The 107,752-nt window shown below is 36.6% G+C and carries 93 protein-coding genes; 32 read left to right on the top strand and 61 right to left on the bottom strand.

Annotated elements, in window-relative coordinates; translation table 11 throughout:
* Window positions 1-83: 83 nt before the first annotated feature.
* Entirely contained in the window at window positions 84-881 is a 798-nt protein-coding gene (locus ABN763_RS17975; RefSeq protein WP_410486888.1) for an SDR family oxidoreductase, read from the bottom strand.
* 46 nt (window positions 882-927) lie between these two features.
* Entirely contained in the window at window positions 928-1,461 is a 534-nt protein-coding gene (locus ABN763_RS17980; RefSeq protein ID WP_410486889.1) for an RDD family protein, read from the bottom strand.
* A 78-nt stretch (window positions 1,462-1,539) separates the two neighbouring features.
* Between ABN763_RS17980 and ABN763_RS17985 the strand changes: the two genes are divergently transcribed.
* The 3 genes from ABN763_RS17985 to ABN763_RS17995 all read left to right on the top strand — a co-directional run bounded on the left by ABN763_RS17985 (window position 1,540) and on the right by ABN763_RS17995 (window position 4,796).
* Window positions 1,540-2,268, top strand: a complete 729-nt coding sequence (locus ABN763_RS17985; RefSeq protein ID WP_410486890.1) for a DUF6503 family protein — start codon at window positions 1,540-1,542, stop codon at window positions 2,266-2,268.
* A gap of 87 nt (window positions 2,269-2,355) precedes the next feature.
* Complete coding sequence (gene hemH, locus ABN763_RS17990) at window positions 2,356-3,390, top strand: ferrochelatase (protein WP_410486891.1); 1,035 nt, start codon at window positions 2,356-2,358, stop codon at window positions 3,388-3,390.
* Window positions 3,390-4,796, top strand: a complete 1,407-nt coding sequence (locus tag ABN763_RS17995) for an MATE family efflux transporter (RefSeq protein WP_410486892.1) — start codon at window positions 3,390-3,392, stop codon at window positions 4,794-4,796. The genes hemH and ABN763_RS17995 overlap by 1 nt, the downstream gene beginning before the upstream one ends.
* A 239-nt stretch (window positions 4,797-5,035) precedes the next feature.
* Here the strand turns inward: ABN763_RS17995 and ABN763_RS18000 are convergent, their stop codons facing one another.
* The 6 genes from ABN763_RS18000 to ABN763_RS18025 form a co-directional block, all read right to left on the bottom strand.
* Window positions 5,036-5,674: a GTP cyclohydrolase gene (locus tag ABN763_RS18000; RefSeq protein ID WP_410486893.1), complete on the bottom strand. Its 639-nt coding sequence runs from the start codon at window positions 5,672-5,674 to the stop codon at window positions 5,036-5,038.
* 114 nt (window positions 5,675-5,788) lie between these two features.
* Complete coding sequence (locus ABN763_RS18005) at window positions 5,789-8,188, bottom strand: TonB-dependent receptor (RefSeq protein WP_410486894.1); 2,400 nt, start codon at window positions 8,186-8,188, stop codon at window positions 5,789-5,791.
* A gap of 120 nt (window positions 8,189-8,308) precedes the next feature.
* Window positions 8,309-8,608, bottom strand: coding sequence for a hypothetical protein (locus tag ABN763_RS18010; RefSeq protein ID WP_410486895.1), 300 nt, complete (start codon window positions 8,606-8,608; stop codon window positions 8,309-8,311).
* A gap of 180 nt (window positions 8,609-8,788) precedes the next feature.
* Window positions 8,789-9,217 (bottom strand): nuclear transport factor 2 family protein, encoded by a 429-nt coding sequence (locus tag ABN763_RS18015; protein ID WP_410486896.1) that lies wholly within the window; start codon window positions 9,215-9,217, stop codon window positions 8,789-8,791.
* Window positions 9,210-10,367 carry a PQQ-dependent sugar dehydrogenase gene (locus ABN763_RS18020; RefSeq protein ID WP_410486897.1) on the bottom strand — a complete coding sequence of 386 codons (1,158 nt, stop codon included), beginning with the start codon at window positions 10,365-10,367 and terminating at the stop codon, window positions 9,210-9,212. Before ABN763_RS18020 ends, ABN763_RS18015 begins: the two co-directional genes overlap by 8 nt.
* A 101-nt stretch (window positions 10,368-10,468) precedes the next feature.
* Window positions 10,469-11,476: a helix-turn-helix domain-containing protein gene (locus ABN763_RS18025; RefSeq protein ID WP_410486898.1), complete on the bottom strand. Its 1,008-nt coding sequence runs from the start codon at window positions 11,474-11,476 to the stop codon at window positions 10,469-10,471.
* A gap of 110 nt (window positions 11,477-11,586) precedes the next feature.
* On the opposite strand from ABN763_RS18025, the gene ABN763_RS18030 reads away from it, so the two are divergent.
* From ABN763_RS18030 to arsM, 8 genes are all read left to right on the top strand, one after another.
* Complete coding sequence (locus ABN763_RS18030; RefSeq protein WP_410486899.1) at window positions 11,587-14,718, top strand: WD40/YVTN/BNR-like repeat-containing protein; 3,132 nt, start codon at window positions 11,587-11,589, stop codon at window positions 14,716-14,718.
* Between the two features lie 48 nt (window positions 14,719-14,766).
* Window positions 14,767-15,318: a CopD family protein gene (locus ABN763_RS18035; RefSeq protein ID WP_410486900.1), complete on the top strand. Its 552-nt coding sequence runs from the start codon at window positions 14,767-14,769 to the stop codon at window positions 15,316-15,318.
* A gap of 144 nt (window positions 15,319-15,462) precedes the next feature.
* Window positions 15,463-16,494, top strand: a complete 1,032-nt coding sequence (locus tag ABN763_RS18040) for a rhodanese-related sulfurtransferase (protein WP_410486901.1) — start codon at window positions 15,463-15,465, stop codon at window positions 16,492-16,494.
* A gap of 301 nt (window positions 16,495-16,795) precedes the next feature.
* Window positions 16,796-17,962: a serine hydrolase domain-containing protein gene (locus ABN763_RS18045; protein WP_410486902.1), complete on the top strand. Its 1,167-nt coding sequence runs from the start codon at window positions 16,796-16,798 to the stop codon at window positions 17,960-17,962.
* Window positions 17,959-18,672, top strand: a complete 714-nt coding sequence (locus ABN763_RS18050; RefSeq protein ID WP_410486903.1) for a 3'-5' exonuclease — start codon at window positions 17,959-17,961, stop codon at window positions 18,670-18,672. Before ABN763_RS18045 ends, ABN763_RS18050 begins: the two co-directional genes overlap by 4 nt.
* Window positions 18,653-20,089: a TPM domain-containing protein gene (locus tag ABN763_RS18055; RefSeq protein ID WP_410486904.1), complete on the top strand. Its 1,437-nt coding sequence runs from the start codon at window positions 18,653-18,655 to the stop codon at window positions 20,087-20,089. Before ABN763_RS18050 ends, ABN763_RS18055 begins: the two co-directional genes overlap by 20 nt.
* Window positions 20,090-20,167: 78 nt before the next feature.
* On the top strand, window positions 20,168-20,740 hold the full coding sequence (locus ABN763_RS18060; RefSeq protein WP_410486905.1) for a Crp/Fnr family transcriptional regulator: 573 nt from the start codon (window positions 20,168-20,170) through the stop codon (window positions 20,738-20,740).
* Window positions 20,741-20,809: 69 nt separating this feature from the next.
* Window positions 20,810-21,655, top strand: coding sequence for an arsenite methyltransferase (gene arsM / locus ABN763_RS18065; protein ID WP_410486906.1), 846 nt, complete (start codon window positions 20,810-20,812; stop codon window positions 21,653-21,655).
* Between the two features lie 59 nt (window positions 21,656-21,714).
* Here the strand turns inward: arsM and ABN763_RS18070 are convergent, their stop codons facing one another.
* Entirely contained in the window at window positions 21,715-25,698 is a 3,984-nt protein-coding gene (locus tag ABN763_RS18070; protein ID WP_410486907.1) for a fibronectin type III domain-containing protein, read from the bottom strand.
* A 164-nt stretch (window positions 25,699-25,862) separates the two neighbouring features.
* Between ABN763_RS18070 and ABN763_RS18075 the strand changes: the two genes are divergently transcribed.
* Window positions 25,863-27,554 (top strand): ABC transporter ATP-binding protein, encoded by a 1,692-nt coding sequence (locus ABN763_RS18075; RefSeq protein ID WP_410486908.1) that lies wholly within the window; start codon window positions 25,863-25,865, stop codon window positions 27,552-27,554.
* Between the two features lie 908 nt (window positions 27,555-28,462).
* Here ABN763_RS18075 and ABN763_RS18080 read toward each other — a convergent pair.
* On the bottom strand, window positions 28,463-32,707 hold the full coding sequence (locus ABN763_RS18080; protein WP_410486909.1) for a fibronectin type III domain-containing protein: 4,245 nt from the start codon (window positions 32,705-32,707) through the stop codon (window positions 28,463-28,465).
* A 296-nt stretch (window positions 32,708-33,003) separates the two neighbouring features.
* On the opposite strand from ABN763_RS18080, the gene ABN763_RS18085 reads away from it, so the two are divergent.
* Window positions 33,004-33,750, top strand: a complete 747-nt coding sequence (locus ABN763_RS18085; protein WP_410486910.1) for a ThuA domain-containing protein — start codon at window positions 33,004-33,006, stop codon at window positions 33,748-33,750.
* Between the two features lies 1 nt (window position 33,751).
* Here ABN763_RS18085 and ABN763_RS18090 read toward each other — a convergent pair whose 3' ends face one another.
* The 13 genes from ABN763_RS18090 to ABN763_RS18150 all read right to left on the bottom strand — a co-directional run bounded on the left by ABN763_RS18090 (window position 33,752) and on the right by ABN763_RS18150 (window position 49,553).
* On the bottom strand, window positions 33,752-36,028 hold the full coding sequence (locus ABN763_RS18090) for a hypothetical protein (RefSeq protein ID WP_410486911.1): 2,277 nt from the start codon (window positions 36,026-36,028) through the stop codon (window positions 33,752-33,754).
* A 74-nt stretch (window positions 36,029-36,102) separates the two neighbouring features.
* A complete protein-coding gene (locus tag ABN763_RS18095) occupies window positions 36,103-36,873 on the bottom strand; it encodes a transporter (RefSeq protein ID WP_410486912.1) in 771 nt (256 codons plus the stop codon).
* 103 nt (window positions 36,874-36,976) lie between these two features.
* Window positions 36,977-39,172 carry a M12 family metallopeptidase gene (locus ABN763_RS18100; RefSeq protein WP_410486913.1) on the bottom strand — a complete coding sequence of 732 codons (2,196 nt, stop codon included), beginning with the start codon at window positions 39,170-39,172 and terminating at the stop codon, window positions 36,977-36,979.
* Window positions 39,173-39,354: 182 nt separating this feature from the next.
* On the bottom strand, window positions 39,355-41,835 hold the full coding sequence (locus tag ABN763_RS18105; protein WP_410486914.1) for a ribonucleoside-diphosphate reductase subunit alpha: 2,481 nt from the start codon (window positions 41,833-41,835) through the stop codon (window positions 39,355-39,357).
* Window positions 41,836-41,983: 148 nt separating this feature from the next.
* Complete coding sequence (locus ABN763_RS18110) at window positions 41,984-42,964, bottom strand: ribonucleotide-diphosphate reductase subunit beta (protein ID WP_410486915.1); 981 nt, start codon at window positions 42,962-42,964, stop codon at window positions 41,984-41,986.
* Between the two features lie 347 nt (window positions 42,965-43,311).
* On the bottom strand, window positions 43,312-44,055 hold the full coding sequence (locus ABN763_RS18115) for a hypothetical protein (RefSeq protein WP_410486916.1): 744 nt from the start codon (window positions 44,053-44,055) through the stop codon (window positions 43,312-43,314).
* Between the two features lie 12 nt (window positions 44,056-44,067).
* On the bottom strand, window positions 44,068-44,586 hold the full coding sequence (locus ABN763_RS18120) for a hypothetical protein (protein WP_410486917.1): 519 nt from the start codon (window positions 44,584-44,586) through the stop codon (window positions 44,068-44,070).
* 28 nt (window positions 44,587-44,614) lie between these two features.
* Window positions 44,615-45,667, bottom strand: a complete 1,053-nt coding sequence (locus ABN763_RS18125) for a hypothetical protein (protein WP_410486918.1) — start codon at window positions 45,665-45,667, stop codon at window positions 44,615-44,617.
* A gap of 152 nt (window positions 45,668-45,819) precedes the next feature.
* On the bottom strand, window positions 45,820-46,185 hold the full coding sequence (locus ABN763_RS18130) for a DUF4870 domain-containing protein (RefSeq protein ID WP_410486919.1): 366 nt from the start codon (window positions 46,183-46,185) through the stop codon (window positions 45,820-45,822).
* 1 nt (window position 46,186) lies between these two features.
* Complete coding sequence (locus ABN763_RS18135) at window positions 46,187-46,732, bottom strand: hypothetical protein (protein ID WP_410486920.1); 546 nt, start codon at window positions 46,730-46,732, stop codon at window positions 46,187-46,189.
* Window positions 46,733-46,742: 10 nt separating this feature from the next.
* Window positions 46,743-47,366, bottom strand: coding sequence for a hypothetical protein (locus ABN763_RS18140; RefSeq protein ID WP_410486921.1), 624 nt, complete (start codon window positions 47,364-47,366; stop codon window positions 46,743-46,745).
* Window positions 47,367-47,385: 19 nt separating this feature from the next.
* The gene (locus tag ABN763_RS18145; protein WP_410486922.1) at window positions 47,386-48,663 is read right to left on the bottom strand and encodes a hemopexin repeat-containing protein; all 1,278 of its coding nucleotides are present in this window, start codon (window positions 48,661-48,663) and stop codon (window positions 47,386-47,388) included.
* A gap of 29 nt (window positions 48,664-48,692) precedes the next feature.
* Window positions 48,693-49,553 carry a DUF4412 domain-containing protein gene (locus tag ABN763_RS18150; RefSeq protein ID WP_410486923.1) on the bottom strand — a complete coding sequence of 287 codons (861 nt, stop codon included), beginning with the start codon at window positions 49,551-49,553 and terminating at the stop codon, window positions 48,693-48,695.
* A gap of 78 nt (window positions 49,554-49,631) precedes the next feature.
* On the opposite strand from ABN763_RS18150, the gene ABN763_RS18155 reads away from it, so the two are divergent.
* The 3 genes from ABN763_RS18155 (at window position 49,632) to ABN763_RS18165 (ending at window position 51,246) form a co-directional block, all read left to right on the top strand.
* A complete protein-coding gene (locus ABN763_RS18155) occupies window positions 49,632-50,174 on the top strand; it encodes an RNA polymerase sigma factor (RefSeq protein WP_410486924.1) in 543 nt (180 codons plus the stop codon).
* 8 nt (window positions 50,175-50,182) lie between these two features.
* Complete coding sequence (locus ABN763_RS18160) at window positions 50,183-50,905, top strand: hypothetical protein (protein WP_410486925.1); 723 nt, start codon at window positions 50,183-50,185, stop codon at window positions 50,903-50,905.
* 149 nt (window positions 50,906-51,054) lie between these two features.
* Window positions 51,055-51,246 (top strand): hypothetical protein, encoded by a 192-nt coding sequence (locus ABN763_RS18165; RefSeq protein WP_410486926.1) that lies wholly within the window; start codon window positions 51,055-51,057, stop codon window positions 51,244-51,246.
* Between the two features lie 8 nt (window positions 51,247-51,254).
* On the opposite strand, the gene ABN763_RS18170 is transcribed toward ABN763_RS18165, so the two are convergent.
* The 4 genes from ABN763_RS18170 to ABN763_RS18185 form a co-directional block, all read right to left on the bottom strand.
* Window positions 51,255-54,389, bottom strand: coding sequence for a CHAT domain-containing protein (locus ABN763_RS18170; RefSeq protein WP_410486927.1), 3,135 nt, complete (start codon window positions 54,387-54,389; stop codon window positions 51,255-51,257).
* A gap of 12 nt (window positions 54,390-54,401) precedes the next feature.
* Complete coding sequence (locus tag ABN763_RS18175) at window positions 54,402-57,224, bottom strand: CHAT domain-containing protein (RefSeq protein ID WP_410486928.1); 2,823 nt, start codon at window positions 57,222-57,224, stop codon at window positions 54,402-54,404.
* A 62-nt stretch (window positions 57,225-57,286) separates the two neighbouring features.
* The gene (locus tag ABN763_RS18180; RefSeq protein WP_410486929.1) at window positions 57,287-57,922 is read right to left on the bottom strand and encodes a hypothetical protein; all 636 of its coding nucleotides are present in this window, start codon (window positions 57,920-57,922) and stop codon (window positions 57,287-57,289) included.
* Window positions 57,923-58,261: 339 nt separating this feature from the next.
* The gene (locus ABN763_RS18185) at window positions 58,262-58,828 is read right to left on the bottom strand and encodes a DUF3109 family protein (protein WP_410486930.1); all 567 of its coding nucleotides are present in this window, start codon (window positions 58,826-58,828) and stop codon (window positions 58,262-58,264) included.
* A 125-nt stretch (window positions 58,829-58,953) separates the two neighbouring features.
* On the opposite strand from ABN763_RS18185, the gene ABN763_RS18190 reads away from it, so the two are divergent.
* From ABN763_RS18190 to ABN763_RS18200, 3 genes are read left to right on the top strand one after another with little or no spacing between them, the layout of a single operon-like run.
* Window positions 58,954-59,553, top strand: coding sequence for a MarC family protein (locus ABN763_RS18190; RefSeq protein WP_410486931.1), 600 nt, complete (start codon window positions 58,954-58,956; stop codon window positions 59,551-59,553).
* 10 nt (window positions 59,554-59,563) lie between these two features.
* Window positions 59,564-59,767, top strand: a complete 204-nt coding sequence (locus ABN763_RS18195) for a hypothetical protein (RefSeq protein WP_410486932.1) — start codon at window positions 59,564-59,566, stop codon at window positions 59,765-59,767.
* Window positions 59,768-60,376, top strand: coding sequence for an FAD-dependent oxidoreductase (locus ABN763_RS18200; protein ID WP_410486933.1), 609 nt, complete (start codon window positions 59,768-59,770; stop codon window positions 60,374-60,376). It begins immediately after the preceding gene.
* 128 nt (window positions 60,377-60,504) lie between these two features.
* On the opposite strand, the gene ABN763_RS18205 is transcribed toward ABN763_RS18200, so the two are convergent.
* The 13 genes from ABN763_RS18205 to hemA form a co-directional block, all read right to left on the bottom strand.
* Window positions 60,505-60,978, bottom strand: a complete 474-nt coding sequence (locus ABN763_RS18205; protein ID WP_410486934.1) for a methylated-DNA--[protein]-cysteine S-methyltransferase — start codon at window positions 60,976-60,978, stop codon at window positions 60,505-60,507.
* A 2-nt stretch (window positions 60,979-60,980) separates the two neighbouring features.
* A complete protein-coding gene (locus ABN763_RS18210; protein ID WP_410486935.1) occupies window positions 60,981-62,099 on the bottom strand; it encodes a CNNM domain-containing protein in 1,119 nt (372 codons plus the stop codon).
* Between the two features lie 125 nt (window positions 62,100-62,224).
* Window positions 62,225-63,214 (bottom strand): porphobilinogen synthase, encoded by a 990-nt coding sequence (hemB, locus tag ABN763_RS18215; RefSeq protein WP_410486936.1) that lies wholly within the window; start codon window positions 63,212-63,214, stop codon window positions 62,225-62,227.
* A 67-nt stretch (window positions 63,215-63,281) separates the two neighbouring features.
* Window positions 63,282-64,055 (bottom strand): DNA alkylation repair protein, encoded by a 774-nt coding sequence (locus ABN763_RS18220; protein ID WP_410486937.1) that lies wholly within the window; start codon window positions 64,053-64,055, stop codon window positions 63,282-63,284.
* Between the two features lie 38 nt (window positions 64,056-64,093).
* On the bottom strand, window positions 64,094-64,453 hold the full coding sequence (locus ABN763_RS18225) for a four helix bundle protein (RefSeq protein ID WP_410486938.1): 360 nt from the start codon (window positions 64,451-64,453) through the stop codon (window positions 64,094-64,096).
* 29 nt (window positions 64,454-64,482) lie between these two features.
* Window positions 64,483-65,388 (bottom strand): oxygen-dependent coproporphyrinogen oxidase, encoded by a 906-nt coding sequence (gene hemF / locus ABN763_RS18230; RefSeq protein WP_410486939.1) that lies wholly within the window; start codon window positions 65,386-65,388, stop codon window positions 64,483-64,485.
* Window positions 65,389-65,391: 3 nt separating this feature from the next.
* Window positions 65,392-66,162, bottom strand: a complete 771-nt coding sequence (locus ABN763_RS18235; RefSeq protein WP_410486940.1) for an EI24 domain-containing protein — start codon at window positions 66,160-66,162, stop codon at window positions 65,392-65,394.
* Between the two features lie 5 nt (window positions 66,163-66,167).
* Window positions 66,168-66,713 carry a GNAT family N-acetyltransferase gene (locus ABN763_RS18240; protein ID WP_410486941.1) on the bottom strand — a complete coding sequence of 182 codons (546 nt, stop codon included), beginning with the start codon at window positions 66,711-66,713 and terminating at the stop codon, window positions 66,168-66,170.
* Complete coding sequence (locus tag ABN763_RS18245) at window positions 66,706-67,209, bottom strand: DUF6973 domain-containing protein (RefSeq protein ID WP_410486942.1); 504 nt, start codon at window positions 67,207-67,209, stop codon at window positions 66,706-66,708. Before ABN763_RS18245 ends, ABN763_RS18240 begins: the two co-directional genes overlap by 8 nt.
* Before the next feature lie 3 nt (window positions 67,210-67,212).
* On the bottom strand, window positions 67,213-68,244 hold the full coding sequence (hemE, locus tag ABN763_RS18250; RefSeq protein WP_410486943.1) for a uroporphyrinogen decarboxylase: 1,032 nt from the start codon (window positions 68,242-68,244) through the stop codon (window positions 67,213-67,215).
* A 45-nt stretch (window positions 68,245-68,289) separates the two neighbouring features.
* Window positions 68,290-68,952 (bottom strand): uroporphyrinogen-III synthase, encoded by a 663-nt coding sequence (locus tag ABN763_RS18255; protein ID WP_410486944.1) that lies wholly within the window; start codon window positions 68,950-68,952, stop codon window positions 68,290-68,292.
* Window positions 68,953-68,973: 21 nt separating this feature from the next.
* Window positions 68,974-69,888, bottom strand: coding sequence for a hydroxymethylbilane synthase (gene hemC, locus ABN763_RS18260; RefSeq protein ID WP_410486945.1), 915 nt, complete (start codon window positions 69,886-69,888; stop codon window positions 68,974-68,976).
* 2 nt (window positions 69,889-69,890) lie between these two features.
* Entirely contained in the window at window positions 69,891-71,141 is a 1,251-nt protein-coding gene (hemA, locus tag ABN763_RS18265) for a glutamyl-tRNA reductase (protein WP_410486946.1), read from the bottom strand.
* 200 nt (window positions 71,142-71,341) lie between these two features.
* Between hemA and ABN763_RS18270 the strand changes: the two genes are divergently transcribed.
* Window positions 71,342-72,229, top strand: a complete 888-nt coding sequence (locus ABN763_RS18270; protein ID WP_410486947.1) for a helix-turn-helix transcriptional regulator — start codon at window positions 71,342-71,344, stop codon at window positions 72,227-72,229.
* A gap of 70 nt (window positions 72,230-72,299) precedes the next feature.
* Here the strand turns inward: ABN763_RS18270 and ABN763_RS18275 are convergent, their stop codons facing one another.
* Both ABN763_RS18275 and ABN763_RS18280 read right to left on the bottom strand, forming a co-directional pair.
* Complete coding sequence (locus ABN763_RS18275) at window positions 72,300-72,953, bottom strand: CoA transferase subunit B (RefSeq protein WP_410486948.1); 654 nt, start codon at window positions 72,951-72,953, stop codon at window positions 72,300-72,302.
* 47 nt (window positions 72,954-73,000) lie between these two features.
* Window positions 73,001-73,345: a four helix bundle protein gene (locus ABN763_RS18280; protein ID WP_410486949.1), complete on the bottom strand. Its 345-nt coding sequence runs from the start codon at window positions 73,343-73,345 to the stop codon at window positions 73,001-73,003.
* A gap of 172 nt (window positions 73,346-73,517) precedes the next feature.
* On the opposite strand from ABN763_RS18280, the gene ABN763_RS18285 reads away from it, so the two are divergent.
* Window positions 73,518-75,350 (top strand): hypothetical protein, encoded by a 1,833-nt coding sequence (locus ABN763_RS18285; protein WP_410486950.1) that lies wholly within the window; start codon window positions 73,518-73,520, stop codon window positions 75,348-75,350.
* A gap of 10 nt (window positions 75,351-75,360) precedes the next feature.
* Window positions 75,361-76,605, top strand: coding sequence for a serine hydrolase domain-containing protein (locus ABN763_RS18290; protein ID WP_410486951.1), 1,245 nt, complete (start codon window positions 75,361-75,363; stop codon window positions 76,603-76,605).
* On the opposite strand, the gene ABN763_RS18295 is transcribed toward ABN763_RS18290, so the two are convergent.
* The 7 genes from ABN763_RS18295 to ABN763_RS18325 form a co-directional block, all read right to left on the bottom strand.
* Window positions 76,602-77,420, bottom strand: coding sequence for a response regulator transcription factor (locus tag ABN763_RS18295; RefSeq protein WP_410486952.1), 819 nt, complete (start codon window positions 77,418-77,420; stop codon window positions 76,602-76,604). The genes ABN763_RS18290 and ABN763_RS18295 overlap by 4 nt on opposite strands.
* 165 nt (window positions 77,421-77,585) lie before the next feature.
* Window positions 77,586-78,377 (bottom strand): helix-turn-helix transcriptional regulator, encoded by a 792-nt coding sequence (locus ABN763_RS18300; protein WP_410486953.1) that lies wholly within the window; start codon window positions 78,375-78,377, stop codon window positions 77,586-77,588.
* A 9-nt stretch (window positions 78,378-78,386) separates the two neighbouring features.
* Entirely contained in the window at window positions 78,387-79,085 is a 699-nt protein-coding gene (locus tag ABN763_RS18305) for a CoA transferase subunit A (protein WP_410486954.1), read from the bottom strand.
* A gap of 99 nt (window positions 79,086-79,184) precedes the next feature.
* Entirely contained in the window at window positions 79,185-81,530 is a 2,346-nt protein-coding gene (locus tag ABN763_RS18310; RefSeq protein WP_410486955.1) for a transglycosylase domain-containing protein, read from the bottom strand.
* Between the two features lie 7 nt (window positions 81,531-81,537).
* Window positions 81,538-82,113 carry a gliding motility lipoprotein GldH gene (locus ABN763_RS18315; protein WP_410486956.1) on the bottom strand — a complete coding sequence of 192 codons (576 nt, stop codon included), beginning with the start codon at window positions 82,111-82,113 and terminating at the stop codon, window positions 81,538-81,540.
* Window positions 82,110-83,276, bottom strand: coding sequence for a stage 0 sporulation family protein (locus ABN763_RS18320; RefSeq protein WP_410486957.1), 1,167 nt, complete (start codon window positions 83,274-83,276; stop codon window positions 82,110-82,112). The genes ABN763_RS18315 and ABN763_RS18320 overlap by 4 nt, the downstream gene beginning before the upstream one ends.
* Window positions 83,277-83,384: 108 nt before the next feature.
* Window positions 83,385-84,146, bottom strand: coding sequence for a lysophospholipid acyltransferase family protein (locus ABN763_RS18325; protein ID WP_410486958.1), 762 nt, complete (start codon window positions 84,144-84,146; stop codon window positions 83,385-83,387).
* Between the two features lie 112 nt (window positions 84,147-84,258).
* Between ABN763_RS18325 and trpS the strand changes: the two genes are divergently transcribed.
* Window positions 84,259-85,230, top strand: a complete 972-nt coding sequence (trpS, locus tag ABN763_RS18330; protein WP_410486959.1) for a tryptophan--tRNA ligase — start codon at window positions 84,259-84,261, stop codon at window positions 85,228-85,230.
* A gap of 63 nt (window positions 85,231-85,293) precedes the next feature.
* Here the strand turns inward: trpS and dprA are convergent, their stop codons facing one another.
* Window positions 85,294-86,400, bottom strand: coding sequence for a DNA-processing protein DprA (gene dprA / locus ABN763_RS18335; RefSeq protein ID WP_410486980.1), 1,107 nt, complete (start codon window positions 86,398-86,400; stop codon window positions 85,294-85,296).
* A 106-nt stretch (window positions 86,401-86,506) separates the two neighbouring features.
* Between dprA and ABN763_RS18340 the strand changes: the two genes are divergently transcribed.
* The 5 genes from ABN763_RS18340 (at window position 86,507) to ABN763_RS18360 (ending at window position 91,513) form a co-directional block, all read left to right on the top strand.
* A complete protein-coding gene (locus ABN763_RS18340; protein WP_410486960.1) occupies window positions 86,507-87,439 on the top strand; it encodes an SPOR domain-containing protein in 933 nt (310 codons plus the stop codon).
* Between the two features lie 320 nt (window positions 87,440-87,759).
* Window positions 87,760-88,767: a recombinase RecA gene (gene recA, locus ABN763_RS18345; RefSeq protein ID WP_410486961.1), complete on the top strand. Its 1,008-nt coding sequence runs from the start codon at window positions 87,760-87,762 to the stop codon at window positions 88,765-88,767.
* A gap of 84 nt (window positions 88,768-88,851) precedes the next feature.
* The gene (locus ABN763_RS18350; protein ID WP_410486962.1) at window positions 88,852-89,310 is read left to right on the top strand and encodes a hypothetical protein; all 459 of its coding nucleotides are present in this window, start codon (window positions 88,852-88,854) and stop codon (window positions 89,308-89,310) included.
* Between the two features lie 40 nt (window positions 89,311-89,350).
* Complete coding sequence (locus tag ABN763_RS18355; protein WP_410486963.1) at window positions 89,351-89,896, top strand: RNA polymerase sigma factor; 546 nt, start codon at window positions 89,351-89,353, stop codon at window positions 89,894-89,896.
* Complete coding sequence (locus ABN763_RS18360) at window positions 89,897-91,513, top strand: outer membrane beta-barrel protein (protein ID WP_410486964.1); 1,617 nt, start codon at window positions 89,897-89,899, stop codon at window positions 91,511-91,513.
* 88 nt (window positions 91,514-91,601) lie between these two features.
* Here ABN763_RS18360 and ABN763_RS18365 read toward each other — a convergent pair whose 3' ends face one another.
* The 5 genes from ABN763_RS18365 to ABN763_RS18385 form a co-directional block, all read right to left on the bottom strand.
* A complete protein-coding gene (locus ABN763_RS18365) occupies window positions 91,602-93,392 on the bottom strand; it encodes a tetratricopeptide repeat protein (RefSeq protein ID WP_410486965.1) in 1,791 nt (596 codons plus the stop codon).
* A 100-nt stretch (window positions 93,393-93,492) separates the two neighbouring features.
* The gene (locus ABN763_RS18370) at window positions 93,493-95,103 is read right to left on the bottom strand and encodes a S41 family peptidase (protein WP_410486966.1); all 1,611 of its coding nucleotides are present in this window, start codon (window positions 95,101-95,103) and stop codon (window positions 93,493-93,495) included.
* A 24-nt stretch (window positions 95,104-95,127) separates the two neighbouring features.
* Complete coding sequence (locus tag ABN763_RS18375; RefSeq protein WP_410486967.1) at window positions 95,128-95,553, bottom strand: deoxycytidylate deaminase; 426 nt, start codon at window positions 95,551-95,553, stop codon at window positions 95,128-95,130.
* Window positions 95,554-95,634: 81 nt separating this feature from the next.
* Window positions 95,635-96,207 carry a HupE/UreJ family protein gene (locus ABN763_RS18380; RefSeq protein ID WP_410486968.1) on the bottom strand — a complete coding sequence of 191 codons (573 nt, stop codon included), beginning with the start codon at window positions 96,205-96,207 and terminating at the stop codon, window positions 95,635-95,637.
* An 83-nt stretch (window positions 96,208-96,290) separates the two neighbouring features.
* On the bottom strand, window positions 96,291-97,088 hold the full coding sequence (locus ABN763_RS18385) for a TerB family tellurite resistance protein (protein ID WP_410486969.1): 798 nt from the start codon (window positions 97,086-97,088) through the stop codon (window positions 96,291-96,293).
* A gap of 165 nt (window positions 97,089-97,253) precedes the next feature.
* Between ABN763_RS18385 and ABN763_RS18390 the strand changes: the two genes are divergently transcribed.
* The gene (locus ABN763_RS18390; RefSeq protein WP_410486970.1) at window positions 97,254-97,664 is read left to right on the top strand and encodes a BrxA/BrxB family bacilliredoxin; all 411 of its coding nucleotides are present in this window, start codon (window positions 97,254-97,256) and stop codon (window positions 97,662-97,664) included.
* A gap of 138 nt (window positions 97,665-97,802) precedes the next feature.
* Here ABN763_RS18390 and ABN763_RS18395 read toward each other — a convergent pair whose 3' ends face one another.
* Window positions 97,803-99,239, bottom strand: a complete 1,437-nt coding sequence (locus tag ABN763_RS18395; RefSeq protein ID WP_410486971.1) for a S41 family peptidase — start codon at window positions 99,237-99,239, stop codon at window positions 97,803-97,805.
* A gap of 58 nt (window positions 99,240-99,297) precedes the next feature.
* On the opposite strand from ABN763_RS18395, the gene ABN763_RS18400 reads away from it, so the two are divergent.
* Together ABN763_RS18400 and ABN763_RS18405 are read left to right on the top strand one after the other, a co-directional pair.
* Window positions 99,298-100,032 (top strand): lysophospholipid acyltransferase family protein, encoded by a 735-nt coding sequence (locus ABN763_RS18400; protein ID WP_410486972.1) that lies wholly within the window; start codon window positions 99,298-99,300, stop codon window positions 100,030-100,032.
* Window positions 100,029-100,682, top strand: coding sequence for an HD domain-containing protein (locus ABN763_RS18405; protein WP_410486973.1), 654 nt, complete (start codon window positions 100,029-100,031; stop codon window positions 100,680-100,682). Before ABN763_RS18400 ends, ABN763_RS18405 begins: the two co-directional genes overlap by 4 nt.
* Here ABN763_RS18405 and ABN763_RS18410 read toward each other — a convergent pair.
* The 3 genes from ABN763_RS18410 to ABN763_RS18420 all read right to left on the bottom strand — a co-directional run bounded on the left by ABN763_RS18410 (window position 100,679) and on the right by ABN763_RS18420 (window position 103,476).
* The gene (locus ABN763_RS18410; protein ID WP_410486974.1) at window positions 100,679-101,932 is read right to left on the bottom strand and encodes an RNA polymerase sigma factor; all 1,254 of its coding nucleotides are present in this window, start codon (window positions 101,930-101,932) and stop codon (window positions 100,679-100,681) included. The genes ABN763_RS18405 and ABN763_RS18410 overlap by 4 nt on opposite strands.
* Before the next feature lie 47 nt (window positions 101,933-101,979).
* Window positions 101,980-102,327: a YciI family protein gene (locus ABN763_RS18415; protein WP_410486975.1), complete on the bottom strand. Its 348-nt coding sequence runs from the start codon at window positions 102,325-102,327 to the stop codon at window positions 101,980-101,982.
* A 75-nt stretch (window positions 102,328-102,402) separates the two neighbouring features.
* On the bottom strand, window positions 102,403-103,476 hold the full coding sequence (locus tag ABN763_RS18420) for a PA0069 family radical SAM protein (RefSeq protein WP_410486976.1): 1,074 nt from the start codon (window positions 103,474-103,476) through the stop codon (window positions 102,403-102,405).
* A 173-nt stretch (window positions 103,477-103,649) separates the two neighbouring features.
* Here ABN763_RS18420 and ABN763_RS18425 point away from each other — a divergent pair, with 173 nt between their 5' ends.
* On the top strand, window positions 103,650-105,074 hold the full coding sequence (locus ABN763_RS18425) for a Gfo/Idh/MocA family protein (protein WP_410486977.1): 1,425 nt from the start codon (window positions 103,650-103,652) through the stop codon (window positions 105,072-105,074).
* A gap of 115 nt (window positions 105,075-105,189) precedes the next feature.
* On the opposite strand, the gene ABN763_RS18430 is transcribed toward ABN763_RS18425, so the two are convergent.
* On the bottom strand, window positions 105,190-105,972 hold the full coding sequence (locus tag ABN763_RS18430) for an enoyl-CoA hydratase/isomerase family protein (protein WP_410486978.1): 783 nt from the start codon (window positions 105,970-105,972) through the stop codon (window positions 105,190-105,192).
* Window positions 105,973-106,020: 48 nt separating this feature from the next.
* The gene (locus tag ABN763_RS18435) at window positions 106,021-107,427 is read right to left on the bottom strand and encodes a sensor histidine kinase (protein WP_410486979.1); all 1,407 of its coding nucleotides are present in this window, start codon (window positions 107,425-107,427) and stop codon (window positions 106,021-106,023) included.
* Window positions 107,428-107,752 lie beyond the last annotated feature (325 nt).

Below are 107,752 nucleotides of genomic sequence, written 5' to 3' on the forward strand. Positions count from 1 at the left end.
AGTTGGCGGTAACCGCTATTAGTAGTTCAATGTTTAAACTTCAAAAATTTGAAGTCTTTTTTCTTTGTTTTCAACAAACACTCTCAACGCACCTGGCTTCTCAATACCAGTTTATGTAACTGCTTAGGAAAAAAGCGTTTCATATAAATCCCCTTTACTTCCCCTCGACCTATGTAAGTTTCAAACTTTTTTCTTTGAATAGCTTTTAAAGCTTTTTGTACACATTTTTTTGGAGTTAAGCCTTTAGCAGTAGCTTCGTCCATCGTTTGCTGTGCGCTTCCATCCCCAGTGAGTGCATTTTTCGACACGTTTGTTTGAATAAATCCGGGACAAATCATCGTAACTGCAACCCCATCTTTTTCATGCTCCATTCGCATGACATCAAAAAAACCATGAAGCGCATGTTTGGCGCCACAATAACCCGATCGATAAGGACTTCCAAACTTTCCCATTAAACTAGTAACAACAGCAAAATGCCCAGCCTTATTTTCAATAAAATGAGGTAGTATTGCCTTTGATAGTGCCACAGTTCCCAGGTAATTTACTTGCATTAGTTTTTCATCAACTGATATGTCAGTTTCTGCAATGAGTGAACGTTGACTTAAACCGGCATTATTAATCAAGAGGTCGACTTTTCCGAAATGAGACACAGCCTTTTCAACAACAGGTTTCATATTATAATAATCAGCCAAATCAAGTGGAAGAATGAAGCAATCATCATCCGTTAATCCTGCTTCCTTTTTTCCACGTTCAAGCTCATCGACCTTTCTTGACGATATAATGAGTTTGCAATCATATTGAGAAAGTTCTTTTACAAACGCTTCGCCTATACCAGAGGAAGCTCCTGTTATCCAAATAGTTTTGTTATTAAAGTACGTCATGATCTGTTATAAAAAGAACATGAACAATATCGAAAGAAATTTTTAGCTATCTAAATTTAACTCCTGTTATCTCGTCACGCTCTCCTGTTCCTAATTCATCTAAACCCGATTGAATCATCTTTTTCTCTTCGAACTTTTTGACATCTACTACATATAAATTTGGAATGGTATCGTGCCAACCCCTTCCTTCAGAGCCTAAAAATGATAGCGCATCAAAAGGGATTATACGTGAAAAAGACCTTTTCAAAATGTTAATAGTCGATGGGACTTCTCCATCAATAGTAACCAACCTGGTATTACTTGCAAATTTCCCTATTGTTTTACCTTTAAAAACAGTTTCTATCAAGAAATAATATAAAGCTAGCAGCACCGAAGTTATGATGCGATCAAGAATGGGGTTAATACTTTCTAATTGGTAGTAAAACAACTCAGGATCAACCCCTACAATCATAAGGATGATTCCAAATATAAATGACAGCATGAAAAAGAAAATATAAAACACTACTACATCTATTAAAAGATTGACAAAACGTTGTCCCTTGCTCGCATAGATATCTGGGGTAACAATAAATTCTTTCATGTACTTTTATGGTTTGTTGTAGATATAAAACAACCTAGAGAATAAAAACCCTACATTGTATTTCAATACAGAGCCAATATGTTAAAAAAGTCAATTTATTATCTGCTTCTAGTATTTACTTGTCAAAATCTATTTGCGCAAGAATTAACTGCTGATGAGTTACTTGATAAAGCCATTTTTTATCACGACCCAAATGGGAATTGGAAAAACTTTCAATCAATTTTGCATATCAATCTTGAAATGCCCGACAGCCCTAATCGCAAAAGTGAAGTTTATATCAACTTACCCAAAAATGTCTTCGGATTGAAAACGGTACAAGACACGATAACTACTTACAGAAAGTTTGAAAAAGGAAAATGCTCCTTCTCCTTAAATGGAAAAACGGCACTTGATTCCACCGAAATAAAAAAGCATCGAGGGGATTGTGAACGTACTAAGATGTACCGTAATTATTATACCTACTTATATGGGCTTCCTATGAAACTGAAGGACGCAGGAACCATAATTCACAAAAAAGTGCAAAAAAGAACTTTTAAGGGTAAGGATTATCTTGTTATAAAAGTGACCTATGACGAATATGTCGGTACTGATACATGGTATTTTTATTTTGATCCGACCACCTATGCAATGAAAGTATATCAGTTCTACAAAAACGAAGCAAAAAATGACGGTGAGTATATTTTGCTTACTGATGAGCTTATTACAAATGGAATTAAACTTCCCAAAACAAGAGCATGGTACTACAATAAAAATGATGGCTACCTTGGGACAGATCAACTAGAAAAAACTGTTGAAATTGATAAATAGACTTTATAGTTAAATAATTAATAACAAGTGCTGCCTATAGTATTCACTAGCAGCATGTTTATTATTTTTGTAAAAAAGTAAAACAGAATGGCAAAAGGTGTACTTTTAGTAAACCTAGGATCACCAGACAGTACTGATCCTAAAGATGTTAAACGATATTTAGGTGAGTTTTTAATGGATGAACGCGTAATCGATCTTCCTAAATTGGCTCGCACCTTGTTGGTAAAGGGAATAATCTTAAATACCCGACCTAAAAAATCAGCTGCAGCTTATAAAAAAATTTGGTGGGATGAAGGTTCTCCTTTAATTGTATTAACAGAGCGCTTACGTGATAGTGTTGATGCGTTAACATCAATACCAACTGTTATGGCTATGCGTTATGGTAAGCCCTCAATTTTGCATGGTTTAAAAAAACTACATGACAAGGGCGTAGACGAAGTATTGATTATACCATTGTATCCTCAATTTGCGATGGCAACCACCGAAACCATTTTAGTATTGGCAGAAGAGTTAAGAAAAGAACATTTTCCACAAATGAGCTTTACTAACGTGCCAGCATTTTATAATCACCCTGATTATGTTCGTGTACTTTCTCAATCTATAAAAGAAAGTCTTGAAGGAGTAGATTATGAGCATTTGTTGTTTTCATATCATGGAGTTCCGGAAAGACACATACGAAAATCAGATATCACAAAGTCGCATTGCAAATTAGATGGCCAATGTTGCAAAACGAATTCGAAAGCCCATGAATATTGCTATCGACATCAATGCTATGAGACTACAAGATTGGTAGCTGAGTATCTAGATCTTGACGAAGGGACATATTCTACTTCATTTCAATCTCGATTAGGGGTTGATCCTTGGTTACAACCATATACCGATCGTACCATTGATAAAATGGGAAAACAAGGCATTAAAAAAATGGCTATTGTTACACCAGCTTTTGTAAGCGATTGTCTAGAAACACTCGAAGAAATCGCTATGGAAGGTGAAGAGATTTTCCATGATGCTGGAGGTGAAGACTTTCATGTAATACCTTGTATTAATGATCGGGATGATTGGGTAAAAACCCTAGCGCGTTGGGTAGACCAATGGGCAACTGTTGAAACGCAATTGGCGTAATGGCAACAGCTTCTTCAACCGAGTTAGGTACAGCTAGCATAAGCAAACTTCTTATTAAACAGGCAGTACCCGCTTCTATTGGCATTTTGGTAATGTCATTAAATATTATTGTCGACACTATTTTTATGGGACGATGGATAGGTCCCCTAGCAATATCGGCGATAGCAGTAGTACTTCCATTCACTTTTTTTATTGGCGCCATTGGCTTGTCAATTGGTATTGGCGGTAGCTCGGTATTGTCACGTGCATTAGGCGCAGGTGATACCAATAAAGCACTTCGGGTTTTTGGTAATATGACCACCTTAACCTTTCTTATTTCGGGAACCTTGGCTATTGGCGGACTTATTTTTCAATACCAACTAATTGGTTTTTTTGGTGCTGATGATTCTTTTCGTGATATGGCATTAGTGTACTACCGTATTCTATTATATGGTATCGTTATGCTAGCGCTAATGATGATGGGAAACAACATTATTAGAGCCGAGGGTAAACCAAAATTTGCGATGATCGCCATGATTATTCCTTCTGTCGGGAATATTTTAATGGACTATATCTTGATCAATGTTCTTGATCTGGGAATGCAAGGTGCTGCCTGGGCGACATTCATATCGTACGCATCTTCTTTCTCATTTATGGTATGGTTTTTTATGTTTAAAAGTGAGTTAAAACTCAATTTTGAGTGGTTAAAGCTTAAAACTAAAATCGTAAGAGAAATCAGCGGTTTAAGCGCCGTTACCTTAGCAAGACAAGCCACCATAAGTGTTTTGACAATTTTGTTGAATAATGTATTGATTTCGGTAGGAGATGCGCTGGATATAGCAGCTTATGGCATTGTAAGTCGTATGCTTATGTTCGCGCTGTTTCCCGTTATTGGTGTTACACAAGGTTTTATGCCAATAACCGGATATAACTATGGAGCTGAAAAATACGATCGCGTTCGAGAGACTATTAACACCTCGATAAAATATGGTGGTGCCTTGGCATTGATCATTTTTGCATCAATTATGTTGTTTCCTGAACAAATAATTTCAATATTCATTAGCAATAACGAAGGATTAGACGCAGAAACAGTTGCCAATAATGCTGAATTATTAAAACGAACTCCCGCAGCGTTGAGATGGGTGTTTTTAGCCACCCCTATTATTGTTGTGCAGCTCATTGGTGGGGCTTATTTTCAAGCAATAGGTAAAGCCATTCCAGCTTTACTACTTAGTTTAACTAAGCAAGGCTTCTTTTTAATTCCGTTAATATTGATTTTACCCCAGTTTATGGGTGTACTTGGTGTTTGGGTTTCGTTCCCCATTGCCGATGTACTTTCTACCCTAGTAACAGGCTACTTTTTAAATCGGGAAGTAAGACGTAAGCTTATCCCTTCTACAGAGCAAAAAACAGAAGCAATAGTATAATACTACCAAATACTAAAATGTCCTTTCTGATTGTTTTAGAGCGCTTTTTGATGAAAAATAACTCTTTTTTATGTTTTTTTGAAGAAAACGTCACATTACATCATACTGTATACCTAAAAATAATTCTATAAAAAAACCGGCTACTTAACCTCTCAAGTAGCCGGCAAAAAGGTCAATTAACTTAGCGATGAATTAATTGACTATACTATTAAATGTTACTGAAATATTACTTAATTGACTTATTGAATATTTAAAACAAAAGTCAAATCAAAATCAGAATCGCCATCATTAGCTCCAGTCGTTGCTGACTTTATATCTGGTTGATGCTGTAGTCTAACAGTAAAACTTCCATCTGAAACGGCAGTATCACCAGCTGTCCAAGTTGTAGACAAGCCAACTGGGTTTCCTGATCCGTCTTGAGCATCAGAATCCTCATCATTATAATTTATAGGATCTGAAGCCGTATCTATATTCCCGTTTCCAGTTGGGTTTGAGAATGCGTCATTCGTAAAACTAAAGAAAATTTGATGCTCATCGTCCTCTTCGGCGATTTCGTCTCCTATATCTTCTACATCATTAGGATCTACCGCATTCAAAATTTCAAAAGTTAAAGTGTAAGTAGCTCCTGCAGTTAAGTCAATTTCATCATTACCTACCTCTAATTCTCCAATTCCTGGGCCGTCGTCATCGACAGCTGTCACTCTTACTACATCATTGGCATCTGCTGTATTAGTGAAAATAAGCTCAACGCTTGTTATTACCTCCTCTTCATTTTCTTCTCCAGGAGCATCATCGTCATTGTTACAACCTACTATAGCTATAGCCATAAATAAAAAGGCTATCAAACGGAAATTTCTAATTTGTTCAATCGTTTTCATGTTTACTTTATTTAAAATTATTTAATTTATTAATGTACTTGTTGAATTTGTTAAACTCACGGGGCTCTGGCTATCATTATACTATTCTTTCAGGCTTTTTTCTCTATGAACATTTCAAGATTTAAATCTATAATTAAGTGTAAAAAGAATATTTCTGCCAGACTCATCCGCGAAATATCGCATCTCGTTTAAGTAATTACGGTAGCTATTATTTAGTAGATTTTGAACCGAGATACTTCCGTTTAGGCTTTTCCATTGAAAATCCCATGATAAGTCAAGCAAAAAGTAGCCTTCGGGAGCATCTAAGAAATCAAAAATTTCAGAGTCAGTCGTGAGCTGAACAGATCCATCTACTAAACTTTCTGGTGTAATTGTACGTGGTGCTTGAAACTGTTTGAAAGTATAGCTGGGGCGAATGGTCCATCTTGATAAATCAAACGGGCCGAGTTTACCTTGATCCCATTGCAGTTCAAAATTTGTCGATATGGGTGGTTGATTAATCAAAGGGGCATCATCACCAATATTACCTGACCATAAAAAACTCAACCCATAAACCCCTGAAATTTTATCCGTGAATTCTTTTTTCCAACTGTAATCTGCCCCAAAAAATAAGGCATCTACTTGGTCGAAAATAAATGCTGGCATTGGGCCTCTTATTGTACCGAAAACTCCAATGGGTCTATCAAAAACATAATTTTCTATATAATGGGAATAGACTGTAACATTATGGGTGTTTCCATTTTTAGTTGACTGAAATTCATTTATAAATTTATACCCTCGCTCTGGATCTACATCACTTTGATCTAGAGGGGTTACTTCATCTGTACTCAATTGGCCATTGGTATCAGTGAAACGAAGTAATCCAAAGGTTGTTTTAAAACCATGTTGGCCAAAACTGAATAATTCTTCCATATTAGGGGTACGCCATGCAGTACCTAAATTGGTTCTAAAGGTGCTATTTTCAGATAGTTGCCGAACATATCCCAATGATCCGGTAAAGTTGGCAAAGTTGTAGTTATCCCTGAAAATATCTTGATTGATTTCCCTACCTCGTACATCATTAGATTCAAAATCAAATCGTAATCCCGCTTCAAATGTATTTTTACCAAACGCAATGCTCTCTACTGCAAATGCGCTATATCTTTTGGTGTTATAATTGGGAATAAACGGAGTGGTAAGTGTACCTGGATTATTGTCGTTATTTTGACTAAAATATTGGAGCCCCACCAACCCATCCAATCCATGCCATTCTGGATGTTTCCACTCTAATTGATAATCGTAGGTGGTCAAATCAAGATCAATAATAGGTCGATCGGCATTTCTTCTTACATCAAATTCATCTCTGCTATTAAATTGTACACCCCCCACTAAGGTCAGTCTAGCATGTTCGTCGTACCACCAATTAACCTCTGCTTTTGCTAAATGATGTTGGGTTGTTTGGTTAGGTTGGTTAATGTCATACGAAAATGGGCGAATAAAAATTGGCTCATCAGAATTAATAGCCCTAATGAATGAATCCGGGCTATCGGCGATAGAAGTTCTTAAAAGCGCTAAATTTTGGTCAACAAAACTATAGTTTACTTTAACATCCCATTTGTCAAGGTGATAAAGAACACCCAAACTGAGTGCTTTTTCCTCTTTCCCAGAATTGGTCAGGCTATAGTCAGGTGTATTACGGTCTCCTATTCGGGTATAATTTCCGTTTACAAAATAGCTCCAGTTTTCAGTACCATTCCCAAATTCAACATTGGCATTGTAGCCACGACCATTAGTTTGGTAACCTGTACCGAGCTCAGCATAAAAAGGATTGTTAAGCAGTAAGGGATTAGGTTCAATAATAATAGCACCCCCCAAAGCTTCCGGCCCATATCGAACTCCTGCAGCACCTTTGATGACCGTTATACTACTTGCAGAAGCAATATCTATTTCTGGAGCATGGTCAGTACCCCAATTTTGAAACCCATGCTTTAAACCATTATTTAAAAGTAATATTCTATTACCAAATAAGCCGTGAATAACAGGTAGTTGTACATTCGTACCATTAGCTGAAAATGTTAACCCCTCTAGTCCGGACAAAGCTGCCGCCAAGGTTTGTGTTGGGTTGCTCGCTATTTCCGCTTTTCCTAAAGTTACTTGTGCAATCGTTTCAGTACCCTTTTCTTTATTTCGTTGTGCTTGAATGGTCACTTCATCTAACCCTCTAACCTCTTGAGTTAAGTAAAAGTGTATAGCTGAATCGTGTTCATGATTTTTAGTTGACTCTGCATATCCCAAACATGAAATAATGAGGGTATTTTTTTCTGAACATAACCCTTCAATTTTAAAACTACCTTGATCGTTGGTAATCGCGTATTTTTCCGTTCCCTTTACTTTAACTACGGCGTCGGGGATGGGTTCTTTAGTATCAACATCCAGAACCTTTCCGCTAACGGTATAGGAACACGCTTTCTTTTGGGCCATTGTAAATGGGGAAATCAGCAAAAAAATAAAAAGTATGAGAAGCTTTAGCTTCATTAAAATATAGAATTGATATTGTTAATCAATAGAAAAACACTTTACAAAAGAATGAACTAATGCTGTTTTTCGATCCTGAGAGTGACACCAAGGTGTCAGCACGAAATAGGTGGTATGAAATTAGCGCACAGGAGGTGGCCTATTTTGATGATAATATGAAGGATTATTTTCAATAATTAAAACAAGCGGAACTAAATGGTCTTCCTCTGATGGGAAGTTAAATTTAGGAACAACATCATCATTAATTACATCAATGTCTATAAATTGTGCTTGTTGACTTTCGATCGCTAGATCACAAGCAATGCAGTTTTCAATGGAATCATCACAATTGTCTGCATGAAAATATGCGTGTAATGCTGATACCTTAACGAGCATTAAGGCGCAAAGTAATGCTGTGAATAGTATTTTCTTCTTTTCCATTTTCATCAACTGCAAACCTAATCAATTAATAATACTTGAATTGTTAAAATAATATTAAAGGATATAGCTTGAAGTAAGGCTTTTCGAAGGTAGTACTATATGTTTGGTTTATTAAGTATTGTAGTCAAAATGGTTGAAAAGGACTTTTATTTCGATTTTTTAATCAAAAACCGATTGATTTCATTCTTTTTTGTGCCAAGTTGATGTTTTTGCCACGATTAACCATTTGCCATCAATTTTTTTGAGTAGTGTAAGATCAACATAGCGATTAGGCCATTTTTCTGAGTCAATTTCAATTTTCGCGAACGCGATATCCCGTTCAATATCTATCGATAGTATTTTACCCGTACGTCCATTAAATTTTCCTTTTTCCCGCTTAGCAAAAAGATTGGCATAGGCCTCCACTGATGAAACCCATAAGCTGTCTTTACTATTGCTTAAAAATAGATCCGCTTCCTTATAAAATGCCTTTTTTATTAACGGGATGTTATTATAAGATGTACCATCAAAGTAGTATTGAAGCGTTTCCCTAATCTGCTCATCATCACTCTGTGCATAGATCAGGTTTGAAATGAAAACTAACGCAATTGTTACCAGTATTTTATTCATGATTTTGATTTTTAATTCTTAGTATTTTCCCATCAGGCTCGTCAGTAAGTATATATAATTTACCTTCCGGACTTTGTGCTACTTTTCGGCTTCGTATTCTGCTGTCTAGAAACAGCTCCTCAGCACTTTTTACAATTTCTCCGTCTACCGTAAATCTCCAAAGACTACCTCTACTTAATCCTGATACAAAAAGACTGTTTTTCCATGCAGGAAATTCATCTCCTGTATAAAAAGTCAATCCCGTTGGAGCAACTGTATGCGGCCACCACCATACTGGATTTGTAAACGCAACACCTTCCAGCTTTGGAGGTTTGTATGAATCGCTTCTATAACCACCTGTTGTAATGATAGGCCAACCGTAATTTCCACCTGATTTTAAAATGTTTATCTCATCACCTTGCTTCGTGCCATGTTCGCTAAACCAAATCTGACCCGTTTTTGGATGCATGGTAATTCCTTGTGCCGCCCTAATTCCTATTCCATAAAGACCTGGAACTCCATTTTTCCCAAAGTCAGGATTATCTTTTGGGATACTTCCATCTTTATGTATCCGATATATTTTGCCTCTTCTATCTGTAATATCTTGGGCAATAGGAAGTGCAGGCTCATCAATTTCTCTAAATAAACGTTCGCCAATAGTGGCGTATAACATACCATCTTTTCCAAAACACAATCCGCCACCATAATGAAAATACTCCCGGGTATAAGGCTTTGCCTCTATCAGTACTTTTATATTGGTTAAAGAATCATTTTCAAGTCTAGCGCTGACAACTTTTGTAGTGGTAGCCGTGTCTCTTTTTGCTGCATATGAAAAATAGATGTTTCTGTTGCTTGTAAAATCTGGATCAAGAACTACGTCAAATATCCCGGAATTATCACCACGCATTTGAACTCGAATACTATCGGTTAAATCTTTAGGAAAGCCTTTGATGACTTGTTTGGTTTTAGACTGAAGATCTATTCTTAACAAATCACCATCTTTTTCAGCAACTAGCACATCATTTTCATTAATAAAAGCAATACTCCACGGGTGTTTTAATCCGCTACAAACAACCTCTTTGATTGGATTAGGAACAAAATTTATTTCTTTTTTTGGTGTCTTATTACATCCAACAAAGGCAATTAGCAATACCAATAGAATTCGACTCACAGTAATAATTTTAGAAACCGCAAATTCAGTATGTAAAAGAAATTATTCTTTAATAATCATGATTTTAAAGACGATTTTGAAATAAAACAGCGGTCACAGAATTAACTCATTTTCTTTCTATAAGCACTGGGAGTAAGCCCCGTTTCTGCCTTAAAGGCCAGGTTAAAAGAAGTGACATTTCCAAAACCACAATCATACGCTATCGTTGCAATCTTTTCAGTTATATACTCTTGAGAGGAAAGTAAGGCTTTCGCTTTTTTAATTCGATAATGGTTTATGAACTCTGAAAAGTTTTTCTGTTCATTTTGGTTAATAGCTTGGGATAATTCTCTGTTGGAGACTTTTAGCTTAAGTGCGATTTGATCCAACGAAATTTCTTCCTTACTTAATGAATCACTACTTTCTAAAAGTAATTTTAATCGCGTTATGATGTTTTTTGACTGATCTACATTTAGGGTAGAACCTTTATACTTTTCTAGAACAAACACGTGTTTTTTCAGTAATAAAAAAGAAAAAACATACATTAAAAAAGAGAAAGAAATTGCCCCTAAAATATAAAATGGGATAAGCCTGGCAAAAATACTTACATATAAAAACCACATAATTGTAATACCCAAAACAATCTGAAAATACCATCTAAATAATGCCTTATTATGCTCGCTTTTTTGGTGGTACAGTCTGTACCAACAAAAGGCGAGATAAGTGGCTAAATGAACAAAAACAGACGCATATGCAATTGACGATGCGAAATCGCCGCGGTTCGGAATTATTGGGCTGCATACTGCATATAAAATAAAAGGAACTAGATGATAATAATCTGTTTTAGAAAACCCATTCTTCTTTTCAAATAACGCTTTACCATAAAACCATAAAAATGGTCCAACCAATAAAATGGTTGAAATGGCAAGATTTCGAATTCTTGGGTCCACCGCTGTATAGTTATGAAAAATAGATTTCCCAATTCGAATGGTAAGAGCGAGTATTATAATTCCTAAAAATACGTTAGCCGCTCTATTCCCTTTTCTTAAGGTAAAAAGATAACCACATAAAAAAATTGCCTGGGCAATACCCAAACTGCTTAAAACCAATATAATACTATCACTGTTCATCTGTATAGCGAAATATACTATCTAAAATCAAATTTATTTAATAAATAAGATGAGTAATTAATTCCCTAAATTTATATGTTCTTATACTAATTCAACCAAATTCACAAACAATGCGCACCATCATTATCGCAGCACTCTCGCTGCTTATGTTTGCAATCCCTTCTGACAGCAACGCACAACGAAGAAAAAAATCAAAAAAACAAACTACAACACAATTTCCGCAAGAACTATATAGTTCGATGGAGTATCGGCTAGTTGGCCCATTTCGAGGAGGTCGATCAGCAGCAGTTACCGGGGTGCCTGGTAAACCAAACTTGTTTTATTTCGGAGCCACAGGAGGTGGTGTTTGGAAAACAGAAGATGGAGGCCGACAATGGGAAAATATTTCTGATGGCTATTTTGGAGGTAGTATTGGTGCAGTAGAAGTTGCACCAAGTGATCATAATGTTATCTATGTAGGCGGTGGTGAAAAAACACTCCGCGGGAATGTCTCTTCAGGTTATGGTATATGGAAAACCGAAGATGCAGGAAAAACATGGAAGTCAGTCGGACTTAAAAATAGCCGACATGTACCTCGTATTGCCGTGCATCCAACAAATTCTGATATTGTATATGCCGCCGTACTAGGAAACATATACAAGCCAACACAGGACCGTGGTATTTACAAAAGTACCGATGGTGGAAAAAGCTGGAGAAAAACACTTTTTGCAAATGATCTTGCCGGCGCAGTTGACCTTACACTGGATCCTAATAACCCAAGAATTATGTATGCATCCACATGGCGGGCGCAACGCACCCCTTATAGTTTGAGTAGTGGAGGTGAAGGCTCAGCACTTTGGAAAAGTACTGATAGTGGGGAAACCTGGAAAGAGATTTCAAACAACGAAGGATTCGCTGAAGGTATTAATGGGATTATTGGTGTAACGGTATCTCCTGTAAATTCTGAGCGCGTTTGGGCCATTGTTGAAAATGAGAAAAAAGGTGGTGTATATCGATCTGATGATGGCGGAAAAACCTGGAGTAATATTAATAGTAGTAGAGCCCTACGTCAACGCGCGTGGTACTATACACGAATTTATGCAGACACCAAAGATGAGGGTGTAGTATACGTAGTAAATGTAAGCTATCACAAATCGACCGATGGTGGTAAAACGTTTACCGGGGCAAGAGCCCCTCACGGTGATCATCATGACCTATGGATTGCTCCTGAAAACCCAAAACGGATGATTATTGGCGACGACGGGGGCGCTCAGATCACCTATGATGGCGGTGAAACTTGGAGCACTTATCACAACCAACCAACGGCACAATTTTATCGTGTAACAACAGACAATTCATTTCCATATCGTATTTATGTAGCACAGCAGGATAATTCAACCATAAGAATAAACCACCGTAGTGACGGTTTTAGTATTGATGAAGATGATTGGGAGTCAACAGCGGGAGGTGAGTCAGCTCATATTGCTGTAGATCCCGAAGATAACGACATTGTATATGGTGGTAGTTATGGCGGATTCTTGACAAGAAAAAATCATAAAACAGGTACGACTAGAGCAATTAATGTTTGGCCTGATAACCCTATGGGGTATGGTGCCGAAGGAATGAAATACCGTTTTCAATGGAATTTTCCGATTATCTTTTCAAAACACAATCCAAACAAACTATACACCTTTTCACAACACGTTCACGTAACAGAAAACGAAGGGCAAAGTTGGGAAATAATAAGTCCTGATCTTACACGTAATGATCCAGAAAAATTGAAATCTTCAGGTGGCCCCATTACTCAAGATAATACCGGAGTCGAATATTATTGTACCATTTTTGCTGCTAATGAAAGTCCGTTACAAGAAGGGCTTTTATGGGTTGGTAGTGATGATGGCTTGATTCATGTTACTAAAGATGGTGGTAAAAATTGGGAAAATGTAACTCCTAAAGGCGCACCTAAATGGTTAATGATTAATAGCATTGAACCATCGCCATATGATGCTGGTACTTGTTATGTTGCGGGGACCTTGTACAAAACAGGAGATTTTAAACCATACCTGTATAAGACCACTGATTATGGTAAAACCTGGACCAAAATCACCAATGGAATTAACTCAGAGCATTTTACACGAGTTTTAAGAGCCGACCCTACCCGCAAGGGATTATTATACGCAGGTACTGAAACCGGGATGTACATTTCATTTAATGATGGAGCAAGTTGGGGGCCATTCCAATTGAATTTACCAATTGTACCTATTACCGATTTAATTGTAAAAGACAATAATCTGGTAGTTGCTACCCAAGGGCGAAGTGTTTGGATTCTTGATGATCTGACAGTTCTATATCAATTAAATAGTAGTGATGAATCAAAGTCCGCGATTTTATTTAAACCAAAAGACAGCTATCGTACTAAAGGCGGTGGCGGTCGCGAATCGAAAACCGCAGGCACCAATCACCCAGGAGGTGTTATCACTCATTTCTATTTAAAAAATTACGATAAGAAAAAGGACACTATAAAACTTACCTATTTTGATAGCAAAGGCGATACTATAAAGACCTTTAGTAATAAGGACAAAAAGAATATGATTCGTAATCTTGAAAAAGGTGGCAATACTCATGTTTGGAATATGAGATATGAAGGTGCCGAGCGTTTAAAGGGCATGATTTTGTGGGGAGCTAATTTAAATGGTCCTAGAGCGGTTCCCGGAAACTACAAGGTAAGACTTTCTGTTAATGGAGCTGAGCAATCGCAAGACATTCGCATTTTAGCTGATCCCAGAGCTGAAACTGATATTGCAGGAATGCAAAAACAGTTCGATTTTGTGACCAATGTAAACGAAACAGTTGATAAAGCGCATAAATCGATTAAAAAAATGCGAAATGTAAAGAAACAACTAGAGGCCTTTACAAAACAATATGCGAAGAATGATAAGGTGAAAGATCTGGTTAAAAAAGCGAAAGAAATGACTAAAGAGCTTGATGAGGTTGAAAAAGCGCTATACCAAACTAAAAATCGTAGTGGTCAAGACCCTCTTAATTTTCCAATACGGTTAACCAATAAACTTGGGGCAGTTGCTAGTTTAGCAAATTTTGATGACTTTCCTCCTACCGATCAAGCAATAGCAGTTAGTAAAGAGCTTACTCAAAAAATAAATTTAGAATTATCTAAATTTGACAAATTAATGGGTGAAGGAATTTCAGCATTTAATAACGAATTTAATAAGCTGAAATTAAATTATTTATTTGTAGAAGAATAAGACCAAATTAGGCTGGTTTGATAACCAGCCTAATTTATATTTGCACTTATGGCAGAAGCATACCCATACCTAAAGGCATTACATATTATTTTCATGGTCACCTGGTTTGCCGGATTGTTTTACATTCCAAGGTTGTTTATGTACCATATTGAAGCTTTAGAAAAACCATCACCTGAAAAAGAAATTCTATCTAAACAATTGGCTTTAATGACCAAGCGTCTTTGGTACATTATTACGTGGCCTTCGTTAGTCCTATGCAGTATTTTTGCTTTTGCCCTTCTTTATATTAAATATACCTTGGTCCATATGCCATGGATGCAGGTAAAACTGGGGTTTGTTATCTTGCTTTACCTATATCACATTAGATGTCATTTTATTTTTAAGAAGTTACAGCGAAACGAATCTAAATATTCCACTAATTTCATGCGAATATGGAATGAAGGTTCGACCATTATTCTTTTTGCAGTGGTGTTTTTAGTCATTCTTCAAAATGCGTTTAATTGGATTTATGGTGTAGGCGGAATCTTAGGCTTGGGGGTTTTGCTTATGCTTGGAATTAAATTTTACAAGAAAGTACGAGAAAAAAATCCGGAAGCTTAAATAGCTATAAGCTTAAAGTTCTATGTATTAAGCCTTTTGCCTTTTACATAAATCTACTACATTTGCGCACATTTTAGTTATACCTACTTCACTTATTAGGTTGTTTAGGTATTTATTCTTTAACTCTTAAAACATTGGTATAGCATGCAACTGTACAATAAATTAAGCGCTAAAGAAAGAGCAGCTCTTATTGAAGAAGCCGGTAAACAACGGCTCACGCTCTCTTTCTATCAGTATGCCAACATTGGCAATCCGCAAATTTTACGTAATCATTTATTCCTAGCATGGGATGCGTTAGAAGTACTAGGGCGAATTTATATCGCTAATGAAGGTATCAACGCCCAGTTATCGGTCCCCGCAGAAAATTTTGAAGCCTTTAAAAAACACCTTGATAGCATTACATTTCTTGAAAATGTTCGATTGAATGTTGCGGTCGAACAAGATGATATGTCGTTTTTAAAGTTAAAAGTGAAGGTAAGACACAAGATCGTTGCCGACGGATTAAACGATGATACTTTTGATGTTACTAATAAGGGTATTCATGTGGATGCTGAGACCTTTAATGCATTAATAGAAGATGAAAATGCTGTTTTAGTCGATATGCGTAATCATTATGAAAGCGAAATAGGTCATTTTAAAAATGCCGTCACTCCAGATGTTGACACCTTTCGCGACTCACTGGATATAATAGAAGAGCAGTTAGCCGAGCATAAAGAAGATAAAAAACTAGTGATGTATTGCACGGGAGGTATCCGATGTGAAAAAGCCAGTGCATATTACAAACATAAGGGCTTCAAAAATGTATATCAATTAGAAGGTGGTATTATTGAATACACACGTCAAGTGAATGAAAAGGAGTTGGAAAACAAGTTTTTAGGAAAAAACTTTGTTTTTGATCACCGTCGTGCTGAAAAAATATCGGATGATATTATAGCCAACTGCCATCAATGTGGTGAGCCTTGCGACACCCATGTAAATTGTGAAAATGAAGCCTGTCATTTGCTGTTTATCCAATGTAAAAACTGTGCAGCAGAAATGAACGGCTGTTGTTCTGATGAGTGTAAAGAAATTAATGCCTTACCATATGAAGAGCAAAAGGCACTACGTCGGGGTAAGCACAATAGCAACAAGATTTTTAAGAAAGGTCGTTCTGAGGTCTTAAAATTTAAAAAATAGCTTCTCGAAATCTTAAGTGTTTAGTAAAACAACCACATTAAGATGTATTCACGTTAGTTTCAAGCGCTGAATTGCAATATAAAAAGGGTTTTCGTCAATAATTTTTGAAACCTCGGAGAAAATTCAGGAAACTCTTTTGGTTTCCGTTTAGGAAAATACATTGATTCAGCTTGATTTTTTGATTCATTTTGTATCAAGACAAAATGAACAGTAATTTACCTTAGATTTTTATTTAGGCTAATGATATTGATCGATGAGTAGCGAATTATGGCTATATTTATTTCCATAATTCGCTATTTCAATGAAACGATTTCTTAAGATCCTAAAACGGATTTTTCAGTTCCTTCTAATCTTAATTATTCTTTTTGTTATTGGGTTGTATCTATTCGATTACGACTACGTAATTCGTGGTGCTCGTATTGTATATGCTACAGGACATAATTCTGCCTTTATTGATGATTATACCTATTTTGAGAATGATACTATTCAAATGGGTAACAATCCTCAACCTTGGCCCATGCATAAAAACTATAATACGATTGAGGCGACAGATAGGCTAAAAGGCACCAATAAAGCATTAGGTACAGTTGCTTTTGTAATTATTAAAAACGACAGTATTTGGTTTGAAGATTACAACGACGATTTCGGCATTAGTAGTATTAGTAACTCGTTCTCCATGGCAAAAAGCGTGACCTCCGCCATGATGGGAAAAGCCATTTTGGATGGTTATATTAAAAGCTTAGATCAACCTGTTGGGGATTTTTTTCCACAATATGCGGAAGGATTAGCTGCTAAAATGACCGTTGGCGATCTATCATCAATGGCATCTGGCTTAGATTGGGTTGAACATTATACAAGTCCGTTTTCAGTAACTGCAAGAGCTTACTATGACGATGATCTGGCAGAAACTATTTTAAACCAAAAAGTGGTTTTAGAACCGGGACAACGAGTTCGCTATAAAAGTGGCAGCACACAGTTACTAGGAATGGTCATCGAAAAAGCTACCGGCAAAAAAATGGCTGAATATTTATCTGAATCTTTTTGGAAACCCATGGGAATGGAAAAAGACGGTCTTTGGCAGGTCGATGATGAAGATAATCGCTTGGCAAAAACCTATTGCTGTATAGGATCCAATGCACGTGACTTTGCGCGCTTTGGAAAGTTGTACAAAGACTTTGGTCAATGGAATGGCAAGCAATTATTAGATTCCGCCTTTGTAGCAAAAAGTATCAAACCTCGTTTTGAAGAAGATGATGATTACGGCTATGGTTTCTGGCTCTTAAAACATCAGGGAAAAGATGTTTTTTACATGCGAGGTATACTTGGTCAATACGTTATGGTGGTACCTGATGATAATGTGATTGTTGTACGTTTAGGTCATCAACGAGCAAGGGTAAATATTAAGGGAGAACGTATTCAAGACACGGATTTATATCTACAAGAAGCTTATAAAATGATGGGGTTATGATACATAAATTACAACTTGAAAACATATTATTTTTAGATATAGAGACGGTTCCCGAACATCAAAAATTCGAAGAGCTCACAAAGGAAAAACAGGAACTGTTTGAAGCAAAAACTGCCTACCAGCGTAAGGAAGAGTTTACGGCCTATGAGTTTTACGATCGCGCTGGTATTTGGGCGGAATTTGGGAAAATCGTTTGTATTTCAGTCGGGTATTTTGTGTTTCGAGGTGATATTAGAAACTTTCGTGTAACCTCATTTCATGGAGAAGAAACGCAACTTTTAAAAGCCTTTAAAAATCTGTTAGAAACGCATTACAATAGACCGCAACATCTATTATGCGCTCATAATGGGAAAGAATTCGACTTTCCGTATATCGCAAGACGAATGATCATTAATAAAATAGACATTCCCTTTAAACTTAATTTATTTGGCAAAAAGCCCTGGGAAGTCCCACATATTGATACCTTAGAATTATGGAAATTCGGAGACTATAAACACTATACATCATTAAAGTTACTTACCAATATACTCGGTATTCCTTCACCCAAGGACGATATCGATGGTAGTCAAGTAGCATCAGTTTATTATGAGGAAGATAATATCGATCGGATTATTGAATATTGCGAAAAAGACACCATTGCCGTGGCCCAAATTTTACTACGTTTACGCAATGAAGATTTATTAGTTGATGATGAAATTAAAAAGGTATAACAAACAATTCTTACTGCTACTCTCCATTTTTTTAGCTGGAACAGCAATTGGATTTGGTCAGGAAAGTACATCAACTTCTATAGAGGTGATCGCAGTGGAAGACGATGAAAACAATGGCATTGATATTATTGAAACAGTGCCATATGAACCACAAGATACCACGACAGTTTCATCAGCTGAAAAAACAACTCCAAATCAAACATTTACTTCTCCTTTATATAAACAAACATCAGGAACATTTACCGTTGAAAACACCCCTAATCCTAAAAAAGGCAGAGGGAATGGGTATGTATCTGATCCTGCTGATATTATTTCAGCAAATGAAGAGCAGGTAATCAACCAAATGCTTTGGGAGCTCGAACAAAAATCGACCGCTCAAATTGCTGTTGTAATGCTACCGAGTATAGGGAACGAAGTCCCAAAAAACTTTGCCGTCGATCTATTTGAAGAATGGGGTATAGGTCAAGCAGAGACCGATAATGGTCTATTGATATTGACTGTTATGGATCAGCGACGCACCGAATTTGAAGTAGGTTACGGACTAGAACCCATTTTAACAGACGCAGTTTGCTTGCGAATAGGTACCGATGAGATTGTTCCGTTTTTTAAACAAGGACGGTTTGGGGCTGGAATTGTATCGGCATTAACTAGAGTCGACCAATTTCTGGACAATCCAGACGTCATCGATGAGATCTATGCTCATAATATAGGTTACACACAAAGTTCACACGAGCATGGTTTCTGGTGGTATTTCATAAGGATTTATGGAATAATAAGTTTGCTTTTCGCTATAGGATATTATGGTGTTGCATGGGACATAGAACGATCTAAAGATGATTATTATGATAAGTATATTCGTCTTGACAAAATGAAATTTGGGTGCTTATTATTTTTAATTCCGTTGCCTTTTATTCTGTTTAATGCCATGGTAAAAAGACGGTTAAAAAAATATCGAACCGCACCCCGCTTTAGCAAACTTAATGGCAAACCGCTGTTTCTAAAAAATGCCTGGGCCGAAAATAAGTTTTTAGAAAACGGGCAACTAATTGAAGAAAAAATCAACTCAGTCGATTATGATGTTTGGGTGACTGAAGATGAAAGCGATATTTTGATACTAGAATATGCGGGTAAAATTTCAAAATATAGTGACTGTGCTAAATGTGGTTATAAGACCTATGGTCGAAAGCGTTCCGTTGTCTTAAAAGCAGCAACCTACAGCAATTCGGGAAAACGAAAGGTTGTATATACTTGTGCAAACTGCCATTATACAAAAGAAGAAATAGAAATAATCCCTCAAAAAGTGCGCTCCAGCTCATCTTCAAGTTCAGGCGGTTCATCATGGTCATCAAGTTCTAGCAGCAGCTCAAGCTTTGGTGGTGGTAGTTCAGGTGGTGGCGGTGCTGGGGTTAGTTGGTAAAATGAAAATAGTCTTAACTTAGGGGAATATTTTTAATCGTAAAAACCCTTAGGTATCCTTTCACAAGGAAAATCAACAATGGACGCCTTCAAAGAATACCTACAACAATATCCTAACTACAAGCCATCAGATTTTGATGCGGTATTACCATATTTGTCCATTAAAGAAGTAGACGCTGGTGAGTACCTGCTAAGGCAAGGCAAAATATGTAAACATATTGCTTTTATTGAAAGTGGCTTATTCAGACTATATTATTTAAATGACGGAAAAGAGGTAACCAATTGTTTTTGCAAAGAAAACACCTTAACTACTTCGTATAGCAGTCTTATCTTGCAAAAACCCAGCGACATTGCCATACAGGCAATCGAACCTTCACGACTTATTATTTTATCGAATGATTCGCTTCAAAAACTATATAAAACACATTCTTTTTGGCAGCAACTAGGCCGAATTGCGGCAGAAAATGAATTCATTACAACCGAAGAGCATAATCGATTTTTAAAAGACGTATCTGCTACCAATAGATATCAATTACTACTAGAAAAAGATAAGCAATTATTGCAGCGAGTACCCCTTAATTACCTAGCGACATATCTTCAAATTACTCCAGAAACCCTTAGTAGAATACGCAATAAGCTCGCTCGAACTTGATCTATATCAATTGACATCTTACAAACGTAAGTGAAATTTGTTCCAATATTCATCAAAACATACGATAAAATGGAAACAAGTTCAATTAAACAATCGGTTGTAAACAGTTATGGTAAACTAGCCAAGCTTACCAAAAACCATACTTGGTCTAAGCTTTTTTCCTGTTGTGATACAGCGCAAAATACCAATACTGTTGCAAAAGCAATAGGATATACAGCCAATGAAATAACATCGGTTCCTGAACAATCAAATTTAGGTGTAGGCTGTGGCAACCCATCAGCTTTAGCCAACATTAGAAAAGGACAAACCATTATCGACTTAGGCTCAGGTGCAGGATTTGATTCGTTTATTGTTGCCAATGCTTTAGAAGGTTCCGGTAAAGTCATCGGCATCGATTTGTCTGATGATATGCTAACATTAGCCAAAAGTAACGCCAAAAAAGGCCGCTACAATAATGTTGAATTTATCAAGGGTGACATTGAGCAATTACCACTTGACAATGCAATTGCGGATCTGGTTATTTCCAATTGCGTTATCAATCTTTCCCTTAATAAAGGCGACGTATATAAAGAAGCCTTTAGAGTATTAAAAAAAGGTGGGGCATTAGCTATAAGTGATATTGTGCTAGAAAAAGACCTCCCTGAAGTACTAAAAAATTCACTTGCTGGTCATGTAGCTTGCGTTTCAGGGGCAGAGCGAATAGATACCTATATAAATTACATTGAGAATGCTGGCTTTACCGAAATTAAAATTGGCAGTAAAACAACCTTTCCACTTGAATTAATGTTGGCCGATCCTCAAATACAAAAACTAGCTACGCAGTTGAATTTTAACCTTAATAGTGATGAAGCAAAAGATATCGCAGCAAGCGTTAAGAGCGTTTCGATCACCGCTAGGAAAAAATTTAAAAACTAAAATAAAAAACCCCTGATACAAAATATCAGGGGTTTTAAGTTGGTTATTTATTTAATTGACTACCGTCGCATAAACTTTTGAGTATTGGTTTCTTCACCATCATTGAGCTCAATGAAATACACTCCTGCTCTTAAATCATTCACTGAAATTCTATTTTGAATTAACTTACCGGCTTTCACTTGTTTTCCGGTAACATCCATAATTCGGTAAGTAGCTTCACCGCTATCTGGCATTTTAATATTTAATGAGTTACCGATTACCGGGTTTGGATAGATCAAGAAATCACCATCAAAACCTTCATCAGCATCTGCCTCACTAAAGGTCGAGAATGTTTGTATCGCGCTAATGCTATTGGTAGTAGCGCTTGCATTTGATAATCCTGTAATCGATACCTGATCAATATATACCTGATCTCCATTCGCTGAAGCATCACACTGGAATCTAAATCCAGAGTTTGCAGCAAAATTATACTCAGAAGCGCTAATCGTTACTGTAGCAGTGTAAAAGGTATTGTTGTTAAAGCTTGTCCCTCGTGCATAGGTTGCAACCGTGTTCCACTGCGATCCATCATAGAAACGAACCCAAAAATCTTCACCGTTCTCCATACTGTAAGCATAGAAGTAGAATGTCACTTCAACAGTATCAAAAGAAGAAACGTCAACATTGTTTAAAGTCATCGAACTTCTTGTTCCCGAGTTATCACGGAGTCTGATCGAGTAATTCCCTTCAAAAGATCTACTTCCAGAATATCTAAATGCATCACTACCGCCATCGATCCAGCCATCCCATCCAGATTCAAAGAACCCTTCATGAATTACCACAGGGTCACCACCTCCAGGAGCTGCTTCCGTGGTAACATTTAATGATGCACTGTTTGCAGAAACATTTCCTGCTGCATCTTTAGCTCTAACAGCAAAAGCGTAGGTAGTATCTGCTGTAAGTCCACTTACAGTGAATGATGTTCCCGTAGGGCTTGCAATTACGGAGCCATCTTGTAATACATCATATTCTGTTACACCAACATTGTCGGTTGAAGCATTCCAAGAAAGATCTACGCTTGTTTGTGTCACATTGCTAGATGTTAATCCAGCTGGCACAGAAGGTGCTTCAGTATCTCCTGCAGGTGCTTCGGTTGTTACAGTAACAGTACCTTGAGCAGATTCGTTCCCTGCTGCATCAATTGCTGATACACCAAATGTATAAGTGGTATCTGCGGTAAGTCCGGTAATGTTAGCAGTAGTTCCTGTCACGGTGCCGATATTTGTTGAACCGTTATACACGTTATATCCTGTAACGCCAACATTGTCTGAAGATGCATTCCAACTTAAGTCTAAGGTAGTTTGTGCAACATTCGATGCAGTTACATTTCCTGGAGTTGTAGGTGCTTCCGTATCTCCAGCTGGCGCAGCTGTTGTAACCGTTACAGATGCTTGATTTGATTCGTTCCCCGCAGCATCAACTGCCGATACATTAAAAGTATATTGTGTATCTGCAGTAAGACCTGTAATATTAGCAGTAGTTCCTGTCACCGTTCCTAGGCTTGTGGTACCATTATAAACATTATAACCTGTTACACCTACGTTATCGCTAGATGCCACCCAACTTAAGTCTACAGTAGTTTGTGTAATGTTAGAAGCTGCTAAGTTTCCTGGTGTGGTTGGTGCCTCTGTATCCGGGCCAGATCCTGATCCGTCACCTAATACGACTGTATAATCTTCTACTTGACCATATGTAAATGTTTCACAAGCAGTAGGCACACCATTATACTTCATAGATACACGCATGCGTACTGCACCATCAGCTGCTCCTGAGGGAACTGTAAATGATCCGCTTACTGGCGAAGCTGTAGTAGCTGATTGAGAGAATACTTGCTCATCACTATCGAACGTTCCGTTCTTATTAAAATCAATCCAAACGCCGTACCCTTCTCGATAGGTTGTACCCGTCCAAGTTGGTGTTACTGTTACCGTATAAGAATCCCCTTTTGTCAAATCAGTAGATATGCTGGTAAAATCTTGATATCCGCTTACTGCTCCCGAACTATTATCGATAGATCCTAATTGTACACGACCAATATATTCATCATTCACTCTGTTTCCTTGTGAGTCGCAGTAGTTAAGAATTAATTCTGGAGTACTAAATGTTGCAGATGCGCTATAATTTGAAGTAGAGCCATCATCACATTTACTACGAACCTGTACTTCGTAATCGCTAAGTTGCGTTAACCCAGTTAGGTTGGTCGAAGAACCATTAGATGAAATTGTTGTCCAAGATGAACTTCCTACCACTCTGTATCGAATATCGTAGCTAGCTCCTGGCACAGTATTCCAGCTTACTCTAGCTCCATTAGCAGTTACATTACTTGTTGATACATTTTCAGGAACAGTAGCATCACAAACTATTGGAGTACTACTAGCGCCTGTTACAATTAATGTAAAGTCCTGACTTCCGCCTGTTAACGTTCCTTTATGTGTTACCGTTACAGTATAAGAACCAACAGCACTTGAAACGTCTACTCTTTCAAAAGGATCAACATTATTATCCCCTGTACCATTAGTGGTAATGGAAGTTAAACGATATGGCTCAAAAGTATCTGAATTTTTGGTGACACGAACATCAAGGTCATTTACCAGGACTGGAGTTGTAACATTTGCAGTTCCTGTATTCACAGTACCGGCTCTATCTGTCCAACTAATAGAAACCATAAGGTCGCTTACTCCATCAGAATCAACATTTACAGAATAGGACTCTCCTGAGTTTAAGGTACGCTCATCGATCACCGCACCATTACCATTTGCTGTAATCGCTTCGGCTGCTCTTTTGGCATTTAATAATCCCCATCCAAAAACTGCATCTGGTCCGGTTGAACCAGCATCATCAGCTGTATGAAGTGCCAATCCTTTTAAAGAAGCTGCACGCATAAAGCTACCATTAAGCTCATTATAATGTTGCTGTAATAATAATAATGATCCCATTACATTCGGTGATGCCATTGAGGTACCTGAAATAGTAGCATACTCCGTATCAGTTCCTTCATAGGTTGAGAAAACACCTGTTCCGTTACCTGCAATATCTGGTTTGATCCGTAAATCATCCGTAGGACCTTCACTACTTCCAGAGTTGATATTAACACTAATAAGATTACCACTAGCATCAACATTCGCATCTTGTGCATTCGCAACTACTAAAGTGTTTTTAGAAGTAGAATGTCCTGTTAATTTATCATATGCTGAGTTTCCGTTTAATGGATTTCCGTTGTGATTGGTATTTCCGTCATTACCGGCAGCAACCACCATTAAATACATTGGAGAGTTGAATTGGAGGTTATCCCAATCTCTTGAGTCTTCAATATATGCCCCAAAATAATAATCAGGAACAAGGTCACTTCTAAAACCATAAGAATGATTTGAAAGAAGCATTCCGTTTGCAGCTTGACCAGTTGCTTCCGAAACATCGCTATTCCAGTCATGACCAATTGCTTTTGCTTGTGGAGCCATCCCTTTAGCATCTGGATTAACCCCAGATGCTATGATTGTACCTGTTACATGCGCAGCATGAAAGTTTAGTGTTGATGAGTTATCACCAATAGAAAAGCGATTGTTGCCTCCAGGACCATCGTATTCTTGGTGAGAAGGCCTTGCTAAACCACCATCCCAAACATAAGCGGTCATGTTTTGACCATCAAGATTTAATCCTAAGCTACCACCACCATTAAGGTGATTTGTTCTCGTTGAAGCAGCAGCATCAACGTTATACGTGGCATAATAAATAGGAGAACCGTCTTTTGCGATTCGTTGTAGTTCTACAAAAGTACCATCTCTTAAAAGTTCTGAAGTTTTCCAGCCTTTTTGGGCAGCAATTCTAATTGCCTCTGCTTTTTGAGCTGCTTTTCTTTTTGATACTTCGCTCTTTAGTTGAGTTAGTGCGGCCTGGTTGTTATGACCTACGATTTTTTGTACTTGGGCTTTAGTTTGTGCGGATAAAGAGTACGCACTAAAAACCAACACCATTGACAAAAACACCTTAAAATAGTTGTTTTTCATATTAGTTATTTAGCATTTAATAAAAGGTTTGTGAAAAGTGCCGTGAATGTATCAAAAATTTGTTAATATCCTAAAAAGTCGAAAACCTTTTCGATTAACCGTTGGTTTTCGTTTAAACACACCCTTCCTTTTATTAAACAAGATTGGATTTTATATATTTGAAGATGTCTGAAAATGTAATTTTAGAAGTTGAAGAATTGAGTATTGCAGCTCGTTCTCAAAAACCTAATATACAACTTGTTAATGCGATTTCATTTCAACTTTTTGAGAATGAAATTTTAGGAATTGTAGGTGAATCTGGATCAGGAAAATCGATTACAAGTTTAGCGATTATGGGACTTTTACCTAAACAAGCACTATGCATTTCATCGGGACATATTAATTACAAGTCAAATATATTGACAGATTTTTCTGATATTGACTATCGCGCAATCCGAGGTAAAAAAATATCGATGATTTTTCAAGAGCCAATGAGTTCTTTAAACCCTTCTCTAAAATGTGGTTCGCAAGTAGTTGAAATATTGTTGCAACATACTCAAATGACCAAAAGAGAAGCAAAAGAAGAAACGATTGCTCTTTTTGAAAAGGTCCAGCTCCCTAGACCAAATGAAATATTTAATAGCTACCCACATCAAATAAGTGGTGGTCAAAAGCAGCGAGTTATGATAGCCATGGCCATTGCCTGCAAACCTGATATTTTAATTGCCGACGAGCCTACAACCGCTCTTGATGTAACCGTACAAAACGAAATCATTTCACTGTTAAAAAACCTTCAGCAGGAAACAAAAATGAGTGTTATTTTTATTACTCATGATTTGGGATTGGTTTCGGAAATTGCTGATCGTATTTTGGTCATGTATCAAGGTGATATAGTTGAGCAGGGTGATGCGCAAGCTCTTTTTAAAAACCCTCAAAATGCATATACCAAAGCGCTATTAGCTTCTAGACCATCTCTCGATAGACGACTTTCAAAACTGCCTACCATACAAGATGTGTTAAATAATACGGTGAGTCATAAAGTTATAACAGCAGGGCAACGCCAACGCAGACATGAAGATATGTATGCACAAGAACCCATTTTAGAGGTGAAAAATGTGCATAAAGAATATGTCAGTAATCCCGGATTATTTAAAAAAAGCACTGCTGTTAAAGCAGTAAATGATGTTAGTTTTAAAATATATCCAGGAGAAACTTTAGGCCTTGTCGGAGAATCTGGGTGTGGAAAATCGACATTAGGAAATGCCATTTTACAGCTAGACAAAGCTACTTCCGGCAGTATCTTTTATAAGGGAATAGATATAACCAAATTAAGGGGAAATGAACTCAGAGCGCTTCGAAAAGATATTCAGATAATATTTCAAGATCCTTATGCTTCACTTAATCCAAGACTTACTGTTGGAAAAGCAATAATAGAACCTATGAAGGTTCATCAACTATATAACAATGATATTGAGCGCAAACAACAGACGATTAAGTTGTTAAAACGTGTAGGATTAGACGAGAATTGCTTTGACCGATATCCGCACGAATTCTCTGGCGGGCAACGTCAACGAATAGGAATTGCAAGAACCATAGCGCTGCAGCCAAAACTGATAGTTTGCGATGAATCAGTTTCGGCTTTGGATATTTCCGTGCAAGCGCAGGTACTCAATTTGCTAAACGAACTAAAAAATAACTTTGGTTTTTCCTACATTTTCATTAGCCACGATCTGTCGGTTGTTAAATACATGTCAGATCAACTGTTGGTAATGAATCAAGGTAAAATAGAAGAGTTGGGTGATGCCGATTTAATCTACAGCAATCCAACATCTAATTATACCAAGGAATTAATTAGCGCGATTCCTAAAGGATTATAACATCAATATTTTCTTTGAAAGTTTCAGTAGGCTTCTGGTTAGTTCAACTGTGTTGTTGAAGGAAGTAACTACTTTAAAATCCCGAATAGGGCGTTTAGCAGATAGACGAGTCGTCTCCATAGTTAATAGGTTTAAGATTTAGGGACGTGCAATATATGTATGTTAGGGGAAGGCCTGCCTAAAAAATGTGAATTTTTTGATAAAATCAACCTATTTTTCGTTAAAGCGATGCGAATTTGTCAATTTTATCGATTAACGTACTGAATCATTTTTCAAAATATTAATCTGTATGAACCGCAACCTAGGAAAGTAACCAAAAAATAAAAGCCACTCATTTCTGGTGGCTGTTCTTTCCGAAGGTATCGGTTAGGTTTAGTTTAGAATCCTCTTTGGGGCAAAAAAAGGCTCTTAGATCATAAATACCTTTCTGGTAAGTACGATTAAACTTTTAATAAATTCTACAGTTCCAGCTGCAGAAGCTCCAGCTTGATTGCTGTTGGTAAATGTTGTTGAGTAATTTGTTTTCATGATATTGGGATTTAGTTAAGTTCAAAGATATATTAGTAAATCGTTTAAAAACAAATAATATCGATGTAATGCATAAAAATTTAACATTTGTTAAAATCTAAGTAGGTCTTCATCGATACTACACTTATATAACAACCAGCTTTTGTTTTACCCTACCTATCTAGAAAACAAATAATTACAAATTACTACTAATATGGATGATTCAATATTTATCGTTCTGAATATCAAGTTATTAACATTGATTTGTTGATGAAATAAAAAATGTTAAAAAATTAAAAGCGAAACGCTCCCGCTTTTTAATCATCTAAAAAATAAAAACTGAGTACAAAAAAAGAACCCTGACTGCTGCCAGAGTTCTTTACATTTGGATAGTTACTTAGTTACTGTTTTACCAGTTTCTTTCTAATAAGTTCTTCACCATCGTTTACTTCTATAATGTAAACACCAGAGCGAAGCTTACTTACATTGATCGCAGTACTTTTAGTAGTACCCGATTTTACGGTTTGACCAATTAGGTTCATTATTCGATATTGACCCGTTGCCGAATCTGGTAAGGTCACAAATAATTCATTACCCTTTACTGGATTTGGATATACATTAAATCCTGCTTCAAAATCTTCCAAATTAGCATTTTCATCTAATCTACTTATAAAGTTAATGGTGTCTTGAGCATATCCTCTTGACGATGCACCGTTAATACCTGTGATGGTAACTTGATCTATATATACTTGATCTCCATTAGCAGTAGCATCACATTGCAAACGGAAACGGCCTCCGTTGGTTAAGTTTACTTGACCAGCATTTAGGTTAACGGTCGCTTCATAGAAAATCCCATTTTCAAAATCAGTACCTCTGGCATAGGTGGCTACGGTTGTAAATCCGGAACCATCATCATATAGTAACCAGAAATCTTCGCCGTTTTCCATACTGTTTGCATAAAAATAGAACTTAAACTCTATTTGCTGGTATGGTGCAAGATTGAATCCAGGAGATGTCATTGAAGATGCTACTCCTGAATTATCACGAAGTCTAATTGAATAGGTGCCTTCAAACGATCTAGAACCTGCATAACGCGCACAATCGGAACCTCCGTCGATCCATCCATCAAATCCTGTTTCGAAGAATCCTTCAAATAGTAAATCACTTCCACCACCTGCTGGCAGCGTAGTTACATTAACCGCATTACTAGCAGTAGATTCATTTCCTGCGGCATCTTTTGCAATAACTGTAAAAGTATATGCAGTGTCGGCTGTGAGGCCAGAAGCAGTATATGAAGTTCCTGAAACGGTTCCCACAACGCTTCCGTCTTGATATACATCGTAAGCTGTTACGGCAACATTATCTGTCGAAGCATCCCAAGAAAGATCAGTAGATGTTTGGGTTATATTAGCTGCAGCCAGATTTGTTGGCGCCGTTGGCGCTTCTGTATCAACAAAAGGTGCATCGGTAGTCACACTTATCGTGTTACTCTGAGCCGACTCGTTGTTAGCAGCATCTCTAGCGGTTACATAAAAATCATATGTCGTTTCAGCAGTTAATCCCGTCACGCCATATGAAGTTCCGGTAACGGTTACAACAAGAGCACCATCTTGATATACATTATATCCGGTTACAGCAACATTGTCTGTTGACGCATCCCAAGAAAGGTCAGTTGTTGTTTCGCCAGTATTCCCGGCAGTTAAATTTGCAGGAGCAGTTGGTGCTTCCGTGTCAACAAAAGGAGCTTCAGTCGTAACACTAACTGTGTTACTCTGTGCAGAACTATTTCCTGCAGCATCTCTTGCAATCACATAAAACTCATAAGTCGTTTCAGCAGCTAAACCTGTTACATTATAAGATGTCCCTGGCACAGTAGTAATTAGACTTCCATCCTGATATACATCATAACCGGAAACCGCAACATTATCTGTCGAGGCATCCCAGGAAAGATCGGTTGTTGTTTCTCCTGTATTTGCTGCTGTAAGATTCGCCGGAGCTGTCGGTGCTTCCTCATCAACCACACCACTACTTAATATGATCCCGTAATCTTCAACTTCACCATAAGTAAAAGTTTCACAAGCTGTTGGTATGCTGTTGTATTTCATTGATACCCGCATAGCCGTTAATCCCGTAGAAGTTCCTGACGGCACGGAGAAGCTTCCGCTAACCGGAGTTGAAGTCGTTGCGTTTTGCGTAAATACTTGTTCACCTGCATCGTCAAAATCCCCATCACGGTTATAGTCAATCCAAACAGAATAGCCTTCACGATATGTTGTCGATCTCCATTCAGGAGTAATCGTTATTGTGTAATTGTCTCCTTGATTTAATGTTGTGGATATCGCTTTAAAATCAGAATATCCACCTAACGAATTATCAGAACTGTTATCAATATCTCCTAGTTGAACTCGCGCTATCCATTCGTCATTAACACGATTTCCTTGAGAGTCACAATAGTTTAATTGAACATTTGTTGTTGTAAAGTTTATAGATGCTGAATAATCCGATGGTCCGTTATCACTACATGTGCTTCTAACTTGAACTTCATATGAAGTTTCTTCCGTTAGCCCAGAAATACTAATTGTGTTATCGCTTACTGTTTGATCTGTCCAAGCAGTTGTTCCTGTTTGACGGTAGCGAACATCAAAGCTTGCGCCTAAAATCTGATCCCAAGTAATAGTTGCTGTACTCGACGTAATATTAGAAGCGGCAACATTTGTTGGCGTCGTTGCCACACAATTCACCTCACCTTCAATAGAGAAATCTGCATCTGATATATCGAAGAATACATTATTTGATGCTTTTACCATTATACGGTTTTGAGTCCCGATTTCATTAGGCACTATGATATCATGAGATCCATCATTAGCTACATTAGTTGCTAGTGATATAGGGTAGGTGTCTCCTCCATCAGTTGATAAGAAAATATCAACGTTCGCAGCATTTATTCCGTTTCCTGTGGTACCAGCCACATCCCAACTTACTGTTCTAGTTTGATTGGCAAACCAAGTAGTTGCTGTATTTGGTGAATTTACCACGAACGGTCCCGCACTAGCAGTGACATTTACAGTAACATCATCACTGTTATTGGCACCACCACCAGCAACGTTATCACGTACTGTAAGTCTAAATGTAAGTGCTCTTGAAACCGCTGGTACTTGCTCCCATCTCCATCCTGTCGCTCCGGTTTTTATCGTTTCTAATCTTGGGAAGTAGCGCTTAGTATCAGCTGTTGGATTGAACGATCTAAATGCTACTCCACTGGTATTATTTGCATTTGGTATGGTAGTTTGCGCATTGTTTGAATCAAACTGCTCCCAGCAAAAGGTAAGTGAGTTTCCGTCCGCGTCACTGCCCCCGCCTTCCAGAACAAAAGGTGTTCCCGCAGGAATGGTAACATCGGCCCCTGCATCAGCAGTTGGCACTGCATTACCCGTAGCCGTTTCTACTTGACAACTTTCACCGCGTACATTTATTAATACTTGCTGTATTGAAAATGCATGAAAATACGGATCACTGTTTGGTTGAACATCGGTGTTTGGTCCTGTGATACCAGCATATCCCATAATAGTGGTACCACTACCAGGCTCCATTTGAGCTCCAGTTCCTTCGTTTCCGCCATGGGTCCATGTGTGGTTAGCTCCTAATTGATGTCCAATTTCATGTGCAACAAAATCAATATCAAACGGATCTCCTTCCGGATTTGTTCTCGAGGTAAATGCACTACCTTTTCTTCCTGTAGTACACACTTCCCCAATAAATCCAGCACTACCACTATTTCCTCCTTGCACAAATACATGCCCAATATCGTAATTGGCATCACCAATTACATTATCCAGAGTTTGCTGTGCTTGACTATTAAAGCTTCCGGTATATGGGTCCGTTGCAGGATCGGTATAAATAACCTGATCATTATTGGCCACTATAACCGTTGTCATACCAAAATCAACTTCAAAAACACCATTTACACGAGTCATAGTAGTATTGATGGCTGCTAATGCATCAGCAACCGTACCGCCATGATATTGAGTGTATTCTGCCTGGGCAGAAATGGCAATTCTAAAGGTTCTAAGTAAGCCGTCGTCTGCATTTCTTTCGGTGCTTGCTCCCAATTGTGGAGTATGTTTATTATCTACCAAACACTCGAAGTCATGTGGCGTACGAGGACGATCTTGTCTTTTGTAGATCGTGTACTGACTTCCGTCCTTGGTGTATGGCTGTATAAAAGTAGCAGGTTTAACACCTGATAGTACCATACTATTTAATCCCTTGTGTGACACACTAAAACGAATTACCGCAGAAGGATCATCAATACCTTGACCGGCATACGATTTAATATTAGGAAACTTTGCAGCTAAGGCAGGATGCATGGTTGATGCTTCCTTTACCATGAATCGTTCCATAGTCCCATCTGCATTCGGAAATGAAATTACAATTCCCGATTTCGAGGTATCTAAACCACGTTTTGGTGCTTTGACTAATGCCCGTTTTAGATTTTCAACATCTAATGTCATGATTTGGTCGGTGGGTACTTGATCAGGATTCGCCAAAATTTGTGATCTGCTAACACTGGTAGCAGGACCCCAAAATGATTGTGAAAATGACACCCCTACCGTTAGCAAGAAAACTAAGGATAATAGTTTTTTCATTTTTAGGTGATTAATGATTAGTTAAATAATTTTATGAAGGGAAGCAAAAATGTTAAAAAAATAACAAATATTAGGGCAATACGGTAATTTTTCGATGAAATACCGGCTATTTTAAGAAATACAAAATATCTAGATAGTCTTAGTTAAGAATTAACAATAATCCCTTTATATTTTTAAATCAACGTGTACTTTCATTTTTTACGAAGAATATGGCACATTCTTCAAATAAATTGAACATCAAATAGTTATTCATATATCTACTTATTTGATTAATTTAAAAGCAAAATCCATTCATTATGAAATTCGTTACTCTTTTAATATCCATTACGCTTTTATTTAATTGTAACCAGAAAGCAACGAATGAAACGCCCGAAGAAAACGATCCAATCCAGGCCGAAAAAGTATTGGTTTTTACCAAAACGGAGGGATTTAGGCATAATTCCATAGAAGATGGAGTCGCTTTGTTAAAAACACAAGCGGGTTCAAATAATTTTGAAGTAACCCATACAGAGGATGCCAGTGTTTTTAATGACAATAATTTAAGGGACTATAAGCTTGTGATTTTCTTGAGCACTACGGGTGATATTTTAAATGATAATCAACAAGAGGCATTCAAAAAATTTATTAACAATGGTGGTGGTTTCGTGGGTGTGCACGCCGCTACTGATACCGAGTATGATTGGCCTTGGTATGGCCAATTGGTTGGCGGTTATTTTGAAAGTCATCCGCAAACTCAAGAAGCAACTATTCAAATAGTCAAAAATGACCATCCCTCAACCCAACATCTGTCTTCAACCTGGACGCGTACAGATGAATGGTACAACTTTAAAGATCTCAATCAAAGCACTACCACACTTTTAAACTTAGATGAAACTAGTTATGAAGGCGGCAATAATGGGGACAACCATCCTATTGCATGGTTTCATGAGTATGATGGCGGACGCGTATTTTATACTGGCTTAGGTCACACCAAAGAAAGTTATGAGGAAGAAGCTTTTAAACAACATTTGTTAGGAGGCATTTTCTATGCCCTCAACCGATAGTCTAGTTTTTCTTACTTGCCAAAGCAGTTATTAACCATATCATTCCAAGTAATAGGAAAATTAAACCAAAAGGATCATCAAAACCACGTAGGCCTGCTCGAATAAAACCAAGTAATGCCATGACTAACGCACCTTTCCAACTGCCAAAAAAACCTCCTTTTTTAGTTTGAGCACTTAATTCAATCTGTCGTTTTGCCTGTTTTTCGTCTTGAACATAATCGGAACAATAGGTTTCAAAAGCTGGTCTTTCATTTGTGAGTGAGCAAAGAAGTCCTTCAGCACTCATGGTTCTATTGTTACATGTTTTACATAAAACCAATCGATCTTCTAATGAACTAAATGATTGTGATTTTAACTTATCTATCGATAAATTTTCAGCAATAAACGCTACCTGATTAAATGATGTCTCATAGGTGCCAATATATCGATACCTGGCAATGAAGATCATGATCAAGGTTGCGACCAATACTATATTCAACAATAACACTAATAGTGAAAGTGATATTCTTGAAATGCCTAGTTCAAAACCTCCAAAAAGCGTTGCAACTAATGAAATAGTTCCACCTAAAATTGCAAAAAGGTACCAGACTGCAATACCATAGCTCACAATCTCTAAAAACTTGGTGGTTTTAGAAAGCGGTGATTTATTTTTCAGTGCCGTATTAATGTTGTTAGCGTATACAACTACAACGGCTAAAACAAAAACGGATGCCAGCAAACGCAAGACATAACCATCGCGTACATAACTAAAACCAAAATCAGTCTTAGAAATTAGCAGGATTATTTTAATGCTTATCGCTATTATAAGTCCAATAAAAGCCATCTTCCAATATGACTTTTGTTTTTCAGTGAGTGTTTTAGGTTCAAATGGTTTGGCTATTTTCTTACCAAAATCAAGCGCAGAAATTGTTTGCTGTCCTTCTTCCCCAGAAAAATCATGATCATAGGTAAAAACATCAAAATGAAACACGGAAATCCATAATAAGGTGTAAATCATATTATAAATTAAAACTGCAGTTAACACACCGGAAGGGGCAAATGGAATAATCAACAGTAATAGTGCATTCAGACCAAACAGAATGGTCGCTGTACGTGAATATGCAAAATACAGTGCGAGTGCAACGATACTTAACACTCCAGAAATGAGTCCAACTACGATAGGATCAATATTAGAACCTCCTCGAATCAATCGCACTACTATACCCAGAATGATGATTATATAAAACACTACTTTAATCTGATCATTCTTAGTGCTATTTTTAAATAAGGCCGTGACCTTATCTATTTTATCACCTATACTTAGGTTTTCAGGAAGATTTACAAAAAACGTTATGTATAACCAGATAAAGAAATTAATGATCGGCAGGTTTATAAAAATAAACTTCCAGCCGGGTTTAATTCCTTTTGAAACGAAATATGAGGTTAAAAAATTTCTATAAATAAGCGAAAAGAAATATGCCGCAGTTATGATACTTACTACCCAAATATACAGTTGTATTTGATCATTCCCAGCGCCTATACCCCAACGTCTTTCTAATCGACTAATTAAAGAAAAAATAAGGGTAAGAATCACCATTCTCGATGTCCAGAAAACAACGCTAAACTCAAGGTTTGACAGATTCGATATTCTTAATTTTTTAAACTGAAATGCATTATTTTCAGCACTTAAAATCGCGTTATGTAAGTAAAAGAATGCTATAAACTGAGGGATAACCATCAGTTTATAAAACAACATTGGCATTGGTGCGATAAAGACCCCTCCTTCATCAAAAACAAAAAGTTTTCTAAAGGGACTGCTATATCTAAAAAGACCACTTATAAATTCATTAATTTCATAAGCATTGCCCATTGCAATACCGGCAATAATTAGGTATACTATAAAATACCAAAGTCCTTTCGCGTTTTTATGATAAACGAAACCAAAAACTAGAAACGGTATACTATAAATAATGGTATTTATAATGGCATAGGGGGTCAATCCCTTTGATAAATAAGGGATAAAGATGTCGGCCAGTCGTAATAAGGCAATCAGGACAATGGCTATAAAACCATATTCTGCGGCCTTTTTATTCGCCACATGTTCACGAATAAAGTACCAAAGTAAAAATGTCGGTGCGTACGAAATAATCCAGTTGGTAATTCTTACCAACTTGTGCTCATAGGTTAAATCGAATATTACCCTTAAGATAACATCAACTAACACATCAAATAACGCAATAGATAATAAGAGAAAAAACAACCACTTGATTGTAGTGGTTTGGGGCTTGTTTAGTAACATGATTTGGGGTTTAAATCGGCGCCAAATCTATTAAAAAAATACTAACAGCCTAATATTTACTCTTTAAACTGCAATTAACTACCGTTTTCACTCACAGTTCTACGCTTACTATTCACAGCAGTTAATTGCGTTTTTCTTTTTTCGGGAAGTGTCCATGCACAGCGAAGCAGGTAATATTCATTGTCAAGCGTTATCGAATTTCCATAAGATACGTCAAGTTGAAGCCCTTCTGAAAATGCATAGCTTAACCCAATATCTGCATTCAATAGTTCGCCGACATTAATCGTTTGAAAAACTTCTAGATATGTACTTAACTTATTTGTTAAACCTAGATTAGAAGCCAACGTATACGACCATTCTTCTTCATTATTAAAAGTTGTGGTATACGCTAGATTAACCCCTATAATTGCATTGCCCGAAAGTTGGTACGATGCCAGTGCAGCTAGACCGTATTGCATTTTGAATGCTTCATCAGCTAATTGATTTACAGGAAAGTTAACCGATGGCAGCACAGATGCTGTAAAAAGCGATTTTTTGTCTTGATAGAGTTGAAATTTAGCTCCTAGTGTAAGCTGATTTACATTTAATGCTTCACGCTCTTCAAAACTAAGCTGCTCATATTGGTTAGTAAGTTGAAGCTCGACCTTGGATGAGAGCCCGTATCGAAAAAGCATATTTAATGTGGTTACAATTTCATTTTCAAGTCGATTGTTTAAAGTAGATGCAAAACTTTCTACCTGAAAACTTGCCTGTTCATTGGTTGATGGAAATTCAGTTTGGTCCTGGGGAAAAACAGCTGTCGACATTGCTGACAGCAAAATAATGAGTTTGGTTTTTAATGGCATAGCGCTGGTGTTTGGCCATACCTACGAGGTTTTTTGTAATAGGGTTTGGTTTTGGTCAATTAAAGCCTACTAAAGACTTTAATTGACCGACCAATAATTGTATCTACTCTATCAAGATATTAAAAAGCACATAGGCTTTTATCCCTCTATCAAATCCTTCTAATTCAATATTTTCTCCTATCGATCCGATATAATTCTCATCTTTTCGAACACCATCTATATCTCCTAAAAAAATCTCACCACTTGCGGTATCTACAAAGAGTTCTATTTCCTTAATTCCCGGAAAAGGATTGATATCGACAGTTTCGTCAGTTCGTTCATTACGGGCTAATCCATCATCATCTCGAAGTTTTAGCCACACCTTTGCAAAGGGCTCGTTCCTTGCAATGGTATATCGAAACTCCCAATTAGGATAAATATCATTATCTCCTTCCTCTTTTGTTCCACTTTTAAAACGCTCAGTCGGATTTGTCCTTCCGCCGGGACGCCAATCCCAACCCGGTCCTGTTTCATTTTTCATGTAAAAATCAATGTCATGTTTTCTACCCCCATCACGATCATCTGACTGTACTCTTAAAATTGTTGTCTTTACAGTTCTAATGGATGTTACAGGTCGAGAAATTCCATCATAAAAATCAAAAGGATATATGGTATTAATACCATCTACGTCATAAGATGACAATCCTGAACCTGGAGTAACAGGATTCCCAGTTCTTGCATTGACAATGGTTGGTGAGCCATCTTTAGAAAAAGCATATCCTCCGTAATGCATGATCGAGTTCTCATCATAGGGGGTTACCTTATAACCGTCAGAGGCGTGTTTTTTAAAATTACTAGACGTGCCACTTTGAATATTATCCCATAAAATTCGAACATGTCGATCTCGATCGCTACGGCTTTGCTCATGCCAAGCACCAGCGGCATGCAATAACTCGTGAATCACTGTATTTCTTGATACATCTTGATTTAAACGTATCCGTTGAAAGATTCTACCACGCCCTACTTTACTTTTTCCCGCTGCATTCATATCACGATCTTTGATAAAACGAATATGGTTTTGCACTTTCCACTTTGGAACAATATTCAAATTAGTTCTCCTGTTTATTTCGTCAATCGCATCAAGGATTACCCTTGTCTCTGCATTGCTAAAATCACCACTTTTAATTAAATAAGGTATAATCCCTTTGTTCCAAAGCCAATTTCTATTAATTAAACCATCGCTTACTCTGGTTACTAAGGCACTTGTCGTACTAGAAACACCAGAAGATGGTCTGGTTGGCCTTATTTCTCCATATTGGCTAAAATTTCGTTTTTTAGGAAGCGGTTTTGGTGGCGGATCAACCACATTCCTTGCTGTTCCCAATACGATATCCCCTTGAAACATAGCGAGTCCTTTTTCTACATAATACGATATGTTTTCAGGTCTATTAAACATGGGCAGTGTTACGCGCTTTGTCAATATCGGAACTGGTCTAGGGTTATTCGTTGTATTGCTGCCAGTGGGCTCATTGGTGAGCACCACATTAAAACGAACCCCTCTTGGCATTTTCTTTCTGTTTTGATTAAAAATAGTCCAGTCTTTTCCATTTTTCCAGACTCCAATAGGGTTTGAATTATAGGTGCCTTTATAATTGGTATTGGCAAAAACAGTAGTACTTCGCGTATACTGCAAAGGCGATTTTATTTTAGAAATATGATTGGTAGTTCTCGTTTCCTGATAATTAAACCCATAAAGGTTTAGCTTCCCTATTTTATTATTTCCCTTTTTTAAAACCAGCACATTCATCTTTGTGTTTAGTGGCATTTTTTTACTTGTGTTTTCATTATATAATTTCCATTTTCCTTGCGAGTACCAAACACCAACGTTAGCGGTATTGTAAGCGCCATAGTTTTGTGTCACCAATACGATCTCATTGGGTTTACCATTGGTCAATCTATTATTTAAGGTTGTTATATGGCCTCTTGTGTTTGACGCGTTGGTTTTGTGTACAAAAGCTTGGTTGGAATTTTTTGGGAAGATCAACACATTAAAATGAGTGGTTAATGGCATTTTACTTCGGTCTTGATTGAAAATATGCCATTTATTGTTGCTGTACCAAACCCCGATTTCATGTGCGTTATACTTGCCAAATTCCTGGGTTACAATCAAAATAGCACCCGGTTTATTATTGGTTGCAGGATGATTAATGGTTGTGATGTGATTTCGTGTATTTATGGCAGTACTAGTATGATCAAATTTTATTTGACCCATAACACTACTAACCAAAAATAAGAGCGGAAAAATTATAAAGGTTTTCATAATGAGATTGTTTTTTATGTATCTCTTTATGAAGTTGCATCTAGAAGGTTAACATAAAAAAACCTCAGAAGCTTTAAGAGCTTTTGAGGTTTTAACCATAGTTGTTTTTGATAATATATCTATTAACCGCTACTACTTTGTCTAACATCTCATATCTAGCAGCGCAGCAGTCTCATATCTAATTAAGACCCACACATCTCGCAATCATCACCACCTTGTCCTTCTTTTGCTGCCTGGATGATTGCACGTAATTCTTCAGGACTCATTGGCTGTACTTCAGGAGCAGGCTCATCTACCTGTGCCTGTTTTTCTAAACCAATCGGTGTAGTTTGTACTGCAATTTCTTGTGCTGCCACTTCTTGTTTTACTTCAACAGCAATAGGCTCTTTTTTGGTCTCTTTTGCAACGGTAAACTTAATCGCATCTACGGCCGACTTAGTACGTAGGTAATACATTCCTGTTTTCAAGCCGCTTTTCCATGCATAAAAGTGCATTGAGGTCAATTTACCCATAGTCGCGCCTTCCATAAACAGATTTAGTGACTGTGATTGGTCAATAAAGTATCCTCTATGACGAGACATATCGATAATGTCTTTCATACTCAATTCCCAAACTGTTTTATACAACTCTTTAATGTCCGCCGGGATCACATCAATATTTTGAATCGAACCATTTGCTCGCATTAGTTCTTGTTTCACGTTCTCATTCCACAATCCTAAACCTACTAAGTCTTCTAATAAGTGCTTGTTCACCACAATAAACTCACCTGATAGTACACGTCGTGTGTAAATATTAGAGGTATATGGCTCAAAACATTCATTGTTTCCAAGAATTTGCGAGGTACTTGCTGTTGGCATTGGTGCTACCAATAATGAGTTTCGCACACCGTTTTTCTTCACTTCTTTGCGAAGCTTTGCCCAGTCCCATCGTCCACTTAATTCATCATCTTTAATACCCCAAAGATTGTACTGGAATTCTCCTTTAGACATTGGTGAACCTTCGTAGGTATCATAAGCACCTTCTGCTTCTGCCAATTCCATCGATGCGGTAACTGCAGCAAAGTATAATGTTTCGAATATTTCCTGATTTAAATTCTTCGCTTCATCACTTGTAAATGGCATACGAAGTTTGATGAAGGTATCTGCTAAGCCTTGAACCCCAAGCCCAATCGGACGGTGACGGAAATTAGAATTTTGTGCCTCGATTACCGGATAATAATTACGATCGATTACCTTATTCAGGTTCTTGGTTACTCTTTTTGTAATTCGGAATAACTCTTCATGATCGAACTCACCATTTTTCACAAACATTGGCAATGCAATACTTGCTAAATTACATACGGCCACCTCATCTGGAGAGGTATATTCTAAAATCTCAGTACACAGGTTCGAAGAGCGAATAGTACCCAAGTTTTTCTGGTTACTCTTGCGGTTTGCTGCATCTTTATACAGCATGTAAGGCGTGCCTGTTTCGATTTGAGATTCTAATATTTTTTCCCAAAGCTCACGGGCACGAATTGTTTTTCTGCCTTTTCCTTCTGCTTCGTACTTCGTATAAAGCGCTTCAAATTCTTCACTATGTGTATCAGGTAATCCCGGGCACTCGTTAGGACACATCAAGGTCCACTCTCCATCAGCATGAACGCGCTCCATAAATAAATCAGGAATCCACATGGCATAAAACAAATCGCGGGCGCGTAATTCTTCCGCTCCGTGATTCTTTTTCAAATCAAGGAAGCTCATAATATCAGCATGCCACGGTTCAATGTACATCGCAAAAGATCCTTTGCGTTTTCCTCCTCCTTGATCAACATAACGGGCAGTATCGTTAAATACTTTTAGCATCGGTACAATCCCGTTTGATGTACCATTTGTACCACCTATGTAGCTACCGGTTGCACGAATGTTATGAATAGCCAAACCTATACCACCTGCAGATTGTGATATTTTTGCAGTTTGCTTTAAAGTATCATAAATCCCATCGATACTATCTTCTTTCATTGTTAAAAGAAAACAAGAAGACATTTGTGGCTTTGGTGTCCCTGAATTGAATAATGTTGGTGTAGCGTGTGTAAAATACTTTTTAGACATCAACTCATAGGTCTCGATCGCCGCTTCGATATCGTCATGATGAATCCCTACGGAAACGCGCATTAGCATATGTTGCGGACGCTCGTGAATTTTCCCATTTACTTTTAATAAATAAGAACGCTCAAGTGTTTTGAATCCGAAGTAATCATACCCAAAATCACGATTATAGATAATGGTAGAGTCTAAGCGCTCGGCATTATCCATAATTACTTGATACACCTCATCACTTAAAAGTGGTGCTTTTTTACCTGTACGTGGATTGATATATTCATACAAATCGGTCATTACTTCAGAGAACGACTTCTTCGTGTTTTTATGTAAGTTAGAAACAGAGATACGTGCAGCTAAACGTGCATAATCAGGATGCGTTGTAGTCATGGTTGCCGCTACCTCAGCCGCCAAATTATCCAATTCAGACGTGGTTACGCCATCGTACAAACCTTCAATAACACGCATCGAAATTTTTACCGGATCGACCAATTCGTTCAGTCCATAACACAGTTTACGAACCCTTGCGGTGATCTTGTCGAACATGATTGGTTCTTTTCTGCCGTCTCTTTTTACTACATACATTTGCTACACTTTTTGTTGTTTAGTACTCAATTTGATAGGGAAATAGGCCAAAAAATTCCCTGGCCCAATGGGCTATTATTTAAAAATTACTTTATTAATGTTGTGCTATTCTTCTGTTTTATAGAAGAATAAAGAAAATTAGACTGGACTAAAAATCAGCGTCAAAACTTATTTTATCATCTTCCTTGTCTTTGCTAAGCACTCCTGCTTTTTGATATTCTGATACTCGTTTTTCAAAGAAGTTGGTTTTTCCTTGAAGCGAGATCATATCCATAAAGTCAAAAGGATTAGCAGTGCCATACTCATTTTCGCAACCTAGTTCACGAAGCAAACGGTCGGTTACAAACTCTAGATATTGTGTCATTAAGTTTGAATTCATTCCGATCAAACTCACCGGGAGTGACTCCGTAATAAATTCACGCTCAATATTTAAAGCATCAACGATAATTTCGCGAATGCGATCTTTTGGTACTTTATTCACCAAGTGGTTTTCATGCAAGTGCACCGCAAAATCACAGTGTACCCCTTCATCACGAGAAATCAGCTCATTCGAGAACGTTAATCCAGGCATCAAGCCACGTTTCTTTAACCAGAAAATAGAACAAAACGCTCCTGAAAAGAAAATTCCTTCTACCGCTGCAAATGCAATCAATCGCTCAGCAAAACTTGGCGATTCAATCCATTTTAATGCCCAATCCGCTTTCTTTTTGATAGCCGGGAAATTTTCTATGGCGTTGAATAACGTATCTTTTTCTTTTTCGTCTTTTACGTATGTATCGATTAGAAGTGAGTAGGTTTCGCTATGAATGTTTTCCATCATAATTTGAAAACCATAGAAGAATTTGGCTTCAGAATACTGAACTTCATTTACAAAGTTTTCAGCCAGGTTTTCATTTACAATCCCGTCACTCGCCGCAAAAAATGCTAAGATATGTTTGATAAAATAACGCTCATCGTCATTTAATTTTTCAGCCCAATCAGTTAGGTCTTGATGTAGGTCTATTTCTTCAGCTGTCCAAAAACTAGCTTCCGATTTTTTATACCACTCCCAAATATCGTGATGTTGAATAGGGAAGATCACAAATCGATCTTTGTTTTCTGCTAAAATGGGTTCGATGGCTGTTGACATTTTTCTTTTTCTTTACTCGTTTAAGGGATTTTTTTTCTAACTACTCGGGCTAACAAAGATTGAAAAATGTAAACGATTTTAAAAGTGGTACTTATTCACATTTGCATTGACTTTTTAACAGGATTACAGTATTTTCTTACAAAAATTAAAATCACAAAAAACAGTTATAATATTGATTATCAATTATTTATAAATGTTAAAATTCGCTCGCAAGTGATAAACACTAGGATTCTTAACATTCTCTTAATCTATGCTTAATATTGAATAGCTTTGAAAATTTACAAAAGAAACCAAAAAGAAAAGCACCCTGTACAAGGTGCTTTTTAATTCAATACAAAAACCTATTATTAATTCTCCCAACTCATCGGCTCATTCAATAACTTCATAATTTCAGTATCATTTTCAAATCGCTTATAAGGGTTTCCTTTAAGCATTTTAAATGGGTTATATCCCATTTTGATCATCACCTTATTTCTGTAGTCATTAACCATTCGTTGTATTCGATAACGACCTGCATCAGGATTCGCTTTCATATACTCAATAATCATCGGACTGATTTCCTTTCGGGCCTCAAAAGATTTAATCATGTCTTCGCGTGTCATTTCATCCATACCAGGAGCATTTTTTAACTGTTCAAAGCGTGCCGCATTTAAAAGTTGCATTGTTTGTAGTGCATTCCAAGGCTTTTCGGTCTCATTTTTATAGGTTTTTAAAAGAATCGCTTCGTCTTCACCTTGAACTACCGGAGTCACGTTTAAAACCGAACCGTTATTTGCAAGTTCAAACTTTGCTACTGTTTTTCGTTTCCAGCCCAACCTACTAATTAGGTAATGCTTGCCTTCTAGTTTCTTTATGTAACTGGTATCTACTTGCGGGGTGCTCGATTCGTTATTATAATCTTTTGTTGTAGCAATCCACATGTTGTCATTCAATACTGATTCTACCACCTGATAGTTGATATTGTAGGTAAACCATTTTCCTTGAATAGTTGCGATGCTATCTGGGACTGTTTTAATTGTGTTTTGTGCCTGACAACTTACCAATGAAAAGATGGTAATTGCTACTGCGAACATGTTATTCTTTATCTTCATTTTTTCTTGTTTTTATCGTGTTGGACGTCTTCTTAATATAAAATATACTTCTAAAGGTTCGATTTCTCCACTTACCCCTTTTGGAACAGCCATTAAAGAGATTTGATATTTTCCTGCTGGCATGGTACCAATGAAGTCTGGTTTTTCGTTTGAATCAATGCCGGCCAGCACTCCTATAAAATCAAAACTTTCGGCCCCTACTAACATTTCTCCAGGAAAATATGGAATTGGCTTTGAACGAACAATGCGTTCTACTAGTTTGCCGTCTTTCCGAACTTCGGTTACAAAATCGAAGAATATGATTGTTTCGCCATACATATTGGGCTTAACATCATCAGCCTTAAAATTGAACCCAAGTTGATATTTCCCTGTTTTAAACTCTTTAAACAGCTGTACTGCCGAATTAGTTTCAGCTTGAATTTCAAACTTACTTTTTCCATTTATTAGTAACTGTCCTGTTGCTTCTTGCGCAAAATTGACTGAGGTGCTAAGCAACAGTATTCCAATCATTAATAGTTGTAGGCTTTTCATTTTCGTTTTCTTTTTTGATTAGTTCTTTTTAATCTACTAGTTCGATTGTATAGTTAACGAATGCTGAAGAATGGGCTGTCCATAAACCAAAACCTTTTGAGTTTTTTGTAGTCCCCATAATTTGACCTTTTATAATACGTTTTCCGTTTACAGAGGTCAGATAGAGTGGTTCATAGCCTGTTCCCATATTTGATTTTTGAAGACTTCTTCCGCTCTCTATCACCCAATCATTAGCTTTTGAAAAACTACTAGATGATGCTTTACCTGTTAGATAATTCAACATGTTTTTTAGATTTAGTTTGTCATTTTCATGAATGACTCTGCCAACATCGTTCGAAACCTCATCAACAATCACCTGTAGTGCAAAATCAGCTGACGAATCTGTTATTCTTGTGGCCTTAGGGATTTCTAAAATTCCCGAATTATTAATATTCATTGTCCTTTTTTCCTTGACATGCAACTGCACCTGCTGATGATCGGAAACTCCTTTTTTTCTATGGACATGTAAAGCTGTCTGAGGACCGTATTTTTTAATCTGCTTTTCAATACGAGAATATCTTTTATTTGACATTCCTATTGATTTATTACTCAGTTTTAATGTAGGCACAAATTTTAATAGGTAGTCATCAGTTTTATCACGATCCCATGAAGTATTACATTTTATACTATTTAAAGTAATCTTCATTTTGTGTACTCCTGTATTGGCTGCGTTCACTCTTTTTACATAGCGTCGTTTAGATACGTAAGTGCCATTCCAATTTCCGGTTAACTTAGGTGTCCAACCCCATTTACCTACTAGTTTTTTACCTCTTTCGGTAAATCTAAAATATCCCTTCTTTTTTAGTTTTTTGTTGACAAACGTTCCTCTGTACATCTTTGCATTAGGATTATAAGTCCCGCTAAAAGTCCCATTGGCACTATGGTAAATACCGCTTAATCTATTGTTTCTTGAGTCGACAACAAGATCGATCTTTCCAAAATCGGTATTAAAGGTTGCTTTCGTTACCGTGTAGGTTGTTGTTTGTGCTTGTATCATTATTGTAACTAATAATAATACGATACTGAAGTATGCTCTTTTCATTGTTATAATATTTTAAGTTGTTTATGTTTAATACTTAGTGAGGTGCTTTAAATAACAGGTTAACATTTGGGTGCAGAAATTTTTGACAAAAAGTAAAAACCCTTACTCGTCAGTATCAAGCAAGGGTTTTCAAATCAGATAAATAAAACCAATCAACCAATGTTCTTAAGCCATTCTTCGTATTTTTTCCCTAGAATAGGCACCGGTTTCGTTTTCTCATTTATGGCATTTACCAATCCCATGATCCACATATATAAAAGGATGAAAATGCCTAGAATATTGATGATCCAACCAAGGATGGGAATAAGGCCAACTATGCCTAACGCTATTCCAGTAGCAGCCATTCCCAGCGATTGTTTAATGTGGTAGCTGGCAAATGCATCTTTTTTATCATTATTCATGACAAAAGCGATAATTAAACCGATAATGGTGATGTATGATATTACTGCTATGTTTTTACCTTCTTTATTTACCGCAGTATCTTTTGCAATAGGATTTATAGTTTTTGAAGTTTCCATATTATTTAATTTTTAAAGTGATGATTACTGGTAAAATAGCATACTTGCTTTCGAAGTTTATTTTCAAAAAGTAGATTTGCTCTTCTTCTGAAAAAAGGTCCCCTGGGAAAAACTGATCTCCTCCTGGAATGAATTGATCACCTCCAGGAATGAATTGATCACCTCCAGGAATTTCTATTCCTTCACACCTATCTTTTGATTGATATTGATACAAGTCATTGCTGTTTATTAAGGCTCCTTTAGACTGACAGTTCCAAATCACCTGAGTATTTTGTGTAATAAACCGATATACATCGCCTTCAGGCAGTTCGTCATCAATAAAGTTTTCAGCATCCCCTTTCAGTAATTCAAGCTGAACTTTAGTCAAAATCTCCTTTATCTCATATTTATCCTGATCCAGATAAATAAAATCCAGCGTGTTTTCTCCATTAAATCCGGTCTTCATTAGATTTTTAATAGTGAGCACATTTAACTTTAGGTCTTGTGCACCTAACGAAAAATTGCAGCATATCAATGCTAAAGTGATTAATCTTAGTATTGTTTTCATGTCATTGTTTTTAGGTGGCAGTTGTCGCCAATTTTTTAAGTTGAATTTTTTTAACCATCCCCCAAGTTTCTTCAGGAGTCATATCTGTGCCATCTACTTGTACCATGAAGCGCTTGTTATATAAAAAAGTGAGGGTGGTTGATGTTCTTTTTTTATTAAACGTTTGTCTTGCTTTTATTCCTCCAACCGTCACTGTTTTTTCGTGTTTATATTCATCCTCCATTTCCGAATCGATGTTGCCCAATAAACCATAACTGGGTATTAACACACTTCCAGTTGGTCCTGCACCATCAATAACTTGAACTTTAAGACGCTTTTTACTAGATTCATCTTTATAGGTCCCCTCAACGGAGTTGATTTTCATATAACCTGCCTGACCAACCTTAAAGCCGGCACGTTTTAAACCAGCTACCGATTCTGGCAACCATGTCTTTAGTTGCTCGTTACTAATCGGTGTCAACTTTTGCAAACGTTCAATTTCCGTTTGCACACTATTTGCGTCTTTCACAAAACTCGTAGTACTCGATACTCCTTGTTTTACCTGCTCGATTTTATTTTTGGTTTCTTCACTACAGGCAACACAGAAAAGTGTAATACCAAATGCGAATGCGATTAATTTATATCTTGTTTTCATGACTATTTTGTGTTTTGTTTTATTCAGAAAAGATGGCTTTGCTCACTCTTTTTCTAAAATCAATATTTGAGTTAAATGGAGAATATGTGTAAACGATGTCCTTCTTGTAAGCCACAATTTTAGAGGTTGGATATTTTTGATGAAAATGTGCTGCATCGATGAAATTTGGCAGCCCTTTAAAGCGGTTGGCTATATTTCCCATTTTTACCACTTTATTCTCTTTTACTGTAAACTCGTAGTATTGACTGCCTTTAAAAAAAATGACGCGATCTTTGTTGGCTGCTGCTGCATCAATGTTGGCAGGCACCCCTCTCCAGCCATCGCTGCCGATTCTTCCTGTTTTATCAATTTTGCGTGCTCTTGCATCATAACGATAATATTTAGACCCTTTAAAAAAGTAGTACTTGCGGTTTTTAGGGAAATATAGAGCCGCATCTGGTCTCGGAGGTGCTCCAACATATTTACTATAACCAATTTTATAAGCGGGTCCAGGCAGGCTTTTTCTTAACGTTGGAAAAGGAATATTAAGTTGTGCATCAAAAAGACCAATAGGTATTTCGAAAGTGTCGATTAAACCTATTTTTATTGGTTTCACTTCCCCCCGATTCATATATTGTATTTCATCGCTATCAATCAATGTCGCATCTAATTGATTAAATAAGCCCTTCCAGCCATTGCGTCCAATAATTCCCTTTTTGTCAACCCCTTTGCCAAAAACCCATCTGTAGTAATGATCTCCTTTAAAGAAATAACCTTTACCATTAGGGTGTACAACTGCGCCATCTAAATTGCTTGGTAGTCCCTTCCATCCGTTTACACCAATCGTTGCGGTTTTTACAACTTTATCCTTATTAAAATCGAAAACAACATACTTATTTCCCTTAAAGAAGTAGGCTGATCCGTTTTTGGGATTTACAATGGCGGCATCTATAGGTCCATCTAATCCTTTCCATCCATCAACACCTATTATGCGTTTACCGCCTATGACACGTTGTTTGTTAAAGTCGTATCGATAATAGACGTTACCTACAAAAAGATACCCTAGTTTATTTTTTGGGTGAGTTATTGCAGCATCAATATCACCTCGTAGTCCATGCCATCCATTACGTCCGAGTTTTCCTCTATTATCAGTTTTGTTTGACTTGACATTGTATTCATAAAAGTAACTATCTACAAAAAAGTGTACATTTCCTTTTGGGTGTAAAACGACGGCATCAATAGTTTGAACATCCTTGTACGATGCCTGTGCATATAATTGTGACAGCAATGCAATTGCCATAAGGACTGTTTTTTTCATGATTTCTTTCTTTTAATTGTTTTGTTGAATTATTCCTGCCCTCCGTCAAGCTTAATAAATTCATAGTCGCTCACATTAATCGACATTGGTTCATTATCAAGCCCAATACAACTCATTTTTGCACTAAACTTTTTCTTCTTTTTGTGTACCATATTCATTTCCATAACAATACTACTATCAGCTTTCTCTAACCATTTAGGGTCAAAACCCTTTGGCATTTTTTTAGGTTGACCTCCATATACCTGATTAAAGCTTACAGGGGCATCCATCGCGACGTACATGGTCATTTTCATTTCTTTATTTTCCATTAAGAACCCTTGGCACTGATAACCTAAAATCTCTTTACTACCTATTTCTTTAAAACTGAACTCTTCAGCATCCATCATCTCGGCTTCTACAGCATCCGGATCAAACTTTTCATCTACGGACGTCGATACGATATGTCCAGATTTCATTCCATTGGCTTCCATAAAAATGGTCATCACATCAAGTCCCATATCCTGAACCATTAACATGTTTCCTGCCATAGCTTTTTTAGGTAGTACCGCTCTTGAACCAAAATATTTAGCATCTGGTTTTAGGTAGTATATAATATTAAAGCTGCCCTGTTTCGATTGCATTTTCAAGGTATACTTCCATTCAAAATCGTATGTCGTGGGAAGTATTGCAGGGTCCATGCTCATTTTGCTAAAATCAAAATCGAACATTTTGTCCATTCCTTTTCCTACTTTCTCTGCGGCAATCTCTTCTGTTTTTTGCATTACCGCTTCTTCAGCAGCTTGTTTTGCTCGCTCTTTTAGTTTTTTGAAAAATTGAGCTTCTGTTGTTTGAAACCCTCCTAAAAATGCCACTATAAGCAGTATGATTAGGTTTGTTGTCGTTCGTTTCATTGTAATTTGTTTTTATCCGTTTATCTTTAGTGAGCGGAATTTTTCAAGAGGTTAACATTTTCCTTAAAAAATTATCACATGGATAAAAAGGAGGTCGCCATCCTACGATCTGATGATCGTCTGGGTATTAAAGCTATTTACAATGCACATCGCGATGCCTTCCTTAACTTTGGCAAACGCTACAGTTTGGATCAAGATCAACTTGCAGATATATATCAAGAAGCATTTTTAGCCTTGAGAAAGCATGCCATAAGTGGACGATTAGATGTGGTAAAAAGCGGACTTAAAACCTATCTTTTTGGCATAGGGAAATACTTGATTTACGATCTTCTTAAAAAAGAAAACAAGCACACCGAATACGATAGTAATCTTCACTCAAATACTGATGATTATGAAGAAATACGTATTTCTGAGACTCCTGAACTTACAAAAGAACAACTACTGCTTCGTACCTACTTTAAAGAATTAGGAAAAAAATGTCGCCAGGTGTTAACCTTTTTCTACTATCGCGGACTAAGTATTGAAGAAATTGTAGAACAAGGAGGTTATGAGAATGCCAATACAGTAAAAGCTCAGAAATCCCGTTGTTTAAAAACCCTCAAACAACTTATTAAAGGTTAGCCTGAATTATGAAGAAAGATGAACTATTAGAAAAATACCTTCAGGATGCACTTACTAAAGATGAGCGTATCGAATTTGATGCGCTACTAGCTAATGATACTGAATTTAAAGAAGAGGTTGCATTTCACGATAATGTAAAGCGTGTTGCTGAAGAAGATCATGACGATGCCTTTAAAGCAATGTTGTCTGATTTTGAAGCAGAACATCAGCCTAAAAAAGTATTTAGATTGCAGCAATATTCAAAATGGTTAGTTGCCGCTTCTGTCATTTTAATCGCAGGGCTCACATATGTATTAACCCTGAGCAACCCCACTTCTCAAGAGCTGTTTGCTGCCAATTTTCAACCCTATGAAAATGTAGTACACCCTATTGTTCGAGGTATCGAAGAGCAAGATCAAAAAACGAAGGCTTTTATAGCCTATGAAACCGGAGATTATGAACTAGCGGTTTCATTATTTTCTGAGCTTTATGAAAAAGAAAAACAACCATATTATTTATTTTACAAAGCGAATGCGCTACTCAAGTTAGAAAAAGCGAATGAAGCGATCCCGCTGTTAAAAGAGCATTTGAAGACAAAAGATACCTTAAGTGAAAAATCAACTTGGTATTTAGCCTTGGCTTATCTTAAAATTGATGATAAAAATAATGCTCAACTCCTTTTAGAGGACATCATCAAATCAAAAAAATACAAAGCATCAGAGGCTGAAAAATTGTTAGGAAAATTTAAATAAAAGCCAAAATCTTACAATTATAAGGTATTAAACCTTGATTAATTGGGGCATAATAAACTTAGGAAAAATATTAAATATGAACTCTTAATTTAGTATATTTCAAAATATTCGTTAAGCACAAAGCCATGTATACTTATTTTTTCTATTTAATGAGTTTTTTAATTAGTCCAGAAACACCTTCAGATAATTATTCTTTAAAGGATAACTACCATAATGAAACCCAGTCTGCAAAAGTTTTTTCGCGAATACAATCAGAGCAGAATACCGAAAGTAATACTGTTACTACTAGACCTGTTACTAGAAATCCAGGAGCTTGCCCCGATGGCAGTTGCTCAAAGTAATAAATATACTAGGCATTGTCGTTGTTACTTTTTTTGTAAAACAAAAAAATAATGCCTGTTAGCGCCAACAAAATAGGCCCAAAAATCCAGTATTTTTTAGATTTTATTGGGGTATTGTCTCCACTAAAGACAAAACCAGCCCAATAATAGGGATGTCTTAATAACTCGTCTTGTGTATTCTTAATATAATCCAGTTTTGCATTTTGTAATGCAACATCCTTTGTATCACCATTTTTAAGATGCTGGTAAAAATAATGCATCAGCTTTGATGATTCTTTATCGGAAACTTTCCAGAGTGTCATTACAGTGCTCCCTACCCCAGCGTAGGTAAATGCCCTAGACATACTCATTACACCTTCTCCCTTTTTAAACTCACCTGTACCTGTATCACAAGCGCTTAAAACAGCTAGTTTGGCATTTAAATTCATTCCATAAATTTCATGCGCCGCTAAGGTATTATCATCCCCATCAGGTGTAAACAATAGTTTATTCGAAAGATGATTGACCTCATCTAATTTAGTATGCATTGCCAAATGTAAAATACCGCTTTGTTGAGCTGTATTAACAAAGCTCTTTTTGGTTGCTTGTTTACCTATATAGGCTTCTCCTTCTAATATCTCTTTTATTTGCAGTACTTCGCTTTTGTTATTAGGTAATTCATTAGATTGATACTGCGGTGCGTACCCTTTCCAATCATTAAATTCGTTTTTAAAGCTATTTTGCTCTACTAACAAGTTTACCGACCCCGCATAACTTATAGCATATTTTTCATATAAAGCACCATCTTTTCTTTCCAACATTTCAAAAGGTATGTTAACTAAGATACCATCACTAATAATTACCAATCGTTTAATTGATTTATCCAGTTTGGGAATCAGTTGCTTGTAGAGTTTTTTTGAACTGTCTTTTGTCGGTTTTCGATTAACAATTTCATCTTTTAATTTTAAAATATTGTTCCTTAATTGTTTTACATCGTCAAACGTGTAAAACAATACGTTATTTCTGGTAATAACCAACTGGTACCACTTTTCTTCTCCTAAATAGTACTCAATAAGTGCTTGATCTTTTGCCAAATAATCCTTTTGATAAAAACTAAAATCTTGCTGATCGCTTAGTATTTTCATGTTAGCATACAAAGGATATTTACCTTTTATAAGACTGTCGATACTATCTTTTTTTAAGTTCAATTGCAGCAATTTGTCTTCCAAATTTTGCAATGCAATACTATCTGGCTGGTTTTTCGAATTGAGATATACAATATTTTTAAATGTATTTTGTAGACTTTCATTTACTTGTTGCTCTTCTTTAATTATGTTTGCAGGCACTCCAGCTACTTTTTTTAACCTTACGTTTTGAAGTCCCTCTAAAAGAGCCGTATTTTTATTGATCTCCATAAGTTTAAACCCCATTTTCTTAGCTTCTTCATCCTCGGTTTTATTAACGAATTTAGAACATAACTCTATTGCAGAATCAACATACTGTTTCATCTTTCCATTATAAAAAACACGATTGTTTTGGTTAGAAAATCGATTTCTGTTTATGGTAAGCAATGTTAAAAAGTCTTCTAAAGATTGGTGAGCTACTTTCCAATTTAAATCTTCTATTTTATTTAAATACTGTATCTCTTGAGCCTTTAGTTTAAGCTGTAAGTCTGCTGTAGCTGAATACTTATCAAAATCATTACGAAGATTATTAATCATCATTTTACTTTTAGAAAACTTACCTAAATGGTTAAGTAAACGAATTTTACGAAGCGTATTATTCCATGTCTTGTACTTCGCTTTTGCAAACCGTCTTTTTAAGGTGTTTGAAAGACTATCTGCAAAATACAGAGCGCTACGATAATTTTTATTATTTTCTTGAAGAGTTGCTAATTCCTCATAGGATTGTAATAAATATAAATCCCGATTAATCTTCTTTGATATGCTTGCTGCTTTAGTAAAAAAGATCAGTGCTTCGTCTTTTTCTTCTTGATCAGCTGCAATACGACCCTTTTGCAAGTAGACCAGCACAGTCCATCGATGCTGTTCACCTACTAGTTTTTGAATTATTTGGTTAGCTTCATCCGCAATTGCCAGTGCCTTTTCTAAGTCTCCTTTTATACGGAAAACCTCGGCTTCAACAAGCAACGCTTGTGCCGTTCGTCCATCGTTGACACCTAAATACTTCTTGCCTTGTAGCACGGCTTTTTTGGCATATAATGCTGCTTTATTTAAGTCGTTTAAAGAAAGATAGGTCTCTGCTAAAGCTCGGTAATCTTCAGTTAAATATTCGTTTGTTTCACCAGCATGATTAATGTCGTTTTCAACGGCATCTAAAAAATAACGCTCTGCCTTATGGGCATTTCCCAGTCTTTCTTGAAATAAAAGACCTAAGTTATATGTTGAACTTGCTATTCCGCTATAATTAGGGAACTTTAATGATTTGTTTAGTTCAATAGCTTTGCTATTGTAATAAATAACGCTATCGGTATTTTCTAAGCCGTCATATGCAACCCCAATTAAGTTATGGACAACAGCGACATGTGATCGAAGGTTTTTTTCTTCATAAATTTTTAAAGCGTTTTTAAAGTGCTCAAGAGCCTTTTTGTAATTTGTAAAATTAATCTGATTCCTTCCATTACTCTCTTCAGATAAAGCAAGAATATAAGGATCTATTATTGTGTAGGATTTTATTTTATCTAAAGCCCCTGAAATTTCTTCATCAAAATATGTTCTTGCAATTTGTACTTTTAAGTAGGCGGTGTAGTGTAAAAAAGCTTGTTCAATAATTGGCTTCTTTAATGTATATTTTGCATAAAATGACTTGGCTATATCTAATTTTGATTGTGCATCACTCATTTTCTTTCTAAGTGCCAACATTTTTACCTGAAATACCAAGTTGTTCAAGTATAATTCAGGACTATGCTCTAAATGATTACTTTCCTGATCTTGTAATACATGAACTAAGGAATCAGTAGCTTTAAAATCTCCTTCATTTAAAATTCGATGATACTCAAATTCAATAGAATCAAGCAATTTTAACGACGTGCTCTGTCCCCAAAGGGCCATTTGGCACATAAAAACAAAAAAGATTATTATAAAAAACTTTTTTCTACTTGATTGAAACCAATGAGATACAAAAAGTATTCCTGTTTTTGACATAAATTTAATGTGTTATGCAAAATTTCGATAAATTATAATACCGGAAACACTTGCTAATAGAGCAAATACCCAAAGCCAATAGGTATTACTTGAAACCGGACTGGCATCTCCAATAACCTTAAACCCTGCCCAGTAGTAAGGGTGCTTTAATAAATCATCCGTTGTTGTTGCTAAATAATCTTGTTTTGCTTTTTGTAATGCAATGTCTTTAGCAGTACCTTTTTTAAGGTGGCCGTAATAAAAGTTCATTAACTGGCTAGTTGTTTTGTCGTTGTTTTTCCACATAGTAGTGGTCAGACTCTTGGCTCCGGCGTACATAAACCCACGTTCTATACTTAGTAGGCCTTCACCTTTTTGAAGTCTTCCTATTCCCGTTTGGCAGGCACTTAATGTGACCATATTTGCACTAATTGTTTGATTGTACAAATCTTTTACGTACAACTTATCTCCATTTTCTTTATCTGACGAAAATGCGAGATAAGAATAGTCAGGAAATTCATCATTTGCCGATGCATGGGTCGCTAAATGCAATAGTCCGTATTGGTTATTTGTTTGGGTAAAATTGGATAAGGTTGCTTTATTGCCGGACATAGTAGTTCCATCAAAATGAGATGCAACTAGGTCTATTTCATTTTTAGCAAACGGCAAATTATACAAACTAGCATCGTTAAAAGTTGGAGCAACTGCAAGCAATTTGTTTTTGACATTATTAACTCCATGTTGAAATGGGTTTATCATTAAAGTGGCTGAGCTAGCATAACGGACGCTATGATCGTTAATAACGTAACTCCAACCATTATCTATTTTGTTTAACACCCCAAACGGAATATAACTCAATACTCCATCTGGAATAATGATAAGATGGCTATCACTATTTTCATTTAGAATAGGCCTTAGGATCTTGCTGTAGATTTCATTACTTAACAATTGTAATTCAATATCACCATCTAAAGCAGGGGCTGCTATTTTTCTATAAAATTGTTCAATTTTTTTATTTAAGTCATTATTAAATGGAATCGCTTTTAAATCAACCTCTTTCTTAGATACCACCATTGCATATAAAACCGAATCTCCAATATGGTAGTTAATTAACTTTTCACTGCCGTTTAAAAAAGCCTTCGTGTCTTCGATTGATGCTGTTTTTGTATCATACTTTAGTTGATAGTATTTGGGATACTCTTTTTCAACAGAAGCTAAATAATGTATATAGCCGTTGTTCCATTTAAATAAGGAATCGTTAAGTGATTGTCTCTGCTCTATCTGGGCATCAAATAATTTCTTTTCATAAAAATTAATATTTGCCCTGTATTGCTTGCCAATATTTAGAATACTGTCGGGCACTTCTCCAAACTTGGTCGCCTCTGCAGCTTTAACCGTTTCTAGCAATAAAATACTTTTGCTTTTTTCCATTGCTAAAAAAGCAAGCTCCAGGTACTTTGTGTCCTTGCTCTTATTGAAATTTTTATGTGCTAATTCAATGATCTTGTGAAAAATAGGATATGTCTGATCAATCAAAAAGGTTTTATCAAGCTTACTTTCAAACTCGGTCTTTAACTTATCAAGTGTGTTGATAATTTGATAAGACACCTCATGTGTATATTCTTCCTGTTCGTTACTGAGATCAAGTATTGCTAGTTTTTCGCTTAAAACAGTTAACAATTGTCTTTTTGAAAAAGCTTCATCTATAGCAGGGTTTGAACTGATATCAAGATTTGAAAAGTTGGGAGTTGCATGTATTAAGGCTTGTTGAATATTTGTTAATGCTGTGGTATAATTCTCTTTTCTTTTTTCTAAAAGAGCAAGCTTTACATAAACATTGGCCATGTCTTCATGGGGAAGATTGTTTCGGTACGTTTGAAAAGCTTTTAATGCGCTGGTATAAAAGTTTTTAGATTGATTAAAATTCTCCTGTTCTAAATAGATATCACCATATAATAATTGAGCACTTCGATAAAAAGGATCATTTTCATCAACTAAAAAAGATTGCGATTCATTTAACGTATTCAAAGCGGCAACAACACTATCTTGTTTTAGCTGATTTTCAACAAGCTTTTGATAAACGGCATTCACACTGTTTTTTAGCGCATCATTTTTGTCAATGTGTTGAAGGTAGAATGTTAGACTCTCATGCAGTAACTCATTTGCTTTTTGGTAGTCGCCTTTATCATTATATAGTGCTGCCAGCAGTCTTTGATTTGCTGCAAGTTGGCTTTTACCGTCAATATCATCTCCATAAAAATCAGTAATTAATACCCCGGTTTTTAAGTAATATTGCTTTGCAAGGTCGTATTTATGTTGCCTATAATAAATGGCAGCTAGATAGTTATAAACGCTAATCGTATTTCCTATACTTTCTTTGGTATGATGTTTTATTGGGATTTGCTCATACGATTTTAAGAGACTTAGAAACTTGGGTTTTGCTCTTTCAAAGTCGCCTAATTTATAATAGTAATCGCCTTGATCAAGTGTAAATTGATCTTTCATTAATTGATAATCAACGATGCTTGTTTCAGCATTCTCGCTGTTTAAAATCGTCTCGACTTTTTGTAAACTGCTTTCAAACCTTGGTAAATCGTAGAAATATCCGCTAACGAAAATCAGATAATTATGTAATTGTAGTTCTGTATCAATATCTTTTAGTGAATCGTTAATTGCCAATGCCTGGTCAAAATAAAAATATGTACTGTCTTTGTTTACGTACATATAATCATAACCTTTATAAAAAAGCTCGGTTACTTTTTCAATTTGTGCATCTTTTGTTGAGTTATTAGTTTGAGAAAACACGTTAATCGTTAGCAACAATAACAGATATGATAGTAGTTGATCTTTAGACATAAGAAAAGCCCCTATATTAACAGGGGCTTTAAGTTAATAATTAAATAAAGGTTTCTTTAGTATTATAGTTGAACGAAGATTGTATACGATATTTCGCCCCCTGCCGCAGCAAATTCTTTTGTAAAAGTCAATTGAGAAAGCTCTTCGTTTAATTCAAAACGGTAACTGTTCATTCCTTCAAACTGCTCGTCTTGATCAAAATCGGTAATCTCGTCTATTATTTCGCCATCAGCTGTCTTTACTTGTATTAATAAATCACTTGCATCCTGCGGATTTAGAATATTCATAAGGCGTATCCCCGGTACAGGACAGTGAGTTCGTTTTCCAATTTTACAAGGATTTCTTGGAGGTCTTGGAGGGAAGCGTACCATCAAATCTCCATAGCGTTCATTCAAAAATTCTTTATAAGACTGATTTAGTTCTAATTTTTCCTGTACCTGTTCTAGTTGTTCAACTGCTTCTTCATCACCATTTTCTATCGCCTCGATTAACTTTAGTTTTTCCGCAGACAAATCTTCATGCTCTCTTTCAAGAAAATACAAATGTAAAGACGGTTCTAAATAAGGCTGTGTTTCTTCATTACCAAATTGTGCCCGTTGTAAGTTATTGAATGTCTCGTTCGCTTGATTTTCTTCAACTGAACATGAATTCAGTGAAAAAACCATTGTTAGTAATACCAAAAAGTTCATTGTTTTCATTTTAGTTAATGTTTTTGTTGACTTATATACTTTAGTGCATAAAAGCCTAGTTAGGGTTAACATTTTTTAAAACTTTTTTGGCAGTGTGTAAGGGAATGCTGCGAAAGTATAAATGAAGTTGTAAGAAAAATAGGGTATAAATCCCCTATTGGTTGGATGTTTTTACGGGAAAAGGTCCGAAATCTTTAACTTTTAGAAAAGAAGGAATAATATTACAATATATATGATTTCATAGCTCTTAATCCATCACTTGTCCTTTGAATAAGAATAGACCTTATATAAATTAATAAAAAAGGGCAGGACGGAATTGGAGATCTTGAACTAAGCCATTTCCAACCATTAGCTCATTTCTTTAGCTACCTTCTCTAACTCAGCATACCAATCTTCTCCAAATTTTCTAATAAGTGCATCCTTGGTAAATTTATATACGGGTACTTGCAACTCCTTACCCAAGGTACAAGCGTCATCGCAAATTGGCCATTTGTGATAATTTACCGCAGCAAACTCAGAATAATCTTGTACTCGTACAGGATATAAGTGACATGAAATGGGTTTTCTAAAATCGATCACTCCGGAATTATAAGCATCTTCAATACCACAACCCGCAACACCCTGTTCATTAAATGAAATATAGGCGCATTCAGCACCGTTGACTAAAGGGGTCTCTAACTCGCCTAAATCGGTTTTAATATGAGTTCCTTGTTCTTCAATTGCCTGAATACCTTCAGCCCTTAAAAAAGGTTTGATCTTAGGGTATATCTCCTTTAAGACAGCAATCTCTTCTTCTTCAACGGGTGCACCGGCTTCGCCCGCTATACAGCATTCACCTTTACATGCTGACAGATTACAGACAAAGTCTTTATCAATGAGGTCTTCACTAACAATCGTTTTTCCTAGCTGAAACATAGCGGCAAAGATAAGGAAGCAATTGCTTTAAAAATCGGCTTTTTACACTGAAAATCCGCCAGAAGTTATAGTACCTTTGCAAATAAATACCAACCGGTTCATCGTCTAACCAATTTTATAACACCATGAGTTTTTTAGCTGAACTTAATTTTAGTTTCAAGGAAATAGCAACCGCTTTTATGGTACTATTTGCTGTAATTGATATTATTGGAAACATCCCTATTATTATCGATTTAAGGAAAAAGGTTGGGCATATTCAATCAGAAAAAGCAGCCATTATTGCAGGAGTTATTATGATTGTATTCCTGTTTGTAGGGAAAAGTATTTTGAACCTAATAGGAATTGATGAGAATTCCTTCGCGGTTGCCGGGGCATTCATACTGTTTTTTATTGCCTTAGAAATGATTTTGGGCATCACCTTATATAAAGAAGAAGATTCAAATCCGATTACGGCATCCGTTTTTCCACTAGCATTTCCTCTTATTGCAGGGCCGGGTAGTCTTACTACCTTACTTTCATTAAGAGCGGAGTTTGCGACCGAAAATATTATAATCGCAGTATTAGCGAACATGATATTTCTTTATATAGTTTTAAAGACTTCCTCGAAAATTGAAAAACTCATTGGCCCTAATGGAATCAGTATTGTTAGAAAAATATTTGGAGTTATTTTGTTAGCAATCGCGGTAAAACTATTTGCTGTAAATGTTAAATTATTATTGGTTTAAATAAAAAGTTATGCGAATATTCACACTCGTAATCATGATCATAGCACTTGGCTTGATCGCATTAAATGTTACTAAATTAAATTTTGATAATCTATTTGAAGGAGACAGTTCCATAGCGCTTATTGGTATAGTAGCATGCTTATGTGTCATTGTTTTGATGCTAGTTTTTAGGACTTCAAAAACCATTCAAGAAAAGGTAAAAAAACGTAAATAAATGTTTGATGTACTTATCATTGGTGGCGGTGCAGCGGGTATGTCTTGTGCGCTAGTCCTCGGTTCTGCTAAAGAAAAAGAATACGCTAAAGGAAAACGTATTGGCGTTATTATACACCAAAAGGCATCGCATTTACAAAACGCCTTATTCAACAATGTATTAGGATTAGAGCCTGGTACTACTGGTGCCGATATTCTAAAAAACGGCAAACAGCAACTTGCTGATCAATACCCCCACGTGCAACAAATTGAAAAAGAGAAGGTAAAGTCTGTATTTGGGGAAGCCGGTTTTTTTGTGGTGACAACGAACAAAAATCAATATAAAGCTAATATGGTAGTCATCGCTGTCGGGTATACCAAGTTCTTCACCATTAAAGGCTTTGAAAATGACATTATCCCACACCCAAAAAGTGTAGCTGCCAAAGAGCGTATTGCGCTAAAGAACAATGATCATTTAGTAAGACCGGGCTTATTTGTCGCTGGTACTTTAGCCGGTTGGAGAAGTCAATTTGCGATAGCAAGTGGTAGTGGTGCCCATGTAGCGACCGATATTTTAACCATTTGGAATGATGGAGTTGATACCAAGGTGCACGATAAGGTTGTTGTTTAGTTGGTAGTATTCAATCGGTACTAGCAGTTTACTGTAGAATAGGAACCTCTCTTGACTTGTTTGCTATTATTGCTTTGCACCGCTGTTAAAGATTTGGCAGTGGCTCGCAGAAGTTGGAGAATAGGAGGTTAAAACAGACTGGTCTGTTTGACCGGATTTTCGTGAGCTAGCAACCACTTTTTACGCCATAAACCGCCTGCATATCCCGTTAGTGAGCCATCAGAGCCTATAACTCTATGGCATGGTATTATGATACTTATAGGATTTTTACCGTTAGCAGCAGCCACAGCACGAATTGCTTTTACATCGCCTATAGCCTTCGTTTGTTCTAAATAACTTCTGGTTTTACTAAAGGAAATATTTAAAAGCTCATTCCATACTTGTTTTTGGAAATCAGTTCCTTGGGGGTTAAGTTTTACATTAAACGCTTTTCGGTTACCCTCAAAATATTCATTGAGCTGGTAAACTACATCTTCTAATATTTCTGGAATCACCTTAGAAATTTCGTGCTCTCCTTCTAAAAAAGTAATGGCTTGAATTCCTGTAATATCTCCCTCAATTTTAATAAATCCTACTGGTGAATGGATAATCGCCTCTTCCACAACTACTCTTCTGGTTTTTCGGCACTAATGATCCCTAGGCGTTTTGCTCTATCTTCCCAATTACGTCTCGCTAGGTGCTGCATGTCGGCCACATTATCACTTTCGTCCATAATCTCTAGACCTAACAACGTTTCTATAACATCTTCCATAGAGACTAAGCCGCTTAACGAACCATATTCGTCAACAACAATAGCCATATGACTTTTTTTAGAAACCAGTTTTGCAAAGATTTGGGGTATGGGCAAGTTCCGTTGGGTGATCAAAACATCTCTTTTAATATCTCCCAATATCTTATCGCCATTTCCGTTTGCCATCTCCTTAAAAATCTCGTCTTTTAGGGCCAACCCAACTATATTATCCTCTTTTTCGCTGTAAAGAGGAATTCTTGAAAAACGGAGATTTTGATTCTCTTTAAAAAAATCTTTTACAGTCATGTCTGCATCTGCAATTTTCATAACTGTTCTAGGCGTCATGACGTCTTTTACCTGCACCTCGTTAAAGGTCAATAAGTTCTGAATGATTTTACTCTCTGACTCTTCAAAAACACCTTCTTCTTGCGCTATATTGGTCATGGCATGAAAATCTTCACGGCTTAGAACGCTACCATGAGCACTTTTACCAATAAGTTTAGTAGTAAGTTGTAACAACCACAATATTCCCGTCCACTTTAATGGAAAAATAAGTGCCGTTAGGGCTTTCGCTGTAAAGTTGGTTAGCTGTTTCCAGTAAGTAGCACCAATTGTTTTAGGAATAATTTCTGAAGCAACCAGTATCAATATGGTCATGATGGATGATACAACACCTACCATCAACTCTTCAGTCATTTCCATACCAAGAAATTTTCTGGTAGTACTGCCATACATTTCTGCATACGCTACTTTGGCCTGTACACCTACTAAAATTGCACCAACCGTATGCGCAATAGTGTTTAATGTGAGAATTGCGATTAAAGGCTTGTCGACATCCTTTTTCAAGTCTTCAAGTGTTTGCGCATATCCTTTACCTTCTTGTTTTTTTACATTGATGAAGGTTGGTGTAATACTAAGTAAAACGGCTTCTAGAATTGAACATAAAAATGAGAAAAATATGGAGATCACTCCATAAAATACCAATAGACCCATATGCTGTGTTGGTTATAATGCGAAGATAGGATTTTCTTTGCAGAACATTGAAAATAGAATGTATATTGATGATGCTATAGCAATCCCTTTATTAAGTTTGGGTTGAACTATTCTGAAAATACAAGCTACCCTAATAATCGAATAACATCTTTAGCAAAATACGATGCAATAATATCAGCTCCAGCTCTTTTAATTGCGATTAGCTGTTCCATCATCACTGTATCATGATCTAACCAACCTTTTTCCGCAGCGGCTTTTATCATGGCGTATTCACCACTTACTTGGTAGACAGCAACCGGAACATCAACCTCATTCTTAATTTCACGAACAATATCTAAATAAGCGATTCCTGGTTTCACCATCACAATATCGGCACCTTCATCAATGTCCATTTCAGTTTCCTTTATCGCTTCAAATCGGTTAGCGGGATCCATTTGATAGGTTTTTTTGTCTTTAGGAATATCTTTTACATCAACCGGAGCAGAATCCAGAGCATCACGAAAAGGACCATAAAAGGCTGATGCGTATTTAGCACTGTAGCTCATGATTCCGGTATCGACAAAATCGGCATCATCTAACGCTTCACGAATAGTTAAAATGCGACCGTCCATCATATCACTGGGGGCTACAAAAGTGGCTCCAGCTTCAGCATGAGAAACACTCATTTCTCCTAAAACCTCAGCCGTTTCGTCATTCAGTATTTTCCCATTTTCAACAATTCCATCGTGTCCAAATATTGAAAAAGGATCAAGTGCCACATCGGTCATTACCAACATTTCTGGGCAAGCTTGTTTTACTGTTTTAATAGCCCGTTGCATTAATCCATCAGCATTTAAAGCTTCCGTACCTTTATTATCCTTCAAATTATCTGGCACTTTTACAAATAGTAAAACTGATTTCAATCCCATTTTCCAGAGTTCTTTTACCTCTTTTTCAATAAGATCAAGACTCATTCGGTAGTAATTAGGCATTGATGCTATTTCTTGTTTTACATCCTTGCCTTCGACAACAAAAAGTGGCACCAAAAAGTCATTTGGTGTAATGATTGTTTCTCTAACCAGTGATCGTATGGCTTTATTTGATCGGAGTCTTCTATTACGTCGTAGTGGGAACATTATCTAAGTTTTAATGGTACAAAGGTAGTTGAAAAGCAAGATTAGCGGCTTATCATAACGGATTTTGCTAAAAACTATTTAATACGGACAAAGCCCATGAATCCTCTTCTTTGATGAGATTTCTTAAAGCATGTTTGAGAATCCATTTTCGTTCTTTAGTCGCTTCTTTCGACCAATTTTCAATGACAGGTCTGACCATTTCTAAATTATCTTTCAAAATGTCGTTTAAGCAATTAGCCACTGATTTCTGAACATATTTAGAAGTATCATCCTTTAACTGTTCTAATATTGAAAATATAGGAGTAGGGTCATCAATAAACTGTTGCAGCTTACTAGCCCAAGGCAATCGAGGCCTGACACCTTCACTAGCAAGTCTTCTTACATGACTATTTTCATCAGCTGCCCAGATAGCCATTTTATCCAATGTCTTGTCAGGATACTTTTCCAAATAAGGTCTAATAGCGTATTCACTTGTGTTTCTTTTTGTAATTTCTAAAATAATCGGCATTGAAACGTCAAAGTGGTCTAAACCGTATTTTTCAACATATTTAGCGATGGGCATTACCCAATAATATTCGGTAAACATTCCCGTTTCCAGCTCATTCTCTGGACCGAGAATTTGTGTTAATACTTGGCAATTGTTTTGATAATTATCACCTAGATGAGTGTGTAACAAATCTGCTATAAATTCTACTCTTGGCTTTAGTTCAAGTTCTTCAACACCCTTTCGTGTTTTTGCGACGAAAGTTTTGGAGTTAAAATCAGATTGTAATGTTTCTATTCTTGAGGATAGCATTTTTGCCAATTCTTCATCGAACCATAATTTGAGTTTTTTTGCCATGCTATTCTGATTTTAGCTAAAAGTTCTAAGCTTTAAGTTTAAAGTGTGTTTTTAATTTTTCTTATTAGCGAAAAAAGCATTTTTTTGATTTCGTCAACTTCTTTTGATAACTCTTTTGAGTCTTCGACAGAAATAAATCCTAAGTCAGTGGAGACTAAAATTAAATAATCTAATTCATGTGCTGAACCTGAGGCGATATAAAGAAATCTTACTAGTTCTTTTTGAGTTTCTCTGCCACAACCCTCAGCAATATTTGTTGGGATGGATATACAAGCTCGATTAATCTGAGAGATTAGATTGAACTTCTCTGATACCGGAAATTTTGAGGTAACACCATAAATTTCAACAACTAGTTTATGAGCTTTTTGCCAAACTTTATAGTTTTTATAGTCAACCATACTTTTAACTTACAACTTGTGACTTATAACTAAGAAACCCAATCAATAGGATTGGCTAGTACCTTCAGCAGTTTTTCTTCTTCACTTCCCACCTCCGGATGATGATCATACACCCACTGCACATGCGGCGGCAAACTCATTAAAATACTCTCGATACGGCCATTGGTTTTAAGTCCAAACAAAGTGCCTTTATCGTGGACCAAATTAAACTCAACATATCGCCCTCTTCTAATTTCTTGCCAGTCACGCTGTTCTTTGGTATACGTACTATTTTTTCTTTTTTCAACAATTGGCACATAAGCGGATAAGAAGCTATCGCCAACTTCTGTCACAAAATTATACCAATCCTGCATACTCATCTCGTCCGTTTTCTTGCAATAATCAAAAAATAATCCCCCTAAACCTCTTTCTTCATTTCGATGTGCGTTCCAAAAGTATTCGTCACACTTTTTCTTGTAGTTCGAATAAAAATCAGTGTGGTGTTTGTCGCAAGCCGTTTTGCATATTTGATGAAAGTGTTTTCCATCTTCTTCAAATAGATAATAAGGTGTTAAATCTTGCCCACCACCAAACCACTGATCGACAATAGTACCTTCTTTATTATACATTTCGAAATAGCGCCAATTTGCATGTACCGTTGGCACCATCGGGTTTTTAGGGTGCAGCACCAAGCTTAATCCACATGCAAAAAAATCAGCATCATCGACACCAAAGTATTGTTGCATAGTCTTAGGAAGAGCCCCATGTACGGCCGAAATATTTACTCCGCCTTTCTCAAAAACGTTCCCATTTTCAATAACACGTGTTCGACCTCCTCCACCTTCAGGACGTTTCCAAAAATCTTGTTTAAACTTCGCTTCTCCGTCAACCTCTTCTAATTTATGGGTTATGGTATCTTGAAGATCTTGAATATATTGATAGAATTGATCTTTCATAGTTTAATTTACTTTTTCAGGAATTAATTTCACTTTACCCTCATACTCCAACCTCTTTAAAGTCTCAGTTGTTGAAGCTACTGTTGAAAGTGGTAAAACAATAAAAACACCTAAAACTGGTATCAACAACAAAAGGATAAAAATAGCTCCATTGCCATAGGCAAGTCCTCGGTTTTTTCGAACAAACGGAATACTCTCTCTGTAGGAATAATGACGTTCTAGTGTATAATCCATACAGCCAAAACCGGCATAATAAGCCTGTACCAGAAAGACTAGAAATGAAAATACTAATCCAATAACAGGAATAAAACTTAATAACACGAACGGTATTACAAATAAAAATTCCATGAATAGGTTTCTAACATTAATTCGAATACCTCTGGCCAATGATTTTGATACGCCTTTGGCTGAATTGTCAACATAGACCTCTCCTGTCATATGTTTTTCAATTTTTTCGGAAACTGGACTCATAAATGGAGCCGAAAGGGCCATTACAATGTGCTTAAATAAGATAAGACCCAGAGCGAAAACTAATAGCCCCCCAATAATATGACTAATCGTCGATACCGTTTCGGCACCAAAGTCGAACACCCATATTTGGGCAATCCAGTTACCTATTGATTCTGATAATAAATAGGCTAGGGTGATTATTAATGCCCCTGTAATCACACTAATCATTATAGGAGCAATAAAGTATTTTGCCAGTTTGAGTTTTTTAATCAAATCCAATGCTTTACCATAAGCAGCAACACTAGCTTTAATATCTTTAAACATGTAACCTATTGTTTAGTTGATTGATGTTCGCTTTTAAGTTTTCCAAAATAAACCACATCATTTACATCGCCATTCGGGTATTTATATTCTTCTCTTAAAACACCTTCTTGTACAAATCCGTTGTTAAGTGCTACTTTTTGACTTCCTATATTTTCGGGGTTCGTACAGATATACACTTTGTTCATCTTCAATTTTTTGAAACAAAAATCTAAAAGCCAATTCACGCCTTTAGAAGTATACCCTTTTCCTGCATATTCCTGATCAATAAAATACCCTAGCTCACACTTATTGGAATATTGATTAATATTCTTAACATGAAAATGACCGATAAGCTTTTCCTCATCCTTTAAAAAGAAATAATAACCCTCTTCATGATCTTCCCAATCCTGATATTCGTTAAAAATTTGTTTCGCATCTTCGGCAGACTTTACCTGGTCAACTGTACGAGGGAAACCATCAGCAATATATTCTCGATTTCGTTCAATAAGATCAAAAAAAGCAGCTGCAGAAGTTTCTTTTAATGTTGCTAATTGTATTTCTTCATTAATCATTTTCAATATAAACTAGTGCTTTTAAATCAGGTTTTATTTGATTCATTTCAGTAATAAAAATGGCAGATTTTGTCATAATGGTTAGTTGCTCGATCACCTTTTCTGTTACATTCTTACCTTCTTTTTTATAGAAATCTGCAAACACTTGTCTGCCAATATTATTATTGTGAAGATCCATTGCCCTTGCAAGTGGTTCGTTAGGGGCAAAATCTTCGTGCCAATCGGTAATGCGTTTGGCCCAAGCCATACATTTAATTTTATTGCTGTTCCATTTTAAGCATTTTACAATAATCAACACATTCCAAACAGCATGTCTAAAAGCATTTGCTTGCCCATTTTTATGGTGTTTTTTTCCGAACTTTTTATTACAAATAGAATAGGTAACTCTTGTTGCATGTGCAGTGGGGTACAACAGTAATGGTCTTCTAATAAAAAGTAACGTTAGCCCCCACAATTGTTTAAAGCTAAGTGATCGTATAAGTTGCCGAATCGACATTAATTAGGCCCCATATTCTTTAACAGCATCGATAAACGCTTTGGCATGATCAACCGGAATATTTGGTAAAATTCCATGTCCTAGATTTACTACATATTTGTCCTTGCCAAACTCATCAATCATTTGCTTGACCATTTTCTTAATATCTGGTATAGGTGATAAAAGACGTGACGGATCAAAATTACCTTGTAAAGTGATATTCCCTCCAGACAAATAACGTGCATTTCTTGCCGAGCATGTCCAGTCAACTCCCAAAGCTGATGCTTTACTTTTTGCCATTTCACCCATTGCAAACCAACATCCTTTTCCAAACACAATTACCTTTGTTAGCGGCGCTAGTGCCTCTACAATTTGGTTAATATAGTGCCAAGAGAATTCCTGATAATCTACTGGTGATAACATTCCGCCCCAGCTGTCAAAAATCTGAACAGCATTTACCCCGGTTTTTACTTTCTCTTTTAAATAGGCGATCGTAGTATCAGTTATTTTTTGTAGTAGCTGATGTGCCGCTTCAGGTTGCGAAAAACAAAACCCCTTAGCCAAATCAAAGTTTTTAGAGCCTTGTCCCTGTACCGCATAGCACAAAATTGTCCAGGGTGAACCGGCAAAACCAATTAATGGAACGCGATTATTTAATTTTTCTTTAGTCATAGTAATCGCATCCATCACATAACCCAATTCTTCATGTATATTGGGTACGATAACCTGATCAACGTCTTTTTGAGAGCGAATGGGGTTTGGCAACCACGGACCAATTCCATTTTTCATCTCTACTTCAATATTCATTGCTTGTGGAATTACCAAAATATCAGAAAACAAAATGGCAGCATCCGGTTGTACAATATCAATAGGTTGTACTGTAATGTCAGATGCCAATTCAGGAGTACGGCAGCGGGTAAAGAAATCGTATTTCTTTTTTAGCGCCATGAATTCAGGTAAATATCTACCTGCTTGACGCATCATCCATACTGGTGGACGAGCTACAGTTTCACCGTCAAGGGCCTTTAGAAATAAATTGTTTTTAAGTGTTTCCATATGGGTTTCCCATTTAATCAGGACGTATGTTTTATTAGGTTTAGTCTATCTTGTTTGTTTAGCATACTTGACAACTTGAACAATCGAATTTTCAACCGTTGGTTTGTTCGAAATAATAATATTGTTAGAATGCTTTTTAGCTTCTTTGGCGGTGGTATTTCCGATACAAAAAAGTATTTCTTTATCAATTTTGTTTTGGTTGAGATAACTTTTTATCCCACTTGGACTAAAGAATAAAATACCATCAAAAACACCACTTATTTTCTTATTATTAAAATGAGTCTGATAGACCTCTATCTCATTTAATTCAACATCTTTTTCGTTCAAAATGGTAAAAAGCTCTTCTCTTTTTAGATTTCCACAAAAATAGGTGTAACGTTCATTTTTATCTCTTTTTACTATTTTTTGAGCCAATTCGGCAGCATTTTGACCAATTTCTATTGGTTTTATGCCATTTTCAGTCAAAAACACATTTGTCTTTTCACCTACACAAAACCAGTTTTTTGTTTTTAAATCATTTAGCAACTTTTTTTTTAAAAGGCTAACAATACCATTTTTACTAGAAACAATAATATTGTTCTCAATCGTTTTGGGTGCTTTAAATTCGTAGGTAAAGTGTATGCTATCGTATTCGACAAAACCAATATTAGCATTGAGCAATAACTCCTTTTGAGATTGGGTGAGTTTTTTGGTGGAGAGAACTCTCATTTTTTTAATTTAATGAGATCGTTATGACTTAATTGCTGCTTTAATCTCCTCCATCAATTCGGCTCCACCATCTTCTAGAATCTTCATAGCGCATATTCTACCAGCATCTTTCGCTAAGGCAAATGGAAATTGTTTTTCGATACTCACCTTTCGCTTACCATCTAAAGAAATAAGTTCACCAACGAAATTTAATTTGTCTCCGTTATTAGTTGCCAAAGCACCAATAGGTGCTGTACAACCCCCTTCAAGTACGCTTAAAAACTGACGCTCTACATGGGTACATACCTCCGTAATGCGGTGATTTATTTTGGATAATGCTTCTTGTGATTCAAGATCGTCAGAACGGTGTGCAACCATAATTGCTCCTTGCGCCGGGGCAGGAACCATCCAATCTAAGACAATGTGGTTATCAGGCTTTTTATCAATCCGTTCTAAGCCAGCCGAAGCAAAAATAGCACCGTTCCAATCATTATCTTCAAGTTTTTGAAGACGGGTATTCACATTTCCTCTAAGATCGACTACCTTATGTTTTGGATATTTATTTAGCCACTGTGCTTTACGTCGTAAGCTACCTGTTGCAATAGTCCCTTCTCTTTCTAAGAAATCGATGCCTTTATGAACCAAAATATCAGTGGTTGCTGCTCGATGTAAGACCGCTCCTTGTGAAATATTATTTGGTAGTTGAGTTGGTACATCTTTCATACTATGTACCGCAACATCAATCTTATTGTTTATTAAAGCAACGTCCAGAGTTTTTGTGAAAATACCTGTAATTCCCATTTCATATAAGGGCTGTTCAAGGTTTTGATCACCATCAGAAGTTAGAGGAACAACTTCGGTTTGATACCCTGCGTGTTCTATTATATTTTTTACGAAACGTGCTTGCCACAAGGCTAGTTGACTATCGCGAGTGCCAATTCTAATCAATTTACTCATTACTAATTGGCTTTGTCAAGATTAAAAACTTGCTTAATTATCTCGATGCTGTCATCAGTCTCAAAAGCATCATCTTTTAAATGACTAGCAAAATGATTTGTTATTTTTTGAATAAGCTTGTCACCAAAAGCATCGGCATGTTCTGCATTAAAGTCTTTTACCTTTTTCTTTTGTGTGCGCAGCTCGGTTGTTTTTAGCTCTTGCAGTTTATTTCTTAGTGCTTTAATGGTCGGTGCAAACTTTCGTGTTTCTAACCATTCGTTAAACTCTTGTTCTATCTCGGCGATAATTTCTTTTGCGAGCGGAATTTCAGCCCTACGATTGTTAAGTGTCTGGTTTGTTATTTGGGAAAGGTCATCAAGATGCACCAATTTCACATTGGGCAGTTCAGTTACCTTAGCATCCACATTTTTAGGCACCGACAAATCAAGAATCAACAAATTTTTATCCGGATTAATCATTTCCTTATATACGGTGGGTTGTTGGGCTCCGGTTGCCACCACCAAAATATCGCTTGATCGTATTTCATCACCAAGGGACTCAAAATCTTTCACAATCAAATTAAATTTGCCTGCAACCTGTTCTGCTAACGAACGAGTTCTATTAATGAGCGTAATGTGTTCATTCTTGGTGTGCTTCACTAAATTTTCGCAAGTATTACGCCCTATTTTCCCTGTACCGAACAATAGAATGTTCTTATCAGAAACATTGGGCACCATACTTAGTATATATTGTACAGATGCAAATGATACCGAAGTTGCACCACTACTAATTTTGGTTTCTGTCTTTATTCGCTTACTTGCTTGAATTACACTATTAAAAAGACGCTCAAAATATGCATTGGTTAAATAATGTTCTTTTGAAAGCCTAAAGCTCTTTTTTAATTGACCAATAATTTCAAAATCTCCTAAAATCTGACTGTCTAAACCCGTACCTACATGAAAAAGGTGACTTACAGCCTCTTTATTTTTAAGAACAAATGCCACTTTTTCAAATTCCTCTACGGTACCTGTAGTTACCTCACACAAAAGTTTAATCAACTGAAAGGGATGCTGCGCAAACCCGTATAACTCGGTCCGGTTACAGGTAGATACCACCACAAGACTTTCAACCTCAGCTTCTTTTGCAAGTAGCAGTAGTTTGTTAATGCCTTCTTCATTTAAACTAAAATAACCGCGCACATCTGCATCGGCCTTTTTATAGTTTAATCCAATAGCATAAAAGCTAGATTGCTTTGAATGAGTGATTTGCAATTTTTAAGTTAATTTAACGGCTACAAAAATATCCGTAGCAATGATAAAAAAATAACGCTAGAAGTACTTTTAATACCGCTGCAAGAAATTCCTGTCTAAAAAGTGATAAAAACCGGAAAAACGCCCTAAATTTATAGGGTTGAACACCGATTAATAATTTTATTGTTTGGAATCATTCTAAATAAATCATTGCTTTTTATATGGAAATAGCGTTAAAAAATGTCGCTAAAAGAGCTGAAAACGAAACCTTGATTGATGAAGGGTTTTATTTGCTAGTGCACAACAATACAAAGAAACAGGCTCAAAAACTTATTCGAGAAGTTGACAGCAGCTATATCCAGTTTCATTTTTGTTTAAAAGGAAGCTGTGGTTTCGTTTTTAATAACGGGCGCTACGTGATTGATCTTAAAAGTGAACATTCCCTATTATTATATAATCCACAACGTGATCTTCCCTTAAATGTTGATATAGGTCCGAAAAGTGTATTGGTCTCTTTGATCATGTCCATTAAAAAGCTGCATCAATTATTCTCTCAAGAAGCGGGCTATATTACTTTCTTAAGTGATGAAAATAGGGATAAAAAATACTACCAAGATGGACTTATAAAACCTGCAATGCTAATGGTGTTGAACCAAGTAGTGGGATTTAATTTAAACCAAAGCATTAAAAAACTCTACTACAAAGGCAAAGCTTATGAGTTACTCAGTTTGTTTTTTAATCGATCAGATGAATCGGCTATCGAAGCTTGCCCTTTTTTAGTTGATGAAGAAAACGTGATCAAAATTAGAAAAGCCAAGGATATTGTGATTTCCAGAATGGCAGAACCTCCAGGGTTGCAAGAATTAGCTAATGAAATTGGACTTAGCTTAAAAAAGTTAAAAGAAGGTTTTAAACAAATATATGGTGACTCGGTCTACAGCTTTTTATTTGATTACAAAATGGAATATGCTCGTAAAATGTTAGAAACTGGTGAGCACAACGTGAATGAAGTTGGCCTAAAAATTGGGTATAGTACGGCAAGTCATTTTATAGCAGGTTTCAAGAAAAAATATGGTACTACTCCCAAGAAGTACTTGATGTCTCTTTAATGTAGTAAACTGTGTCCAGTAGCAATTTGCAATAGTTTAGGACTCAAGTCTAGTCTTTTTATTCTTGCATCTATACAATCATCTCCGGCACTTCTCCCGCTACGATCAAGTTCCCCTCCGTCGCATTTTTAATTTCTTCTACAGAAACTCCAGGTGCACGCTCCAGTAATTTAAATCCTTTTTCAGTCACTTCTAGTACGGCAAGATTGGTCACTACTTTTTTGACACAGCCAACACCAGTTAAAGGTAAGCTGCATTTTTTTAGTAATTTGGATTCTCCTCTTTTATTAGTATGCATCATGGCCACAATAATATTTTCGGCAGAAGCTACAAGATCCATTGCACCACCCATACCTTTCACCATTTTACCTGGTATTTTCCAGTTAGCAATATCCCCATTTTCTGCAACTTCCATTGCACCCAAAATTGTTAAGTGCACATGTTGACCACGTATCATTCCAAAGCTAGTAGCAGAATCAAAGAAAGAAGCACCCGGAAGTGTCGTGATGGTTTGCTTTCCCGCATTGATAATATCTGCATCTTCTTCTCCTTCAAACGGAAACGGTCCCATACCTAAAACGCCATTTTCACTTTGAAATTCAACTTCAATATCATCGCGAACAAAATTGGCTACCAAAGTCGGGATTCCAATTCCTAGGTTTACGTAATATCCATTTTTCACTTCTTGAGCGATTCGTTTTGCTATTCCGTTTTTGTCGAGCATGATTAATGTACCAGTCTATTAATGAGTAAATGTAGCAATTATTCCATTTAAAAGTTCTTTTTACTAGTCGATACAATTTTATACATTATCAACCCAAGCTCAGTCACTTTTTCTTTCAGTTCTTTTTTAAAAGGATATGAACTTGCTCTTTCACACAGTTCAAGCCAATACTTCGTTTCTTCCAGCTCTTTAAGAGCAATTTTCATCTTATGAATGAAATCTTGCCTACTTTCTGCATTCTGAGCTTCATGTATATTGGCACCAATGCTAGTTCCAGATTTTAATAATTGCTTAGCAATAACAAATTTTCTGTTCGATTCTAGTAATTCACAAAAATTGATAATGTCCAATGCGAAATCGACCGACTTCTCTACTACAACATTTTCTCTCATAAAAGCCCTATTAACAAAAAAGATAAGCAATTATTTGACTACTAAATCTGACTTTTTCAAATTATATCATTGATATATTAAGAAATTACTCCATTAGATCATTAGAAAATACCTCAAACGAGGTATATGATTCCAAATGGTAGACTACTAATTTGGCAAAAAACAATATCAAATGATTCGTTTTCTGCTCATATTCATCTGTTTAGGATTTGGCAATCAGCTTTTAGCAAATAAAGAAAATGCAGAGTTGCTTACATTATACAATCGGTATAGCGGCAAGCTTAAGCATATGTATTTAGACAAAAATGGAAGGCCAATTGGTACGCTAAAAGAATCATATTGGCGTACCAATATGTCGACTTTGCAAACAGAGCGTATCTATAATTATGGAAGCAAGGGCATTTCTTATGTACTACTGAGTTCTAGAAGAAACTCAAAAAAAGTATGGATCTATTCCATCAACAAAAACAATGGAAATCTTGAAAAACAATGGGGTAGTGACAAGAAATTCACCGACATACGATTATTTGTAGCAGATGGAAGGCAATATTTCTTTTTGTCTGAGCATAAAAAAGGAGGGCGCTATGCGATTTATTCCCCTGATTCAAGTAGTCCAAAACCTGACAAACTCATAACCAAAGGCTCGAAATGGAACGAATGGACCTATTTCGATTTTGTTACTCATGATGAGAAAACCTATATGGTGCGATATGATTATACTGATGGCCGGTTAATCATTAATGAAATGCGATCGAACGGAAAAATTGGGAAACAGGTTAAAAACACAAAAATTGATAAAAGCTGGACCAGTTTTGTGTTTTACAAAGCTGATAAAAAAACCTATCTCATGCGCCTTGACCGAAACTCTGGTCGCATGGTAGTCAATCGGATTGGGAAAAATCTTCAATTTGGTAAAAAAATTCAAGAATCTAAATTATCCAAAGGGTGGCATCACACGGCCTATGCACAAAAAGGCTATGATGATCGACACATTATTTTCGTGAATCGCCGCGATGATCGAGCCGTCGTTCGAAAAGTTCTGGACAACGGAAAATTAGGTGATGTTACGTATAACAGTAAAAATTGGGAAAAAGGGTGGACCCATATTTCGGCATTAACCCATTGGGGTCAGGAAGCCAATTTAAAATCAAATAAACCTCAACGAAAAACAGGAAAAAATAGTGGGCCAAAAGCCAAAAAAAGCGCTTCGTTAATCGTTTTTTACAATGAAGACAAACCCATTTGGCAGTTTTTTCAAACCATTCAAGTTCAAGAGGAGTATGCCATTAAAAATTATGACAAATCGATTCTACTTACCAACAAAAAGTATCGAGCAAAACCCAAACCGACAAAAAAAGATAAAGCAACCGAAGCTAATTTTTTCAAGTATTTAACTGAACTGGCGGACGACGGATACTACATCGATATTTATGTCATCACCCATGGAAGTCGATCGGGCATTAGCCTAAAAAAAGTAAAGAAGGACGATGCCAAAAACGACGGACTGGTCACCGCTAAAGAAGTGTTTAATCGCTTAGGTCCTATTTATGGTAAAGGGCGATTTCCTATTCGGTCGGTTTTTATGTTAAATTGTTGGGGCGGATCATCCCTCGGGCAAGCATTTATAGATGTTGGTGCCAAATCGGTCTGTGGATCACGCTATCTTAATTACCTCTTTTCCCGTTTTACTCCTTTCGCCAAGGCTTGGCAAAATGGTGAAACTTTTGACAACGCTCTTGATGCCTCCCACCAAAACGACAATCGTGATAAAAATTTAGTAGCAGCAGGTTCTGCCCAAAAGAAAAAGTATTGGAAAAAGTGTAAAGGTTACATCGATGTGCTAAAGGACAAAGGTTCTTGTGTTCGAGATTACTATCAATCTATGGGCACTTGGAGAGGCGAATGGCTATATGATTTAAATGGCGAAGAAAACATGGAGTTTTCGTCTGATTTTTTCATGCTGGGCGATCCTAATATGACTAAGTATAAAAAACCAACTTGGTAAATTATAAACTATGGAAAAGAAACGACCAATCTGGCTACTTTTTATTGTCACAGCGCTTTTTATTGTGGCAGCCTGTGAAAAGAATGATCCTTCCGATCAATTTTGTGATGATTCCCTACAATTTGATATTGATGAATTTGTCGAAGGTGTAATAAGTGATATGGAAAGCCAAAACATTTCGGGATATCAATTTGTTGTAAATAACGATGGAACGTTATATCATTCGAATGCCTTCGGACTTGCAAGGCATGAAAATGACCCTAATGGTCCGATTGACATGACGGTAAACACTCGACTAAATGTCGCGTCGGTCTCTAAATTTATTGGTGCTATCGCCTTGATGATCGCTATGGAAGAAAGAAATGTAAGTCTTGAATTTAATGTTGTAAACTACCTGCCTGAAAGTTGGAGAGATACCATTCACCCTGATTTTAGAGATGTAGATTCGCCTCATTATCTCACGTTTAAGAAGTTATTACGCATGGAATCATCAATCGATTTTATTGGTAGTACACCGCGACCGGGCGACATGTTATCTGAAGCAGATATGTTGACGAGCCTTATCCGTCCACCTAATGCAAATCGAGATGGCCTGTATCAAAATGCTAATTTTACGTTGATTCGTGTACTTATAGGCGAATTCTTTTTTCAACTAGATGAGAACAATGAAGATTATGATACGATATGTACTGATGCTTATTTTAAGTTTTTAGAAGAACGGATTTTTAAACCGCTTAATATAAACCCTCCTGACACCGCAGATGAAATAAACGATTATTATGACTCGCCAACATACGCGATGGCATATCAATGGCCTTTTAATGAAAGTTTTCAAGATCCCGCCGATGGTTCTCTTGGATGGCTTCATACAAGTGACCCGTATTTAAATGGTGGATCTGGTGGTTTAGTACTTTCTTCCATGGATTTGGCGACAATACTGGCTTTTTTCAAGAATGATCCTCAAGAAAGACTCATTTCGAATACACAACGTGACAAAATTATAGCTGGCGAATTGGGACTTTTTGAAAGTACTTTGGATGGAACCTATGGTGTTTACTTAAGTAAAGGTGGTACCAGAGGCCCAGACGGACGAACAGCAAATGGTAATTGCTGTGATCGAGCGGTAAGATCAAGAATAATGATGTTTCCTAACGGAGTGGAAGCCGTTTTATTAACTAATTCTAATCATACCTCCTTGGGGACAGTCCTGCGATCTAACTTTGATTCCGCTTGGAAAAGTGGTTGTAATCCTTAATGATTATTAATCAAGCGAACTAAGTCTAACACTGAAGAACAGCCTAATTTTTTAAAAATGTTTTTCCGATGTGTTCGTACGGTATGATAACTAATAAATAATTTGTCAGCTATTTGTTGATTTGAAAAGCCTAAAGAAATAAGTTCAACAATTTCTCGTTCTCTAGCCGAAAGCACGTTTAGCGTAACATCTAAAGGTATTCGCTTTTTCTTTTTCGGATACACTATCTCATTTAATCTCCGGTTGTAGATATAATACCGAAACTTATTATCACATTTAATATGATCAATATTTATTTGTAGTGTAACTATTGCAAAAATACTCCCGTCATCATTTACTAAATGTCTTATAATTTGCTGTAATATCCATCGCTTTGACCCTTTTTCTCGATAGGCGTATTCTCGATTCACAATCAAGTCTGCATAGCTTTCAGTTGGGATTTTTTTAAGAAATTGCCGTTCGTGATAAGTCGATTTTATAAGGTAAGGGATGTTGTCATAAGCCAATCTGCTGAATAGGTACTTAATTCCTTTATTAAAATAATGTTCTTTAGGAATTCCACTGATTTTTTCAATATCATCGTCAACATATAAAAATCGTTGTTCCTCAATATCAAAAACAGTAAGTGCACAAGGACCGATACCATTTGCATAACTTTTAAAGGCCGGTATTTGCTGGGAAACGATCTGCTGCTTGATTGATTGTAGGGTACTAGTCGACATATATTCATAGGTAGAAGCAAGCTGTGCAAAGCCTTGTTCTAAATCAACAATCTCGACTTTTTCTAAGGGGTCCTTATTCAATTCGTTTTTCATAGATCATTCTTTAAAAAAGGAACAGGTTGATAGATCAACTCGAAAATTAGCACATTAAATTATCTAAAAAATACCGCATTTGGGGTATTTCATCTTATTGGAATTTCGATCCTTTTTTAATAATACAATAACATTAATTACAATAGTCGTGATCCCTATTATTTACTATTCGTTGCTTGTAGTTAATAACTCTAGGCGGCTTGCAAGTTCAAGTACATTATGGCAATCCAACTTACTAAAAATGTTTTTCCGATGGGTCCTTATCGTGTGATAACTAACAAATAACTGCTTACTAATTTCCTTACTTGTCAATCCTTTTAAGATTAGAAATACAATTTCTTTTTCGCGAGTTGATAGCCCGTTCAAAGCGATATCTGATGGCTTCGATTTTTTATTCTTCGGATATACAATTTCGTTTAGTTTCCTATTATAAATATAATACCTGAACCTATTATCCAATTTGATATGATTGATAGTAGTTTGCAACGTAGCAACAGCAAAAATTTCTCCTTTTTTGTTTACCAAATGTCTCAGTACTTGATGTAGCACCCATTTTCTGCCAGATTCATGTCGATATGAAAGCTCTCTGTTAACAATGAAGTCATTATACTCGCTAACTTTTTTACTCTTGAAAAATCTTGTTTGATGTATTGTTGATGAGATAACTTTGGGAATAAGATCGATGTTGGCTTTTGTAAAAATGTACTTTGGACCTTTAGAAAAATAAAGATGATAAGCACAACCTGTTATTGATTCAATATGTTTGTCTACATATAAGTACTTATTGTCCTCGATATCAACAATTGTCAAAGCGGAAGTTCCCGTACCCGTATTAAAAAGCTTTAGATCTGGTATTTGCTGTTGAGCAATTTCTGTTTTGAGAGTTTCGATAGTGGCACCAGTAAGACGTAACCACTCCTTTTGCATGGTTTCATATGAATATTCAGCTTTTGACACCTTTTGGTATTATCGCGTTCTTACCGTTCGCTGTTCTATTCGTTTTTCATATACTTCACCTTGGAAAATTCGCTGCACAAATATTCCTGGAATGTGTATTTGATTCGGATCCAAAGTACCGGCGGGTACCAACTCTTCTACCTCAGCAACTGTAATCTTAGCGGCACCACACATACACGGATTAAAATTTCTTGCGGTCCCTTTAAAGATAAGGTTTCCTGCTTCGTCTCCTTTCCATGCTTTTACAAAAGCAAAGTCGGCCTTAAATGCATGTTCTAACACATACATTTTCCCATCAAATTCTCTGGTTTCTTTACCTTCAGCTACTTCGGTACCATAGCCTGCGGGAGTATAAATAGCAGGAAATCCGCCTTGGGCAGCTCGGCAACGCTCTGCCAGTGTTCCTTGTGGAATTAATTCAACCTCTAGCTCGCCACTAAGCATTTGGCGCTCAAACTCATCATTTTCCCCCACGTAAGACGAGATCATTTTTTTTATCTGTTTTTCTTGAAGCAAAAGACCCAATCCAAAATCGTCAACTCCCGCATTATTCGATATACAAGTAAGATCATTTACGCCAAGTTCGACCAGTTTTGCAATGCTATTTTCAGGAATTCCACAGAGTCCGAATCCACCCAGCATCATAGTCATTCCGCTTTCAACTCCCTCTAAAGCAATATCAACATTAGTAACTGTTTTTTTAATCATTTTCTGATGTATTTGTAGCTGAAAATTACGAAAAATAAGGCAGTGATGCTTCTGTTTTAGAAGCATTTATTTAATCAAAAAAATAAGTATTATGACTTATTAAGGCCTCGTCCCAAAGAGGTCCTGAACTTCTTTTTGTTCTTTTGTGACCGGAATAGAATCTTTAGATTGTTCAATAGAACAATCTAAACTTATACTCATGCGTTCTGGCCGTTTAAACTCAGCTTTTGAAATATTCAGATCTTTATCTGCGTAGCACTTTTTCATAAATAAACCCCATATTGGTAGTGCCATAGAACCACCTTGGCCGTATTTAATATTAGCAAATCTAGCAGCACGATCTTCAGCACCTACCCAAACCCCGGTCACCAAATTTGGTACCATGCCCATAAACCAGCCGTCTGAATGGTTTTGAGTAGTTCCTGTTTTTCCTGCAATCGGATTCTCAAATTTATAAGGGTACCCTGTTACCACCTCTTTATAGTCCGCTCGGTATTTATCACGCCCCTCATGTCTTAAACGTGCTCCCGAGCCTCCTCTAGTAACACCTTCTAACAAGCTGATAGTTGCATAGGCCGATTCCCTACTAAGTACATCTCTTGTTTCGGGTGTAAATTCATATAAAACGGTTCCGTACTTATCTTCAATTCGAGTTACCATTACGGGCTTTACATAAATACCCTCATTTACAAAAGTACCATAGGCGCCTACCATTTCGAATAAACTAACGTCAGGCGTACCCAAGGCAATTGAGGGTACTGGCAAAATTTCACTTTCAATACCCGTACGTCTTGCCAAATTCGCCACTTGACGAGGTCCTACCATATCCATTAACTTTGCGGTAATGGTATTAGTAGATGTCGCTAACGCCTTTTTTAAAGACATCATCCCTCCATATTTTGCACCCACATTTTTAGGGGTCCAGGGTTCAGGATTTCCATATTTTCCTGCAGGGATAGTGATCTGTACATTAGGAAATTCTTGACAAGGAGATAATTTTAACTGATCAATCGCAGTTGCGTACACAAAGGGTTTAAACGTTGAACCCACCTGTCTTTTTTGCTGCTTTACCGCATCGTATTTAAAGTGCTTAAAATTAATGCCACCTACCCATGCTTTTACATGGCCCGTTTGTGGTTCCATACTCATTACACCCGTTTGCAAAAAGTGCTTGTAGTATCGCATAGAATCCAACGGAGTCATTACTGTATCAATATCACCATTCCATGAAAACACCTTCATTTCTGTTTTTCGTCTAAACGAAGCACGTATCTCTTTTTCTGAAATCCCTTCTTTTTTCATTTTACGCCAACGCTCAGATCGTTTCATCGATCCTTCCATAATACGATCGATATCTGGCTGTTCAATATCATAAAATGGTGCTTTGGGATTTCGTTTAGGTGTATTTTGATGAAAAAACTCTGCTTGAAGCCTAGGCATATGTTCTTTCATAGCCTCTTCGGCATAGGCTTGCATTTTTGAATCGATTGTGGTGTAAATTTTTAATCCATCACGATCGATATTGTAAAATGAGCCGTCTGGCTTTTTGTTATTTCTACTCCAATTACTTACGAAACTCCTTAAATACTGGCGAAAATAAGTTGCCATCCCCTCATCATGACTTTGCGGGGTAAAATTGGTTTTAAGCGGTAGTTTTTGAAATGAATCTTTTTCCTTTTCAGTTAAAAATCCGTTTTTATACATCTGCACAAATACCTGATTTCGGCGACGTAACGATTTTGCTTTTGACACTTCGCGAACCGGATTAAACTGTCTTGGGTTTTTCAGCATAGCAACCAAAACTGCTGATTCTTCCTGTAATAAATCTTTAGGTTCTTTACCAAAATAAATGTTTGATGCTGATTGTATCCCAACGGCACTCTTAATAAAGTCCATTTTATTCAAGTACATCGCAATAATTTCTTCTTTGGTATACTGACGCTCAAGTCGAATAGAAATTACCCACTCTTTTATTTTTTGAAGCCCTCGCCCTAAAATATTCTTGTTCCGTTCTCCTGTAAAAAGCAGTTTAGATAATTGTTGTGTAATCGTACTTGCACCACCACGGGTTCCTAAAAAAGCAAATGCTCGAACAGTGCCTCGCCCATCAATTCCGGAGTGTGAAAAATAGCGTTCATCTTCAGTAGCAACTAATGCATTTACTAGGTTTTGAGGTAAATCCTTATACAAAATTGGTGTTCTATTCTCGTAAGCGTATTTACCAATAACTTTTCCATCAATTGAAATAACTTCCGTCGCAAGATTCGTTTTAGGGTTTTCTAACTCTTCAAAAGTGGGCATTTCACCAAAAACTTCCCATGATGCAAGGACAAATAGCATTAAAAAAGAAAAAATACCAACACCAAAAGTGATCCAAAACCATTTGATGTATTTCCAATTCCCTTTAAACCATCCTTCTGTTTTTTTTGCTGCTTTCTTTGCCATGATCGTTTTAATTTGGAGCTTTTTCTATACTAAAACCTACTTCCGTAATTCCTTTTAGACCTGTAATTCCTGCCACTTCACCATTCTTTCGCATTGCATGACCAACTTCAATGGTGTACTCACCAAGTTTTTTAAAAGTGATATTTTGCTTATACCACAATTTGTTTTCCTTTACATCGGTAAATCCGCTACCTAACCAAGTACCGTCAGCCTTCGCCATTTCGTATTGCAAGGTGTCCGTTACTACTAGACCATCCGGAGCATTTAGGGTAGCAATCAAGTACAAGTTACTAAACTCATATTCATTAGTATTACGTACGTGCAGGTATAGTTGGTTTATGGAGACGGTATCTTCTGGTTGAAAAGTGAAATTTATTCGTTCATCTTTATCCCATTCACCATCTACTGATCGATATTCGGAAAAAACCGCATTATTATCACATGATAAAAATAACAAAGCCATTAGGGTGATACAGCCATACTTGCTTGATAATCGAGATTTTAATGCTCGGAGGCTTGCCTCGAAATCAAAATTAGTTTCCAACCGACGCTTTGTGAGCTTGCAATGGGCTAGTTTACTCATTTCTTCTGTGCTCGATTCTTGTTGTTTTTGTTACGACGCTTATTCTTATTACGATTACCACGCTTACGCTTCGGTTTATCAAAACGGGTCAAACTATCTTGTCCCACAACGTTCTCAAACTCGACTTTAGTATCTTCTTCAAGCTCAAGGGCATATTCTTCTAGGCTAGCAACCGGCTTTTTGTTCTTGTTCATCTCAATGATCTCGTTGGCTTGCTCGACGGTAATCTTATGCCAGTTCATCCATTCGCCTTCATATGCAAACCACATAACGCCCTTAAAAATGTCTGTTTTTTGGCAAACGGCTTTTCCTTTTTCGGTATATAATTTAGCATCTGTTCTCGGGAACTCTTTTAAAGCATCAAGGTAAGTGTCCAGTTCGTAGTTTAAACAACATTTTAATTTACCACATTGTCCAGCCAGTTTTTGCGGGTTTAAAGAAAGTTGCTGATATCGTGCTGCTGATGTGCTAACAGATCTAAAATCAGTCAACCAGGTCGAACAGCATAGCTCGCGCCCACAAGAACCAATACCTCCTAATCGAGCCGCTTCTTGACGATAGCCAATTTGACGCATTTCAATACGGATATTGAAGGCCTTTGCCATATCTTTAATTAACTGGCGGAAATCAACACGTTCCTCAGCGGTGTAATAAAATGTCGCTTTCGAACCATCTCCTTGAAACTCGATATCTGATATTTTCATTTGGAGACCTAGTCGAATTGCTAACTCTCTACTACGTACCTTAATATCTTCTTCACGGTCGCGTGATTTTTGCCAGATATCAATGTCCTTTTGAGAAGCCTTTCGGTAAATCTTTTTAACCTGATCAGAATCTTCCTTAACCTTTTTCTTTTTCATTTGTATGCGAACAAGTTCACCGGTTAAGGTAACCATACCTACATCATGTCCAGGAGAGGCTTCGGTGGCAACAATATCTCCAATACTTAAAGTAAGATTGGATGTGTTTTTAAAGTATTCTTTTCGACTATTTTTAAAACGAACCTCAACGCAGTTAAAAGGTTCTTGACCTGCAGGAAGTGACATATTCGATAACCAATCGAATACCGTTAGTTTATTACAACTATCGGTACCACAGGTACCATTATTACGGCAACCTTTAGGCTGACCGTCCTTTCCGGTTGAACAACTGTTGCAACCCATATGTATGTATATAATTGATCCTGAATATATTGCTATATCAGGAGATGGTTTATAAAAACGTTTAGCAATCAGGTAAAGATACTATTTATTCTTAGATTGCAGATACCGCTATGTATGTGCAATTTCTGTTTGTGGGTTGAAGGTTAGCAATTGATCATGAATAATTTTCCATGAATTTTCTCTTAATGTATCAACTGAAGATCGGTCTAGATCAAGTGTTTCTATAAACTCGTGAACTTTTACACGCATCTTCCCAGGGCTTCCGCTAAAAAAGGTATATGAAAACCGTTTTTTATTATCCGCAAATGAAATGGGTACTATTGGAATTTGATGATCAATCGCCAATCGAAAAGCACCATTTTTAAAACTATCTAATAGAATATTCTCATCCTCGGGCACTCCGCCTTCTGGAAAAATACATATGCTAAGCCCCTGTTTTAAGCGTCGCTGTGCGGCATAAAATGCCGAGTTTCGGCTTTTTGCATCACTGCGATCTACCAAGATACATGTGCGTTTGTAGAAAAACCCAAATAACGGAATCTTAGCAAGCTCAGCCTTCCCTACAAATACAAATGGGCTTTTTGCAACCAACAGCATTAACATAATATCGGTCATCGACGTATGATTCGCTATGAGCATATAGCTGTCTTTCCAATTTAGTTTTTGAGCCCTTTTGATTATAGGTATGAATCCCATTCCGTATAAGATGATTTTAGACCAAATACGCGCTAGCCTAAAGAAAAATGGATACCAACTTTCTTTTAAAATAGAGATAACAAGTAGCGGAAATAATAAAATAATAGGCATAGTTACCAGAATATAAAACCATATTCGGTACAACAGCCAAAAAGGATATTTAAGATATCGCATGGATTCAAAAATAAACAAATTGTATCGCTAAAAAGATAAATAAGACCTAAACAATAAAAATGAGAAAATACAAACGAAAAATTTACCTTTGTCGCCTTGATACATAGCAAGAATGGCAAGAATTTTAACCGGAGTTCAAAGTACAGGCACTCCTCATTTAGGTAATTTATTAGGAGCGATTATTCCTGCAATAAAAATGGCAAGTGATGATAAAAATGAGTCGTTCTTATTTATCGCAGATATGCATTCGCTTACGCAAATAAAAGATGGTACAACACTTAGACAAAATACGTATGCAACCGCCGCTGCATGGTTAGCATTTGGTTTAGATATTGATAAGACTGTTTTTTACAGACAAAGCGATGTGCCACAAACTGCAGAATTGTCTTGGTACTTAAGCTGTTTTTTTCCATATCAACGTTTAACCCTGGCGCATAGTTTTAAAGACAAAGCCGATAGACTAGAAGATGTCAATGCCGGTTTATTTAGTTACCCTATGCTTATGGCGGCAGACATTTTATTGTATGATGCTGAATTTGTTCCCGTGGGGAAAGATCAGCAACAACATCTAGAAATGACTCGCGATGTTGCTTCGCGTTTTCATGCTACTATGAAAAAAGAGGTGTTTGTGATACCCGAGGCGACCCATAATGAAGATACTATGTATATTCCTGGGACTGACGGTGCAAAAATGAGTAAAAGTAAAGGTAATACCATCAATATTTTTCTTTCAGATAAAAAGCTACGCAAGCAAATTATGGGAATTCAAACAGATAGCACCCCACTAGAAGAACCGAAAGAATGGAAAACTTGTAATGTGTTTGCGCTTTATAAATTGTTAGCTGCACCAGATCAGATTGCAACAATGAAAGCGAATTACGAAGGAGGCAACTATGGTTATGGCCATGCAAAGCAAGCATTGTATGAACTTATCATTCATACGTTTGCTAATGAGCGTGCTCGATTTAATCATTATATGGAAAACCTGAATGAAATTGATGATGCCTTGGCAATCGGTGCTGAAAAGGCAAAAAAAGTTGCTGACGAGGTACTTAGTAGAGTTCGGAAAGTAATTGGTTACTAAAGTGTTAATAGTATGCTGGCGGGAGTGTCAGTGAACGGTTAATAAAAAGGGGAAGTCGCACTTTCAAACTAATTCAAACATTTTTCCTGGCAATGGTCTAATAACACCTTTCAATTCCATATTTAATAATACACTGGCGGCTTTAAATGTGGGTATTCCACAGCGAAGCGCAATGATATCGAGCAGTTCTCTTTCTTGTTCCTTTAAAAACGCATACACTTTCTTTTCAGTGGCATCTAATTCAACAAAAAGTTGTTTTTGTAGTAGCTTTTTCGTTGGTTGTTCTTCAAGTTCCCAGTTCAGCAAATAGATTAAGTCGGCTGCGCTGGTCATTAAATGCGCCTTTTGCTGTTTGATCAAATTATTACACCCTAGACTCATTTTATCTGAAGGTCTACCTGGAACCGCGAAAACATCTCGATTATAACTATTGGCAATATCAGCTGTAACTAGGCTTCCTCCTTTTTCTGCAGATTCAATAACAATGGTTGCTTGCGATAGTCCCGCAATCAATCTGTTCCGTTTCAAAAAGTTTTCACGCTCAGGGTTCGAACTACTCCAAAAATCAGTAAAGAATCCGCCATTTTCTTCTACCTGATTCGCATATCGATGATGCACTTTAGGATATATTTGATTAAGTCCGTGTGCTAAGCACCCTATTGTTTGTAACTTGTTTTTAATGGCATTTTTATGAGCTGTGATATCGGTACCATAAGCGAATCCAGAAACGATAATTGGGTCGAAGTGAGCTAAATCTTCTATAAGTTTTTCACAAAACGCAATCCCTTTTGAAGTAATTTGCCGTGTTCCTACAATACTTATTATTTTCTTGTTCTTCAGGTCAATGTTTCCTTTGCTAAATAACAAAATTGGTCCGTCAACACAATGTTTCAATCGCTCGGGATAATCACCATCAGTAAAAAAAGAACTCTGTACTTTATTATCAATAATATAACGAAGTTCTTGCTCTGCTTTTATACTGTTTTGCTTATCCTTTAGGTTTTCAAGAAGTAAACTGCCTACGCCCTCAATTCTTAAAAGATTTTGATTTTTTTCAGCAAAAATGGCCTCAGCACTACCACAATGTTGTAGTAATTTTTTTGCTGTTGTGTCACCAATTCCCGGGGTGCATTGCAATCGTAATATGAATAAAAGTTCGTTATCGGTCACGCTAACTTTTTGAAAATCAAAAAACGAAAATACGGCAGTCATTTTTGTTAATAAAATGTTGACGCACTTATTTGTTTGGGGCTATTTTTTTTAAATATTTGTTCATATGACATTATCCAAACCCATTAGTGATCTTCTATACCGTTATCAATGTGTAACCATACCGGGGTTTGGTGCTTTTATTACTAACTACAGGTCGGCACAACACAATGCTGCTGATCATAGTTTTTATCCACCATCAAAACAGCTTACCTTTAATTCGCAGTTAGTTACCAACGACGGATTATTGGCTTCATATATTTCAGAATGCGATGGCATTTCTTTTGAGAATGCGATGGATCGTATTGAAGAAGAAATCAAACTCTGGAAGAAAGAATTTAGCAATAATGAAGAAGTTATTTTAGAAAATGTTGGATCCCTTTCTTTGAATGCTGAAGGAAATCTATTGTTTACCCCAACTAATTCGGTAAATTATTTGACTGCTTCTTTCGGCCTTTCATCGTTCACTTCTCCTGCTATTAAACGTGAGGTTTATAAAGAAGAAGTTGAAAAATTAGAAAAACGTGTTCCGGTTGCCATTACCCAAGAGCGTAGATCGCAACCACCATATTTGCGATATGCAGCTATTGGACTATTTTTGATTGGTTTGGGACTTGGTATTAAGGAGTTAAACGATTACAACAAAAAGCAACAACAGGAAATAGCAACGCAGACACAAGAAACTGTTGAAGATAGCATTCAAACCGCAACTTTCTTTGATACCGCACCGATGGAATTACCAGCTATTAGTCTTAATCTTACAAAGGCGGAAATAAAGAAGTACTTTGTGGTAGCGGGAGCTTTTCGTGTAAAAAACAATGCAACAAAAAAAGTAAATCAATTAACCGCTAAGGGATATGAAGCTGAGTTAATTGGCACCAATCGCTTTGGTTTACACCAAGTCTCTTTTGCTGGTTTTGTTGATAAAGATGCAGCCCTAAAAGCGCTTCGCTCCATCAGACGAAACGAGACTCGTGATGCTTGGTTATTGGTCAAGTAAACCGTCTTTCTTTGAGTTGCTGCTCACCAAAGCAATCATCAAAAAACCCTAAATGAACATATTCTTGTTGAGTAATAAAAAAGCGCTTCGATAAAACCGAAACGCCTTAATAGCCCGTAGTAATTAATTTTTCTTTTTCATAATCAAGAAGTATATTAAATACCAACCGGCACCGATTGCTCGACAGCAAGCTATCGAACGATTTCGTACTCTTTTTTGATCATTGCTTATTAGCATGATGCAATATGTTAACAAAGGTTGCGTGTGTGTATTGTTTGCTGATAAGAGAAACATTATTTTAGCATCAAAATCGATTAAAAATGAGTAACGAAAAAGATGCGAAACTAAAAGCCCTTAAACTAACTCTTGACAAGTTAGATAAAACCTATGGTAAGGGTACGGTAATGAAAATGGGGGATACGGTTGTGGAAGATGTAGAAGCTATCCCTTCTGGTTCATTAGGGTTAGATATTGCATTAGGAGTAGGCGGTTACCCAAGAGGTCGTATTATTGAAATTTACGGACCAGAATCTTCCGGTAAAACAACCCTAACACTGCATGCGATTGCCGAAGCTCAAAAAGCCGGCGGTATCGCCGCATTTATTGATGCAGAGCACGCCTTCGATCGTTTCTATGCTGAAAAACTGGGGGTAAATATTGACGAATTAATTATTTCGCAACCGGATCACGGTGAGCAAGGGCTAGAGATTGCAGATAATCTTATTCGTTCTGGAGCTATCGATATTATTGTAATCGATTCGGTCGCAGCCTTAACTCCAAAAAGTGAGATTGAAGGAGAAATGGGAGATAGTAAAATGGGATTACATGCTCGTTTAATGTCTCAAGCGCTACGAAAGCTGACGGCTACTATTAGTAAAACCAACTGTACCGTTTTCTTTATCAACCAGCTTCGTGAAAAAATTGGGGTGATGTTCGGTAATCCGGAAACTACTACCGGTGGTAATGCTTTAAAGTTTTACGCTTCTGTACGACTCGATATTCGTCGATCCACTCAAATTAAAAACACCAATGGTGATGTTATGGGTAATAAAACTCGTGTGAAAGTGGTCAAAAATAAAGTAGCGCCACCATTTAAAACTGCAGAGTTCGATATTATGTACGGTGAAGGAGTCTCTAAGGTTGGTGAAATTTTGGACATTGGGGTTGACTATGAAATTGTAAAGAAAAGTGGATCTTGGTTTAGCTATAATGACACCAAACTAGGTCAAGGACGTGACGCGGTTAAAAACCTTTTACTTGACAATCCTGAATTATTGGAGGAATTGGAAGTAAAAATAAAGGAAGCCATTGCGCTTGTAAACGAATAGAATTTTCTTACAAAACAGCTTAAAAGTCCCGTTTTCACGGGATTTTTTGCGTTTAACACGCAACCTTTCGTAAATTAAGCATCTGTGAACAAACAATTGTTGATAAAAGTGAAAAAGACCCTATTACTTTTTATGCTATTACTGACAGCAGTATCTTGCAGTTTAGATGATGATGATGCAAACTTTCATTACGAGTTTGTTCCGGTGGTTGCGGCAGAATTTCCTGAGAATTTTGTGTTAGGTAGTACCTACACCATTCCAGTTGAGTTTGCGCGCCCTACTGAATGTCATTTTTTTTCAAACTTTTCGTTTACACGACCTGATAACACCACCAGACGGATAGGAGTGGTTAACTCGGTTTTTACAGATCGAGACTGTTCTGATATTTCAGGAGATGAGAGTATTCAAACGAACAGCTTTGATTTTATGGTGATATATGAAGGAACCTACACCTTTCAATTTTGGACAGGAGAAGATGCTGATGGAAATAATCAATATTTAGAGATACAGGTCCCGGTTTTAACCGAGGCCCCATCAAACTAAGCACCAATTTATAGTAATTGGCATAAACCAAACAAAACTATTGAGTTTAGATCAACTCATTAAAGAATGTAAAAAGCGTGAAATAACCGCGCAAGAGCAGCTTTACCGGCTTTTTTCGGGAAAGCTTTTCTCGGTATGCCTCAAATATTCTAGAAACCGAACCGAAGCAGAAGATAATCTTCAAGATAGCTTTATTACCATTTTTGATAAGATTAGTCAATATAAATTTAAAGGCTCTTTTGAAGGTTGGATGCGGCGAATTACTGTGAATACAGTAATGCAAAAATATCGGTCACAAGATGTGTTTGATATTGTAAATGAAAATGCCATTGAAGATGTGGAAGTACAGGTTGATGAAGACGGCCTTTCGATGGATGATTTATTAAAAATAGTACAAGAACTGCCTGATAGGTATCGTATGGTTTTTAACCTTTACGTACTTGATGGCTATTCACATAAAGAAATAGGACAGATGATGGGAATATCTGATGGAACATCGAAGTCAAATCTGGCGAGAGCTAGAAACATTTTAAAAGAAAAAATTGAATTGCTACAAGAAAAAAAAATTAATGTAAAGTCCGTGTAAATGGGAGAGAAGAAACATATAGATCGATTGTTTCAGGAGCGGTTTAAAGACTTTGAAGTGACTCCTGATACCGATATATGGAACAGGATTCAGGACGAACTTGGCCATAAAAAGAAACGACGGGTGATTCCGTTTTGGATGCAGTTAGGTGGTATTGCTGCCGCAGTTGCCTTATTATTTTTATTAGGATATAACTTATTATCTAATGGAAGTGATACCAATACAATAGAAAATCAAATTGTTGATGAAAATACTGAAGAAAACAATTCACCCACACTCATAGAAAATAACAACAACAAACAAAATTTAGAAACTGTCACTAATAATGCGGTTGCAAATGAAGATACCAATAAGGTTGATGTTGATGCATCAACCAATGATCAAAAAATAACAACGAAGAATTCAGTTACAAATCAGGCAAAAACACCTGTAGTTTTAAATAAAAATAAGTGGAGAAATGTGGTGGCCTCACAAGAGAAAAAAGCAGAAACGCCAATACATAAAAAGACTAATTTAATTGATACCAATGTTAAGCTTAATACAAACAATGGTGTTATAGCGAACAATACTGCTACTACCAAGAATAACGAAAAGGATGAGAATAAGATACCAGCTGTTATTAGAGATGGGGCGCAATTGAAAAATAAAGATGCATCAACTGCGGTTGTGATTGCCAATAAAGAGAACCCCGAATCGGATAAGATCAACCCTAATATTAATTCCAGTATTGATTTAAAAGACAATGTAGTGGTTACAAAAGTTGATGCCAAAAACGAAGATGCTTCAGTAAAAGAAAATAAAGAAGAAGACAATAAACCTTCTCTTTTTGATGCAATCAATAAAGAAGAAAAAAATACGGAAGTAGCCACCGCTGAAACTATTGATAGAAAATGGAGTGTAAACCCCATGGTAGCACCAGTTTACTATAATACTATTGGCGAAGGTTCACCTATCCACAGTCAATTTAAAGACAATAATAAAAGCGGAAATATCAATGTAAGTTATGGTGTTGGTGTTGCTTATCAAGTAAGTAAACGTTTAAGCGTACGGTCGGGAGTAAATGTGGTAAACTTGGGGTATGATACCGAGGAAATTGCATTCACTGCCTCATTAGACGGCGGTAACTTAGCTACTATTAGTTATAATAGTAATACCTCAAGGCTTGATGTCAAAGACAAAACATCATCTAACACAAGCGATTTCTCTTCTGATGTACCTAATGATGTAAATACTTTTAGAGGTGCGGCAGAAACTGCAGGAATAATGAGTCAGCAATTTGGTTATGTAGAAGTGCCGTTAGAATTAAAATACCGCTTGCTGGATAAAAAATTAGGGGTCAATATTATTGGAGGCTTAAGTAGTTTATTCTTAACCGATAATAGCATATCATTAGTTTCTCAGGATAATTTAATTACAGATGTTGGCGAGGCCAATAACGTTAATAATACCAGTTTTACCACTAATATTGGTTTGGGTATTGATTATGCCCTAAGTAAAAATTTACAATTAAATCTTGAACCTATTTTTAAATATCAGTTAAATGCATTTAATCGCGAAGCCGGCGATTTTCAACCATTTTATATGGGTGTATATACTGGTGTTAGTTTCAAGTTCTGATTTTAGTTTTAGTTGGTTAGGAAAGTCATTAATCAAAAGCAATGATGACTTTTACTAAAAACCGCCCTTTTGTAGGGCGGTTTTTGTTTTAAACTCTTAAAATTGCAGTCTCAAGGGAATCGTCCGAAGATAAACTCATTTTTTTACGCAAACGGTAGCGGGCTTTTTTTACACCATCGGCAGTTATGTTAAGCATATTTGCTATTTCTTTATTAGTAAGATTCATCCTCAAAAGAGCCATTAATCGCAATTCGTTAGTGGTTACATCAGGATATTTATTTTTGACATTTACTCCAAAATCGGTGTGCACTTTTTCAAAATACTGGGTAAAGTTCTCCCAATTTGCTTCGTCCTTTAAATCAAAATTAATGGTGTTAATAATGTCCCTTGTTTCACAACCGCCCTCCATTTGTTCTACCTTAGTTTTTAAGTCGACCAATATTTCATTTTTTTTAGCCAGATGTAAAGCGTGCGTAGTCAATTCTTTCTGCTTGTATTGAATTTCGGCATCAAGTTTCTCACGTTCCAAGGCAGCTCTTTTTTTAGTCTCGCGAAAACGTATCCACAATCCGCTTAATACCCCTATTACTGCCAATAATCCGGCCGCTAATAATCCTTTTTGTAATTTACTAGTCGTTTCTTTCTCTTCTAAAAGCGCAATGTTTTTTTCCTGAATGGCAATTTGAGCTTCTTTCTTTTCAGTCTCATAAAGCTGTTGCCATTTTTTGATCTCTCGTTGCTTGGCATAAAACCCAACACTATCAATTAATGTAGGCAGCCCTTCCCATAGATCATAGGCTTTATCTTTTTGGCCGCTTTTACCTAACGCAAAACCATATAAAATACGCGCCCCTAGTACTTGTTCGTCTAAAGCTCCTTTTTTCGATTCATAATCAAAGGCTCGCTCTGCATACGGAATTGCTTTTTGGGGCTGATTGATTTCCATATATCCTGTAGCAAGTAGTCGGTTATTAAGGCTTATTAAAGTAGGATCGTAAATCTCCTGTGCAGCTGAAAGGCATTCTTCACTTAACCGGATACTTTCGTCATATTTTTCTAACTTTGAGTATGCGTGGGAAAGATGTGTTTTTGCAGTCCATTCTAAATTACGATCTCTAAAAAAAGTAACTGCTTCAGGAAGTTTATCAATAACTGGTTGTAACTCTTGTAATTCTATCTTAGCCATGCTCCAATTAATCAAGCTTAGATAATACATCTCGTCATCACCTTCAGAAATGACCATTGCTTCTTCAAGGGTATTACGGGCCTCTTCATAATCGTAATTGCTTAAATATATATTTCCCATTGTAAATACTACCCCGGCTTTTTGACGTTGTATATCTGCCTTATCTGCATAGGGTTTTGCTTCTCTAAGCAGTTGTAGCGCTTCATTCGAGTTTCCCATTCGATGTAATAGATCAGCACGTTGAATATAAACCTCAGCAATCGTTTGGTCATCTTTTGACGCTTTTGCCCATTGCATTGCAAGCTCACTTGTAGGGAGAATACTATCAATAGGCCCCATACGGGCAAAGGCATATACTTTCTTTCTTAAAATTGCTGAAGTTACTGTAGGGTGGTTCTCTCCTTTGGTGGCCTTTAATCCCTTATTGAGATACTCTAAAAAAGCAGGGAGTTTCCCATAACGAGAATGGCTCATGCCAATAACATAATAGGTCATTGCCAGGGTTGAATCTTTTTCTTTTTCAGCAAGTTCCAGGGCTTGCTCAAAAACAATGTTGCAATCGGACTTCTTCTCTTTTAAACAGGCTTCGCCTTCATCAATAAACGATTGAATGTCAGGGTCTAGCTCTTTAAGATAGTTTTGAGCCGTTATGGCTACAGAAAAAAGAACACAAAAAATGGTTAGAACGCGCATATCCAAGCTTTTACCTTTTAAATATACCCAATTTAATTAATAAAGTTTGAGATATAGGCTACTTAGAATAAGGTATATTCTATAGGGAGTGCTTGGAAAATTAATCCAACACCTCTGCAATATCAGCTCGACTTAGTTCAACGACTTTTAAGATCATTGGATCTTCTTCATTCAAAATTTCTTCATAAGCGTTTTCGCCAAATAAATGAAGCCCAATGGTTGCCTTTAGATACGTTTTAATGATTGGCTTATACAGATCGGCATTGATATTAAATTGTCGATCGTTTGCATATTTCTGAAAATCCTTAACCAGTTGTTCGGAAATTACCTCCGTTTGAATAAACCCTTGCTGTCCATACTCCAAAAAGTGCTGTCTCCTATTTTTCTCATCCAAAAACTCGAATACATATTGATTGGTCAATCCTTGTCGCAGAATGGTACGTAGCGCTTCCTCATTAATCGAACTTTTTAGCGGCACAAACACATCAGGAATGATGCCACCGCCTCCATAAACAATTTTTCCTTTTGGGGTTTTAAATTTTAGACTATCAGCAATTTTGATACTATCGGCACTTTCCATTTCACCATTCGCAAAGCGATCATAAAACTCATCAAAATAGCTTTTATTTCCATTTTTATAAGAGCGTTGAATTGATCTTCCGGTCGGGGTGTAATATCTTGAAATGGTTAAGCGAACTGCAGAACCATCCCCCAATGCCATTTCTCGTTGCACCAAGCCTTTTCCGTAGGACCGTCGGCCAATAATCGTTCCTTTGTCATTGTCTTGCAAGGCTCCTGCAATTATCTCACTTGCTGATGCCGAGTTTTCGTTAATCATCACATAAACCTCACCATCCTCAAAATCGCCTTTACTGGTCGCAAATGTCTTATTGATCTTTCCTTTGTTATTCTTGGTAAATAAAATGAGTTTGTTATCCTCTAAAAACTCATCCGATATTTTCTCAGCAATGCCTAGATACCCACCGGGGTTATCTCTTAAATCTAAAGCAATTTTAGTAGCTCCTTTCTTTTTAAGTGCTTTTAATGCCGTTTTAAACTCCTTAAAGGTGGATTCAGCGAAACGATTAATCTTAATATATCCCAAATTAGAAGTAAGCATATAATACCCATCTACGCTTTTAATAGGTACGTGGTTGCGCTTAATATCAAAGTCTAATAAAGACGCGTGACCTTTGCGCAATACTTTTAGTTTTACTTTACTATCAGAAACACCTTTTAAGCGAGAAATAATGTTTTCATTGCTAAGTCGTTTGCCGTATAAGGTGTCTTGATCGGCAATAAGAATACGATCACCTCCCTTAATCCCTGCTTTTATGCTAGGGCCTCCTTCTAAAGGGCGAATAACGCGAATGGTATCATATTTTACATAAAAACTAACCCCAATACCCACAAAATCACCTTTCATACTTTCAGTAACATCTTGCATGTTTCTAGCAGGAATATACACCGAATGCGGATCTAATTTGTTCAAAATATTATTGACTGTTACGTCCACAATACTATCAGTATCAACCTCATCAACATACTCATAGTCGATATAGTCTATAAGCCGATTTAGCTTGTCTTTTTTTGAGTTCGAGGTGAATAGTTTTTGAGAAGAATCAGCAAAATTTAGCCTACTACCAATAAATATACCTGCTGCAATAGCAAGTGTTAGTATAAATGGTATATAAATCTTATTAATTTTCAACGGGCTCTTTTCTTTTTCAGGGCACTACAATTCAGCAATATGTTCTAATTGAACGCCTGCTTTTTTCAAAAATTGTAAGCCAGAATCATCTTTATAGGCTTTTAAATAAACAACACGTTTTATTCCTGCCTGATGAATTAATTTACTACACTCCTTACAAGGAGAAAGCGTGATATACAAAGTAGCATCTTTACAGCTTTGTGTTGAGGCAGCCACTTTTAAAATAGCATTAGCTTCTGCATGTAACACGTACCACTTGGTAAAATGATCATCATCTTCACATTCATTTTCAAAACCGGTTGGTGTACCATTGTAACCATCAGAAATGATCATTCTATCTTTTACGATTAATGCACCAACCTGTTTTCGTTTACAATGTGATAATTTTCCCCACTCGATGGCCATTTTTAAGTAGGCTCGATCGTAACGCGCTAACTTCTTGTCTGTCATAAAAACTATTCGCCACTACAGGCGAATCTTATAAAATTAAAAGGTTTACGAGCTAATCGCAAACCACATCTTGTTAATTTTTTACCAAATATCACTCTCAATGATCATGGGTATTACAGCCCCCAAAACCATTGCAGATAAAACGATAGCCCAATACCGTTTAGAAACCTTAAAAAATGATTGTACAAACCAGGCAAGAATAAGTACCACAGAAACCACTATGAGTTGGGAAACTTCGATGCCTAAGGCAAATTGTATTAACGGCCAGAGCTTAGAAGATTCGTTGCCAATAATAACCTGAAAGTAGCTAGAAAAACCAAAACCATGAATAATACCAAAAGCAAGGGCTGAAAGTAACAAAATCCATTGTTTATGATTGGTTTTGGTATTATTTATAAGATTGTATCCCGCGGTAAGAAATATAGTGACAGGAATTAAAAATTCGATCACTCCCGAGTTAAAACCAACTACGTTATAAGCTGCTAACGCTAACGAAATTGTATGTCCAATAGTAAATGAAGTAACTATAGCCAACACCTTTTTCCAGTCGGTATAAATGTAAACAGCGACTAAGGCAATAAGGAACAGAACATGATCATAGCCATTAATATCTAATACATGCTCGAGGCCTTGAGAGAAAAAAATGGTGTTCATTATTTTGATTTTGGTTGATGCCCAAACTTACAAAAAACAGTCATTTTTCGACGATAATTGCCCATTTTTGAAACCAAGTACTATTAAAATCCACGTTCTTGTTGTATTTGCTCATATGCTTGCTTTACTTTTCTGAATTTTTCTTCTGCTCCTTTCATATGTTCTTCTCCTAAGTGCTGTACTTTATCAGGGTGGTATTTTTTAGCCATTGTTCTAAAGGCTTTTTTTACTTCATCGTCAGTAGCACTTTTTTCAATTTCTAAAATCTTATACGCATTGTTGGTATCACTAAAGAACATCGCTTTAATTGACTCAAAATCGCTTAAATTGATATACAAATAGCCAGCCATTTTACGAATGGTATTTACTTCTTCTTCCGCTACATGACCATCTGCCTGAGCAATTCCAAATAAATAGTGAAGAAGCTGAAGTCTACTAGGGTGGTCCATGTTTCGCTGAATTTGCATACAAATCTGACGCGTAGAAATACCCTTTTTCTTCATGATACCATTAAAGAGCTTAAAGGCATTGTTGGCACGTTGCTTACCATACATACTAACAAACTGCTGGCGTACATAATCCAACTCCTTCTGGTCGGTTTTTCCATCAGCTTTAATAACAATTGCGGATAACATTAGAAGACTGATCTCAAAATCACCTGAGCTTGTTCTAGGCTCTTCTCTTCTTTGACTTCTAGAACTAGAAGATCTTTTTGAGTATATTTTTTTCGGTCGTTTTGATTTTTTAGTGCCTTCAAATTCTTCTAGAAAAGAAGAAGCACCACTATCGAGCACATTACCAACAACCCAGCCTAAAACGGCTCCAATCGGCCCTCCAAATGCCCAACCTAATCCAGCGCCAACCCACTGTACAAAACTCATAGAAAAAATTTTGATAAATATACTAGTTTGTATTGGTTAGTAGAACTGTTTATTTAGGTGTTACATTCTTTTAGACATATTTAACAAACGGTAGAATCTGTACCAATGAAACACCATGATTATTACCTATCTTTGTACTTTAATTGTTACAAAAGAAAAGTACTTATGTATCCACCAGAATTAGTAAAGCCAATGCGTGAAGACCTAACAAGTGTAGGCTTTCAAGAATTGCATACAGAAGCCGATGTTGATGCAGCCATCGCAAAAGAAGGAACAACCTTAGTTGTGGTAAATTCCGTTTGTGGTTGTGCGGCAGCAAATGCACGTCCAGGAGCTAGAATTTCACTTCAAAATGCTAAAACACCAGCCAATTTGGTAACCGTTTTTGCCGGAGTTGATCGTGAAGCTACGGACAAGGCAAGAAGTTATATGATACCATTCCCTCCGTCATCACCTAGTATGGCACTTTTTAAAGATGGAGAGTTAGTGCATATGTTAGAGCGCCATCATATTGAGGGACGCCCTGCCGAAATGATTGCTGAAAATTTAATTGAAGCATATAATGAACATTGTTAAGCCCTCATTTAAGGTAGAGGTCTAAACAAGCCAATTCGAGCGGAGTCGAGAACTTATGTTCTTTAATAACTATAGGTTACGACTGCGCTCAATTTTATCTTTTTGAAATCAAGAACTTTTATTTTTAGCTCTCCCTTATTATCGTAGTACATTTATCGCTTGTACTATCCAATCTTCTTGGTTATCAAAATATATATCTGGTGATATCCCTATCACCTCATAATTTCTTTGTTCTTCATAGCGCGTCATTGTACATGTTAAGGTGAAATTATAGCAAGGTGTTTTTACACTTCCGACCTCGCCATAACCGACGTAACCTCCCGAATTTTCTCCAACTAATACTGACTTTTCACTTTTCTTAACCCAAAAAAGTAGTGTTTCACATGAGCTTGCACAATTTCTGTTTGTGATGACAACGACCTTTTTGATCCAGGGTGCCGTTTTACGCTTGTTCATTTTTACTTTTCTACCCTTCGATCGGGGAATCCAGCTATATGGTTTTGCCTTTTTCATCATTTTTAGTTCATTTTCGAACCAAGCAATATCGCTTTTACTATAATTAAGCGTATCTTTTTTTGCGCCTTCTGTCCAACCTTGCCAAACCTTAATATTGTCAGGAGTTACCCAAATATCAACTTTATCCGTATTAAATGAATTTGCATATATATACCTTAACAACGGATTCGCATTAGAATCACTACCTCCTCCGTTGTTTCGTACATCAATTATTAAATAGGGTGTGGTTTTGATCTTTGGAAATGCCTCTTTATACAATGAATCGATAATAGCGCTTCTTCTTCCTGAAAAAGAAGGGATCCTTAAATAGGAAATGCTGTCTTGCAAGTTTTCATAATAGAATTTGTTAGAAGCGTTAACGGTTTCATCATTGTATCTATTTAAGGACGTTTTAAACCAACTCGTCCCCAAAATGCCATTGATAAGCGAATAGTTAGGGTAAAATCGAATGGAATGATTTCGTAAAAAAACCAAAGCTTCTAAGCCACCAGTAGGTTTTTCTTTAAGCTCAAACTTCACTTGACCCGGCTTCCAGATTTTTGAATTTGAATCGACAATAATTCCCACATAATCCCTAAGTGCAGTTTTACTTTCAATTACCATCACTGTATATGCGCTATCCTTAGTTTCGTAAATACCTCTTACATCCTTTAAGGGATATTGCTTAATGTCAGTATCGTTGAGGTTAATTATTTCTCTTGATAAAAAAATGTTTGAAGATTTAAAGTCTTCGACCGACACGGTATTACTTTCGTCAATAACGGGCATTTTCATACGTATTGATGAATGATTATCTTTAAAAAACTCAACAAATTGTGTTAACACCTTAAAACAAGCTAGTTGATTTTTTGATGCTAGAGCAGCTTCTTGCAAGTCTTTTTTAAACTGATTATAGAAGGATCTGTTTTCATTGGTAACGTTATCTTTAAATCCAGGCAGATTGCGCTCATAATACCCAACTACAAAATCTAGTTCTTTTTGGCAATTGCAGCCGTTTTGTGCTTTGGTAATAATCGGGAAGAATTGCAACACCAAAAACAAGACAATAAATCGAACCATTTCTTTTTTATTTTAATGACTACACTTACATTGCAATGTTACACTTTTGGTTTTAACCATGCGAAAAATTCTTGCTTATCCATTAACGGTTATCTATTTCATTTTCTTCGGACTGACCTTGGTTATTTTTCACCCAATACAATGGATATGCCTTAGAATTTTTGGATATCATGCTCATAAAGTTAGTGTGGATTGGTTAAACTTTTTCTTGCTAAGATGTTTGAACCTTTTAGGGACTCGTTTTTCATTTAACAACCCTTATAACATTCCTACCAATCGGCCTTGCATTATTGTTGCCAATCATCAAAGCATGTACGATATTCCTCCTATTATTTGGTATATGCGTAAGTATCATGCAAAATTTATCAGTAAAAAAGAACTTGGAAAGGGTATACCCAGTATCTCATTTAACCTAAAATATGGCGGTGCTGCTTTAATTGATCGCAAAGACCCTGATCAGGCTTTAAAAGCCATTCAGAATCTGGCGAAAAGCTCTGAACAGAACGGTCGGTCTGTAGTTATATTTCCCGAAGGAACCCGCAGTAGAACGGGGCATCCCAAGAAATTTCAAACAGGAGGACTGAAAGTGCTTTTTAAGGGAATTCCAAGCGCGATAGTTGTTCCTATTAGCATTAACAACTCTTGGAAGACGCTTAGATATGGGAAATTTCCCATGGGTATTGGTACTCATATGAAGTTTCAAGTACATGAGCCTATTGAGTTAGCAGGAAAAGATCACGATACCCTTATACAACAAATAGAAAAAACGATTACTGAAGCAATTATCGTATGACCGATTCTGACATAATTGAGGAAACTATTCAATTTGTAAAAGAAACATTGAAAGATGCTGAAGGTGGCCATGACTGGTTTCACATACGTCGGGTATTCAAAAATACCTTACTTATCGCCAAGGACGAAGAAGTAAATTATTTGGTGGTAGGACTTGGGGCATTACTACATGACATTGCAGATAGCAAATTTCATAATGGTGACGAAACGGTTGGACCAAGAATAGCCGTCAACTTTTTAAAAAGTCTTAATGTTGATCAACCTACTATTGATCATGTTGTAAACATTATTGAAAACATCTCATTTAAAGGGGGCAAGGAAGCCCAGAAATTTAAATCGGCCGAACTTGATGTCGTTCAAGACGCTGACCGCCTGGACGCTATTGGCGCTGTTGGTATTGCCCGATGTTTTAACTATGGCGGATTTAAAAATAGGGTGCTATATGATCCAGATATTTCGCCTAACTTAAATATGAGCAAAGAAGAATACAAGAAAAGCAAGGCCCCCACCATAAATCATTTTTATGAAAAACTACTGCTGCTTAAGGACCGTATGAACACAAAAACAGGTCGTAAATTAGCTGAAGGTAGACATGAGTATATGTTAGGTTTTCTAGAACAGTTTTATGCTGAATGGAACGGGGAAATTTAAGAGGTAAGAGTTCTTCTTTTTTCTTCAAGATGTTTCTTTTCCATCTTGTTAGTTGTTAACGCTATGGCGTTTTTCAAAAGCTTCGATGCGGTCTCCGGACTATTCATAGCTATCATTAGCTCCGCTTTTATTGCAAAATATAATGCGTCCTCCTCAAAATAATCTGACTCTTCATATTTCTTAATCTGCACTAATGCTTTTCTTGCCCCATTTACCTTAAAAAAGGGAATGATTCGATTCAACTGTACCACTCTCGAGTACTGCCTTCTTAATTGAGCATCGTATAACGATAAAATTGAATCCCATTCAGTATCCTCAAAACGAACCGCCTTGCAATGGTAATATGAAACTGCCGCTTCTAACTGATAATTTGAAATTGGGCTGCCTTGAGGCTTTGATTTTTCTAAATGATGAATGCCAATGTTTATAAGCTGTCGATTGTATTTTTCTCTATCTTGATTTTCTAATGTAATTAGGTTCCCCTTGTCATCAATTCGTGCTTCAAAACGAGCAACATGAAAGCACATTAACGCAATGAGACCATGTAAATCGGGATGTTTGCAATAGTCATTTTTATTTAACAACAAAGCAAGACGAATTGCTTCATAACAAAAATCCTTTTTAATAATCTGCGTTCCCAAAGTCGCTGAATACCCTTCAGTAAACATCAAATAAACAACCCTTAAAACACCAAAAAGTCTGGTTTGCAATCCCATTTCAATAGGTATTTTTAATGTTTTAATATGTTGCTTGAGTTTCTTTTTAGCTCGAGTAAAAGACTTGGCAACAGCCTCTTCTTTTTTTAACACCACCCTTGCAATTTCTTTGTTGCTAAAGCCTCCAATAAGTTTTAAACTTAAAATGATCTGCGAGTCAATTGACAGTGAAGGATGACAGCATGCAAAAATCATTTTCAATTGACTATCATTAATTGCATTATCAAGGATCTCCTTATCCTGTTCATTTTTTGAGGTTTTATTTGTAAAGTCTTTACATTCTTTTAATTGGATTCTTGCTGCTTTTCTTAGCGCATCAACCAAAGTGTTTTTTGCCACTTTTAAAAGCCAGGCTGTTGGGTTTTTGGGAATTTCTTTATAACCCCATATCTGCATTGCCTTTATTAGGGAGTCTTGAACTGCATCTTCTATATACTCGATATTATTAGTGCCAAACTTAGCAACTAATATGGCTATTATCTTACCGTATTCACGCCTAAATAAATGATCAATATGTTGATTTGTGGTCTCCAAATTATTTAGATAAAGAGCCTGAGGCTTTACCCAGGCTCTTTATATTTTCACATGTCCAATGATAAGATTTCACGAACTTCTACACTTGCATCATACTCAAAAATTGGACACCCCTTTGACATCTCAGTCGCTTCATCAAGATTTTTTGCCGAAACAATTAAATAGCCCCCTACCAATTCTGCGCCTTCAGCGAAAGGCCCATTAGTTACTACTTTACCCTTATTTTCAACAACCTTACCCTCTCCATGAAGTGGAAAACCATCAACTAAGTGGCCTTTGTTTTTTAAACCTTCCATCCAAACTCCCCATTTTTCCATATGAGATTGTTGTTCACTGGGTGATAGCTTGTTAAACTTATCATCTCCTCCTCTAAATAAATACAAAAAATTACTCATTGTGTTAGATTTTAAATTAAAAATAATTGATTTGTACATGTAAGACGGAACCGCATACTTTTTTTGGACACTTTTTTAAAAAAGTTTCATTTGGCCATCCTTATATTGTTCGTGCAATTCAGTATTTAAAGCTGGCATCTTAGTCTCTTTAAAATATTTCATTCTTGCCAAATGCATCATACTATGCAATTGATCTGCCATTTTCCCTTCACCAACTTTTCTTTTTCCAAAACGGCTATCATTTAAATTCCCACCATGACATTCTCTTATTTGATTTAGTACTTTATCTGCCCTATCGGGCATGGTTTTCTGAATCCAATCGGTAAAAATTTTGCCAATAGCCCCATTTAAATGAACCACTGTAAAAGCTATTGATTGTGCACCATGATCCTTCGCGGCTTTAGCCAAATTCAATATCTCATGACTATTTATTGATGGGATAATAGGAGCAATCATCACATTCACCGGAATTCCATTTTTAGAAAGGGTATTCACAGTTTCTAATCGCTTTTTAATACTTGCCGTTCTAGGTTCTAAGACATGTCTTGTTTTTTCGGATAACGAGGTAATAGAAACATTTACCCCCACCAAATTATCTCGTTGCAACTCACATAAAACATCAAGATCTCTAAGTATTAAGGCATTTTTTGTGATCAATCCCACTGGGTGCTTATACTTTAAAAAGATCTCCAAGCATTTTCTGGTAAGTTTAAACCGTCTTTCTGCAGGCTGATAACAATCAGTATTTCCCGACATCACTATAGTACAGGCTTTCCAGTTTTTATGCTTAATTTTTTTTTCCAAAAGATCAGCAGCGTTCTTTTTTACTAAAATCCTTCTTTCAAAGTCTAATCCTGCACCATAACCCCAATATTCATGAGTATTTCTGGCATAACAGTAAATACAACCATGCTCGCAACCTTGATAAGGGTTCATGCTATACATCATGCCCACGTCTGGACTAGTCACCTTATTTACCATGGTTTTTGGAAAAACTTGAATGTACCTAGTCTTGTTGTTATCAGCATCTTCGTTGCTTAATCTACAGTGCTCTAAAAAGTCATCTCTTGTTTCGTGCTCAAGCTCTAAAAACCGATTATGCACATTAGCCTGTGCACCTCGGCCTTTGACCTTAGTGTCATTATTCATCTATAAAAACGGGGAAAGAAAATTGAAAAGTAATGGGGAATCTTCCCTTCAAAAGTAGCAAATAAGCTTGGCTAAAAATGTTAAAGCTTATTCTTTAATTACTAACAATTTGAAGAACGTTTCTTTTTTGGCTAACTTCAACCAACTAATACCTATTAAACCATCAACCAAAAATGAAAAGAAGAACCTTTATCAAAAATTCAGCTGCCGCAAGTGCCGCTTTTACCATTGTGCCAAGTTTTGTTTTAGGAAAAGAGCACGTACCACCAAGTGATACTCTTTATGTAGCCGGTTTCGGAGCGGGTGGTCAAGGTGGTGGGGACCTTAGACGTCTTTACGAAACCAAAAAAGTAAAGTTCGTTGCTTTTTGTGATGTTGATTTTGAAAGAGCAAAAGGCACATTTGAGGCAATGCCGGATGTAAAGAAGTATAAGGATTTTAGAAAGGTTTATGACAAACATATAAAAGATATAGATGCTATTTGTGTGGCTACACCAGACCACACCCATGCTACTATTGCGTTGCCTTTTATACGTGCGAAAAAGCATGCATATGTTGAAAAACCATTAACACATAACATTCGGGAGGCTAGAATGATGACCGAGGCTGCAAAGGCTAATGGCGTTGTAACGCAAATGGGAAATCAAGGTGCTTCTAGTGATGGTAGTCGTCAAGCAAAAGAATGGATTGAGTCGGGTATTATCGGAAAAGTGTACAAGGTAGATTGTTGGACCAATCGACCAGTATGGCCTCAAGGTGTTCCTATTCCGACAGGGAAGCATAAAATACCGAAAACACTAGACTGGGATCTTTGGTTAGGACCTGCCGCTAAAAGGGATTACAACCCAGCTTATTTACCATTTAAGTGGAGAGGCTGGTGGGATTTTGGAACCGGTGCCTTGGGTGATATGGGTTGCCATATTATGGAAACGCCTTTTAGTGTATTAGGTCTTGGTTACCCAACCGAAGCGGAAGCAAGTTGTACAACCAATTGGGTCGGAGATTTTCATGAAGCAGATTATGTGGCCTCTTGTCCGTCTTCATCTATCGTTCGATTAAAATTTGATCATGAAGAGCATGGAGAAATTGCTTTAAACTGGTATGATGGCGGATTGATGCCTGATCTTCCAGATGAATTAAAAGATGGCGAAACCATTGGAAACTGGGATGGAGGTTCTGTTATTTATGGCACCCGAGGTATTTTAGTAACTGATACGTATTCACAAAATGCCAGGCTACTTCCATCTGGTTTAAATAAGATTTTTACAGCTCCGGAGCCTTATCTTGATCGTGTTGAAGGAGCGACCGGCGGCCATGCTGCTAATTTTGTCAATGCTTGTTTGACTGGAGGCAAGGCCTCATCTGATTTCTCCGTATCTGGACCACTTACAGAAGCTGTTCTAATGGGTAATCTAGCGATTAAAGCGTATCAGTATAAAGTGCTTAAACCTGGAAAAAAACCAACTTATTGGGCTCCTTATGAGTATCCAGGGCGCAAAAAAATTATGTGGGATGGAATCAACATGAAGGTGACTAATTATGATAAAGCCAATGAATGGGTGAACGGTATTTATCGTAAAGGTTGGGAACTTTCTTAAAATATATTGTTCTCAGTGTCGCCTGGAGTATAGCGTGAGGTTGTATTGGATTTATCTATTAGGTGTTCCCGACCATTCGGGATTCGACCTTACCTTCTAGCTATAACTGATTCCCTTATTTTCCGGGAAAATTAGCTTGGCGTTTTTCTAAAAAGGCTGTTGTACCTTCTTTGAAATCTTCTGTGCCGAAGCAGGCGCCGAAGTTTTCAATTTCGGTTTCAAAACCATTAACACTATCTTTAAAATTCGCATTTATAGCTGTTATTGCCTTACCGATAGCTACGCTGGAATTACGCATGATTTTTCCTGCGATTTTCTGGCAATTAGGTAGTAAATCTTCTTGTGTGGTTACATAATTTACCAAACCATAGTTTAATGCTTTTTCTGCGTTAATCATTCCCGCAGTCATTACCATCTCCATCGCACGGCCTTTACCGATTAGCTGAGGCAAGCGTTGTGTACCCCCGTAACCTGGAATTACTCCCAACGACACTTCGGGAAGCCCCATTTTTGCATTGTCGCTCGCTAGTCTGAAATGGCATGCCATTGCTAATTCTAGCCCGCCACCTAATGCAAAGCCATTAACTGCTGCAATCGTAGGAGTAGATAGATTTTCGATAAAATCGAATAGCAATTCTTGTCCTTTTGCGGCCAATTTACCTCCTTCATTCACCGAAAAATTTGCAAATTCTGATATGTCTGCTCCTGCTACAAAAGCTTTCTCTCCGCTGCCCGTTAAGATGATCACTTTAGTCTCCGCACTATTATCGGCATTGTTGATCGCATCGTGCAGCTCTTCAATAGTTTCCTTGTTTAAGGCATTTAGTTTAGAAGGGCGATTAATCGTGATTGTCGTTACTCCGTTAGAATTTTCTACAAGAAGATTTTTATAAGACATAGTAATGCTTTAATAATTGATACAAAAATACGTGTTCTTTAGAAGATTTTACTCTTTTGGAAACGTCACTGTAAAGGTTGTGCCTTTCCCTTCTTCCGACTCGAAAGAGATCGAGCCCTTATAGGTCTCAATGATATTTTTAATCATAGGAAGGCCTAGTCCCATGCCACTAGTTTTAGTGGTAAACTTTGGTTCGAATATTTTTGATTTATTCTCATCAGAAATCCCATTTCCATTATCCTGTACCTTAATAATCACATCGCCATTATTTTGGGTAACACCCACCAAAATTTCTGGTTTTTCAACCTCTTTCATGGCTTGAATTGCATTCTTGACCAAATTAGTTACGACTCGAATTAATTGCGTTCGGTCTAATTTTGCTATCACTTCTTTTTCAGAAGTAGAGAAGTAAATGTAATTCTCATTAAAAATATCAAGTGCAAGCTTTACAATTTTTACCACATTTAAGGTTTCCTTTTGCTGCGCCGGCATTTGAGCAAAGTTTGAAAATGCAGAAGCAATCGAACTCATGGTATCTATTTGTTGAATTAGTGTTTTGCTATACTCATCAACCTTTTTATTAATATTGGGGTCTTCAGGGTCAAATTTACGTTGAAAACTTTGTACACTTAAACGCATGGGAGTAAGCGGATTTTTGATCTCATGAGCCACTTGTTTAGCCATTTCTCTCCAGGCTTGCTCCCGCTCGCTAGTTGCAAGTTTAACAGCGCTTTCTTCCAACTCATCAACCATACTATTATAGGCATTAATTAAACCAAAAAGCTCTTCACTTGGGTTTTTTAAAGTGATCTTTTCATTGCGTTTATCTAAAGCTGTTTGATTGATCTTATCACTTATCGTTTTAAGCGATTTTGTAATGTATTTTGAAATAATAAATGCAAGTGCAATAGCAGTAACGAGCATTAATAAGTATGCAAAGGCGAGTCTTTTTAAAAACTCGATTAATTCCATATTACTAAAGGAATCGTCTTCGTAGTAGGGGAGATTTAAAATACCTATAGGCTTAAACTTTAAATCGGTAATGTAGGTATATGAATTACGTACATCTCCGGCCGCTGTGGTTTTTTTACGTACAGCTTTTTTATCTGCGCTTCGGGCCAACTCCTCGATAATATCATTGTCTATCTTCTTTTCAGCAGTGTAATCGGTAATACTAGCCCTAGAACTTTGTACTAGGTTACCTTCAATATCATAAATATTAAAATGTACACTGTGAACATCAGCTATTTGGTGAATTTTGTCTTTAAAAATGAGTCCCAGACGCTCTGAAGTTCGTTCCCATGTGGTATTTTTAATGACGTACTTGATATTTTTTTGAAGTTGCTCAACCTTTCTTTCTGAGCGTTGTTTATTGTAGTCTTTTGCTTGTTCCTGATATTGATAAATGGTAACGGCAGCAATTAATACCGATGCAATCACCACCAGAAAGATCATGGTTATAAAGATGCGTGAACGGAGCGATAAACGTTTTGTAATCATAAACTGTTAGCTGATTACAATATAGCAATTATCACACCAAAGTATTTAATGCAAAAAGTGTTTATGTGAAACGCTTTTGAAGAACTTGGATGAATAGATGTTAGAAACTAGAAATTGTTCTTTATAAAGAGGGAGCTGCTATTACACAAAGGTGCAAAAAGTTTCACAAACATGTCTAGTAAAAGACCGATTGCCGACCAAAAAGATTCTGATGCTACGATCGGGATTAGCCAGGTGCTTGTTTGATGTTCGGCTTGGCTGTCTTCAAACAGAACCTTAC

This window comes from Spongiivirga sp. MCCC 1A20706 (genome assembly GCF_046524175.1).
In the GTDB taxonomy this organism is placed as follows: Bacteria; Bacteroidota; Bacteroidia; order Flavobacteriales; family Flavobacteriaceae; genus Spongiivirga.

Coding starts and splice junctions, on each gene's coding strand:
- ABN763_RS18070 (WP_410486907.1), bottom strand. CDS start 25,698: ATGAAAAACAACTATTTTAAGGTGTTTTTGTCAATGGTGTTGGTTTTT.
- recA (WP_410486961.1), top strand. CDS start 87,760: ATGAGTAACGAAAAAGATGCGAAACTAAAAGCCCTTAAACTAACTCTT.
- ABN763_RS18285 (WP_410486950.1), top strand. CDS start 73,518: ATGATTCGTTTTCTGCTCATATTCATCTGTTTAGGATTTGGCAATCAG.
- ABN763_RS18305 (WP_410486954.1), bottom strand. CDS start 79,085: ATGATTAAAAAAACAGTTACTAATGTTGATATTGCTTTAGAGGGAGTT.
- ABN763_RS18340 (WP_410486960.1), top strand. CDS start 86,507: ATGACATTATCCAAACCCATTAGTGATCTTCTATACCGTTATCAATGT.
- ABN763_RS18235 (WP_410486940.1), bottom strand. CDS start 66,162: ATGTTTAAAGATATTAAAGCTAGTGTTGCTGCTTATGGTAAAGCATTG.
- ABN763_RS17980 (WP_410486889.1), bottom strand. CDS start 1,461: ATGAAAGAATTTATTGTTACCCCAGATATCTATGCGAGCAAGGGACAA.
- ABN763_RS18035 (WP_410486900.1), top strand. CDS start 14,767: ATGGCAGAAGCATACCCATACCTAAAGGCATTACATATTATTTTCATG.
- ABN763_RS18210 (WP_410486935.1), bottom strand. CDS start 62,099: ATGGGTCTATTGGTATTTTATGGAGTGATCTCCATATTTTTCTCATTT.
- ABN763_RS18200 (WP_410486933.1), top strand. CDS start 59,768: ATGTTTGATGTACTTATCATTGGTGGCGGTGCAGCGGGTATGTCTTGT.
- ABN763_RS18045 (WP_410486902.1), top strand. CDS start 16,796: ATGAAACGATTTCTTAAGATCCTAAAACGGATTTTTCAGTTCCTTCTA.
- ABN763_RS18415 (WP_410486975.1), bottom strand. CDS start 102,327: ATGAGTAATTTTTTGTATTTATTTAGAGGAGGAGATGATAAGTTTAAC.
- ABN763_RS18100 (WP_410486913.1), bottom strand. CDS start 39,172: ATGAAAACCTTTATAATTTTTCCGCTCTTATTTTTGGTTAGTAGTGTT.
- ABN763_RS18110 (WP_410486915.1), bottom strand. CDS start 42,964: ATGTCAACAGCCATCGAACCCATTTTAGCAGAAAACAAAGATCGATTT.
- hemB (WP_410486936.1), bottom strand. CDS start 63,214: ATGTTCCCACTACGACGTAATAGAAGACTCCGATCAAATAAAGCCATA.
- ABN763_RS18160 (WP_410486925.1), top strand. CDS start 50,183: ATGAAGAAAGATGAACTATTAGAAAAATACCTTCAGGATGCACTTACT.
- ABN763_RS18005 (WP_410486894.1), bottom strand. CDS start 8,188: ATGAAGCTAAAGCTTCTCATACTTTTTATTTTTTTGCTGATTTCCCCA.
- ABN763_RS18140 (WP_410486921.1), bottom strand. CDS start 47,366: ATGAAAACAAGATATAAATTAATCGCATTCGCATTTGGTATTACACTT.
- trpS (WP_410486959.1), top strand. CDS start 84,259: ATGGCAAGAATTTTAACCGGAGTTCAAAGTACAGGCACTCCTCATTTA.
- ABN763_RS18055 (WP_410486904.1), top strand. CDS start 18,653: ATGAAATTAAAAAGGTATAACAAACAATTCTTACTGCTACTCTCCATT.
- ABN763_RS18365 (WP_410486965.1), bottom strand. CDS start 93,392: ATGCGCGTTCTAACCATTTTTTGTGTTCTTTTTTCTGTAGCCATAACG.
- ABN763_RS18375 (WP_410486967.1), bottom strand. CDS start 95,553: ATGACAGACAAGAAGTTAGCGCGTTACGATCGAGCCTACTTAAAAATG.
- ABN763_RS18325 (WP_410486958.1), bottom strand. CDS start 84,146: ATGCGATATCTTAAATATCCTTTTTGGCTGTTGTACCGAATATGGTTT.
- ABN763_RS18225 (WP_410486938.1), bottom strand. CDS start 64,453: ATGGTTGACTATAAAAACTATAAAGTTTGGCAAAAAGCTCATAAACTA.
- ABN763_RS18130 (WP_410486919.1), bottom strand. CDS start 46,185: ATGGAAACTTCAAAAACTATAAATCCTATTGCAAAAGATACTGCGGTA.
- ABN763_RS18190 (WP_410486931.1), top strand. CDS start 58,954: ATGAGTTTTTTAGCTGAACTTAATTTTAGTTTCAAGGAAATAGCAACC.
- ABN763_RS18380 (WP_410486968.1), bottom strand. CDS start 96,207: ATGAACACCATTTTTTTCTCTCAAGGCCTCGAGCATGTATTAGATATT.
- ABN763_RS18030 (WP_410486899.1), top strand. CDS start 11,587: ATGCGCACCATCATTATCGCAGCACTCTCGCTGCTTATGTTTGCAATC.
- ABN763_RS18310 (WP_410486955.1), bottom strand. CDS start 81,530: ATGGCAAAGAAAGCAGCAAAAAAAACAGAAGGATGGTTTAAAGGGAAT.
- ABN763_RS18165 (WP_410486926.1), top strand. CDS start 51,055: ATGAGTTTTTTAATTAGTCCAGAAACACCTTCAGATAATTATTCTTTA.
- ABN763_RS18120 (WP_410486917.1), bottom strand. CDS start 44,586: ATGAAAAGCCTACAACTATTAATGATTGGAATACTGTTGCTTAGCACC.
- ABN763_RS18080 (WP_410486909.1), bottom strand. CDS start 32,707: ATGAAAAAACTATTATCCTTAGTTTTCTTGCTAACGGTAGGGGTGTCA.
- ABN763_RS18245 (WP_410486942.1), bottom strand. CDS start 67,209: ATGTCGATTCGGCAACTTATACGATCACTTAGCTTTAAACAATTGTGG.
- ABN763_RS17995 (WP_410486892.1), top strand. CDS start 3,390: ATGGCAACAGCTTCTTCAACCGAGTTAGGTACAGCTAGCATAAGCAAA.
- ABN763_RS18015 (WP_410486896.1), bottom strand. CDS start 9,217: ATGAATAAAATACTGGTAACAATTGCGTTAGTTTTCATTTCAAACCTG.
- ABN763_RS18145 (WP_410486922.1), bottom strand. CDS start 48,663: ATGAAAAAAACAGTCCTTATGGCAATTGCATTGCTGTCACAATTATAT.
- ABN763_RS18315 (WP_410486956.1), bottom strand. CDS start 82,113: ATGAGTAAACTAGCCCATTGCAAGCTCACAAAGCGTCGGTTGGAAACT.
- ABN763_RS18220 (WP_410486937.1), bottom strand. CDS start 64,055: ATGGCAAAAAAACTCAAATTATGGTTCGATGAAGAATTGGCAAAAATG.
- ABN763_RS18010 (WP_410486895.1), bottom strand. CDS start 8,608: ATGGAAAAGAAGAAAATACTATTCACAGCATTACTTTGCGCCTTAATG.
- ABN763_RS18155 (WP_410486924.1), top strand. CDS start 49,632: ATGGATAAAAAGGAGGTCGCCATCCTACGATCTGATGATCGTCTGGGT.
- ABN763_RS18170 (WP_410486927.1), bottom strand. CDS start 54,389: ATGTCAAAAACAGGAATACTTTTTGTATCTCATTGGTTTCAATCAAGT.
- ABN763_RS18240 (WP_410486941.1), bottom strand. CDS start 66,713: ATGATTAATGAAGAAATACAATTAGCAACATTAAAAGAAACTTCTGCA.
- ABN763_RS18395 (WP_410486971.1), bottom strand. CDS start 99,239: ATGGTTCGATTTATTGTCTTGTTTTTGGTGTTGCAATTCTTCCCGATT.
- ABN763_RS18400 (WP_410486972.1), top strand. CDS start 99,298: ATGCGAAAAATTCTTGCTTATCCATTAACGGTTATCTATTTCATTTTC.
- ABN763_RS18435 (WP_410486979.1), bottom strand. CDS start 107,427: ATGATCTTTCTGGTGGTGATTGCATCGGTATTAATTGCTGCCGTTACC.
- arsM (WP_410486906.1), top strand. CDS start 20,810: ATGGAAACAAGTTCAATTAAACAATCGGTTGTAAACAGTTATGGTAAA.
- hemC (WP_410486945.1), bottom strand. CDS start 69,888: ATGAGTAAATTGATTAGAATTGGCACTCGCGATAGTCAACTAGCCTTG.
- ABN763_RS18405 (WP_410486973.1), top strand. CDS start 100,029: ATGACCGATTCTGACATAATTGAGGAAACTATTCAATTTGTAAAAGAA.
- ABN763_RS18185 (WP_410486930.1), bottom strand. CDS start 58,828: ATGTTTCAGCTAGGAAAAACGATTGTTAGTGAAGACCTCATTGATAAA.
- ABN763_RS18280 (WP_410486949.1), bottom strand. CDS start 73,345: ATGAGAGAAAATGTTGTAGTAGAGAAGTCGGTCGATTTCGCATTGGAC.
- ABN763_RS18360 (WP_410486964.1), top strand. CDS start 89,897: ATGGGAGAGAAGAAACATATAGATCGATTGTTTCAGGAGCGGTTTAAA.
- ABN763_RS18125 (WP_410486918.1), bottom strand. CDS start 45,667: ATGAAAAGAGCATACTTCAGTATCGTATTATTATTAGTTACAATAATG.
- ABN763_RS18270 (WP_410486947.1), top strand. CDS start 71,342: ATGGAAATAGCGTTAAAAAATGTCGCTAAAAGAGCTGAAAACGAAACC.
- ABN763_RS17985 (WP_410486890.1), top strand. CDS start 1,540: ATGTTAAAAAAGTCAATTTATTATCTGCTTCTAGTATTTACTTGTCAA.
- ABN763_RS18295 (WP_410486952.1), bottom strand. CDS start 77,420: ATGAAAAACGAATTGAATAAGGACCCCTTAGAAAAAGTCGAGATTGTT.
- ABN763_RS18095 (WP_410486912.1), bottom strand. CDS start 36,873: ATGCCATTAAAAACCAAACTCATTATTTTGCTGTCAGCAATGTCGACA.
- ABN763_RS18320 (WP_410486957.1), bottom strand. CDS start 83,276: ATGGGTTGCAACAGTTGTTCAACCGGAAAGGACGGTCAGCCTAAAGGT.
- ABN763_RS18025 (WP_410486898.1), bottom strand. CDS start 11,476: ATGAACAGTGATAGTATTATATTGGTTTTAAGCAGTTTGGGTATTGCC.
- ABN763_RS17975 (WP_410486888.1), bottom strand. CDS start 881: ATGACGTACTTTAATAACAAAACTATTTGGATAACAGGAGCTTCCTCT.
- ABN763_RS18040 (WP_410486901.1), top strand. CDS start 15,463: ATGCAACTGTACAATAAATTAAGCGCTAAAGAAAGAGCAGCTCTTATT.
- ABN763_RS18115 (WP_410486916.1), bottom strand. CDS start 44,055: ATGAAGATAAAGAATAACATGTTCGCAGTAGCAATTACCATCTTTTCA.
- ABN763_RS18430 (WP_410486978.1), bottom strand. CDS start 105,972: ATGTCTTATAAAAATCTTCTTGTAGAAAATTCTAACGGAGTAACGACA.
- ABN763_RS18255 (WP_410486944.1), bottom strand. CDS start 68,952: ATGAGAGTTCTCTCCACCAAAAAACTCACCCAATCTCAAAAGGAGTTA.
- ABN763_RS18275 (WP_410486948.1), bottom strand. CDS start 72,953: ATGCTCGACAAAAACGGAATAGCAAAACGAATCGCTCAAGAAGTGAAA.
- ABN763_RS18195 (WP_410486932.1), top strand. CDS start 59,564: ATGCGAATATTCACACTCGTAATCATGATCATAGCACTTGGCTTGATC.
- ABN763_RS18425 (WP_410486977.1), top strand. CDS start 103,650: ATGAAAAGAAGAACCTTTATCAAAAATTCAGCTGCCGCAAGTGCCGCT.
- ABN763_RS18105 (WP_410486914.1), bottom strand. CDS start 41,835: ATGTATGTAGTAAAAAGAGACGGCAGAAAAGAACCAATCATGTTCGAC.
- hemE (WP_410486943.1), bottom strand. CDS start 68,244: ATGGAAACACTTAAAAACAATTTATTTCTAAAGGCCCTTGACGGTGAA.
- ABN763_RS18050 (WP_410486903.1), top strand. CDS start 17,959: ATGATACATAAATTACAACTTGAAAACATATTATTTTTAGATATAGAG.
- ABN763_RS18060 (WP_410486905.1), top strand. CDS start 20,168: ATGGACGCCTTCAAAGAATACCTACAACAATATCCTAACTACAAGCCA.
- ABN763_RS18175 (WP_410486928.1), bottom strand. CDS start 57,224: ATGTCTAAAGATCAACTACTATCATATCTGTTATTGTTGCTAACGATT.
- ABN763_RS18075 (WP_410486908.1), top strand. CDS start 25,863: ATGTCTGAAAATGTAATTTTAGAAGTTGAAGAATTGAGTATTGCAGCT.
- ABN763_RS18290 (WP_410486951.1), top strand. CDS start 75,361: ATGGAAAAGAAACGACCAATCTGGCTACTTTTTATTGTCACAGCGCTT.
- ABN763_RS18090 (WP_410486911.1), bottom strand. CDS start 36,028: ATGTTACTAAACAAGCCCCAAACCACTACAATCAAGTGGTTGTTTTTT.
- ABN763_RS18180 (WP_410486929.1), bottom strand. CDS start 57,922: ATGAAAACAATGAACTTTTTGGTATTACTAACAATGGTTTTTTCACTG.
- ABN763_RS18085 (WP_410486910.1), top strand. CDS start 33,004: ATGAAATTCGTTACTCTTTTAATATCCATTACGCTTTTATTTAATTGT.
- hemH (WP_410486891.1), top strand. CDS start 2,356: ATGGCAAAAGGTGTACTTTTAGTAAACCTAGGATCACCAGACAGTACT.
- ABN763_RS18000 (WP_410486893.1), bottom strand. CDS start 5,674: ATGAAAACGATTGAACAAATTAGAAATTTCCGTTTGATAGCCTTTTTA.
- ABN763_RS18390 (WP_410486970.1), top strand. CDS start 97,254: ATGTATCCACCAGAATTAGTAAAGCCAATGCGTGAAGACCTAACAAGT.
- ABN763_RS18150 (WP_410486923.1), bottom strand. CDS start 49,553: ATGAAACGAACGACAACAAACCTAATCATACTGCTTATAGTGGCATTT.
- hemF (WP_410486939.1), bottom strand. CDS start 65,388: ATGAAAGATCAATTCTATCAATATATTCAAGATCTTCAAGATACCATA.
- ABN763_RS18135 (WP_410486920.1), bottom strand. CDS start 46,732: ATGAAAACAATACTAAGATTAATCACTTTAGCATTGATATGCTGCAAT.
- ABN763_RS18385 (WP_410486969.1), bottom strand. CDS start 97,088: ATGAGTTTTGTACAGTGGGTTGGCGCTGGATTAGGTTGGGCATTTGGA.
- ABN763_RS18420 (WP_410486976.1), bottom strand. CDS start 103,476: ATGAATAATGACACTAAGGTCAAAGGCCGAGGTGCACAGGCTAATGTG.